The sequence below is a fragment of the Granulicella sibirica genome (assembly GCF_004115155.1).
Classification (GTDB): Bacteria; Acidobacteriota; Terriglobia; order Terriglobales; family Acidobacteriaceae; genus Edaphobacter; species Edaphobacter sibiricus.
On record NZ_RDSM01000003.1, the window covers coordinates 403,699 to 519,041 of the forward strand.

The following is a 115,343-nucleotide window of genomic DNA, read 5'->3' on the forward strand; positions in this document are numbered from 1 at the left end:
CGGCGAGAGGACGGCGACGTGTGCGTCGTGATGGCCGATCTAGATCACTTCAAACAGGTCAACGACACGCACGGACATCAGGCCGGCGATTGTGTGCTCCAAGAGGTGGCCCGGCGAATTTCAGGTCTTATGAGACCGTACGATTCGGTTGGCCGCTATGGCGGCGAGGAGTTTCTGATCGTACTTCCAGGTTGCACGCAGGCCGACGCCTTCACGAGAGCGGAGGAATTTCGCCAAGCCGTCTACGGCATTCCGATACCGTTTGGGCAGAAGAGTGTTACGGCGACCTGCAGCTTCGGACTCGCGGCAGCGGTCAACGCGGCGAACTGCGAGGAGATGGTGGCTGCGGCGGATGAAGCCCTATACGTAGCCAAGCGAACCGGTAGAAACAAGGTTCACGTGTACGCCATCGAAGAGAGTCTTTCGACGATTATCTTCAACTAGCAAGTTCAACTTCATCATGCGCGTTCCTTCGTGGTCGCGGAGATGATCTGAGGCTATTCGCTATATAGCTCTCAGCCGGCACGGAAGTGCTCTGCGCCTGCAGCCTCCAAAACAAGGATAAGTCTCCGTTCCAATCCAGAACGCCCCGATGCGTCGTCTGAATAATTATGGGGAGAAAGACATCCCCCTCCCATGCCTGACGTTAATTCGGGGCCGAGCCGATCACGCGAACGAGCCTCGTTGGCTATTTCGCCGTTCATTGCGATGCATGCAAAAAGTGCTACTGATTGTTCCGGGCTGTCTTGCTGGTTGAGACGGATGTAACGCTGTGTTACCTTTTCCCACCATCGTTACATGGGCACAGGCTACGGAACGCCCCACCCTTTTGCAGGTGATTTGCTATGGCGCAGCGCTCCCTCATTACTGGTATCGTCGCCGCCGGCATCGCCGCCGCGGCCATGCGTGTCGGCACATCGGGGCCGTCCCCTCAACTCGGCGGCAGCAGTGGCTCCGCGGCGACGGCATCGTCCCATCGGCACACGAGCACGCTGGAAGAGACGATGGCGAAGATCGACTGGACCGAAGATCTAAAACGCCATCCAAAGGAAACGGGACAACGGTCCGCGGCAAAGGAATTAGATGATGCCATCGCTGACTTCTACACACCTCGCGGAAGCGAGGGAGAGTCGGCCCCCAAGCCATCATCCACTGCGCAATGCAGCGATCTCGAGGTCATGATCGCCATCGAGCCGGACCCGGCACACACCCGTCTCGCCCTCTGGTTCGACCGCGATCTCGACACCCTCGGCGATGCGCTCCAGGAAAGCGGTTACCAGTACCAGGGAAACTGGATGCCCTGGTCCGCGGAAGGCTCATCAAGCGCCCCCGGAGATCGCTTCCTCGACCGTCAGGAACAGCGGCTTTTCTTCGAGGGCCGCGAGCAGATGCCCGGGGTTCTTCTCTATAGACCAGGCCGAACGAAGGCTACTGAAGGCGCCTGTCCACCAAAGTCTCTCGAAGTGTTTGTCGTAGGAAATTCGCCGACATCGGGAATTAACGGAACTCAGTTTCGCGAAGCCATTCGCCAATTTGCCAGACGTTCGAATCAACAGGAGAAGCTAAAGATTCTTGGCCCAAGCTTCAGCGGATCCGGGCCCTCCTTACGATCTCTGATTGAGGAGATACCCACGCTCCTCGCACAGTCAGGGTCGACTTCATCCACGCACTCTTCCCCCACACTCAAGTCGGTCGAAGTTGCAAGTGGCTCCATCACGGATCCTGACTGCTCTCACTTTCTGCCGGGCGCACAACAAGCAAGCGGCGGCTGTAGCGTCATGACCGGCAACATACAGAGCAGCTTCGTCTCCTTCGCCCCTGACTCTTATTCGGTCATCAAGAGCACAGAAGACTTTCTCACCGACAACGCACACGGAAACATCGAGCCGTCGCGGATCGCGGTGCTCACCGAGGATGAGAGTAACTTCGGCCTTAATATCAGGGACGCCAGCAAGCCCACCGCCAATGGCTCCGCAACCAGATCAGCCGCGGGGACGGAGGAACGCAGCAAGGTCCTTAACGTCACCTACCCACGCGGCATCTCTCATCTTCGCACTGCTTACCAGAAGAGCAGTATCTGGGGCTTTGGCGGAACAACGGAGGGCTCCGGAAGCGTCAATCTCAATCTCGATTTCGATGAAACAACCATCGACGAGGATTCCGTCCCTGTCTTCGCCCACCAGCAGATGCCGGTTTCGCAGGAGAGCAACGTCTATCAGCTCACCACAATGCTGCGCGAGCGAGGCATTCAGGCAGTTATTCTCAGCGGCACAGACGTACTCGACGTAATCTTTGTCGCCCAGATCCTCGCGCGACAGGCTCCGAACCTGCTGATCGTCATCTGGGAAGCTGACGATCTGTTCCTCCGGTCCGCGACCAACAGTGTCTTCCGAAACATCTACTTCGTCGGGTCATGGCCTCTCATCTCCGAGAACTACTTCTGGAGTCTTCCTGCACATCAAGCGGGAGGACCGCCCGCCACCCAATTTCGAAACTTCACAAGCGATAACGCCGAAGGATTTCACACAGCCGTCCACTATCTCCTCAGGGACAGTGCTCCGCAAGACGGCTCGCCTGTTCTTGACCTTCCGGACTACCACTCGCCATTCCGGCGGGAGACGTTCGGGCATCCCCCGTTGTGGCTATGTTCCGAGGATAATGGCCGATTCTGGCCGGTCGCTCTGCTTGACGCGAACGCCGGTGATACGAAGCGATCGAACTTCCACCTGCCTGACCTCAAACTCTCGAGAGAACCGGCCGGTCTTGACCAACCCCTTCCTCCCCCCGCCTCGCAACGGTTCTTTCTGGTCATTCTGTCCCTGTTAAGTTTGGCTCACCTCTACTTCTGTCTTGACTTCAAACTCCCGAAGCCGCAAGGCGTCGAGGCTCACTACCTGACGAACGATAGAACGACCCGCACCGCTAAGCTCCTGCTTCTTCTCGGCATCAATCTGGTTGGCGTCTTTATGCTCGCCGTTCTTCTTCCTCCGCCTGCCCGGCTTGGCTTACTCAGTGCCTCGACAGCGCTTCCCTTTGCCATCAGCATGCTTTGTCTCTCGACGGCCGCAACTCTTCTCCTGGGCCGGTTGCCTTCGACCTCTCCCGGGAAGTGGACGTACGTGCCTCTGTTCCTAGTAGTTGTTGCGGGAACGACCTCGTTCTGGCTCCTGCTCTGGCGGATTCTCCCCCCGTCGATGGGAGTCGATGGAATGCACGCGCTCTTCGCCTACCGCGTCACGCAGCCTCTGAGCGGAGCCTCGCCCGTTCACTCGTTGTTTCTTGCTTCCGCAGGTCTTGCTTATGTCCTCTACAGCCATCTGGGACGTCTCAACTTCACCAGCCAGCTCGCCCCGCGGCTGCCGGACAATAGCGGCTCGATCCCAAACATCCCGAATCAGCAAGGCTCCAACCGGGTCACCTCCTTGCTGCACTATCCGCCCACGCGGAAGCAGTGGGGCCCTAAGGCTCTGTCGCTCGCAATCCTCTCCGTCACCGCGCTCCTTCTCTGCTGCGCCGCGGATGTCTCCCCTCGTGTCTTCGATGGCCGAGCAACTCATGTCTGTCTGGAGCTTCTCCTCTCGCTCGTCCTCGTCGCCATCCTGTGGGATCTCGCGATGGCATTTGCCATCTGGTCGAACCTCAGTAGCCACATCCTCCAGCCGCTTGAGAACTCCTCCCTCCGCCGGGCGTTCAACGCCATCGGAGGTCTTACCTGGAAGTCTTTCTGGATGCCACAGAACTCTGTCTCCCAGTACCGCGCGATCTTTCGCCTGTTGGAGCAGGCGGAACGGAAACCGCTCCTGCCTGAAAGCCAGACCATCGTCTCCGGAGGAAAGAATCTCCAGCAGAAGGCAGTTTCTCTTTGGAAGGAATACAAAAGAAGTCCGAGGTTGAGCCCGCCCGTCCTGCAGGCCTTCGACGATGTCCAGCAAGGAATCCAGACCTTGGCCGACTCGCTCCTGGACAAGCTGCACATCCATTGGAGTCGTGAGGTTGTCTCGATTACTGCCCCCGATCTCGAGTCCCCCGAAGAAGGCTGCAAATGCCCCGAGAAGCCCTCGCCCACCGAAGCGAGGCATCTGGCACGCGAGGAATGGGTCGCCCTTGTCTATCTGCATTTCAGCCGCATGGTCCTCGCCCAGATTCGTTCCCGCCTCATGACCGCCGCCGTGCTCTACTTTTTCCTCGTTTGGGCATGCACCTCCTACCCGTTTCTCAACCGTCACCTGATACTCATCGCCCTCTCCGTGACTCTCGGCATTCTCTCCGCGGTTGGCATCACCATCTTTGCCTCCATCAACCGCGATGCCGTCCTCAGCCGCGTCACCAAGAACACACCTGGGGAACTTGATTGGGACTTCCTGATCAAGACCGCTTCGCTCATCGGCATCCCAATCCTCAGCTTCGTCGCCACCCAGTTCCCAGAACTCGGTTCCTTTCTCTTCTCCTGGATCCAGCCAGGCATGACCTCGCTCAAATAGTGATCCCGATGGCCTGGTCACTGGCCGCCCAGAAAAGGCATCAAAGTTCGTTGGCGAGGACAACGATGGCGAAAGAAGACGACGCGGAGTTGCTCGAAGTAAGTGGCCGTATGGTGCGCATCAGCAGCCCGTCGAAGGCGTACTTCACACGCGGTGTACATCTCACAAAACTGGATATCGTCCGCTATTTTCTGGCCGTGGCTCCGGGTGCACTCCGCGGCATCCAGGATCGCCCTGTGGTCCTGAAACGTTTCGTCAATGGCGCGGAAGCAGAGCCCTTTTACCAAAAGCGCGCGCCCAGTGACCTGCCCGAGTGGATGCGAACGGTGACCCTCTCGTTCCCCTCCGGTCGCACCGCCGAAGAAGTCGTTGTCGATGATGCCGCCGGCATCGCCTGGATCGTGAACCTTGGCTGCATGGAGTTACATCCGCACCCGGTGCGCACCGGCGACCTCGATCATCCCGACGAGCTACGTGTCGATCTCGACCCACAGCCCGGCGTAGCGTGGACCGACGTCCGCGCTGTCGCTATGGAAGTGAAGGCGCTCCTCGACGAACTCGGCCTCGTCGCGTGGCCCAAGACCAGCGGCTCACGAGGCATTCACATCAACGTTCGCATTGAGCCGCGCTGGGGGTTCACCGAGGTGCGCCGGGCGGCGCTCGCGCTGGCACGCGCGGTCGAGAAGCGCTGTTCGCTTGCCAGCAGCAAATGGTGGAAGGAAGAGCGCCATGGCGTCTTCCTGGACTACAACCAGAACGCGAAAGATCGAACGACCTGCTCCGCCTATTCGGTCAGGCCGCTCCCCGATGCGCGCGTCAGCACGCCCCTCCGCTGGGATGAGGTGATGACCTGCGACCCTGCCGACTTTACCGTTCTTACGGTGCCGGATCGCTTCGCGAAGATCGGCGATCCACACGCCGCGATGAACGACTACGCCGGGGTGCTGGACGCCTTGCTGGAGCTGGCCGCACGTGACGAGTCCGAAGGCCTGGGCGACGCGCCTTGGCCGCCACACTTCCGCAAGATGGACGGCGAGCCTGCCCGCGTGCAACCTTCGAAATCGCGCGTCTCCGCCACAAGGAAGAAGCCGGCTCAGCCCGGCGGCGAAAATCCTGAGCCTGCGGCTGGTCCCCCCAAAAAAGGCCGCCGCCAGCCGGCCATGCCTCTGATCGTGATCGCGCAATCTCCTGACAAAGCTTCGGCGGAAGCTGGCTTGGAACGCTGGAAGCAACAACACCCCGAAGCTGCGGCACTTCTCGCGCCGGATGACATTCTGGTCGACCGCATGAGAGGCGCGTCCTACGTCTGGTATCGCATTCGCGTCAACCTGCGGCATATTCCGGAGACTTTGCGTCCCCCGCAGGGCACCCCTGATCCGGATGATGATCCAACGCGCGCCTGGCGCGAAACCAGGGAAGAGTCATAAGCATCCGCTAAGTTCCTTCCGAAAAGATGCTCATCAACTCGTGCGGCGGAACGACTTCAAGCTGCTCATACGTGCAGTCCTTCGGTGCCTTATCGGCACGCCAGCGCCGAAAGTGCGCAAGGTGACGAAACCGGTCGCCCTGCATATGCTCATACGCTACCTCGACGACAAGCTCGATACGCATCGGCTGCCAGCTTAGGTCTTTCCGCGCGTTCCATCGCGACTGCCCTCCGGGCATCCGGCCGCTGGCCTGCGCGGCCTCGTCGGCCCAGTCCGCCCACGGATGATCGCGCAACGCATCCTCACGATACGGCGCGAGGAATTCCACAAGCTCCTTGCGCTTCGCAGCCGTAAAGCTCGCGCAGACACCGACATGCTGCAGCTTGCCCACACCGCTGTAGAGGCCAAGCAGGAGCGAACCAATGGCTACCCCATCGCCATCTTTATGCCACCGGAAACCCGCCACGACACAGTCGCAGTCGCGCTCATGCTTGATCTTCAGCATGGTTCTCTTATCCGGCGTATACGGTCCGGAGATCGCCTTTGCGATCACGCCATCGAGGCCCGCTCCTTCAAAGCGCTTGAACCAATCCTGCGCCGTCGCGCGATCCTTCGTCGCAGGGGTCAGGTGCAGCGGCGCCTCCGCCTTCGCGAGAACGCGTTCGAGGTCAGCACGCCGCAGATGGAAAGGCTCATCGCGCAAATCGCGGCCCTCAAGCTGGAGCAAATCGAAGAAGACGACCGACGCCGGCGACGCTTCAGCCAACATCTTCACCCGAGTAGCCGCAGGATGGATCCGCAGGGTCAACGCATCGAAATCCAGGCCGCCATCGCGCGCGATGACCACTTCGCCATCCAGCACGCACTGTTCAGGCAGTTGCCGCAGTAACGGTTCGCGAAGTTCCGGAAAGTAACGATCGAGCGGCTTGCCATCGCGGCTTTGTATCAGCAGGTCGTCGCCGTTGCGAAAGATCACCGCGCGAAAGCCGTCCCACTTCGGCTCAAAGCTCCATACATCTGAGACTGAAGGAATCTCATCGACGCGCTTGGCGAGCATGGGCAGAATCGGTGACGGCAACGGCAAAGCCATGGGTCGTTGGATGCGTTCCGCGCGCGCGGCTGGAGATACATATTTGCGATTAACCGGATCCTCGCTATTGCGAGGATCCCGTATTTGACGTTCCGATGGAGTTGGTGAGGGTGACAGTGACGCCGGTGATGGTGCTGGCCGTGCCCGAATCGAGGGTGAAGCTCTGGGTGTAGACCACGGTGGACCCGTAGGGCGCGGATGCAGCGGAGCTGTACCAGGTTCCGAACAGCGGGTTGATGTTAGCAGTGAAATCAGGCGTGTTCAGGTCCGCACCTGACGCGGCGGTGAAATGGAACTTCGCCTGTGTGGCCTCGCGGGTGTTCGAGTAGCCCGTGACGACCACATTCACTCCGCCGCCCGTAGAGTTCATCGTCACCAGGCTGACGACAGGTGCGGCTGGCGGGATGACGATAACCACAGGCGTCAGACTGGCAGGAGTGACATCCACTCCCTGCGCGGTGAGGGTCACCGGAACAGTGATGGTTCCCGCTTCGGTCCCCGCCTGGAGCTGGATGGGAGGCGTGACGACGGAGTTCGCGGCGACCGTGAAGGTATAGTTTCGCCCACCGCCTGCAAACTGGATAGCCGGGTCATCGACTGCCGGTGTGGTCGCTGGGGTGAACAGGAGGTTGAACGATGCCGTGAGCGGTACCGGGTATGGGTTGGTGAGCTGGAACGTCAGAGTCGGCTGCTGACCCGAGGCAGGCGGGGTCGTGGGCCCGGTAAAGACGACGGCAGGCGTGTTCGAGACCGTGATCGTCAGGGCATTTGAGGTGGTCTTGCCGATCAAGTCACTCACGGCAACCTGGATCGTGCCAGCCGTCGCGAGCGCCGAAGCGGGGATGACCGCCGTTAGGGTTGTCGCGTTGACGAAGGTGGTAGCGATGGTCCCGGTGCCATTGAGACGTAGCACGTCGACTGAGTTGAAATTGGTTCCGGTAAGGGTAATCGTAGTGGCCGCGCTCCCGAGGGTAATTGCCGCCGGAGTGATCCCGGTAAGGGTCGGTAACGGGGCTCCGGAGACGGTGAAGCTCTGCGTCACGCTGGGAGCGGCGGCATACGTGGTATTGCCCGCCTGGCTGGCCTGGACGACGACCGTTCCGGTCGCTCCGGTTAGGGTGAGGGTGTTGCCGGAGATGGTAGCCGGTCCGGAGACAAGCGTGTAAGTGACGGCTAGACCGGAAGAGGCAGTAGCTGACAGCGTGAATGGGGCGTCCTCAATGGTGTGGCTTGCAATCGCCGGGAATGCAATCGTCTGGGTGGCGAGGGACACCACGAGAGTCCGCGGAGCGCTCACGCTGGCGGCATAGTTCGTGTCTCCGCTGTAACTTGCCGTAACGCTGTACGTGCCAACCGGAATCTGGCTCGTGCTGAAGCTGCCAGCCCCGCTCGCTCCAAGCGTGATGGTAGTCGTCCCAAGGCCTCCGCCGCTACTGGCGAGAGTAACGGTGCCGGTGGGGACGGGCGTGGTCTGCCCGGCACCGGCGACGCTGACGGTGAAGAGGACGTTCTGGCCTGCGGTGGCCGCGAGCGGAGCGATCGTGAGGCTGGTTGTACTCGCGACAGCCACTGACGGTGCGGAGACGAGCGGAATCGTCGGGGAGACGCTTGCCGCGAAGTTTGCATCAGCCGGGTAGCTCACATCCACGTTGTGCGTTCCCGCAGTGCCGGTGACATTCACCGGAGTGAGGGTCGCGGTTGCGGTCTGGGTGACCTGGCTGAGCAGAATACCGGCGGTGCTATCGCTGAAGTCCGAGATGGCGAGATCGGGATAACCGTCTCCGTTGAAATCAGCGGCCACCTGTCCGTACGGGAAGTTCCCGGTTGGGTACTTTATCTGGGCCTGGAAGGTCCCGTCGCCATTGCCAAGGAGATAGCTTTCCGTCAGGTCGGTCTGCGCGGCAGTGCCGGTATTACCGGTGGAAAGGTCGAGGAAGCCATCGCCGTTGAAGTCGGCGATGACGAGGCCCACGGGGTCGATGCCGACAGGGTAGGTCACCTGCGCCTGGAAGGTGCCGTCATCCTGGCCGATCAGCACGCTGATCGTGTTGTCGCCGCTATTGGTGACGGCGATATCCAGGAATCCATCGTTGTTGAGGTCTGCGACCTGCACGCCCTGTGGCCTGGAACCAACCGGGTAGGTGACCTGCGGCTGGAAGGTGCCATCGCCGTTGCCGCGCAAGATGCTGATGGTGTTGTCGCCGAAGTTGCCGATGACGAGGTCGACATTGCCGTCTTTGTCGAAGTCTCCCTCCGCCAGCGTCTGAGGGGTGGTCCCGGTCTGATAGGTGACCGCGGGGTGGAACGTGCCATCACCAACACCGAGCAGAATGCTTACCGATCCCGTGTAGTAGTCTCCCACGGCAATGTCGGCGATACCGTCGTGGTTCAGGTCCATGACGCCGAGGCCAACGGGCGATGCGACGGCATAGGTCACCTGAGGCATGAAGGTGCCGTCGCCAACACCCAGAAGGATGCTGATGCTCCCGCTCCCGGTGTTCGCGACCACAAGATCGAGATTGCCGTCGCCATTGAAGTCAGCGACGAGCACACGCTCCGGCAGGTTGCCTGCGGGGTAGCTGACCTGCGGCTCAAAGGTTCCGTCGCCGTTGCCGAGCAGGACACTGACGGATGCGCCGTCGTAGTTCTCGGTGACCACATCCATGAACCCGTCACCATTGAAGTCTCCGCTTGCGATGCCATAGGGATGAGTGCCCACCGTATTGGGAGAGCCGGTCGCAGGCGTGGTCGTAAAGGCGAGTGTTGCGGGAGCGAGTGAAGCAGTTCCAAGCACCGGAGTACCGGTATTGCTGGTGTCACTGAAGGTGAGGGTTCCCGTCGGCCCGGCGGTGCGATCTCCCAGGCCTACGACTGTTCCGAGGAGGCTATAGGCACCGACGCCCCCGGACGATACAAGCGTTGACGATGACGGATAGATTCCTGTCACGGCAACGGTCTGCTCGGTCGAGACGCTGGCGGACGCAGACGCGGTTGCTATGAAAGTGGCCGTGTAGCTGTGACTCCCGATCGTTCCAGCAGCAAGCCTCAACACGGCATTGCCGGCCGGGTTCAACTGGACAGTGCCCAGATTGGAGTAGGCGTTGCAGCCCCGGACGGCGAGATCGCAGAAGTACACCTGCCCGGTCGTAAGAGGAGCGCTCGAGGAGTTGGTGACCGAGGCGGTAAGGGTGATGGGCGACCGGTAGGCAACAGTCGCTGGAGCGGCGGTCAGAGCAACGGTCGTGGCTGCAGACGAAGTGACGATGACCTGTTGCCCATTACTTGTGCTCGTCGCATAGTTGGCGTCGCCACTGTAGACCGCAAGAATGGAATCCTGGCCGACGGGAAGCGTGGTGGTGGTAAGAGTCGCGATTCCTCCCGTCCCGGTAGACGTGACGGGAGCCGTGCCCACAACGGTGATCCCGAGGACGAAGTTCACCGAGCCCGTCAGGGCAGGAGAGCTTGCTCCTGCGATGGTCGCGGTCAACGTAACGGGCTGTCCGCTCACGACGGTGCTCGCACTGGAGGTGAGGTTGGTCGTCGTGGGCTGGGCGGTAGGTCCGCCGTTGACGACAAGAGTCGTCGGGCCGCTGGTTCCGGCCCCGACCGTCGTCGACCCGTTATAGCGGGCGTGGACAGTGTAGGTTCCCCCGGCCAGGGCGCTCGTAGTGAACGTCGCCTCCTGGTCCCCGTCACCTGCGGTAGCCAGCGTTCCAGATCCAATGACAGTGTTGTTGGAGTCGAGGAAATCAACCGTGCCGGTAGGAGTCACATTCGTGTTCGTGCTCCCGTTAAAAAACTGTGCGGTGACGACCGCGCCGAACGTGATCGCCTGCCCGAACGTCGCCGGGTTCGGAGAGACAAAAAGTGTGGTGGTGCTTTGCGGAGTCTGACCGTTGAGTGTGTACGAACTCGGCGTCGCCGACCCGTTCCCGCTCGTCGAGTCGATGGTGAGGGTCGCGGTGTAGGTCTTCGGAGTGGTGGGCGAAAATAGAAGGTTGAGGATGCACGTCCCACCCGCCTGGAGAGCGTTGTCGTCCACCAGGCAAGTTGTTCCATCTGGGTTGACGGAGAAGGCGGGGTCGCTGAAGGTGAAGCTGCTGAAGGAGAGTCCGTCTGTGCCGGTATTCGCGACGTAGATCGATCCGACGGTGCTTTGTCCCACCTGGGCGCCCACGGTGAGGGATCCGGTGCCGCGGTTGACCCTCGCAACAGCGCTGGTCGCGGATGAATTGAACCCTTCGTAGATATTTCCCTGCGGATCGATGGCGACGGAGGTCGGACCGTTGAAGCCGGTGCCGAGGCGACTCTGGAAGCTGGAGATCACGTTGAGCCCGCCGCTCGCGGCGATGGCGACGCTGCCCCCGGCGTCGACAGCGATCCCCTGGATGGTGCCGAAGTTGCTCTGACCGATGGTGACCCGGGCAGACGTATTCCCGCCGGGGTATTCGTAGACCGTGTTGATCGTGCCTGCCTGGGCGTAATAAATGTCTCCGGCTGCATCAACGGCAATGCCCACGAGGCTGGTAAGGCCCGTTGCTACAGTTGTTTCTTCCCCAGAGTTGTCGAGTTTGATGATGCGGCTGTTGCCCGCGTCCGCGATGTAGAGATCGCCCATTCCGTCGACGGCGAGCCCGATTGGGTCGGAGAGGGGCGTCGTCGGGACGGGGTGCTGCACGCCATGCTGCGTCTGCCCATAGACGAGATTATTCACCCTATCGGCGACGTAAACGTTATCCTCGCCATCGACAGCGATGGCTCCGGGACTACTCAGGCCCCGGAAGCCAGAGGCCTGTTGGTTGCTTCCGTCGGGATTCGACACGAAAACATCTTTGGAGGATGTACTGGAGATGTACACCAGGCCGTCGGGGCCAATCGTGATTCCACCTGGATTGGCCACGCTCGGCGCGGCGTTGGCGAAAGATCCAAACGTGAAGCCGATCTGCGCACCGATGCCGGTTCCGTAGAAGTATTGCTGGAAGACCGGGACGCCGTCGGAGTTAGGGTAGAAGATCGAGTCGAGACGCAGTCCGGGAGCCGTGGGGGCGAAGGTCACGGTCGCACTGCAGTTGTAGTTTGGAAAGGGGCCGGTGCCGCCGGCCGGGGTGCAGGTTGTCGCGGATGCCGTGAAGTCTTTCCCGAAGGAGGTAGAAAGTTGCGTACGGGAATTATTGGTAACAAACGTGACGGTCTGCGTGGTGCTCTGGCCCACGGCGACGGAGCCGAACGATTGCGAATCGCCTGTCTGGGCACCGGCTGAGAGATTCGTTGAAGCGAGAAGAAGACCGAGCAGAACCGGAAACGACAGCAACCTGGGGAGCGAACTCATTCGGGACCTCGAGCGACGACCGCTCGTGCTTTTGGGATGATGGGAACGTGCAAACGCCGCGCCCACTCTCATGGGGGAACGCTTGCACCTACCTGTATACATGGCCCCCTTAAACAGGGACAGATGAATTTACGCTTTTGGCAAATTTTTCTGCCCGTGCCTCAGCTTCTCAGCCCGGAAGCTAGTCCCCCGCCGCCAGCATCGGCGATTCCACCGCGACGTGCCGCTCTTCCACGATTCCCAGTGCCTCTTTCACCGCCGCGCTCACCTCGTGCGCCTGCGCATCCGTCATCGCGTCGAACAGCGGCAGCGTCAGCGCCCGCGCAGCGATTTCATCCGTCACCGGCAACGACACCGGACTGAACGAATCCCTGAAGTAGGGCTGCTCCGCCACATGCGGAGAGAAGTAATTCGCTGACCCAATCCCCAACCGTGTCAGCTCAGCCTGCACCTTGCTGCGATACGGCGCTAACTCCTTTGGAAGCAGCGTCGACGTAAACTGGTGCGCCTGCCGATGCGCCTTCACCGGCTGAAACGACAGCTCCGGAAGCGCCTCCCGGTACATCCCAACCAGTTCCGAACGCCTCTGCATCACCTCGTCGAAGCTCTCCAGCCGCAGGCTCGCCAGCAGCGCCGACACCTCGGTCATCTTCCCGTTCAACCCAACCATCGTTGCGTTGCGCGGCTCGCCGAATCCAAAGTTGCTCATCGTCCGCAGCGTGCGAATCATCTCCGAATCGGCGCTATAGATAAGCCCGCCCTCGCTCGTGGCAAAAGACTTCGTCACATGCATGGAGTAGATGACGGATCCCGAAAAGCCCGAACCAAATCCAAGCCCGTTCCCGGAGATCGTCCCTAGCGATGCCGCGGCGTCGATCACCACCGGAATGCCGTAGTCCCGCTGAATCTTCTCGTACCGGTCAAGATCGATGTCATAGCCGAACGTGGCATACGGCACCACCACCGCGATCTCGTCCTTGTACCGCTCCAGCAACTCCGCTTCGCTGTGCTCGTCCGCGGACCAGTCCACCCGGTTGATGTCACAAAACAGCGGTGTGAGCCGGTTCCACTGCACAGCCTGCGCTGCGGCGGCAAAGGTGAACGAGGGCATCAGCGCGTAACGCCGCTTCGTCGCCGGCCTTCGCATCATCGCCTGGCGAACCGCCATGATCAGCCCGATCGTGGCATTGCAGACGGTAAGGCACTCGCCCACGCCGCCAAACACCTGGTTCGTCATCCTCTGCTCGAAGCCAATGCTGAGCGGACCGAAGTTGCTGAAGATGGCGCGCTCTTCCAGAGCCTTCAGCTCGGCGATCGCCTCGCTGAGCTTTGCTGGATTCGGGCGGGCGAGCGGGATCCGTATCACAGCGCAATCCCTGCAGTCGCCACAACTCTCTCGCCATGCGCTTGCACCGGCAGCCGCGCTTCCGGGCTCGCCGTTACGGGCAGAATCGCGTTCACGATGATTGACCCAATCCCGTTCTGCCATAGCCAGAGCCCATTCGCCTGGCCCACGAAACTCGGCTCGCCACCAAACTTGCCGTAAGGAACAAAGCCCGCAGCGAGCCCAATGCCATACAAGCCCTCAATCGGATTGCTCTTCGCGTCCAGCACCCGGCACTGTGCATCGACCAGGGGAGCCGAAACATGGCTCTCGGCAAACAGAGTGATCGCTGCGTTCTGGTGATCCAGAATCGGAAGCGCGCTCGGCCGGTAGCCAAGTGCCGCAATCACCAGGTCCGCTTCGTCGATGAGCGCAAGAGCTTCCGGATCGTGTTCTTTCGTCAGGTGCATCGTCATGCGCGGCTCAGGAGCACGTCCACCAATCCCCCGAACCTGCATCAGCAACTCCCGCGAATCCAGCCGCAGGCCAGCAAGCCGAAAGACACGCTGTGTGACCGGGCAAATGTCATGTGGACCGAACTCGTCGTATCCATCTGCCACCGCCTCCTCGACGCTCATGTAGTACACGCTCAGCGGACGCCGGTGAAACACCGTCACCCCGCCGCTCTTGAAGTGCACCTCCGGGAGCCGGTTCAGCAGCGCGTGCGCCACCGCCATCGCGCTCGTCGAGCCGCCCAGGATCGCGACCTTCGGCGCTGCCTTCTCGCTCAACATCTTCGTCACAATAGTGAGACCGCCGAGGCTGATCACCTCGCCGGATTGCATCAGCTTCTTGCCCCAGCGCTCCACAACCGGAGCACCCGCGACGAACTCGTTGTCGAGCCGCGCATGCGGCTGCGTCGCACCCGTCGCCAGCACAAGCTGCTTCGTTTGAAACGTGCGCTTGTGACCCCTCACATCGGAGACCAGAACCCGCCAGCTTCCATCTGGACACGACTGCGCCGACTCCGCCGTGCAGGAGGTCAGTACCGCGCTCTGCGGGTACTCCTCGATCAGCGCGTGCATCGCCTCGCCCACCAGCGCCATCAGTTCGCCCACGTCCCGCAGCGGAACAGCACCAGCACCAGCCTCCGCGATGCGCTTCGCTACCGGCGTCTCCAGGATCTTATGCAGGCTCGCCTCGCTGCCGACCCGAAGCGGATCAACGAACGTGTATCCCGTGCTGTCGGAGTTGATCGTGTAGTTGCCGATCTGCCCCTTACCGATCTTGGCGCCACGTTCGATGAGCAGAAGCCCGTGTTCCAGGAGCTCCCTCAGCTTGCCGTCACGATGCGCGCTTAACAGAACCGCAACTCCTGCAGGGCCACCTCCAACGATAATTGCGCCGAACTGACCTTTTGAACTTGTCACTGTGCCTGCCTGGAAAGCGAAAGTGTCCTACCGAAAATGGCTCAAGATGTGCGGAGCTGTGAAGGCGTCTATCAGAGGAGATAACAATGCCCTTTGGCCGTCTATCCACGAAAAGTTGTACAACGCTTTCTATCGGCGGATTCTCGAGTTCACCTTAGGCAAGGCAATATGTTTTCCCTCTTGTGTTCGTTTCGCTACGAGGCAGGACGAGAACCAGGCGAGATGCAGCCTACAAGCGCGGGACCGCTCGCCGCGTCTTCCAAAGCGTGTCGCAGACAGTCGCAAGCGCGAGCATCTTTGTCTTGCTCACGATATTGTCCAGAACGTTCGGAGCGCGGAACGCCTTCCGCGCCATCTCGCGCGCGGCCGGATAGTTCTTCTGCTTGAGGTACAGGTAAGCGATCTGCCCGTAGCGGCGGCCCTTGGAGGCTCGCACCGACCGGTGCCACTCGTCAGGAAGGATACTCTCCATGCGCTCGCAAAACTCCAGGTCGATCAGGTCCTGGTGCAGCGCGTTCTTGCTCATGTAGGCGCTTCCGGGGGTCAGGACGTAGTCCGCCATCACCCGGTCGATCAGGATGATGTCCCCCGACACTCCCGCCATCAGCAGAATGGGCCAGTCAGCCAGCCCCGTCAGATCGAAAAACCACGACGGCAATTTGTGATGAAGACCGTTACGAAACATGATCGTCGGCGAGGGCACGAAGTTGCTGCGAATGATCCGCTCCAGTCCATACCGGCCGGCTGGCACGAATGGGCTCTTCTTGTGAAGAACCTCTCCCGTCGAGGTCACCTGTCGGACGTAGTGACCACACGCACTCACCGTCTGGTCTGATTCCAGCAGATTGACTTGGATTGCCATCTTCTCCGGATCCGTCCAGTAGTCGTCCGCATCCAGCCACGCGATGTACTTTCCCCGGCAGTTCTCGAACGTGTCGTAGAAATTTCTCTGCATCCCTAGGTTCTTGGCCCGCTCGAGAACACGAACCACATCCGGGTAACGCTCTTGGTACGACCTGGCAACGGCAAGCGTTTGATCTTTGGAACAGTCGTCGCCAATGACAATCTCGAAGGCAAAAGACGTTTGCTGCCGCAGAACGCTGTCCAACGCCCTTGCAAGCCACGCCTCCGAGTTATAAGCCGTCATGGAGACACTGACCATCGGAACTGGCATAAGCACAGCTTCGCTGGCCCCCGGGGCCTGCACCATCATAGCGGTCGCTTCCCTTTCGGCCTGCCTCTGTCCGCTCCGTTCGGCCCTCGGTTGCGTTCGTGGCTGCATCCGGTTCGCCCTATCGCATTGAATCCGTTCGCCATCGTCTCCCGCATCCTCGGCTCGATTCTATCGCTGTCGTTCGTTCTGTTCCCAGGTGCCGTCCCTCGAATAACACCGAAGTTGTACGGCTCACGAAGCAAAAAGATCGTCTAACCCCTCTTGTAGCTCATGATGAACCCGGCGTAGAAGGAATACCTCAATTGAGGGATAGCGAGGACAATTTGCCCGCAGTAGGGTTCTCGTAGATGCTTGCGTCATAAAGACGCTGAATCCGCATCCTTCTCTATGCTTCTAAGACAGTCGCTCGCGCACTGTTCCGATTAACCTGTAAGCGGCCCTTGAACCAGGGGCCGGGATGGTGGGATTTTTACATGCAACTCTCCCTGAATGTGCGACAGGGCCGCTTGGGCCGGTGGATGATGTACTGCACGCCGGCCATGGCTACAGAACCTGAACTTGGGCCGGATGTGAACTTTGGGACCTTGGAAGAACTCACCGCCGCGCTTGACGAGGCCGGCATCAACCGTGGGCGATATGCCCCGACGATTAGGGCGGCGAAAGATGGTTACGGATCCGGGTTCCTTGTCTCTCGGATCGAAGCAACGAAACTCGAGTTGCTCGATACTTAGTTGCTATGGCATCTCGAATCGACTCACACCACCACCTGTGGACGTACGATCCAGAGGAGTTTTCGTGGATCACTCCGGAAATGGCGGCGATCAGGCGAGATTTCCTGCCGGCGGATCTGGAAGAACAGCTTGCACCCGCGAGGATAGACGGCACCGTCGTCGTGCAGGCGCGGCAGACCGTGGAGGAGACGGAGTGGCTGCTTGGAGTCGCTCGTAGCTCTGACAAGGTCCTTGGCGTGGTGGGGTGGCTGCCAATTGCGTCAGAGTATTTTGAACAGCACTTGGAGCGGTTTGCAGGTGCTGACCTGCTCAAGGGCCTTCGCCATGTCGTGCAGGGGGAAGATGCAGGATTCCTCGACGGAACAGCGTTCAATAAGGGAATCTCGCGGCTGAAGCCCCACGGGCTGGTATACGATCTGCTGATCTATTCAGGGCAGATGGAGGAAGCCCTGCGATTCGTCGACCGGCATCCGAACCAGCCCTTTGTACTCGATCACGTGGGGAAGCCGGGGATTCGTCGGCGCGAGGTCGAGCCCTGGAAGAAGTGGATTGGGGGCCTCGGGAAGCGGCCAAACGTTAGCTGCAAGGTCTCGGGGATGGTAACCGAAGCGGATTGGACGAACTGGAACCCGGCTACCCTGTCTCCGTACTTCGAGACTGTCTTGGAGGCGTTCGGGGCGGCCAGGCTGATGGTTGGGACGGACTGGCCGGTTGTGACCCTGGGCTGTTCGTACAGCAAATGGTGGGAGATCGTCGAAGAGTGGGTCGCGAACCTCTCGGAGGCGGAGCAGGCAGGCATCCTTGGAGAGAACGCCGCTCGGATTTATCGGCTGAAAACTTGACAGACATCCCCCGGGAAAAGCGTCCCTAGTCACCAGCACATCGAAAAACATGCACGCAAAACGCATCCAGCCAATAAAGACGCACCCTTCACCACGTTTGATGACCGTCCGCTAACCACGTTTACCGTACAACGCCCCACATCCTACCGTCACTTTTCGCCCGCTAAATGTCTGTCGCCCAGTTTGCAACAGGCCGGAGAGCCTCGACCTGGGAAAAGGCCTTGTCGCTGGTAACCAGGATCGCGTCCGCGGCAATAGCGTGGGCAGCAATGAGCATATCCATAGCGGAAAGGGTCTTGCCAGCCGATGCGAGCTGCGCCCGAAGCGTCCCATAAGCGCCAGCCGCGGCCGAATCCCAGGGCAGCACGAGCACAGTGGCAAGCAGGGATTCCACAGCAGCCCGAAGCCGCGTAGCTTCAGGCTTTTTCGCCAATCCATAGAGGATTTCTCCCTCCGTAATGGCAGAAATAGCCAGAGGAGAGTGCTCGATCAGCGAGGTCATCTGTGCCCGGGCAGCGGGGGAGCGCCCGTTGACGATGTAAGCGAAAGTGTTGGTATCAAGGAGGTAAAGGGTCGTGCCCCTCACATCCACTCCCTCTCCTCAGGCTGCCGTTGGTCCCGGTCAAGGAGGAGATCCCCCGCTCCGCCAGCATCGTCAATCTGGGCAAAGATCTCGGTCAGAGAACGCTTGAGCGGATGCTCGGACAGCACGAGTTCTCCGTTTTCGGGATTGCGGCGGATGTACACCTCCTGCACGCTGAAACGGTACTCTGCCGGGATCCGGACAGCCTGGCTTCGACCGTTCATGAACACGCGGGCTTTCTCAATGTTCGCCATAGGAACACCTCAGGTATCTATCATGATAGGTACCATACTGCCGCGTCAATTCTAGTGCACCTGATGGAGCGGATATGTCGTCCTAAAGAATGTTCCCCGCATCTTTCCAGTTTGTTCCTCCAGGACTTCCCGTGAACCCTATCGCTACTCATCCCGCCTGGGAGTTGCTTGAACATGCACTCCGACATCATCGATGTGGAGAGCTGGATCAAGCTGCTCCGCTTTACGAGAAAATCCTGGCGGTCGAGCCGCGCCATGCGGAGGCTTTGCACTATCTGGGGATCTTGACGTTCCAGACCGGACAACTGGAGGATGCCGAGAGGCTGATGCGGGAGTCGATTGGAATCAAGGAAGAGGCGTTCTTTCACTCCAACCTCGGGCTTGTGCTGCAGGCCAAAGGGGAAATCGAGGGTGCGATCGAGGCGTTTGAGAGGGCGCTTGATCTCAATCCGAACTGGCTGAGACGAGCAGCAATCTCGGGACCGCACTGGCCGGCGCTCACCGGTTCGAGGAGGCGTTGCTCTGCTATCAGAGAGCGCTCGCAATTAAGCCGGACTTCTTCGAAGCTCATAACGGAGTGGGGAACGTATTTCAAGCGCAGGGAAGGTTTGCGGAGGCGGCAGCAAGTTATGCGCGCGCGGTTTCGTTGGCTCCGCGGAACGCGGATCTTTGGGGGAACCTGGCGAGTGCGTTTCAAGGTGAGGGCAAGGTGGACGAGGCGATCGCGTCATATCGGATGGCGGTGGAGCTGAGGCCGGATTTTGCCACGGCAAACTACAACCTGGGAACAGCGCTGTTCAAAAACGGCGAGCTGGAAGAGGCGGCAGGTCGACTTGAGGCGGCCGTGCGGGCGAACCCCGAGTATGTGCTCGCGCACAACAACTTGGGGAATGCGTATAAGGAGCTGGAGCGGTTCGAGGAGGCGATGGCGTGCTACGAGAGGGCGCTCGCGCTGAAGCCAGATAGCGCGCGGGCGCATTACGACATCGGTTGCCTGCTCGGCGACCTTGGCGACTGCCATGGTGCGCTGAAACGGTACGAGATGGCACTGGCCATACAGCCGGATGACGCGCAGGTGCAGTTCAGCATGGGGCTGCTACAGGTGATGCGCGGGGAGTTCGAGACGGGCTGGCGGAACTACGAGCGACGGTGGCACTCGCATGATCACGACACCCCGGAACGTGGTTTTCCTCAGCCGCCATGGGCCGGCGAAAAGTTGGAGGCGGGGCGCCTCCTGCTCTGGGCAGAGCAGGGTGTGGGCGACGAAATCATGTTTGCGGGGCTGGTGGCGGAAGCGGTGAGAACGGGGAATGACTGCATCCTCGATTGCGATCCAAGGCTCCGTTCGATGTTCGCGCGATCGTTTCCAGAGGTGGAGGTAGTAAGCGGTTTCGACGCGACGCTGAGCCTGGAGGCGGGTGTTGCGGCGCAGATTCCAGTGGCCAGCCTGCCCAGGCTGTTTCGCAGATCCGAGGCGGAGTTTGGGCGGACAGATTCTCCCTATCTGTTTGCCGATTCGGTTCAGCGTAGGCGGCTTCGGGAGAGGTATACGGATGGGCGACCGGTAGTTGGAGTCGCGTGGTTTACGCGAGGAAAGAAAACCGGGCAAGTTCGTTCGGCGGGGCTGGGGGCACTGGAGCCGCTGTTTGGCGTTCCGAACGTTAGATGGATGAGTCTGCAGTATGGAGATCCGGATGTCCTGCAGGCCGAGATCAATTCGGTCGGGGCTCCGGTCTTGGTGGATCGGGACATTGACCAGATGAAGGATATGGACGGGTTTGCGGCGCAGGTAGCGGCGATGGACCTGGTGATCACGATCGATAGCTCGGCGGCACACCTGGCGGGAGCGCTTGGGGTACGATGCTGGGTGATGCTGCCGTTTGCGGCGGATTGGCGGTGGCTGGGTGGGCGGGACGATAGTCCGTGGTATCCGGGGATGCGGCTATTTCGGCAGAGGCAGCGTGGGGAGTGGGGCCCGGTTGTTGAGAAAGTACGGGAAGCGCTGGCAGAGTTTTCGCAGAGTTGAGCTAGTTGGAGCTAGCCGGGAGCCGTTGAGATTCTTCCTGTTATGTCTTCCGGCGAGCAGAAGCAAAGCCCGGAACGCACTATTCTGCCGGAATAAGAAAGGACGACAAACCTGAAATTGTAACCGTCGACCAGGGCGACAACTCGGCTGTCATCACGTTCCGTGGCGAAGAGCCAGTTCTCTACCCTGCGAGTCTGCTCTACGCAGCGAGAGATGTCGCGAAACTGATTTATGAAAAAGAGTGGAGCGAGCGGAGAAGGAACGGGCGCTATGAAAAATCCTCTCTGAACGCACTGGAGGGGTCGCGGAGTGGCGACTGCGAGCATCGTTGATGCTTTGACAGCGTGACCTCGGCCTTGTAGCGTTGCAGCGTTGCCTGCTAGGCAGATTTTTGCTCCTCGGCTGGAAACGTTTACTTTACGTGTAGAGGATTGATCGATGACGAAGCTGAAGAGTCTTGAGGTTTGGTTCGTGACGGGTAGCCAGCATCTGTATGGGCCCGAGGCGCTGGCGCAAGTGGCGGCTAATGCGCGGGTGGTGGCGGAGTCGCTGGCGAAGGAAGCGGCGATCCCGGTAACGATCGTGTTCAAGCCGGTGATGAAGACCGCGGACGAGATTCGCGGGATCTGCCGGGAAGCGAACAACGCCGAGACTTGCATCGGGCTGGTGCTTTGGATGCACACATTCTCACCAGCGAAGATGTGGATCGCCGGGCTGCAGTCGCTGACGAAACCGTTCCTGCATCTGCATACGCAGTTCAACCGGGAGCTTCCGTATTCGTCGATCGATATGGACTTCATGAACCTGAACCAGGCGGCGCATGGAGATCGGGAGTTCGGGTTCATTACGGCGCGGCTGAAGCTGGCTCGGAAGGTCGTGGTCGGGTTCTGGGGTGATGCGGAGACCGTTAGCGAGATCGCGACGTGGACGCGGGCGGCGGCGGGTTGGCACGAGTCGCAGCACTTGAAGGTCGCGCGGTTTGGCGACAATATGCGCGAGGTGGCGGTGACCGAGGGGAATAAGGTCTCGGCGGAGGCGCAGTTCGGGTTCAGCGTGAACGGGTACGGGATCGGCGACCTGGTTGCGCGGATGAACGAGGTCTCGGATGGCGAGGTGGATAAGCTCTTGAGCGAGTATCGCGACGCTTACTCAATTGCGAAGGAGCATGACCGGGTCGATTCGCTGAAGGTTGCGGCGAAGATCGAGTTGGGCTTGCGCGGGTTTCTGGATGAGGGCGGGTTTGGAGCGTTCACGGATACGTTCCAGGACCTGCATGGGATGGACCAGTTGCCGGGGATCGCGACACAGAGGCTGATGGCCGATGGGTACGGGTTTGGCGGGGAGGGCGACTGGAAGACGGCGGCGCTGGTGCGCATCATGAAAGTCATGGCGCAGGGGATGGATGGCGGCACCTCGTTTATGGAGGACTACACATATGACTTCAGCGGGACGCCCAAGGTGCTGGGGTCGCACATGCTGGAGATCTGTCCGACGATCGCGGCGGATAAGCCGACGCTCGAGGTGCATCCGTTGGGGATTGGCGGGAAGGCGGATCCGGTGAGGCTGGTGTTTACGGCTCCGAGCGGGGCTGCTGTCGTGGCTTCGTTGGTGGATATGGGGAACCGGTTCCGGATGATCGTGAACGAGATCGATGTCGTTCAACCGGAGCAGGCGCTTCCGAAGCTTCCGGTTGCGAGGGCGGTCTGGTTGCCGAAGCCTAGCCTCAAGGTAGCGGCGGCGGCGTGGATTTATGCGGGCGGGGCGCACCATACGGGGTTCAGCCAGGCGTTGACGACGGAGCATATTGCGGACTGGTGCGAGATTGCCGGGATTGAGCTGATCCGGATCGACGCGGGGACGAAGATTCCGGAGTTCCGGCAGATGCTGCGGTGGGAGGAGTTGGCTTACTCGAGGTAGACAGGTGCGCTTGCTTGTTTATCGCAGGTTTGTCGCAGAGTGGAGGCTTTCATGGCTAAGAGGTGGTTGGCGGCGGTGTTGGCGCTCGGCGTGCTGATGAGTGGGACGGCGTGCCGGGCGGAGGATCCGCATGTGTATGCGCTGACGGGCGACGCGGCGGGGACGCACGATCCTTCGATCATCAAGGAGGGTGGGACGTGGTATGTGTTCGCCACGGGGAAGGCTCCGGGTGGGGGGCAATTCGCGGTGCGGTGCTCGACGGACCTGGAGAAGTGGACGCGGTGTGGGCAGGTGTTCGATGCGATTCCGGGGTGGATTCATGAGAAGAGTCCGGGGACGGAGGAGCTTTGGGCTCCGGATATCTCGTATGGGAACGGCGAGTACAGGATGTACTACGCGTACTCGCTATTTGGGAAGAACACGTCGGGGATTGCGCTGGCGGTGAACAAGACTCTGGATTCGAAGAGCCCGGAGTACAAGTGGGTGGATAAAGGGCTGGTGCTGGAGTCGAAGGCGGAGGACAACTTCAATGCCATCGATCCGAACTTCATCCGGGATGAGAAGGGGCGTGGCTGGCTGGCGTTCGGGAGCTTCTGGGACGGGATCAAGATGAGGCGGCTGGATGATGCTACCGGGCTGGTTTCGAAGGAGGATGGGACCGTTTATGCGTTGGCGCGGCGGGCCATGCCTCCGGGAGCGGCTCCGGCACCTCCGGGATTGCCGCCGGACTGGGAAGCGGTGGAGGCTCCATTTATCGTGCGGCATGGGGGGTACTTTTATCTTTTTACTTCGTGGGACCTTTGCTGCCGCGGGTTGAAGAGCACGTACCGGACGATGGTGGGGCGGTCGAAGGTGGTTACGGGGCCTTATGTCGATGAAGCGGGTAAGGCACTGGCGGAGGGCGGCGGGACGCAGATTTTGTTTCCGAATGCGAAGTGGCTTGGGCCGGGTGGGGAGAGCGTGTTGATGGATCCGAAGGGGAAGGATCTGTTGGTGTATCACGCGTATGACGCGAAGACGGGGAAGCCATCGCTGCAGATCTCGACGATTGACTGGGCGGGTGGGTGGCCGAAGGTGGGGTTGGAGAAGTAGTTTCAACAGCCTGCGTGCTACAACGTTGGGATGCGCTTTGCTTACTTTTTCTGCCTGCTGGCGGGGGGTGGGGTTCTTTCTGCCCAGACCGCCAAGACTGATGACGTGGTTGCGACTCCGACGATTGCGGGGAAGACGGCTGCGATGACGCGGATGGCAGGGTTGCTGCCGCTGGATTGGGATGCGCGGGCGGGGAAGCTCTATCTCGAGGTTCCGGGGTTCGATGGGAAGGGGCGGTCGCAGGATTATCTGTATGCCGATTCCCTGCCCTATGGGACGGGATCGAATGACCTGGGGCTGGATCGGGGGCAGACGGGGGATGGGCGGATCGTCCACTTCGAGCGGGTGGGGCCGAAGGTGCTGCTGGTGGAACCGAACTTGATGTTCCGGTCTTCGGCGACGGATCCGGCGGAGACGCTGGCGGTGCGGCAGTCGTTTCCGGAGTCGGTGCTGGGTGGGTTTGCGGTGGCGGCCGAGGATGCTTCGGGGGCGGTGCTGGTGGATGCCACCGAGTTCTTTCTGCGGGATGTGCATGGGGTGGCGGAGACGCTGGCGCAGAGGCAGCAGGGGAGCTTCAAGATCGATCCGATGCGGTCGACGATCGCGCTGGACCGAACGAAGGTGTTTCCGAAGAACACCGAGGTGGAGGCGGTGCTGACGTTCGTGCCGGATAAAGAGAAGCCGGTGAGCGGGCAGTTTGTGAAGGACGTGACGCCCGATCCGCAGGCGTTGACGGTGCGGGAGCATCAGACGTTTCTGGAGCTGCCGGGGCCGGGGTATGTGGCGCGGCGGTACTATCCGCGGGCGGGGTATTTTCCGATGAGCTATCGGGACTACTCGGTGCCGCTGGGCGGGGCGCTCGATCAGCAGTTTATTGTGCGGCATCGGCTGGTGAAGAAGGATGCGGCTTGCAAGGCGAAGTGCGAGGCGGTGACGCCGATTCAGTACTACGTGGACCGCGGGGCTCCGGAGCCGATACGACAGGCGCTGGTGGATGGGGCTAGATGGTGGGATGAGGCGTTCCAGGCGGCGGGATGGGCTCCGGGGACGTTCAAGGTGGACCTGCTGCCGGCGGATGCGGACCCGATGGATGTGCGGTACAACATCATCCAATGGGTGCACCGGTATACGCGTGGGTGGAGCTATGGGGCGGTGATCGCGGACCCTCGGACGGGCGAGATCATCAAGGGGAACGTGACGCTGGGGAGTTTGCGCGGGCGGCAGGATTATTTGATCGCGGAGGCTTTGCTTTCGCCTTATGTCGCAGGCAAGACGATGACTGCCGCGAACGACCCGATGCTGGCGATGGCGCTCGCCCGCACCAGGCAGCTTGCGGCGCATGAGACGGGACATACGCTTGGGCTGGCGCATAACTTCGCGGCGAGCGCGTTTCCGCATACTCCGGAACAAAGCGTTTCGGTGATGGATTATCCGCATCCATGGATCACGCTGGATGCGCAGGGTGTACCGGATCTCTCGCATGCTTACGGGGTGGGGATCGGGCAGTGGGACAAGGTCGCGATCGACTATGGGTATCGACAGTTCGGGGGGAAGGCGGATGAGACAGCGGAGCTGGGGAAGATCCTGTCGACGTCGGAGAAGACGGGCATGATCTTCATCACGGATGACGATGCGCGGCCATTTTCCGGGGCGCATCCGCATGCGCATCTTTGGGATAACGGAACCGATCCAGCGGATGAGTTGAACCGCATATTGACGGTGCGGACGACGGCCCTGGCGCGGTTCAGTGAGAACGCGATCCGAGTGGGAACGCCGGTGTCGCAACTGGAGGACACGCTTGTGCCTCTGTTCCTGCTGCACCGGTACCAGACGGAGGCGGCGATCAAGGAGATCGGTGGGCTGGACTACCGGTACCAGATTCGCGGGGATGGACAAGCTGCGCCGGAGGTCGTTGCTCCGGAGACACAGCAGAAGGCGATTGCGGCGGTGCTAAAGACGCTCTCTCCGGATACGCTGACGCTGCCGGAGGCACTGCTGACGGCGCTGCCGCCGAGGCCTCCGGGGTATCCGAGTACGCGGGAGTCCTTACCTTCGGAGACGGGGCTTACGTTCGATCCGATAGCCGCGGCAGAGGCCGCCGCGGACCTCACGCTGCAGGTGCTGCTCGATCCTGCAAGGGCGTCGCGGCTGGTGCAGTACCACATGCGGGTTCCGAAGGCTCCGTCGCTGCGCGGGCTGCTGGAGGCGGTGTCCAAGGCTACGGCCGAGAGGCCGGAGGGTGGGCATACGATGTCGTCCGAGGTGGAGCGGGCGGTGGAGTTCCGGGCGACGGAGGCGATGTTCGGGCTGGCGGTGAACCCGGCTGCTTCGAGCCAGGCGCGGGCGATTGCGCGGTCACATATCGCGGATGTTTATAAAGAAATGACCGGGGCGGCTCCGCTTGCGGATACGGCCGAGGCGATCCATCGGGCGGCCCTGATCGAGCGGATGAACGAGTTTCAGCGGGCGCCAGAGAAGTTCGTTCCGGCGAAGCCCATCGACGCTCCACCAGGGATGCCGATTGGCGCTGATGAGGTGATGTAGCGCTACTTCGCCGTGGCTTTGCGGCGGGTGGGCCGCAAGGCGGCGCGAGATGCTTCCGGTTTCGCGATGCGGAGGGTTTTGACAGCACGGGTGGTGGTGGCCATGTGATCGCGGAGGTTGCGGGCCTTCTCCTGCTCGCGGCTGTGGGCGAGAAGGTCGGTGGCGTCGGTGAGGTGCGCGGTCATGAGCTCGGCGGCGAGCTTTGCGTTGCGTTGCTCGATGGCGGCCAGGATGGGCTTGTGGAAGGCGACCGTGTGTTCGAGGTCGACGAGCTGCGACGTCACCATGATCATGTTGAGCATGGCACGGTGGATGGTGTGGAAGAGGCGGCCGGTGAGGCGGTTGCCGGATGCCTGGAAGATGGCACGGTGGAAGAGAAGATCGGATGCGACAAGCTTGACCCGGTCGCGCTTGCTGCTTTCTAGATCGGTGATGGACTGGCGGAGGAGGGCAATGTCGTCGGCGTTGGCGCGCTCGGCGGCCTTGGCGGCGAGCGCCGGCTCCATGAGGAAACGGAGCTCGGTGAGCTCATGGACGGAGGTGTCGTCGAGGAGGAAAAGGAACTCCATGGGGACGGCAAGGACGGAGGATGCGTCGCGGTTGAGGTAGGTTCCATCGCCGACCTTCTGGGTGATGACTCCCATGATCTCGAGGACCTTAAGCGCCTGGCGGAGGGAGGAGCGCGCGACGTTGAAGTGGGCTGCTAGCTCGCGCTCGGGAGGGAGCCTGGTTCCGGGGCCGAGGACACCGTCGCTGATCATCTGCTGGAAGCGGAGGATGAGCAGGTGGGTGACGTCGTCCTTGTTGTTGAGAACGTCGGCCGACGAGTTGAGACGAAGGTTACCCCGGCTATTCATGCCCCTATGGTGGGGGACCGGTCAGACAAAGTCAAGCCTGTCCGTTCTCCTCGACTCATCTATTGGTGCTACCTTTGGTAGACGGCTGATTCGGCCAGAGGGTTCGCCGAATCCATAATTCTTTAGCTTTTAAACACCTTTCCTGCTCATACTATTTGGCCTCCGAATAATGTGTTGACAGAACATTTTCATCGGTACTACCTTTGTGCCCGCTTCGGCGATCGACCCTACGCGGTGTCGACCCGGCATTGAGGAGAACCAATGAAAATCCAACGGCTCATGCGAGCGACGAAACGTGTTCTGCTTGGGATTGTGATGGGATGCGTGACAACGATGGCGATGGGGCAGGTAGAAACAGGCCGTTTTGTCGGCCGCATTGCTGATTCGCAGGATGCGAGCATTGTGGGCGCGGCGGTGAAGGTGACAAACACCGCGACCAACATTGTGCAGGCGGCCGTGACCGACGGCAGCGGGAGTTACGTGATCACGCCGGTTCAGGCGGGCGTTTACGTCTTGAGCGTTACGGCGACCGGGTTCCAAACGACGACTACATCCAACATCGAGGTGCAGGTAGGCCAGATCGTGAGGGAAGATCTCACGCTCGCCGTCGGTTCTTCAACGACAGTGGTGCAGGTGACGACGACGACCCCCTTGCTGACAACCGATTCGGCAACAGTTGGGCAGGTCATTACGAATAAGCAACTGACTGACCTTCCTCTGAACGGACGCGGATTCTTCCGACTGGCGGAGTTGACTCCGGGAGCGGCGCTACTACCGCCCACCGGGAACTCCCTGGCGATTCGACCGGAGGTGGTGGACGGAAATACGATCAGCGGAATTCGCGGTTCGGCTATTTCGTTCCTGCTCGACGGCGTGGATGTGAGCGAACAGCACCAGGGCGGGACGTTTATCCAGACATCGATCGACGCACTACAGGAGTTCTCCGTACAGCAAAACCCCTATTCCGCGGAGTATAACCGGGGGGGCGCCTTCTTCAATGCGACGACGAAGAGCGGGACGAATCGCTTTCACGGCGGTATCTTTGAGTTCATCCGGAATGAGAAGCTCGACGCACGGAACTACTTTGCACTGACAAGGCAGATTCTGAAACGTAACCAGTTTGGCGGCGATCTGGGTGGCCCGCTCACCATTCCTCATTTATATGAAGGCAAAGATCGGACGTTCTTCTTCTTCGACTATGAAGGCCAAAGGTTGAGACAGGGACTGGTGAACAACAATGTCGTTCCGAGCAATGCACAGCGTGCGGGCAACTTCGGCTCAAAGACGATCTACGATCCCCTGCTAACTTGCACCGTCAGTGCGGCGAATAGTTGCAATTCCTCAGCGGCTTTGGGAACCGTCATCAAAACCCCATTCGTGAACAACACGATCCCGACAGGACGGCTTGCTCCCCAGGCTCTGGCGATCCAGGCTTACTATCCGCAGCAGAACACCACCACGGGAACGTTTGTGTATAACCCGTCGCAAGCGATCGACTATGACCAATACACCGTGAGGTTGGATCACCAGATCAACAGTCACAACAGGTTGTTCGCGCGATGGATCTACGTCACAAATCGAGAGGTCGATCCGAATGCCTCGCCATTCTTGAAAACGGCTTCGCTGACTTCGATCGGGCAGGATATTGCAGTGGGTGTGGCTACAAATATTGGCGCGGATATGGTGAACGAGGCGAGGGTGCATTTTCTACCAAGCCATGTGCGATTGAGCGCGTTCCTGGAGGGTACGGACTTCAATGCGCAATTCGGCGTACAAGGCCTTTCAGCGCTGCTTCGGCCGGGCACGGGTGGATCGTTCCCTGACTACGCGTGGAGCGGGTATGGCTCGCTACAAGGGTCCGCATTCGATCAGAGACCGAAGTCGCAGGATCGGAAGGCAGCGGAAGGGACGGAGAATTTTACAATTCTCAAAGGGCATCAATCGATCAAATTCGGGATATTGGTCCGCTACTACCAATGGCTAGGCTTCGACAGCGAGACCTACGCGGGACAGTTCAACTTCAATGGAAATGCTTCTGGAGATGCCTACGCGGATTTTCTGCTTGGTTACCCTTCATCGGTGGCGCGAGCCTATCCGGCGGCCAACTTCGGAGGGCAGCAGACCTACAAGCAGTTCTATGGTCAGGATGATATTCGTGTAAGTGAGAAGCTTACTTTGAATGTTGGTCTGCGGTATGGATATTCGCCCTGGTTGGCGGGGTATAAGGGGCAGATCGGTACATTCGATCCCACGCAGGCAAAGCCGATTATTGTTTCGGGAAACGGAACAATGCCAGACCTGACGGCGCAGTACGCCGCACCCGCAGCGTATCAGTTCTTCGGGCAATATATCCAAACGAGTAGCCAGGCGGGGTTGCCATCAAATATCACCTACACGGATAAGACACAGTTGGGACCGAGGGTGGGCTTCTCATTCTCTGCTACGCCGAAGACCGTCGTTCGCGGCGGCTTTGGGATGTTCTATGAGCCGGAGACTTCGGGTGGCCGCGTGAACCTCGATATGCTTCCCTTCCGTCTCGCGGAAACAGTGAACCAGACGCAAAACGTAGTTCCAGCGCGAACTCTGGGTAACTTCTTTTTGGGAACCGCACTTGGCTCCGCTCTCGCCAATCCTACGCTGGTGCCGAGTAAGACACACTTGAAGGTAGGCGTGAATGAGCACTACAGCCTAGGGGTGCAGCAACAGATCTCGAATAAGGATGTGGCAGAGATTGCGTATGTCGCAAACCGGGGCGTGCATCTCAATGGTACGGATGACTTCAACGATCCTACGCCAGCTCCAGGTGCGATCCAGGGGCGGAGACCGTATCAGCCTTGGGGAACAATTACTTACAACACTCAGGATGTTTCGACGAACTATGGCTCGCTGCAGGCTAAGTATGAGCATCGCGCGGGAAATGGGTTGACGGGTCTTGTTGCTTACACCTATTCAAAATTCCTTCAGTACAACCAGTCCCCCGCGATTGGCGGGAACCTCGGATACGAGTACGCGCTATCGCCCTTCGATACTCCGCACAACCTCGCGCTGAGCGGGAGTTACGAGTTGCCAGTTGGACACGGCAAGCGGTTTCTGAGCAACTCGAACTCGATCGTGGACAAAATGATCGGAGGGTGGCAGATCCAATCAATCATCGTCGTGCGAAGCGGAACGCCATACACGCCAATTGTATCGGGCGATGTTGCAAATACGGGCGTGGCGAGCCAAAGGCCCAATTTGAACCCGGCAGGTAAGAGCGCGGCGTTCCAGCGCTCGCTTGCGCACTGGTTCGATAAGACGGCCTACGTCGTGGCTCCCACGTATACCTATGGCCAGGTTAGGGCCAATACGCTTCGCAGCGACGTCTATCGGCAGTATGACGGCTCTATTTTCAAGAACTTCGCAATGCCAAGAGAGGGCGTTCTTTCGTTCCGGGCGGAGTTTTTCAACCTTTCGAATACAGCAAGCTTCAACGCACCAAACGCTACGATCGATACCAGTTCCGCCGGTCAGGTGACGAGCACGTCTAATGCGCCACGGGATATTCAATTCGCCCTGAAGTACAACTTCTAACGTACGGACACATGAAAGAGAGACGAGACGTGAGGGTTTTCTTTGATCGGATGCGAGGGGTGGGAGCAGTGGCTCTCACCGTTGGGGCCTACCTAAGCGCCTATGCACAGGGCACAGTTCCGCCGCCGGCTCCGGCTTCTTCGCAAGCGCCTGTTGTAATCGGGGTAGACCTTGCGAGAATCGTGGGCCCTTATAAGCCGATCTATAGCTGGTTCGGCTATGACGAAGCGAACTACACGACGATGCGGCATGGGACGGAGTTGCTGAAGGAGCTGCACGACCTTAGTCCGGCACCGGTGTATATCCGAGCCCATCACCTGCTGACCTCGGGGGACGGTGTGGCTGAGCTGAAGTTCAGCTCGACCAATGTGTACTCGGAAGATGCAGATGGGAAGCCGGTGTATGACTTCAAGATCTTTGACGGGATCTTCGATGCCTATAAAGCTGCGGGCGTGCGGCCGATGGTGGAGTTGGGATTCATGCCGAAGGATCTTGCCGCGGACCTTCCGAATCGGCACGAGCCTTACCAGGTCCACTATCCGAAAAGCACTATCTCGGGAAAGTCAAACAACCCTCCGAAGGACTACGCGAAATGGGGAGAGCTTGCACGTGTGGTGACGGCTCACCTCGTGGAGCGCTATGGCAAGGAGACGGTGCTGCAGTGGTACTTCGAGGTCTGGAACGAGCCGGATATTGACTACTGGCACACGACACCAGAGGAGTACTGGAAGCTCTACGACTATGCCGTCGCGGGGGTTCGAGCGGCGCTTCCGGGAGCGAGGGTCGGCGGCCCGGCCTCGACAAGCCCCGGGAATCCAAAAGCATATGGCTTCCTGAAGAATTTTCTTGATCATGTGGATACAGGAAAGAGCGCGGCCAATGGTAAGGCGCTACCGATGGACTTCATTTCGTTTCATGCCAAGGGCTTTCCGACGATCAAAGAAGGCAAGGTCACGATGGGACTAAACCGCGAGATGAAGGATGCAGACCAGGGGTTTGATCTTATCTCGAAGTACCCAAAGTTCAGGAACCTGCCAATCATCATCAGCGAGGCAGATCCTGAAGGGTGCGCGGCTTGTTCATCGAAAGTCAACCCGGCGAACAACTATCGGAATGGAACCCTTTATCCGGCGTATACGGCCGCGGCTTTCAAGGGACTGTTTGAACTGCAGGATCGACACAAAGTGAATCTACTCTCGATGCTGAGCTGGTCGTTCGAGTTTGAAGATAAGGATTACTTTGAAGGGTTTCGATCGCTGGCGACGAACGGGGTTGATAAGCCGGTGCTCAACGTCTTCCGCATGTTCGCGCTGATGTCGGGAAATCGCGTGATGACGACGAGCTCGGGGCAGGTGCCGCTCGATACGCTGCTGAGTACGGGTGTTCGTGAGAATGCCGATGTGGATGCGCTGGCAACCATGGGAGATCGCGAGGCGGCGGTGCTGGCGTGGAACTATCACGACGTCGATGGGGCAGCGGAGGCTACCTCGGTGAATGTTGCGATCGCAGGGATCCCGAGTAATGTGCATCGGGTCTTGCTCGAGCACTACAGGCTCGATGACACGCACAGCAATGCCTACACGATATGGAAAGGTATGGGTTCGCCGCAACATCCTACGACGGAGCAGTACGCACAATTGAAGGCAGCGGGTCAGCTCGAGTTGTTCAGTTCGCCTGAGTGGGTCGATGTCGAGCATGGCCAGGTAAGGCTTACGACGGAACTTCCCCGGCAGTCGGTCTCGCTGCTTCACCTGAAGTGGTAGGGCAACGGTGATGATAAACCGCATGGGTCTGAAGACAAACGATGGAGTGCCGGTGCGTGGGCTTGAGGCGCGCTGGTATTTCGTCGCGCTGGTGACGGCGGCGATTGCGATCAGTTACTTCGACAGGCAGACGCTGCCGGTCGCGATCTCGGCAATTCAGCACACGATCCCGATTTCGAACCAGCAGTTCTCCTACCTGCAAACTGCATTTCTGCTTTCCTATGCGGCGCTGTACGCGATAGGCGGGCGTCTCCTCGACTTACTGGGAACGCGGCGCGGTTTCATGTTGATCATGCTCTGGTGGTCGCTCGCGTGTGCCATTCATGGGTTCGCAACGGGGTTCGGCATGTTGTTGGTTGCGCGCTTTTTGCTCGGCATGGGCGAGGGTGGGGCGTTTCCGGCTGCAACGCGCGTGGTGGCTGAGTGGATAGAACCGGAGGCGCGTTCGACGGCAATGGGCTTTATCAATGCGGGGACGGCGATGGGGTCGGTGCTCGCTCCACCGCTGATTGGACTTCTGCTTCTGCATAGCGGGTGGCGGTCGGTGTTTTTTGTGTCGGGGGCGATTGGACTTGCGTGGGTAGTGTGGTGGATGGCTAGCTATCGGGGCAACACGATGGCGCTGTCTTCCGGAACGCTCGATGCAAGGCTGATAGCGCGGCACTTGAGCTTCCGAGAGATTATCGCCATCCCGAGCGTGCGGTCGCTTGTGTTCGCTAAGTTCATGAGTGACTCGGCCTGGTATTTCCTGCTGTTCTGGCTGCCAAAGTATCTTTACGATGCGAGACATTTCGATATCAAACAGGTGAGCCTTTATGCGTGGATTCCCTATGCTGCTTCCGGGCTTGGGAGTTTCCTTGGGGGTTGGTTCTCGAGCCGCCTGTTGCGTCGAGGCAGTTCGCTTGACCGGGCACGGAAGATCGCGCTTGGGCTGAGCGCTGCGTTTATGCCGGTTGTGATGCTTGTTCCGCTTGTTCCTGTGCAGCTTGCGATTCTTCTGTTCAGTATCGCGTTCTTCTGTCAGCAATCATGGTCCGGCCTGATTATGACAGTGCCGGCGGATATCTTTCCACTCTCCGCTGTGGGCACGGTTTCAGGTCTTGTGGGGTTTGGTGGGGCCATCGGCGGAGCTATATTCGGTGTTGTTGCTGGGTACTTACTTGGCCATGGCTTTGGCTATGGCACGCTCTTCCTCCTCGTTGGAACATTTCATCTAATCGGCTATCTCGCGATCGTTCTATTTGCCGGAGAAATTCAACCGCTTCGCAGCCATGACCTCCTGGAGATTGAGAGCAACATATGAAAATTACTGAGGTGCGTACGCGCGTCGTTCAATGGGAAGGCGAGACGGTGCCTCTCCCTCCTCACTTCTGCACAAACCCAATGGACCTGGTAAATTTCGGCGAAGCATCGATGGGAAACTTTGCCTTCCACGGATGGGTGCTTGTCGAGATCTTTACGGACACGGGGCTGGTGGGGCTGGGAAACGCCGCTCTCTCACCTCTTGTGACGAAGACGCTGATCGATACCTATCTGAAGCCGTTGCTACTTGGCGCTGACCCTTGGGACACAGAGTACCTGTGGCAGCAGATGTATCGGCGGACGATGGCCTTTGGACGCAAGGGCGTGGCCATGACGGCTATCTCCGCTGTCGATATCGCGCTTTGGGACATCCTGGGGAAAGACGCAAAGCAGCCTGTGTATCGCCTGCTAGGGGGGCGAACGAAGGATCGGATACCGGTTTATGCCAGCAGGCTCTATTCCATGCCGCTCGACGAACTACGGGTCGAAGCGCAGAAGTATAAGGACGAAGGCTATCAGGCAATGAAGCTGCGCTTCGGCTGGGGTCCGCTGGACGGCGCTGCCGGTATGCAGAAGAACATCGAGTTGGTACGAACGGTTCGCGAGGTGATTGGGGAGGGGATCGACCTGATGGCCGACGCGTACATGGGATGGACGCTCGATTATGCGAAGCGCATGCTTCCTCTGCTCGAGCCGTTTCATCTACGCTGGCTGGAAGAAGCCGTCATTCCTGACGACACGCGTGGTTACAAGGCTCTAAAGGAGTATGGGAGGGTGCCGATTGCGGGAGGCGAACACGAGTTTACGATCTTCGGATTTCGTGAGCTGCTGGAGGCGAATGCGCTCGACTATATCCAGTTCGATACGAACCGGGTGGGTGGGATCAGCCAGGCACGGAAGATATGCGCGCTGGCGGAGTCGTTCCAGGTGCCGGTGGTTCCGCATGCGGGGCAGATGCATAACTACCATGTGTCGATGGCTAGTTTGAATTGCCCTATCTCGGAGTTCTTTCCGAGGGTGGATGTCGAGGTAGGGAATGAGTTGTTCTGGTATATCTTCGACGGCGAGCCGGTGCCGACGCATGGATATATCGACCTCGATGAGGGCGTTCCGGGGCTTGGGCTTGCGGTCAATGAAGAGTCGCTGAAGCGCTTCACGATTATTGAATAGGCGAGGGGTCATGGTGCACTTGGTTCAGATTACGGATGGGAGTTCGCGGCGTGTGGCTGTGGTTGAGGAGCCTTCGCTGCGGTGTTTGGTGGGAGTGGCTTCGGTGTATGAGCTTGCGATGCGTTGTCTCGGTGAGGGGGCTTCGCTTTCGGGTATGGCTCTCTCTTTGGCGCAGGGCGAGGTGCTCTCGTATGACGAGGTGTATGCGGGGGTTTTGGCGTGGCGGTTGCTTGCGCCGATCGATGTGCCGGGTGAGCCTTCGCGTGTGCTGGTCGCAGGGACCGGGTTGACGCATCTCGGGAGCGCGCGGGAGAGGCAGGCGATGCATCGTGCGGACAAGGCGCATGAGGCTGAAGTGACAACCGATAGCATGCGGATGTTTCAGTGGGGCGTCGAAGCTGGGCGGCCTGCGAAGGGGTCGATCGGGATCGCTCCCGAGTGGTTTTACAAGGGCGATGGGTCTGTGCTGCGGGCTCCGTTCGAGGCGCTCGAGATACCGGGGCACGCGGAGGATGGGGGCGAAGAGGCTGAGCTGGCGGGGGTGTATGTGATTGGCGAGGATGGGTCGCCGCATCGGATTGGGTTCGCTGCGGGAAATGAGTTTTCGGATCACAAGTTTGAGAAGAAGAACTATCTCAATCTTGCGGGATCGAAGCTGAGGCAGTGCAGCCTTGGGCCTGAGCTTGTGGTGGGGATGGAGTTCGATGACGTCAAGGGTGAGGTGAGAATTGAACGGAAGGGTGAGACGGTGTGGAGCAAGAGGATTGCGAGTGGTGAGGCAAATATGTGTCACTCGCTGGCGAACCTCGAGCATCATCACTTCAAGTTCGATGGACATCGACAACCGGGCGGAGTGCATGTGCACTTCTTTGGGGCGGACACGCTTTCGTTTAGCGATGGGGTTGCGCTGGTGGATGGGGATTGGGCCGAGGTGCGGTTCGAGGGGTTTGGACGGGCGCTTCGGAATCCTATTCGTGAGGTAGATACGATGACGGTGCCGGTAACCGTCGCGGTGTTTGAGTAAGTAAGTCGATAGGAGAGTTATGGCGCAGACAGTGGCAATTCTTGGTCTTGGCACGATGGGTCTTGGGATGGCGGATAACCTGCTGAAGGCGGGGTTCTCGCTGAGTGTGTATAACCGGACTGCTGCGAAGGCGGATGGGCTTCGTGAGCGGGGGGCGAAGGTTGGGGCGACACCGGAGGAGGCGGTGAAGGGGGCTTCGGTGATTGTGTCGATGCTGTCGGATGATGCGGCTTCGCGGCAGGCATGGGTTGGGGGGGATGGGGCGCTGGCTGGTGCCGAGGATGGGGCTGTGCTGGTTGAGGCGAGTACGGTGAGCCCGGCTTGGATTGCGGAGTTGGGCGGGCTTGCTCATGCTCGTGGGCTTGAGCTTCTGGATGCGCCGGTGACAGGAAGCCGGGTGGCGGCGGCCACGGGGCAGCTTGCGTTTCTTGTGGGTGGATCGGCCGGGGCATTGGCGAAGGTGGACCCTGTGTTGAAGGCGATGAGCAAGGAGATCGTGTACCTGGGTCCGGCGGGGAGCGGGGCGAAGCTGAAGCTGGTGAATAACTTTCTGTGCGGCGTGCAGATCGCTTCGCTTGCCGAGGGGCTTGCGTGGCTTGAGCGGAGCGGGTTGGATGTCGAGAAGGCGCTTGGGGTGTTGAAGAGTGGGGCTCCGGGGAGTCCGCTGCTGGCGGGGATTTCAGCGCGGATGCTTGGCCGGGATTATACGGTGAATTTTCTGCTGAGCCTGATGTCGAAGGATCTGCTGTATGCACATGAAGCGGCGGCCGAAGCGGGGGTTGAGTTGACCACGGCGACGAATGCGCGGGCGCTGTTCGAGTCGGCTGCGACGAAGGGGTTTGCCGATCAGGATATGGCTTCGGTGATCGAGCCGATCCGTAACGCGTAGTACGTCTTACGTTGGCCGTTTGTTCGAGGTAGGTAGACCTTATGAGAAATGCTCTCGCTGCTCTGGGTTTGTTGTCCGCGTGTGTGATGGCTTCCGGGCAGGCTGCGCCCGTTTACCAGGATCCGTCGAAGCCGATTGAGATGAGGATTGCGGATCTTGTGGGGCGGCTTACGCTTGAGGAGAAAGCGCAACAGCTGAACCATCTGAATAAGGGTATTCCGCGGCTTGGCATTCCTATGTGGGGTGGGTGGAACCAGACGCTGCATGGGGTGTGGTCGAAGGAGCCGACTACGCTGTTCCCTGCCCCTATTGCGATGGGGGCTACGTGGGATCCGGCGCTGGTGCATAGGATCGCCGATGCGATGTCGGATGAGGGACGGGCGCTGTATAACGCAAAGGCGGAGGGGCCCCGGTCGCAGCATGGGTTGGTGTACCGGTCGCCGGTGATCAATATCAGCAGGGATCCGCGGTGGGGGCGGATCCAGGAGGTGTTCAGCGAGGATCCGTGGCTGACGAGCAGGATGGCTGTGGCGTATGTGAAGGGGTTGCAGGGTGAGGATGTCAACCATCTGAAGCTGGCGGCTACGGTGAAGCATTTTGCGGTGAACAATGTCGAGACGGGACGGCAGCATCTTTCGGCCGAGGTGGATGAGCGGAATTTGATGGAGTATTGGCTGCCGCATTGGAAGGCGGCGATTATGGAGGGGCATGCGCAGTCGGTCATGTCCTCGTACAACGCGATCAATGGGACGCCGGATGCGATGAACCACTACCTGCTGACGGATATTCTGCGGAAGAAGTGGGGCTTAGATGGGTTCGTGACGGATGACCTTGGGGCGGTGGCGCTGCTGACGGGAAGCCGGAATTCGAATGCGGCCGAGCAGGGGCAGAGGGCTTCGGAGGATCCGGTAGAGGCGGCGGCGGTTGCGATCAGGGCCGGGAATGACTCGGACGATACGGAGTTCGAGACGAATATTCCTCTGGCGGTGAAGCGCGGGTTGCTGACGACGAAGGATGTCGACCAGGCGGTTTCGCGTGTGCTGCGGGTGGGGTTTCGGCTGGGGGCGTTCGATCCTCCGGAGAAGAGCCCCTATGCGGGTATTTCGATGAGCGTTGTCCGTTCGCCGGAGCATCTGGAGCTTTCGCTGAAGGCTGCGGAGGAGTCGATTACGCTGCTGACGAATCAGCATGACTTTCTACCGTTGAAGCGTGATTCGGTGCATTCCATCGCAGTGATCGGGCCGGCGGGGTATAACGGGTATGAGACGGGAAATTACTATGGCAAGCCGTTTCGCAAGGTGGGGCCGCTGACGGGGTTGCGGGATCTGCTTGGGGATGGGGTCAGGGTGCAGTATGAGCTGGGCGCGGGGTTTACGGAGGCGGCGGATCCGGCGGCGATTGCAAGGGCTGTGGAGTTGGCGAGGAAGTCGGATGTGGCTGTGCTGTTTCTGGGGACGGATCTTCACGTCGAGGCGGAGGGTCGGGATCGACGGGATCTGAATCTGCCGGGGGCACAGGAACAATTGATGGAGGCGGTGTTTGCGGCGAATCCCAAGACGATCCTGGTGCTGATGAACGCGGGGCCGCTTGCAGTGACGTGGGCTCACGATCATCTGCCGGCAGTTCTTGAAGGATGGTATCCGGGTGAGGCGGGTGGGACGGCGATTGCACGGGCTCTGTTTGGTGAGGACAATCCGGGTGGACATATCCCGTACACGATGTACGCGAGCCTCGATGGGGTTCCACCGCAGAACGAGTACGACGTGAGCAAGGGGTACACGTATCTCTACTTCAAAGGTGTGCCGCTTTATCCGTTTGGGCATGGGTTGAGCTATACGCATTTCGAGTACAGCCATCTGACGCTTTCGGCTGCTTCGGTCGCGAAGACGGGGCAAGTGGATGTCTCGTTCGATCTGAAGAATGTGGGGGCGAGAGCTGGGGCGGAGGTCCCGCAGCTTTATACGCACCAGGCGCAGAGCGGGGTGGTTCAGCCGATCAAGAGTCTGCGGGCGTTCGAGCGGGTGAGTCTCGCGGCGGGAGAGACGAAGCGGGTTCACTTTGTGTTTCCTGCTTCGCAACTGGCCTTCTATGACGTGCATACGCATGGCTTCGTGGTTGAGCCAGGGGAGTTCCGTATTTTGATTGGGTCGTCGTCGGAGGATATCCGGTTGAAGTCTTCGCTTACCGTCGTGGGAGGCGTTGCGAAGAAGTAGGGCTTATGCCCGGTTCGATCTGTCGCCGCGTACGAGGTGGAGGGCGAGGATGACAGCGGGCAGAAGGAAGGCGAGGGAGCCGAGGACCCACATAATAACGGCTCCGAGAACCTGGTCTTCGAGGGGCTCGACCTGGAACGGGTTGGGATGGGTGAGGTAGAAGCTGTAGACGGGGCGGTCGCAGAAGGACAGGAAGGCCGAGAGAATCGTGTTCACCACGTCGGCTGAGACGAGGTAGAGGAGGATGCCCCAGTTGAGGCGCTTCGCCTCCGATGGCCACGGCCGAATGATGCACCACCAGAAGAGGATCGAGGTGCCGAGGAAGCAGATGTGCTCGACGGCGTGCCAGTTCTCGTGCTCGAGGGCGAAGTTGTAGGCGCTGGGGATGTGCCAGGCAAGGAAGCTGATGTTCATGGCGAACCAGGCGACGACGGGCCGGGTGAGCCAGTGGAGAAAGCGACGCAAAAACGTCAGGCGGAGAAGCGGGCCGATGAGGTTGCGGCGAAGGACGACCGGGAGGCCGCGAAGGAGCGGGACGACGGGCAGGCCGTAGAGAAGAAGCGGGGGGACTACCGACATGAGGAGCAGGTGCTCGATCATGTGGGCGCTGAGGAGGACGTCAGCGAAGCCGTCCATGGGGGATGCGATGGCAAGCCAAAGGACGGCAAGTCCCGAATAGAACGATGCGAGACGGAGAAGGTCGAACTGCTGCGGGCGTGTCTTGCCTATCTCCAGCCAGCCGCGGAGGTAAACGATGGCGGTGAGGGCAACGGACAGAGTTAGCCAGGGCGGTGGGGACCAGCTTAGGAAGATGGCTTGCGCTGCATCTGACATTAGCTATGGCGTTGTCTGGGCTGGCGCCGGTGTAGTGGATTCGCTGGTTTGGGTAAGGGGGCGGGAGGCATCTATTGCGGGGGCGAGGTCGCCGTGGAGAGTCATGAGGAAGCTCATGAGGGCCTTGGTCTCGGAAGGGTTGAGGGCGTTCCCATAGGCAGGCATGTTGCCTCCGCCCTGAAGGATCTGGCGGATGATCTGGTCCTCGGTCATGCGGGATGCGATGTCGTCGAGGGCGGGGCCGCGCTGGCCACCGGCTCCGGCGAGGGAGTGGCAATTGCGGCATTGCTTGTCCTGAAGGACGAGCGCCCCCTGGTGTTCGAGCGGCGTGCGGTTTTGGAGATATTTCGCTGGGACGGCGTCGCTTGTCCAGGCCTCCATGATGGGGCTCCATGGAGTGTAGGTGCCGAGGTGCGTGAAGATGCCGAGGGAGACGGCGATGACGGAGACCATGAGGACGGCGACGGGGCGGCGGGCCCAGTGACGTTCGCCTTCGCCGGCGACGAGTGGAAGCGCAAGCATGGCACCGATGCCGATGACCGGAACGACCAGGATGACGGGGGTTTCGATCGACGGCGGAAGGAAGGCAAGGACGGCGTAGATCCAGAGGAAGAAGTAATCGGGCTTGGGTGCGGTCTGGATGATGGTGGGGTCGGGCGGGCCACCGGGACCAAAGGGTCCGAAGAAGAAGGCGCAGGCCATGACGGAGAACATGATGGCAGCCGCGAAGACGGCGTCTTTCCAGGCGGCGTCTGGGACGAAAGGGATGCCGGTTTTCTCGGCGAGTTCGTGGTACTCGCGCTGATAGGTCGATTTGCTGACGATGCGTCCGGGCATGGGCCAGTCGCTGACGCCGTGGAAGAGAGTGAGCCAGATGTGGACACCGACTCCGGCAAGGAGGATGCCGGGGATGACGAAGACGTGGAGGGTGAAGAAGCGCGACAGGGTAGCTCCGCCGACGATGGGTCCGCCGAGCATCAGGTGGACGAGGGGCGCGCCAAGGAAAGGGACGCGGCTCATGATGGAGGCGCCGATGCCGAGGCCCCAGTAGGCGTCCTGGTCGAAGCGCATCACCTGGCCGGTGAAGGCCATGCCGAGGGTGAGCAGGAGGAGGGTAACGCCGATGATCCAGGTAAGCTCGCGGGGAAACTTGAAGGCGCCAAAGAGAAAGACCTGCGCCATGTGGATGAGGACAATAGCAACCATGAAGTCGGAACCCCAGCCGTGGAGGGCACGGAGATACCAGCCGAGGGCGACGTTATGGTTGAGGAACTGAAGGCTGCTCCAGGCTTCGTTCGCCGATGGGCTGTAGACGAGGGCGAGGAGGATACCTGTCATGACCTGCATGATGAGCAGGACGGTGGCGGCGCTTCCGAAGACGTACCACCAGCTTGCGTTGTTCGAGGGCGTCGGGTGGGTAGCGGATGCCGTTATGGGCTTGATGAGCCCAAGCCGACTCTCGAGCCAGTTATAGCCTTTGAGACCGAGGTCGATGCCGCGTTGCTTCAAGCTTGCCATGGCGTGGACCTCCGGGCTTCGGCTACAGCGGCGGGCTCGATCTGAATGAGGGGCTTGCCAAGTTCGTCCAGATTCTTCGGCTTATCCTTGCAGGAAGCCTGCGTGGCGAGCGTTGGCATGTTGCCGGCGTGGATCATCAGCGAGTCGCCGGTAAGCTTGTACTGGTATTCGAAAAGGCCGCGTTCAGGTGGGCCGGAGGCGCGATCACCGTTCTCGTAGTAGGCTCCGCCATGGCATGGGCACATGAAGAGCTTCGACTGAGCAAACCAGCGGACGGGGCAGCCGAGGTGGGCGCAGTTGATGGCGAAGACCTGGAACTTCCCCTGGGAGATGCGGCGGACCCAGCAGGCGACCTTTCCGGTTTCGCCGTCGCCGAGGCTGGTGACGGGGCTAAGGAAGTCGACGAGACGGGTCTCTCCTACGGGAAACGCGGTGGTGACGCCGAGGTTGACCCATGCGCCGATTGCGGAGGAATCCTTGCGAGCGGGCCCGAGCAGGTAGCCAACGAGTGGAATAGCGAGAACAGTGCCGACGGCGGCATTGAGCAGGACCGCCAGCTTGAAAAGGAACGTACGCCGCGAGTGCGCAGCAGCCTTGCCCTCGGGCGAGAGGCTGTCGTTGCTGGATTCTCCGGGATACTTGAGAAAGTCACTCATGGTTTTCTCCGCTTGCTGTTGCTTTAGTGCTGATAGGGCTGGCCAGGGGCCGCGATGCGATGAGCCTCGAGATAGGCGACGGTGTCGGCCAGGTCCTGTTCGGACATGGGGTGAAGACTCGGACCGTTTAGATCGGAACGCCAGTCGGGCATGCCCGCGTCAGGCTGGCCGGCGATGATAAAGCTGCGGAGCCCCTGCTCGCTGACAAGCGCAAGGTAGGCGGGATCGATGAGGGAGCCAATCCTCCGGCGATTGGCATCGGTCGAACCACTTCCGTCCGCGCCATGGCAACGGGCGCAGTAGGTGGTGAAAGCTTTCTGGCCCTGGGCGGCGTCACCGTGGGATGTCGCGGTATAGGAGGGTGGAGCTAAACCGCCGAGCGAGCCGGGATTGCCCCAATTGGTCATCATGCCTTGGGCAAGGGTCGCGATCTGCTGATCGGTGAGCGGACCTCCAGCGGCTTTGCCAAATGCAGGCATCATGGTTCCGGGTACGCCGGATGCGGTGATGCGCTGGATGTTTGGCGCGCCGGCGGTCGCGAGATAGATTGGGTTCGCGAGCGAGATGGCGGCGCCATTTTTGCCCGACTCCCCATGGCAGGCGGCACAGTTCTGCTTGTAGAGCACGTTGAAGTCGAGAACCTGCTCGGGCCGGCCGGATTCAACTTCGGCCTTGGGTTTGCCGGGCGCTTCCTTACAGCCGCCGAGTCCGAGAGGCGCGGCAACGAGAAGGAGCAGGAGGATGCGGCGCAGAGTCATCGGCTTTCATCCTCCCTGACCGACGGCTCTGGCTTGGGGGTCCCCAGGTCCGTATGGAGGCCGGCGCGGATGGCGAAGGGCAGCGCCCGGAACTGAGGGGTTCTGACCTTCTCGTGGAGATTGACGACCCAGCCGCAGACGAGGCCGAAGGCTATCTGCGAGAGGACAAAGTAGAACCAGTCGATGCGCTGGTTCAGAATGGGGCTGACGATGCCGAGGGCGGAATAGAGGATCCCCGTGAAGAGGAGAGGCGCAACAAGACCGGCGGTGAGGATTGGGTAGCGGGGGAACATCGGGAGCATCGCCCCGTAAAGCAGGCCGACCAGGAGAGAGGTAAGGCCGTGGATGATGAGCGCGGCGATGGCCCCCTGGAGATGAAACTGACCCAGGAAGGCGTTGCTCGCGCTTGCCCAGGAGACGAAGCCGCCCGCAGCAAGAAGGTTTGTGGCATACCAGAAGCTGTGATAGCGAAGCACGCTGAAGATGCCCGCTGGTACCGTCATGGCGATGCCACCGGCAATGCCTCCCTTGATGCCGGTGGAAATCTGGAAGGTGGTGATAGGGAGGATCTTGCGGTGCATCTCGTCGGTAGGGAGACGCTCGATGAGCGTACGTGAACTGACGACCTCAACCTCTTCGGTATGGACGAGGGAGCCTTCGTGCGCTTCGTGAGGCAGAACCTGAAGGAACCAGCCAACGGAGCCTGCGACCGTGAGCAGAAGGCCGAGGATAGCGATGACGATATGAGTGACCATTCCCGCGAGGATGAGGGACAGGCCGAGGGCGAGGACCATCGGCCAGGCCGTTGGAGAGGGTAGCTGGATCACTCCGGTTTCGTTGTGGCCGGTTTCGGGCTGCATGGGACCTCCTTTCTAACTGCGGGCTTTCTAAACGCAGGTTATCTGCCGAGCACGTAGACGACGAGGAAGACGATGACCCAGACGGCATCGACGAAGTGCCAGTAAAGCGAAAGGACTTCGAGACGCTCGGTGTGGCGGCTGGTGAGGTCTCCGCGAAGCGAGAAGACGAGGGCGAGGGCAAGCATGAAGAGGCCGACGATCACGTGGCTGGCGTGGAGCCCGACGAGCGAGTAGAAGGTGGTGCCGAAGAGGTTGGTGCGGATGGTAAGACCGTCATGGTAGATGAGGTGATACCACTCTTGCGCAGTGCCGGCGAGAAAAATGCCGCCGAGCAGGACAGTCAGGGCGAGCCACAGGGAACACATGGACTGCTTCCCGGCATGCAAGGCGGAGACGGCGAAATGAACCGTGGCGCTGCTCGAGAGAAGGCAGATGCTGGTGAGGATGGGGAGCGTGAGGACTTCGTGAGGCGTCGGCCCGGTGATGCTCTTACCGAGATAGAAGATATAGGCGACAACGAAGATGATGAAGATGGAAGCTTCGGCGAGGATGAGGCAGGCCATGCCCACGATGCCGCGGGAGGGTAACTTCCAGTCTTCGTCTGCGTTGTGCGGAATGATGGCTGCGACAGCTTCGCTCATTCGTTTCCTCCTCTCCTTCTTTATTCGTAGCGGGTATCGGGGTCTTCGGGATGCTTGAGATCCCAGAGTGGGCGACGGCTTTCTACGGTGGGGATCGTCGCGAAGTTATAGGCCGGGGGTGGTGACACAGTGGACCACTCCAAAGTCCAGGCATCCCATGGGTCTGCTCCCGCGATAGGCCCTTTGAAGTAGGACCAGACCATGTTGTAGACGAAGAGGAGCGTAGCGATGGCCTGGAAGAAGGCGCCGCTCGACGTGATCATATTCAGGAGCATCCAGCCGCGATCCGCTTCGTAGGTATAGATCCGGCGCGGCATGCCGAGAATACCCGGGATGTGCATGAAGTCGAAGGTGAGATGGAAGCCGATGAGGAAGAGCCAGAAGTGCCACTTGCCGAGCTTCTCGTCGAGCATGTGGCCGGTCATCTTCGGGTACCAGTAATAGAAGGCGGCGAAGATCATGAAGAGGATGGCGCCGACGAGGACATAGTGGAAGTGGGCAACCACGAAATAGGAGTTGCCGAGCTGCCAGTCGAAGGGTGAGGCGGAAAGCATGATGCCGGTGAGACCAGCGATGAGGAACTGAAAGAGGAAGCCGACGGAGAACATCATCGCAACGGTGTAACGGATTTTGCCGCCCCAAAGGGTGGCGAGCCAGTTGAAGATCTTGATGCCTGTGGGCACCGCGATCACCATGGTCGAGAGGGTGAAGAACGTGTTGGCCCCGGCTCCCATGCCGACGGTGAACATGTGGTGCGCCCAGACGCTAAGGCTGATAAAGCCAATGCCGACCGAAGCCGCGACCATCGCGGGATAGCCAAAGATGGCCTTACGGGAGAAAACGGGGATGATCTCATTGGCGAACGCGAAAGCGGGCAGGACGAGGATGTAGACCTCTGGGTGGCCGAAGATCCAGAAGAAGTGCATCCAGAGAACTGCTGATCCGCCGGCCTGGGTGTCGAAGAAGTGGGAGCCGAGATAGCGGTCGAGGAGCAGCATGATCTGCGCCGCGGTGAGAGGGCTGACCGCCACAAAGACCATCATGGACGTAACGAGATAGAGCCAGACCAGCAGGGGCATGCGGTTGAGCTTCATGCCGGGGCACCGCATGCAGATGGTGGTAGCGACGATATTCAGGGCAGTGCCGATGTTGCCGATTCCGCTGAGGAGGACGGCTAGGGTCCAGTAGTCGGTGCTGTGGCCGGGCGAGAAGACACGTGCCGTCAAGGGAGCGTAGGCGAACCAGCCCACATCGGGTGCGCTGCCCGCCCCGTAGAGGCCATCACCCCCGAGATAGCTGAAATAAAGGAGCGAACCACCAAAGGCCGAGACCCAGAAGCTGAAGGCGTTCAGACGAGGGAAAGCCATGTCCCGCGCCCCAATCATAAGCGGGACGAGATAGTTCCCGAAGCCGAAGAGGATGGGCATGCCGACGAAGAAGACCATCGTCGTGCCGTGCATGGTGAAGAGGCGGTTAAAAGCCTGGGGTGAGACGAAGGTGTTGTTCGGGATGGCAAGCTGGATGCGCATCAGGATTGCTTCGAAGCCGGCGACAACGAGGAAGAAAAGCGCGTAGCCGATATACATCAGGCCAATCTTCTTGTGATCGACCGTGGTAACCCATTCGTGAAGTGTCGCGAGAAAGAGGCGAGGCGGCTGCGACGCTTGGGTCTTGTCGAGGACTGCGGTCACCGGACTTTGTGTCGCCATGGCGTTCCTGCCTTTCTATCTCTACTTCAGGGTCACGAGATATGCGGTGACTGCGTCGAGATCGTGGTCGTTGAGGTGCATGGGGGGCATGAGAATGCCGGGCTTGAAGTGGCCGGGATTATCGACGAAGGTGCGGAGATTAGCCGGGGTATTGGGCACAGCTCCGGATGCGATGGTGTCGCGGCTGCCGACATGCGTGAGGTCGGGGCCGAACTTGCCGGTCGCGACCGTTCCAGCCACCGTGTGGCAACTGATGCATGCATTGTGCTGGAAGACGGCCTGGCCTTCCGCAGCTTGGGGGTTTTGGGAGGCGGGCTGCTTCTGATGTTCAACCCAAGCAGCAAAATCGGCAGGGCTGTCAGCGTAGACGCGGAGGAGCATCTTGGCGTGCTGGGTTCCGCAGTACTGGGCGCACTGGCCGAGGTAGAGGCCGGCTTGCTCTGGGTCGATCCACATGGTGTTGACGCGGTTCGGGATCAGGTCAGTTTTTCCGGCAAGTCGTGGTACCCAGAAGCTGTGATCGGTGTCGGCGGAGGACATCGTGAGGTACGTGGGGGTGGGGGTGGCGGGGTTGCTGACGGGGATGTGTAGCTCGTTGGCGGTGACGATGCCCAGCTTGGGATAGCGGTACTCCCACCAAAACTGGTGGCCGATGACGGTAACGTCGAGGGATTCGACCGGCCTGCGCGCGTGCTGGGTGGAGAAGATGACGCGCGTCGTCGCGAGAAAAAGCATGACGACGATGATGATAGGAATAACGGTCCAGGAGAGCTCGATCTGCGTGCTTCCGTAGATCTGGGCGGGCTCCCGTTCGCTGTTCTGATCGGAGGGGTGCTGACGGAAACGGATCAGGACAAAGAGGAGAAGGCCACCGACGATGACAAAGATCGCCGCACAAATGCTAAGAACGAGCATCGAGAGGCCGAAAATAGTGTGGGCGGGAGTGCCGGCGGGCGCGAAGATGCTTGTACCGGACTTCACCCCGTCAAGAGGGTCGAGGCGCAGAAGACTCCAGCCGAGATGAAGCTGGAGCAGAGCGAGACTCAAGAGCGTTCCGCTCGCGTCGGGGATCATTGCGCCTCCCTTCAAGAGCAACTGGGTGCAATATGGAGCGAGTCTAGCATGTGGAGTCTCTGGAAGGATGACTCGATAGGGTGGTTCCTGAGCGCGCACGTCGGGTATATCCCCCACCCGGATAAGGCCCTAAAGTCTTCGAACGAGAGACTTTAGCTGGGGACTTCGAAATCCCCCGGCGCTCTTAAAGTGATCGATCCCGTATGGGCGATTATTGAGATGTGACGGGGACCGAGGTTCCGACGCTGTTGGTGAGGATGACCTGTACGGATCCGACATTCGTGGCATCGTCGCTGACATCGAAGACCTGGGTATAGGTGAAGGTCGAGCCGTACGGTGCGGACGTCGCCGAGGTGAACCAGGTAGTGAAGAGGGGGGTCACGGGTGCGGTGACGTCGGGGGTGTTGATCGTAGCCCCGGCGGCGGGCGCGAACTGGAAAGCCGCGGTGGTGACCTCGCGGGTATTCGAAAATCCGTGGATGGCGACGCTCAACTGGCTTCCGTTGCGCGTAACGGTCGTTGTCGATACCACCGGGACGGCGCGGGGGATGACGATGACGACGGGTTGAAGGGTTGTGGGGGTGACATCGATTCCCTGGGCCGTAAGCGTAAGGGGGACGGTGATGGTTCCGGCAACGGTTCCAGCCTGGAGCTGGATAGCGGGGGTGACGATGGAGTTGGCGGCGACGGTAAAGGTGAAGTTTCTGCCACCACCGGCGAACTGGATGGCAGGATCATCGACTGCCGGAGTGACCGCCGGGGCAAAGAGGAGATTGAAGGACGCGGTGAGAGGCACGGGATAGGGATTGGTGATGGTAAAGACGAGAGAGGGCTGAGAACCGGGAGTCGTCGCCGACGGACCGGAGAGGGTGACGGCGGGGGTCGCGGGAATGACACTCAGCGGGAGCGACGCTGAAACCGACGAGATTCCCGGGTCGGAGACGACAATTTGGAGCGTGCCCGTCTTGGCGAAGTCAGCAGCGGGGATGACGGCGGTCAGCGTCGTGGCGTTGACGAAGGTGGTCGCGACCGGAGTCCCGTTGACGAGCGCTACCGACGATGCAAGGAAGCCCGAGCCCGTGATGGTGACGACGGTGTCGGGGTCTCCGACACGGGCCGTACCCGGATTGACGGAGGTCAGCGTCAAGGGGGCGATGAGGATCTGCACCGTGGTTACGGCGGAGACGTAGTCAACGGAGTCGGTGGGCTTGAACGTCGCGGTAAGGGCCTGGCTGCCGGACGGCAGAACCGTTCCGGCGGGCGGAGCATAGGTAAAGACTCCAGGAAGCGCAGCTCCGCCAATACCGGTGGCAGTTGCGTCCAGCTGCGTGGCGCTGAGAGGCGTTCCGAGAGGGATGCTCGCGGGAGCGGGCCAGGTGATGACCGGTGCGGCCTGGACAACCGTGATGGTGACTGTAGAGGATGCGTTTGCATAGTTCGGGTCAGTTGACGTGAAGGCTACCGTCAGGGTGTGGATTCCAGCTCCGAGAACAGTGCCTGCGGCGGGCGCGTAGGTATACGTGCCGCTCACAGGGCTACCGGCCACCCCGGCGGCTGCGGCGTTCAACTGCGTGGCGCTCAGGGGAGTCCCATAGGAGATGTTCCCGGGCGACGGCCAGGCGACGATCGGAGTTGCCTGGGTGACGGTGATCTGGACGGCGGCCGTTGCGTTGCTGTAGCTGGGGGTAGATGAGGTGAAGGCGACAGTCAGCGTGTGGACACCAACTTCGAGGATCGTCCCGGCTGCGGGCGTGTAGATGTACGAGCCGGCTATAGATGTTCCGCTCGCGCCGGTGGCGACGGCGTTGAGCTGGGCAGAGGTGAGAGCCGTTCCATAGGGGATCGAGGCAGGCGCGGGCCAGGTGAGAGTGGAGACCCCCTGGGTGCCAGTTCCGCTTATGACAAAGGATTGAGGGGAATTGAGGGCGTTATCTGCAATGGAGATGCTGAGGGTGCGCAGGCCGGCTGCGACGGGGGTGAAGGTTATCTGCAGGGTGCAGGATCCGCCGTTGGCGGGGAGGGTCGCTCCGGAGAGACATGTGCCGCCCGAGAGCGCAAAGTCGGTAGCATTGCCGCCGAGGGAGAAGCTGGCGGCGGAGGCGATTGTGGCGTCGACGTTCCCGATGTTGCTGATGGTGACGGTCTGGGCAGGCGCGGAGGCCCCGACCATGGTCGCCGCGAACGGTTTGATGCCGGCGGGAAAGAGTTCCTGCACCTTGCTATTGCCGGAGTCCGAAAAGTAAAGATTTCCGGAGGCATCGAGGTTGAGAGAAAGAGGTGTGTTGACACCTGCGCTGCCGGCGTCCTGCAAACCGCCGGCAACGGTGGTGATGATGCCGGTCGTATCGATTTTGCGTATACGGTTGTTGCCGCTGTCGGCGATGTAGAGGTTACCGGAAGCGTCGATGGCGATGTCGTTCGGGAGGTTGAGTTCTGCGGCGGTGGATGCACCGCCGTCCCCGCTGAACCCGGCGTTTCCGTCTCCCGCGATCGTAGTGATGGTGCCGGAGATATCGACTTTCCGGATGCGATTGTTAAAGTCGTCGGCGATGTAAAAGTTTCCCGCGGTGTCGATCGCGACGCCGGACGGGCAGTTGAGCATCGCGCCGATAGCCGGGCCGCCATCTCCGCCAAAGCCTGGCGTGAAGTTGCCGGCGACCGTGGTGATGACTCCCGTGGTGTCTATCTTCCGAATGCTGGGGCCGCCGCATTGCGGGACGAACAAGTTACCGCTTTTGTCGAATCGTGCGCCCTGGTTCTGGTTGAGTCTTGCAGCGGTCGCCGGCCCGCCATCGCCCGCGTGTCCGGCGGCTCCGGTTCCGGCAAACGTGGTGATCACGCCGTCGCTGTTCACCTTGCGAATGACGTTATTCAGGGTGTCCTGAATGTAGACGTTGTCGGCCGCATCCACCGCGACGCTGTCGGGCCCGTATAACTGAGCGCGAAGTGCGGGTCCCCCGTCGCCGGAGTATCCGGCGGTTCCAAGACCAGCAAAGGCGGTGATGTTGCCGGAGCTATCGACCTTGCGCACAACGTTCGCGACGTCATCCGCGATGTAGAGATTTCCCTTCGAGTCGAAAGCGATGCCGTTCGGCTGATTCAATTCGGCCGCTGTGGCAGGACCTCCGTCGCCGGCATCGCCCGCAATTCCGTTGCCGGCGATCGTCTTCAGACTGCCCGGATTGACCTGGAGGATCCCTCCCGTGCCGGTACCGCTAACGTTGATCGCCTGCTCGGTTTCGTCTCCGAAGATAGCGATGCCGGCAGTCTTGAGACCTACGCCATGCGGGGTGAAGACGACGCTGAGCTGGCAGCTTCCGCTCGGCCCTAGGGACGAGGGACAGTTGTTCGTCTGGGTGAAGTCCGAAGGGTTTGAGCCGAGAGACAGGATGATCTGGTCGATGTTGAGCGATCTCGGGCCGGGGTTGCTCACGGCAACGACCTGCGCGGCGCTGGGCACGCCGGCCTTCTGATTGCCAAAGTCAAGACTGGTGGGGCTCAGCGCGAAGCTGGGTACGCTCAACACGAGAAGGTTGTCGTCGACAAAGGCATCGAGATCGCTGCCGACGTGACGAACGAAGTTCATGGTGTAGGTGATGGATCGGGTTCCAACGGGGAGAAGGTAGCTGCCGCGAAAGTTCATCCATGCGTTGTCGTGAGAGTCCACTTCTCCAGAATTGGCGGTTCCGAGAGAGTTCCCGGAGCCGTCAAGGAAGTTCAGCGTGATGGAGGCGTCGTCACTCAGAGTTCCCTGGTTCAAGCCTTGTTCCCAAAAGCTGAGGGTGGCGTAGAGAGTGCCGCTGTCGAGGTCGGAGGTGCCTACGCCTTGCGTAAGGAGCGAGACGGTCTGGGAGAGAGAATCGGATGGACCATCATGGCCAAGAAAGTCGTAGTTGCCGGTGTGGGGCGTAATGCCGGGGTCGAACGTGCCGCTGTCGACGGTGGGAGTTCCATTGCCGCCTATGGTCCAGCCAGCGATGCTGCCGGATTCGGCTCCAGGGTTGGTGAGGAGGTTTGTCGTGATTGGAGATACCTGTTGCGCTCGGAGCTGAGGCAGAAGCACGACGAACGAGAAGAACAGGATCAAGGTGCAGCGCAGAAAAATCAGGGCACGACGCGACGGATGCGGAACGGACCGCAATCTCCACGCACATCGACAGTACGACGGCCCGAATACAGACGACATGATTGATCCTGAGACTGCGGTAAGACCGTGCGGGAGATCCTTTTCCGAAGAGAAGCACTCAGCAAGAGGCAAGGAAAGTCAGGTCGTTCGAGTAGCGGAACAATATTCCCAGGAACGACGCGAGTCAAAAGAAATTCGCCGGAAGTTACCAAATATTCTTTATCTCGAAACGAGAGTCCCATGCGCGCGGATTGCGATGGACCCTTTTTTAGTCGGCAAAATGCGTCCTTATGCTCTCTTTACCTCTCTCGAGGGAGCAATCGGGCGCACTTTGCCGAACGGGAAGCTTCTCGCGAGGCGGTCCAAGAGGTTGAATGCCTTCGTCAAAGTATCCCCGCTGAGAGCGGAGTTCGTGACGGTGGCTGCGTCACGCGAGCTTCCAAGTTGGGCGATAAGCGGGGCTGCTTTTTGCATCATGGTTCTAACTCGTGCAAGCTACAAGGACGATGACATCGAAGAGCAAGCATCGAGAGCCCCGGCCGAGCGATAAGCACACCATGTTCACCCCGCTTGAGAAGAGCGGATTTGTTCCTCTGTATTTTCAGATTCAGAGTCAACTGACCCAGAAGATCCGTGAAGGGTTCATGCGCGCGGGGGAGGCGCTCCCGGGCGAAGCGGAGCTGTCGCGCATCTTCGGAGTGAGTCGCATGACTTCGCGGCAAGCGCTACAAGGGTTGAAGAGCGAGGGATTGGCCGTTCGTGAGCGGGGTCGCGGCACCTTTGTGGCCGAACCAAAGGTCGAGAAGGACATCGCGACCAGGATGGGCTTTACCGCCGAGATGCGGGCGCTGGGCAAGAAAGCAACCGCGCAAGAGCTTATTCGAAAGACGGTTCCGGCAGATCCGCAGATAGCGGAGCGGCTTGAGTTGGCACCCGGTGCGCTGGTGTTTATGCTTCGGCGTCTCCGTTTCGCGGATGGAAAACCACTCGCGATCGAAGAGGCTTTTCTACCCCTCGAGCGGATGCCGGGAATAGAGCAGGTTGACTTCAGCGTCAACTCACTCTACGAGACGTTGCAGGGCCGCTATAACATTCGCTTCGGCACGGTAGACGAGATCATTGAGGCGCGCGCGGCCACAAAGGAGGAAGCGTCGGCCTTGAAGGTGCCGACGCGATCCAGCCTGCTGGTGATCTCCAGCAGTCTGCGGGATGAGGCGAGTAGGCCGATCGAAGTAGGCCAATCGCTGTACCGTGGAGATTTATACAGGGCTGTGCTGCATTTTTCCGCTGGATCGTGAGCTGGCACAGTGGCAGGAGCGCTAATACTTCCAGCTCATATCGGCGCCCGCTGGGGCTGTCTTCGCGATGCGATCCATGATCTTCGGGATGTACATGGTGTTGTAGTGAAGGCGTGAGTAGGCGTTTGGCAGCGCGGGGTCGCCGTTCCAGCAGTGCTCGGCGCGTGGCCCGTACTGCGCCTCGCCGTCATAAGGGACACCGTGGCCGGGAGTGCCTGTGGTCTTGAGGAAGTCTTCCATCAGGTAGACGGCATCATTCAGGAAGTACGTGTCGTCGGAGCCGACGTAGAGGTGGAGCTTTCCGCGGAGCTTGGGACCCAGGGAGTCCCAGTCGCGTTGGAGAATAGCGTTGAGATCATAATGATCGTGCCAATAGGCGGCCGTGGCGTGGTCAATCTCGCCTGTTGCTTTATCGATGATCGGCTTTGGATAACCATCTGCGCCGACGGGACTGTAGACGGCCTGCCAGATATCGAATTGTTCGCCGGAGCGGCCATGGTCGCCAAGCGCGGCTTCGTAAGCTACGTTGTCGCGCACGCTGATGAGGGTCTGGCCGAGGTAATTGCGCATAGCCGGTTGTTCCACATGCTTGTTGGCTCCATCCAGATAGAACATGTTCGGTTGGTTATAGAGATCGGCTGTCATATAGGCGTGGAAGTCGACCGGGTCGGGACAGGCGACGAAGGCTCCGTTGTAACGGTCGGGATAGAACATCTGCACAGCGAGAGACTCCCAGCCCCCGGTTGAGCCACCGTAGAGGAAGCGCGCCCAACCCTCGCCGATGCCGCGAAACTGCTTCTCGATGGCCGGCATCAGTTCGGTCTCGATCGCGTCGCCGTACGGCCCGAGGTTGGCGGAGTTGACGGCGTAGGAATCGTCGTAGAAAGGGTTGGCGTGCTGGATCTGGATAACGAGGAAGCGCGGAAAACCCGGGCTGATCCACTGCTTGTACTCGTTGTAGGCCTCCTGCTGCTGAATGCGGTTGTAGCCAGCGAGGTGGAACCGCTCGGAGTAGTCGGGCTTGAGGTTGGGGTCGGGTGCGATGGTGCGGAAGTCGGGGAAGCCGTCGGGAAAGTGGCCTTCGAAAACCATCTCGGGGTAGTGGGCGCTGGGATGCTGCGCGAATCCTTCAGGGACGAGAACGATGGCGGAGAGAAACATGGGGCGGCCCCAGAACTCCGTGAGCAGTTTGCTCTGGATGCGGATGTGCTTGACGTACTCGGTATCCGGTTCGGAGACGATAGGAGCGATGACCTGATCGAGCGAGACGGCGATGGGTGGTGCATCTGGGCCAACGCGCATCTTGCGTGGTGCGCTGTAGAGGTTGCCGGGAGCGAGGTTCCAGTGCTGGCCCTCGCCACGGTCCGGCGCAAGCTTTACCGTTTTTCCGTCTCCGCGATGAAAGGTTTCGTAGATATTCAGGACCGCCTGAACGGTGTAGTCGCCCGGGGGCACGTCGCGGATGGACCGTATTGGGTAGCCAGAGGCGTGCTCGTCGATTACGGCGGGCTGACCGGGCTTGAGGCCATCGACGGTGACGCCGAAGACCAGTTGCGACCTGGGCGTGTCGTCGATCTGCATCCTGGGTTCGGCAGATGGGTCGTTCGAGAGCAGGAAGAGAATGCGCCCGTCGAGCGGCTGGGGTGAGCGCGCGGACGGGAAGCTCACCGTAATCTTCTGCGAATGGAGAACGGGCGTGAAGAGACCGAAAACTAGGGCAAGACAGGTGAAGGCGGCGCGCATAGGGGCAGTATAGGGGTGGTGCGCGGCGCGGTCACTCATCTTCGGGTTTGTTTGGGTTTCTCCGGTTGAGAGACCGCTTTCCTCGGGTTAGTGCGCGACCGCGCGGCTATTCCCTTCCGTCGAAAATAGACTTAGACTCAGGGAATGCTACTGTTTCAGCGTGGCGGAGGCTTGCATGTCGCGTCCTGTTTCCTGGCTTTCCCGCGTTCACGAAATCCGGCGCACCGTTGCTGGTTCCACGCGATCTCACTACGACCGGCGCGACTTCGAGTGTCTCTTCGAGCTCCAGCCGAGGGCCGCGCAGAAGCTGCTCGGGAGCTTTCCAACCGTGCAGATCGGGACTTCGCTTCTGGTCGACCGGGAGATTCTGAGCCTCTTCCTGGAGCGGATCCGGGATACCGACGATGTGGTGGGTCTGCTCCGGGAGTTGAAACGGGAAAAAGCTCCGGAGCTTCGGAGGAAGGCGCTGTCGCTGGTCCGCCGCGATGCCGAACCAGCATCCCTCGCTTCCCTTCCCTCCTCGATCTCACTTTCGCGGGGAAAGCTGGAGGTGAGATTCAGAACGGTCGAACACCTGGCGGAGTCGCTGTATGCTCTCGCGCGGGTGCTCGAGAGTGAGGGCGACGCCTTTGTTCTGGCATTCGATCCGGAGGCGCGGATTAACGATGAGGAATGTGACGGGGAGATCCCGAAGATGTTCTCCGAGTTGGAAGCCCTGGAGGCTTACCGGGCCGGGGGACGGCGCCACGCATAGTGTCCCCCTCCTGGCTGCTACCGTTTCAGCGTCTTTTGGGGACGGCGTCACCGGTCTGCTTCGTCCATAAGGCGAATCAGTGCTTCGTGATACGTGACTTTATGGTGGTCTGCGTACGCGACGAACCGGTTGTAGGCGCTTGCGGAGAGTCGAATCGCCAGATGCCGGGTCGGCTCGCTTGGGATGGCGCGGCGGCGGCGCCCTGGCTGCTCCGAGGCCTGAATGTCCGGTAGTTCGCGGCTGACAAAGCCGTGTTGAGCCGCTGCGGAGTCGATGGCTGCTAGATCAGGCGTTGAGCGGGGCTTGACGGGCGAGAAAGCTGCAAGGCGTTCCGTGAGGGTCGTTTCGCGCTTTGGTTCGTCTCCGGGATCCATAAGGCCAAATTTGCTCATTTACCTTCTCCGGTTTGCCCGATCTCTTGAAGAAGGCCGATAAGCTCCTCCGCAAGAACGTGGACATTCTCGTAGGCAGCCTCAAGATTTCCGACTTTGAGGTCTTCCATCTCGGGGAGAGTCAGCCGTTCGACGAACATCGCTTTAAACGCCATTCGCTCGGCCAGACTCGTCTTAAACCGCGGAATTCCGGCAAGTTCGATCTCGGCCTCGAGTTGCCGTTGCACCGAGGAGACAGGCGCGCCGGGGGCCGGAGTGCGGGTCATGAGTACGCGGAAAGGGATCCGGCGCGTAGGATTTGAGCGTTGGGCGACCTTCTCCTCGTCCCGCACAGCACGGATCGCCTTGCCTGCCTGCCGGACGTCGACGGCGCTGGCCTGTACGGGGACGATGACGAAGTCAGCCATGGCGATGGAGCGCGAGACAAGAAGGCTTGCGGTTCCTTCCAAGTCGATGAAAACAAACTGTTGGTCCTGAGATTCGAGGACTTCCATCAGGTTTGACTCCCGGACACCGCCGATAACCGTGAGCGACGTCTTGGAAGTCCCGTTCTTCTTCCAATCCATGATCGGCTGATTGGGGTCGGCGTCCAGCACGGAGACCGTTGCGCCTTGCTGTGCCAGGTAAGTAGCGAGGAGGAGGGTCGTCGTGCTCTTCCCTGCTCCACCTTTCGGGTTCGATACGGCTATGACGGGCATTTCGGCTCCTGCGTTATGCGATATCGCAACAATATCGCATAAATAAGATTATTGCCACTATATTGCTGCGATATGAGAACAGGCAAGCAGCAATATGAATGCAGCATAGAAGCATTATTAATGCGACAAGCGATATCGCTGCGATATTTCCATTGTTGCTGGATGTAAACTTCAGACGAGCCGGAACATCTGGGTGACCGAAAGGAAACTGGTCAAAATCCGCATGCCGAATACCACAATCGCACAGCCCCGTACTCCCAGAAGAAGAAGTGCCGGGAAGGACTTCGCAGTAACCGCTGTGACCGACTCCCCCATCACCGCTCTCGAAGACGATTTTTCGATGTCGACGGATCAGAGTGGAACCTACGGCGGAGAGGAGACACCCAGCCTGGATGGAGTGGAGGGCCTTTCGCCGGTTGCCATGCGGTTGCTGCAGGCGGCGACGGATATGCAGCAATCGCCGGATTCCTACGAGCGTGCATTCCTCGCAAGGCAGTTGATTCAATGCACGTTTCCGCACAGCGATCCCGGAAATGTTCCGATCTGGAGTCGTACCAACGGGAACCTCACGCTCTCGATCCGGCCACTCTATGACGAAGAGAAAGCCGCCCATAAGTATCCGTATGGGACCATTCCGCGGCTTTTCCTTTACTGGATGGTGACGGAAGCCGCCCGGACCAAGAAGCGCCGGTTATATCTCGGGCAAACCTATCCAGACTTCATGAGAAAGCTTGGGCTCAATCCCTCGAACGGAGGCGTTCGGAGCGACTCGCGCAGGCTCAAGGATCAGATCGAGCGCATGCTTCGGGCGACGATCAGCTTCAAACAGACATTCAAGAAGGACGGAAAGACCGGGGACGCCTGGCTCGATATGCAGATCGGGCCAGAGGCCGTGCTGTGGTGGAACTTCGATCGGGACGCGCAGAACTCGTTATTCGAAAGCTACATCGAGCTGAGCGAGAAATTCTTCAGCGCGATCACGTCGAGTCCTATTCCGTTGGATCTAAGAGCTTTGCGGGCGTTGAGGAAGTCCCCGCTGTCGCTCGATCTTTACTCCCTGATCTGTCACAAGACCTATAGCGCACGGAAGGATGGGGATACGAAGACCATCCCGTGGGAAGGTCTTCATCGCCAGATGGGGGCTGAGTATAAAGAGTTGCGAAATTTTAAGCAGAAGGTCGTAGCGACGGTGAAGAAGATCCGCCTGGTCTATCCGCAGATGAAGGTGGATCTGTCGGAGACCGGGATGCATATTCATCCGGCGCCTTTGGCGATTCCGGAGCGCGCTGGGACAGAGGCTTTCGCGCCCCCAACGATCGAAGTTCCGGTCACGCGCCGCAGACGCATGCTGAAGCAGTAGCAGGACTTAGGCGTCACGTCGACGCTGAAACGGTAGCTTTTGATATAGACGAAAGACGCTGAAACGGTAGCAGTCATGAGATGGCGTGAAACTACTGTTTCAGCGTATCTCCCGCTGAAACGGTAGACAGCAGACGGATCCCTGGTCGCTGAAACGGTAGCGGCAATCCGGTAAGTCATGCAGTTGCTTATAGTTACCAACTTGATTCCTCTCGCCGAACGTTCGCTAAAACGGTAGCGGGTGAAGTTCGCGGAGATTGTGTGAGGCGCTGAAACGGTAGCAAGTGGCCAGACTATGCTTCGATACAGGACATTTACCGGCCTGACGCGTTGCTAAGGCGGCATTTCGGCGGTAATTCCGGGCCGAAGATATCCACGCTGAAACGGAAGAGGGGTGTTTGGCGGGATTACCGGCGTTTCACGCTGAAATGGAAGAGGTTACACGCTGAAACGGTGCGGCTTCCACGCTGAAATGGTGCGTAACTCTCGCTGAAACGGTAGGCGGGAACGGGTTGCTTAAAGGAAGCCTATAGTTTTTGCCTCTAGTCTTGCCTTTAACTCCTTAGATTTCTATAGGCCGCCTATCGTAAAACCGCACATTCTTTGTCGCTTTCGCTGGATAGCTTACGGGGCGTTGTACGGTAAATGCGGTTCGTGGACACCGTCTTAGCGTGGTGAAGAGTGCGTCTTTCCTGGGTGTATCGCATTCCAGACGCATGTTTTCTGTCGATGCGGCAAAAAGAGGGTTCCTGGCGGGAAGAGTTGTCAACAACAGGAGGTTTGCTCAATACGCTGAAACGGTAGCGCCACCTAACGGGCAGTTTCCGCTGCTGCCTTTGCCGGTGATGAGCCCGCCATCGAAGACTGCACGCCATTCCCCGGGAACTCCTCATACGAGCAGAGAGAGCGTGGCCCCAGGCCGGAGGCGTCGGTCAGCAGTTGAATGGCCTGCCACACGCCTGGGAGGCGAAGCGTAAGGCCACAGAGGGCCCAGGGGAGGTTCAGATGCTCGAGAGCCTGAGCCATGGCGCGGACTCCATCTACCGTTGCGCTGTCGCCCTGAGGGCCTCCCGTTTCGTAGCGCATGCGGTGGATGGAGTGATCGGGAAGGCTCTCCGCGTCGAGGATCTCGAGACCGACGGGGTGCCGGGCTTCGAGCCAGTTCCGGATCTGGCTGCAAGGGCCGCAGGTCCGGGCGATATAGAGGCGCGCCGGAGAACCGGCGTGGAAGGGACGCCAGCGGGGGACCCAGTTGTGGACCTCGGCGCGGTAAGCGCGCCAGGCGGCGCCAAAGCGTTCGTCGAGGTCTTTGGACTCGTCCCAGGTAGCGAGACCGGCGGAGTAGGCAATCGCGACGACTGGCGGAATCAGGAGCCAGGGATTCCGCAGAAGGGCAGCCCATGCGAAGAGAACGAGGACGCAGGAGATCTGAATCGGATTTGCGCTGAAACGGTAGATTCCGGAGCTAACGAGGCTGGTTGGGGGATCGTAGGGGATAGGGGTCCCGTTGCCCCGTGCCGCAAACTCCATGACGGCGGCGACTGCAGGGAGGGCCAGAAGGCAAATGATCTGCAGGGCGAGCTGACGGGGCAGGCTTGGGAGGTTCAGCAGCGGCGACCAGCCGGGGCCAGGGCGCAGGGCGAAGACCAGCTCCGGCATAAGGAAAAGGAAGAGGAGCGCGGCGACGGCTAGTTGGAAGGTGGCGCGGAGGGCGAGATGGGTCTTGCGGCGGGTCCACCGGGCGATGGAGAGGCTCGGCAGGAGGACCGTGGCGACGGCGAGGGCTTCGCCGGTGAGCCAGTTGTGGTTGAGATGGATGCCGGCGCGGCAGAGGGGCATCAGGAGGCAATCGGCTACGACAAGAATTGCGGCTGTGGCGGGGATGTTGAGATTTGGGAGTGCGAGCGATGGGAGGATGCCCCAGAGGATCGCCCAGCCCAGATAGAACTCGAGCGGCATGGTGCGGAGGGTGGCTTCGGAGCCGGGGGCGAAGGTCCACCAGAGAGCGTGCTGATTGAGGACCTGGAGGGCCAGCAGGGAAGGCAGAGTCCAGAGGAGGCTCAGAAGGCTGGCAGGGAACTGCCGAGGATGGCGTCTGGATAGGAGGCCAGCGATGAGGCTGAGCGAGATGGGGAGGTAGAGGGCTGCGGCTCGTTCCCAGTCGGCTTGGGTCATCCTGGTTCCCTGCCTTCGGTGGAGTCGGGTTCGGCGAGTGAGCTTAGAGCCCGCGAGGTCTCAGGCTTCGGTGAACGTCGTTCCGGATATTGGGTCAGAGTCAAGACATCTGACTTCGAGGATATGCCCTCAGGCGATGCCCCGGCCCTACTTCACGCCGCCACACCTGCGGATCAACCGCTTACTGCTGGCTCACGAGTCGTAGTTGAGTGTTTGCCCGCTTGAAAGCAGTGTAAGAGACCGTGCGCGGTAGATTCTCTGATCCATCGCTCCTCACCAAGGAGACTACTGACAGTATCGGTGCGCCATTCACAGGTAGTGGCGAATCATGCAGAAGTCGCACGGAACTCTCCGCAGCAGGAACGCCCTTGATGGTAGCAAAGCAGATCGCGAACAACATCAACAAAGGTAACGGATCACATGGGCTCGAAGAGTATTGGAGGGCGCTGGCATCAACCTGGGCGGTGTATTCTGTTTCGCGTGTCGAAATCAACCAAGAAACTGTCCTCTACGGAAGCTCCTCAGGCCGTTGCCGCGTCGCGTGTCGGTCGCCGCGAGTTCATCAAGACCGGGTCTTTGGCTGCGGGAGCTCTTGCGTTCGGAGCGCCAGCAGTTGTACGCGGGCAAAATCTCAACAGCAAGTTGAACATTGCCTGCGTCGGGGTCGGCGGGAAGGGACGGAGCGATACCGACGCCTGCGCTGGAGAAAACATCGTCGCGCTGTGCGACGTGGATACGGGTTCCGTGGCATATGAGACCCAGACCAAGAAGTATCCGGACGCAAAGTTTTACAAGGACTTCCGGCAGATGTTCGAGCAGATGGGCGACCGGATCGATGCCGTGACGGTTTCGACGCCGGACCATATGCATGCCATCGTGGCCTCGTTGGCGATGAAGCGGAACAAGGCAGTCTTCTGCCAGAAGCCGTTGACGCAGACGATCTATGAGGCGCGCTACCTGCGGAACATGGCCCACGACAGAAAGCTTGTAACGCAGATGGGCAACCAGGGTAGCGCTTCAGAAGGCCTGCGCCGCGCGGTGGAGACGATCCAGGATGGGCTGATCGGGCAGGTGCATGAAGTACATGTGTGGACGAACCGCCCGGTCTGGCTGCAGGCGATGGATCGTCCCGCAGGCGAAGATCCGATTCCAGCCACGCTCGAATGGGATACCTGGATCGGCCCTGCCCCGATGAGGCCGTACATCGGGAGCCGGGACCCCAAGGATAAGAACGGAATCTACGAGCCATTCAACTGGCGTGGCTGGCAGGATTTCGGTACAGGTGCCTTGGGCGACATGGCATGCCACACGGTAAATATGCCGTTTCGTGCGCTCGATCTCGGTTATCCGGCGGAGATCGAGGCAACGCCCCTAAGCAAGATGAACAAAGAGTCTTATCCGGTGGGCTCGAAGATTCGCTTCGCCTTCCCGAAGCGCACGGGTCAGGTCCCGCTCGAGCATCCGCATCTGTTCCATCACTCCAGAAAGGTCGAGCACGACGCGGTGACCCTGTGGTGGTACGACGGCGGCCAGCCCAACCCGGAGCTGCGTGGAGGCCATGACCTTACGAACAAGCCGCCAGTCGACGTGACTGCCGACATCGTCGCGCTGCAGGGCAAGCTTCCCGATAGCGGCTGCATCCTGATCGGCGATGGGGGCTCTGTCTTCTCGCCGGACGATTACGGGACAAACTTCTTCGTGAAGCTGAAGGGAGAAGAGAAGTTCGTGCAATATCTGAAGCACCCGGCTATGGCGAAGTATCCGGAGCGGCTTCCCCGTAACCGGAATGCGGGAAATCTAGTGGTTGCTCATGCGCAGGAATGGCTTACGGCGATCAAAGAACACAAGCCGGAGATGTGCTACTCGCGCTTTGATGTCGCGGCGCGTCTCGTGGAGATCATGCTCCTGGGCTGTGTCTCGCTGCGTGCCCGACAGAAGATCGAATGGGATGGGCCGAAGATGGTTGCGAAAAATTGCCCGCAGGCGGCGCAGTTCATCCAGCGCCAGGACCGTTCTGGCTGGGCTCTTTCCTAAGGCGCTTATTCAGGATGGCTGCGAGGTTGGCGTTCTCGTAAGGCCTCAGGTCATCCGTCCAGACAAGCAGACCGAGCGCATGTAGCCGAGGGGATAAGGTTCCTGGTGGTGCGATTTCACGATTGCTTGCGTCGCCGCGGAGTAGCCTGATATCTCATGCATTTCATTGTCAGCTTGCGGCCACTCCTCTTACTCGTCGTGTGGGCGATGGGCGGTGGTGTCCTTTTCGCGGAACGCCTGCCGACCGAGAGCGGAATCGTCTATGGCGTCGCATCTCAACAACAACTGACCATGGACTACTATGCCCCTCGGGGTGCCGGGCCGCATCCCGCGGTGATCCTCATTCATAGCGGCGGGTTCGTGAATGGCGATAGTCGAAGCAGAAGCGAAACTTACTGCGCCGACTTTTTGGTACCGGCTGGTTACGCGGTCTTTTCCATCAACTACCGCCTGGCTCCCCGCTTTTCCTATCCGGATCCCATTCGAGATGTGGAGAGGGCCGTTCGGTTTGTTCGTGCAAACGCTCACCGGTGGGAGGTCGATCCCGGGAGTCTTGCCCTGGTTGGCGGTTCGGCCGGCGGATACCTCGGGGCGATGGCTGGACTCGAGCAGGCACAGGGAGATCCAACAGCTTCCGACCCCGTGGAACGTGAGAGCGCCAGGGTGCAGGCCGTGGTCTCGTTATATGGATTGACCGGCTTTGAGAACATCGAACTAAGTAAGAATGAACATCTTCTGCTGGATTCGCTGATCCGGCAGAAGGGCGAGACGGCGGCCGTGCGCGAGGCTTCTCCTGCTCACCTTGCCACGAGATCCTCTCCGCCGTTTCTACAGATCATGGGCGACAAGGATGAGTATTTCGGATTGAGCACCGTAAGAGTCTTAGACCAGAAGCTACGGGATGCGGGAGTATCCAGCACTGTCATTGTGATTCCCGGTGGTGCTCACGGAACCTATAACTGGTACAGGCTTCCGAATGTTCCCGATTGGGAGCGACAAATGACCGAGTGGCTGAATGCAAAGCTTAGCCATTCCGGCCCCGTAGGCGAAGGAATACAAACGCGGGAGCCGACTCCGCATATTCCATCCTCACGATAAGTTGTTGGTTCTCTCGAGAACTTTCGATTGCCTGGACCGGCATGGACGGCAAGGCGACCCGAGAGGAAGGAGGCGAAGTCTGACCGAACTCCGCGTCAGGCTGGCATATCCGCCGAAGCGATGTTCCAAACCGCCAGGGACTGACGTTCGGGAGTGGGTTCCTTGACTGCCATCAGCCGCCCCGCCGCTTCTGCCGGGACCGCTTTTGAGATGTGGAAGCCCTGAATCTGGTCGCATCCCGCCGCGATCAGGATATCCATCTGCTGACGGTTCTCCACGCCTTCGGCCACGATGCGCAGGTTCAAGGAACGTGCCATGTCAATCATGCCTTCGACGAGCGTCCGTGCCTCGATCGAATGCTCGATATCGGTGACAAAGGCGCGATCGATCTTGAGAGTATGCACTGGCAACTCGCGCAAGTAGCTGAGGGAGGAGTAACCCGTTCCGAAATCGTCAATTGACAGGCGCACCCCAAACTTGCGTAGAAGCTCCAGGGTCTGCTGGGTTTGCCCGTGATTTTCAATCATCACGCCTTCGGTCAACTCCAGATCGAGAAGTTCCGGCGGCAATCCAGTCTCCTTCAGGGTCGCCAGCACTACGCCGACAAACTTGTCATGGGATAACTGGGCGGAAGAAACATTGACCGACATCTTCGATAACTTGTTCCCCTGCCGCCTCCATTCCGCCGCCTGCGCGCAAGCCTGCGCCAGCACCCAGTTGCCGAGCGGGACGATCAAGCCGTTTCGTTCTGCGATAGGAATGAATTGGGCTGGCGAAACCTGACCATGCACGGAATCGTGCCAGCGCAGCAGCGCTTCAAAGCCAAGCACCAGGCCCATCGCATCGACGATCGGCTGGTAGTACACCTCCATCAATTGCTCGTGGACCGCCGTTCGCAGGTTATGTTCCAGGCTCATCTGGAGCGTCGTCTCAGCGCGCATCTTTTCGTCAAAGACAAGAAAGGAGTTACGTCCGGAGTTCTTCACTTTATAGAGTGCGAGATCGGCATGGTGGAACAGGTCCTTGGCCTCCAGGCCCTCCTGCGGATGGAGGCAGATCCCGATGCTCGCGCCTATGCGCGCTTCGTGCTGTCCCAGATCGAAGGGAGTAGTGATGCAGCCTATCATCCGGGCGGCGACACTTTCGGCTACCGTCTGGCTTTGGCAATCATCGATCAGCAGAGCAAATTCATCCCCGCCCATCCGTGCCAGAACGTCGTCTTTGCGGAGCAGGCCTTGCAGTCGTGTGCTTACCTGGATAAGCAGGGCGTCTCCAGCCTGGTGTCCAAGCGTATCGTTCACTTCCTTGAAGCGGTCGAGATCGATCGAAAGAAGCGCAAACCGGCTTCCTTTTCTGGATGGATCGTCCAGAAGAACACTGAGCTTCTTCTGGATGAGCAACCGGTTGCCAAGCCCTGTCAACGCGTCATGGTAGGCCTGGTACAACAGCACATCCTGCTCCGCCTCGCGGTGCGAAGTCACCCACAGCCCGCGCAGGGTCTGCACGCACGACGTGATCATGAAGGTGTCGCAGAACACCACCCACAACACGTGTTCGAGCATGCGGCCGTGGCTTCCGGCGGCCGTCCCAAAGATGGCGATCGGTTCGTAGTAGCCCATCGCGAGATGATTGACCAGCGTCGTCAAGGTTGCGGTGATGAGCACTGGCCAGTCGAGATAGAAGCAGAGAAATGCCAGCGAGCCGAAGACGTGGAAGTGCGTCTCGATTCTGCCGCCAGTGACATGGATCAATAACCCCGACATGAGCATCTGGCATGCGGCGATGATATGCCGCGTGTATATCTTCCCCGGCGCGAAGATAGCCAGCGTGACCGGCAGGATCGTAATCAGTCCCCCCAGGGCGATCGCGGCGATGACATGCGGATGAATCCTGCTCTGTCCGCCAACCCAAGTAGTTGGGGAGATCAGGAAGGACGCCAGAACTGCACCGGGCCATTGCAGAAGCATCAGGCATGCGATCAGCTTGTCACTCCGCATACAAATGCGTTCATGTTCGCGCTCAAAGATCGCACGGACTTCAGCCGAAGCATTACGGGCCGCGCGCTCGGAGCGATACAACGCTAACTCCTTCAGGAGAAATCCATTCATTGCGTTCCTCCCGGTACCGCCTCCGGGTTGGCGAGCCGGGCTTCCGCTACACCTGTTGCCTGGCGGTTAAGGAGCGAGAGGAAGCTGCAGCCAAACACAGGGCGAGCGGTTTCCTTGCGCTGATTCGCGAAGGCCCGCGCGAGTGCGTCGACTCCCGCGTTCTCCCCATCCATGCCCCGTGCCCCGGTCACTCCACCAGCGTAGAGAAGGCCCCGCCGCTTCTGGCGATCCTGTGGCGAATAAAGCATCACCTCTCCCGAGGTCTCCGCGCCAAACTTTGCAGCCAGCGCGCCCTCCGTATCCGGCACGATGAGCGCATGCAGTGCGGTCTGTGCCTCGCGATAGAGGGCATCGTCCCGCCATTCTCCCGTTTCCTTCTGTGGTTGATAGATCAGCATGATCGTATTGAAGGGTGTTGCGAAGGCTTTCGTCGCCCGCTCAAGTTCACGAAGCGAAGCTCCCGAACAGGAGCAGCGCGGGTGCAGAGCTACCACAAGTGTTGGCAGCCCGGTATTACCCGCATCGGGTACGCCTTGCGGCCAGCTCGCCGGCGCATCGGCTTTCGTTCCTGGAGTGCTCTCGTAGCGGAAGAGATAGCGCGCGCCAAGCGAGAATCCGACGAGCCAAAGGACGGCTAGTCCAGGAATCATCAGTTTGCGCCATGCCACGCTCATATCGCTTGTTCGACCCAGGTGCCACACCCCCCCCCGATTTCTTCTGATTGACCAGTGAAGCCTTCAAGGCCGGTGCTCGAGAGGTCGCAGAATTCATATCGGCAACAGTGCGCTTAAAGTTGAATGGAACACTTCTTGTTACGCATTGGTGGGTGAAACGCCCGGCACTTATTGCTTGCGTGGGGTAGCGTTGGCCTGGATGAGGTAGGCGGCGGCTTGCCGGGCGGCGATGCGCTGCCAGGGGGTGAAGTACCAGGCGGGGTCCAGTTGGCGGTCGAAGTGAATGCGCCAGGTGACAGTCGTGTGGGTGGGGTCGAGGGGGCGCCACTCGACCTCGGAGGAGGTCCAGCGGACCCATTGGGTGAGCTTGGTGCTGTCGCTGACGGTGTCGAAGCGGGCGTAGCCGGGGCGGGACTGGGTGACGCGGAGGACGAGGTCGCCGGGTGGGTCGCCTTCGGCTCCGGCGAAGTGGATCGCACGGGTGTCGCCGAGGGCGAGACCATCGCCCCGGGAGGCGAGGGGTTGGGGGAAGCCGATGCGGAGGAAATGTGGAAGCCGGGTGGAGACGTCGGGGCTTTGGCCGAGGGCTTGCTCGACGGCCGCGGCGGGGGAGGGAACGACCGCCTCGGCTTCGACGGTCTGGGCGCGGTTGAAGGAGAGGCTGGGAGTAACACCTTCGACGCACATCGGTAGCAGGATGAGGGTGAGGCAGGTCAACGTGTTGGTGCGTCTGGCGTTGAAGTAGTCCACAACGAGGCCGATGATGATCCCGACGACATAGAAAAGGGGCGCGGCGAAGAGGATGCAGAGGTATCCCTCGCCGAGGAGGGGCGCGATGATGAGCAAGGCCAGGGTGATGGCCTTGAGGATGGCTCCCGTGGCGGATGCCGCCTTCGGCGTGAGGGCGAGGATGATGGCCAGGACGGCGGGGACGCCAAGGAACATCGCGGCGCTGTGACCAAGGTGCTGGTGCATGAGGATTTTGTAGAGGAGGGAGCCCGCGGAGAAGGCGATGATGACGGCCACGAGGAACCACTGGGCGGGGCCGAAGCGGCTTGGTTGGTCTTCGAGATCTTCTGGCTCGGTCATGATTAGCTCCGTTTCAGGATGCGGGGATGAGGTCGGCCTCTTGCAGAAGGCCGAGAACGCGGGTGCGGATGGGTTTGAGGATGGCGAGTTTGGCCAGGCCTAGAAGCTTGAGCGTGAGGTCGAGGGATCCGTCGGCGAGGCGGCGGGTGCGTTGCTGGTTGGGGGAGTGATCGTAGAGGAACATGACGAGCAGACCCATCTGCAGGGCCCAGAGGGCTAACGGAAGGAGCTGCTGAAGGTCTTTCGGGAGCCTTTCGAGGACGATGGCGTCGCGGAAGACCTGGGTGGCGCGGCGTCGGATCTCGGCGGTGGAGGGGCCAAGGCAGGAGAGGGGATGATCGGGCTCGCCGGTGTAGCGGAAGACGACACCAAGGAGATTCCGGTCATCCTGGGCGAGGTCGAACTTGGAGTGGAGGGCGAGGGCGAGGCGCGGCTTGAGGTCGCGGGTATGAGCGAAGGACTCGGCGCAGAGGCGCTCCTGCTCGGACTGGATGGTGTCGTAGTAGGCCTGGATGATGGCTTCCTTGCTGGGGAAGTAGTAGTAGGCGGCACTCTTGACGACCTGGGCGCGGGTGGCGACGTCCTGCATGGTGGTGGCGTCGAAACCCTTCTCGCGGAAGAGGGCCAAGGCTGTCTGGAAGATGTGGGTGCGGGTCTGTTCGCCTTTTTTGACCATGGTCAAATTTTGCGACGTGGCCGGGTAGGAGTCAAGATATATTTGACCACGGTCAAATTTATTGTATTGCTACCGTTTCAGCGTGGTTTTGAGGCGACGTGCTTGGGAGAAGCGGCAAACGCAAAAACCCCACACCTCAGAGCGAGATGTGGGGCATTCGTTGTTGTGGCGGAACAGCGGGGGTTAGAAGGAGATTCGGCCTGAGAACTGGAAGGCTCGGCTGTCGGTGCTGGCAAAGTTCAGCGTTCCGAAGTTGGAGCTGTTGACGTTCAGGCCGACCTGCTGGTTTTGGGCGTTGTTGCCGAACGTGGTGTGGTTGGTCACGTTCTGGCAGTCGGCTCGGAAGATGAACTTGAAGCGGTCGGACAGGTCGAAGGTGCGGCTAAGGGAAGCGGCAAGGCGGTAGGGGTTCTGGCCGCGCAGGCCGTAGGGGGCGATGCGGGTCAGGTTGCCGATGGAATAGTCGCGCGAGTTGCAGAAGGGGCCGTTGCTGGCAGAGCAGGTGACCGACGCGGTCCCGTTGGTTCCGGCGCTGGAGGTGGTGGAGGGGACGTAGCCGGTGAGGTAGCTCTTGGTGGCGAGGTTGGCTGCGGTGGCCCCCTGTCCCCAGCCGCCGCCGGTGCGGACGTCGCCGTGGAAGCTGGGGTTGAAGTCGGGCATGCAGGTTCCCTGGCCCACGTTTTCGGTGCTGTTGCACGTTCCGACGATAGCAAGGGGCAGGCCGGAGGAGTACTGGTAGATCTCCGAGAACTGCCAGCCGCCAGCGAGGGCGCGGACGAGGAAGCTGTCCGAGCCGATGCCGCCTTTGCCGAAGGGAAGCTTGTAGACGCCGAACACGGTGAGAGCCTGGGGCAGGTTGTTGAGAGAGAGGGAGCGATCGATGCGGTCCGGAGCCCAGGCGCGTCCGTCGGAGGTCGCGGAAGCGGGAATCGCCCAGCCGCTGCGAGCTGTCCCGGCGTCGTCGATGTTGCGCGAGTAGGTGTAGTTGACGGTCATGGTAAGGCCGTGGGAGAAGCGCTTGTCGACGGTGAGCTGGAAGGCGTTGTAGTTCGAGTTCGCGACGGTGCCCCAGGTGTCGGTCGTTCCGGCGTACTGGGGCATCCAGGTGAGCATGTGGGCAATGGTGGCGGTGGTGCTGACTCCGGCGGCTGCCGTGTAGGCGGCGTAAGGGATGGGGATGGTGACGCCGGTCGCGGTCTGGGCGGCGGCGATATTGGCCGCGGTCGCGGGCTTGGCAAGGTAGCTGCCGAGGGCGAGATAACGGGGATCGAGTTGGCCGGACTGGAGGCCGCGGATGTTGGCTGCGCCGGCGAGGAAGTGGCTCTGGGTGCCGACGTAATTGGCGGTCATGGTGATGTTCTTGAAGAATTCGCGCTGCATGCCGAAGTTGAAGAAGGCGCTTTCCGGAGCGCGGCCTCCGAGGTAGGGGTCGGCGTAGGCGATGCCGGAACCGGTGCCGGCGAAGCCTCCTGTGCCGTTGAGGTAGTAGCCGACGTTGAGGGCCTGGCTGGCCGTGGTGATGCCGGAGACGGCGGGCAGGGTGTAGCCGGGACCGCCGAAGTTGGCGTTGGCCTGCGAGAAGGCCGCGTTGTTGTTGAGGTAGAAGGCTGGGCCTGCGGTGTTGTCGGTGAAGCTGGCGGTGGAGTTGAAGCCGGCCTGGCCGGTTCCGGTTCCTGCCCCACCCGCTCCGCCGGTGCCGCCGCCGTGGGAGTAGAGGATGGCATAGGCTCCGCGGAAGACGGTCTTGTCGTCGACGGCGTAGGCGAATCCGATGCGAGGGCCGAAGTTCTTCTTCCAGCTATTGACCGGAGAGCGGCATCCGCAGCTCACGCCGGCTCCGCCGTGGTCCCCGGCGAACTGGAGGGCTCCCATGTTGCCGGTGATGGGGTTGGTGATGTTGGGGTTGAGGAAGGACCAGCGATCGAGAACCTCGTTGTAGGTGGGGAAGTAGTCCCAGCGGAGGCCGAGGTTGAGGGTGAGCTTAGGCGTGACCTTCCAGTCATCCTGAAAGTAGGGCGAGATGGGATGGAAGCGGCCGCCGAGGACGGAGAAGCTCTGCTGGGTAACGGAGGTCGACCCGACGGCTCCGAGGATGTAGCTGGCGTAGGAGTAGCCGGTTCCGGAGACGAAGTTGCTCCCGGTGAGGTTTCCGGTGTCGTTGGTGCTGAAGTTGAGGTTGATGGGGAGGGATCCGGTGTCGGCGGTGCTGGCGTTGTTTTCAAGCCACTGGTATTGGAAGCCGAAGGTCATGGCATGCTTGCCCTTCACCCACTGGAGGTTGTCGACGAGGGTGTAGGTCTCGCTGACGGAGGTGTTGCCAGTGCTTGGGGTGGCCCATGTGCCCTGGGCGTTGCTTCCGCCGAAGATGACGCCGGGGAAGTTCTCCGACGCCTGGCCGGCGGGCAGGCCGGTGACGCCCGCGGTCTGGATCTCGTACTGGGTGATGCCGTTGGTGGGGTTGCGGATGGGTGGCCCACCGAAGTTCATGAAGCCGAATTTGAACTGGTTCACAAGGTTCGGAGTGATGGTGTAGGAGTCCTCCATGGCCGCGTAGTGGCCGGCTACCGTCGAGAGCGTAGAGACGAGGTAGGGGACGGGGAAGTTGGTGGTGGTGGCGGTGTAGGGGATAGCGTGACGGTTGCCGCCGGTGAGGAGAAACGAGAGGCGGTTGCGGTCGTTGGGGGTGTAGTCGACACGGCCGGAGTAGAGCCAGTTCTGATAGCCGGAGGGAATGCCGGCGACGTAGTTGTTCTGGATGACGCCGGCGCTGTCAATGGACGGGGCCGGGAGGAATTTTTCGAGATATTGGGCGATGGGGGAGATCTCGCTGGCGGGGATGACGTTGATGGCCGCGCCGTTGGCGACCGGGGCTCCCGCAGCTCCCTTGGCTCCGCCGGGGCCGTAGCCGTACTGGTAGCGGCAGGCCCCGGTGGTGCTGTTGGCGGTGCAGGCGGCCTGGGTGGTGGGATCGTAGATGGGGTAGTTGGCTCCCGAGGTATTGCCGAGCCCGCCAGCGGTGGCGGGGATCAGCTCGCGGAAGTCGCCGTTACGCATGAGGATCGTAGGCAGGGTGCTTACGGTTGGATTAGCGTCCTGGGTGGAGTGGAACTTATCGTAGGTGGCGAAGAAGAAGAGCTTGTCGTGGCCGTTGAAGAGCTTTGGGATTTTGACGGGTCCACCGATGGTGAAGCCGAACTCGTTCTGGTGTTCGGGGGTCTTGGGGCCGGGAACGCTGGTGACGACGCCGTTGACGACCTGTTTGACGACGTTGAAGCCGCCGGGCTTGGCGGAGAAGGACCAGGCGTCGAAGGCGGTGTTGCGGATGTATTCGAAAGCCGAGCCGTGGTACTTGTTGCCGCCGGACTTGGTGGCGTAGTTCTCGAGGCCGGCTCCCTGGTACTGGGCGGAGAAGCCGGAGGTGACGACCTGGATCGAGTCGATGGCTTCGAGCGGAACGATGTTGAAGACGGGCCGATTGTCACCCTGCTGGCTGATGGTGGTGAGGGGAAGTCCGTCGATGTAGAGCTCGCCAAGACGCTGGGCGGTTCCTCCGATGATGGAGGAGCGGCCGCCGGGGGGTGTTTGCGCTCCGGGGAGGAGATTGGAGAACTGGGTGACGTCGCGCTGCTGAAGGCCCGAGATGACGATGGGGAGCGCGGTGTAAACGTCGTTCTCGATGGTTCCGCCGAGGGCGGCGTTGGTGGTCTCGAGCGCCGCGGGGGTGTCGGTGACCGTGACGGTTTCGGTGGTGGAACCGGCGTTGAGGTGGACGTTCAGGCCGGTGACGTGCGCGGAGTCGATGACAAGGTTTTCCTGCTTGAACCCCTGGAAGCCCGCGGCCGTGACCGTGACCGTGTACGAGCCGGGGATGATGGGGCTGATGCTGTAGAAGCCGGCCGAAGTGGTGGTGCGGGTGGTGACGATTCCGGTGTTGATATTTGTCGCGGCCACGGTGGCGTTCGGCACAACGGCCCCGGTGGAATCCTGGACGGTGCCTTCGATGGCTCCGTCACCGCCGGTCTGCGCCAGGCTTGCGGACGGACCACTGAGCACGAGACCCAGGAGGCAGAGGAATGCGAGCAGAAGGCGGCTCACGCGGGGATGACGGCGGTTCAGGTGGGCCTCGGTCGTGCCGAGAGCCTTGGGTAAAAACATGGCGCCTCCAAATAGGTCCAACCAGTGTTGAAGATTCGGTAGAACGCTACGGGAGTGCGTGGACAAGTGTCAATTGGAAAATTGTTCCTGATACAAAAGAGCGCGAGACGGACACGCCTCGCCTCCGGAGCTTTCCGGGTGGCACATTTTGGGGCAGAGTGCGAGCGCGCGAGACGCTACTTGCGGGCGGCGCGGGCTGAGTAATCGCGGTCGTAGTTTGCCTGCGCGGCTTGGAACCTGCCTACGTTGGCCGCTGCCCATTGCCAGAGGGGATGGACGAGTTCCAGCATCTCCAGGGCTAGTTCCGTGATGGTGTATTCAACTCTTGGTGGAACCTCGGCAAAGACCATCCGGGTCACCAGCCCATCGCGCTCAAGCTGACGCAGGACCTTGGTGAGGGATTTCTGGCTGACGCCTTCGACGCGTTCCATGAGCCGGGAGAAGCGCAGGGGGCTTTCGGCAGCGGCCAGTTCGGCCATGGTCCAGAGGGTCCATTTTTCCGATAGACCGGTGATGATGTCGCGGGTGAGGGAGTCTTCGTTTTCGGTCAGGGCCTCGCAGGCCGCATTGGCCTCGTCCCAGTCGATTCGCTTCGCCACAATAGTTACCTCCAGGTAAGTACGGCAATAAAAAGTGCCTTATTGCCATCGGATACTAATGGCAGCATACTCCATGCATGAGCACGAATACGGCAACACTTTTTACAGCAAATGATGTTCCCTCTCAGCAGGGACGGCGCGTCCTGATTACAGGCGCTAACTCGGGTATCGGCTACGAAGCGGCGCTGGAACTCGCACGGCGTGGGGCGGAGGTCATACTTCCGGCCCGCTCGATGAGCAAGGCCAATGATGCGATCTCTCGAATCGTGAGAGAGGTTCCGGGCGCGAGACTGACACCGGGAATTTTGGACTTGGCCTCGCTGGCCAGCGTCCGTGCGTTTGCGGCCTTTGTTGGCGAGAAGTTTCCCGGCGAGTCGCTCGACCTGCTGATCAATAATGCCGGTGTCATGGCGGTTCCGGCGCGTGAGCTTACCGTCGACGGGTATGAGCGGCAGTTCGCTACGAATTACCTTGGGCCGTTTCTGCTGACGGCGCTCCTGTATCCGCATCTCAGGCGCAAGCGGGGGACGCGCATTGTTACGGTTTCGAGCGGCGTGTCGAACCAGGGCAAGATCGAGTTCGACAACCTGCAATCCGAGCGTCTGTATAAGCCGATGTTCGGGGCGTACTCGCAGTCGAAGCTGGCCGACCTGATCTTTCAGCTTGAACTGCAACGGCGGCTGAGCGCGGCGGGGTCGCCCATTGCGAGTACGGGCGGGCATCCGGGGTACGCGATCACGAACCTGCAGACAAGTGGTCCGGCAGGCGTGATGCCGCTCGGGTTTCGGATTGTCAGCACAATTCTGAAGCCGTTGGCTTCGCAGGACGCAGCGCATGGAGCGTTGCCTACCCTCTTTGCCGCTGCTTCGCCGTTGGCCACGCCGGGCGGCTATTACGGGCCGAGTGGGTTTCAAGAGTTGAAGGGATACCCGGTTCCGGCGAAGATCGCTCCAGCCGCGAAGGACCTCGATCTGGCGAAGCGTCTTTGGAGCGAGACGGAACGGCTGACCGGGGTCAACTTCGCGGTTTGAAGTGTCATCCGGCTCGAAAGGGCTATGCGCGTCCGCGAAGCCTCCGGTACCGGCCGGTCATCCATATCTGAGTGACCGGGGCTTCTGATCGTCTTGGAAAGCGGCCCGATCCGAGGAGGATGGAATGGCTTCGACTTTGACGAACAAGGTTGTGCTCGTAACCGGGGCTTCGCGTGGTATCGGGCGGGCGATTGCGGTTGCGATCGCGGCGCAGGGTGCGCGGGTCCTGGTGCACTACGGAAATAACGGCGCGGATGCGGATGGCGTTGTCGCCGCGATTCGCGCGGTCGGCGGCGAGGCGGATGCCTTGCAGTCGGACCTTGCCGCTCCGGATGGAGCGGAGGTACTGGCGGCCAGGGTGAAAGCGCTTATCGGGAGCAAACTGGATAGTTTGATCCTGAACGCAGGCGTTTCGAAGGCGGCGAAGATCGAGGATCATACCGTCGATGCGTTCGACAATCTCTTCAACATCAATGTGCGGAGCCCGTTCTTCCTGGTGAAGGAGATGCTTCCGCTGCTTGGGGATGGCTCGAACATCGTCGTAGTGACGTCGGTTGTGGCGAAGGCGGTTCCGGGAAACTCGGGACAGGCTGGCGTGCCTTCGATTCCGGCATATGCGGCGACGAAGGGTGCGCTCGAGACGCTGGTGAAGCACTGGGCTTCGATCCTGGGGCCGAAGGGGATCCGGGTAAACGCGGTGGCGCCGGGCGTGATCGCGACGGATATGTCGAACTTCACGAAGACCGAGGGCGGCCGGCAGTTGACGCTGGAGATGCAGGCGCTGAAACGCATCGGGACGCCGGAGGATGTAGCGGACGTCGTGGCGTTTGTGGCTTCGGATGGGGCGCGATGGATCACCGGGGCTAGTATCCCGGTCGATGGCGGTTCGAAGCTGTAAACGCGGTCAGGCTCCGGCGTAGAGCTGGAACGGTGCCCAGTAGATGGGCTTGCGGAAGACGCCTTCGGAGTGGAGCATGGTGAGCTTGGCGGAGCGCAGGGCGGCGTCGGGTGCGTCGCCCTCGCCGAGGCGGGTGTACATGTGAGCCATGAGCTCCGGGGTCGAGGCGTCGCTGATCTCCCAGAGGGAGCCGATGACGTTGTGGGATCCAGCGCGGAGAAAGGCCCAGGCCAGGCCGACAAGGCCTTCTCCGGCGTAGGCACGTGAGCCGGAGCCGTAGCAGGTGGAGATGGTGACGAGGTCGGCATGGATGTGGCTGTCGAGGATGCTGCTGGCGTAGAGCTTGTAAGCCTCGGGATGATCGGCCGGTGGGGAAAGGATGACGGCGGAGTCGAGCGGGTTGCGCTCGCTGGCGATGCCATGGGCGACAAAGTGGATGTAGGAGAAGCGGGCGGGATCGCTGGCGGCGTAGGCGCCGGGGGTGGCCTGGGGGCCGGTGAGGACGGCGCGGTGGGCTGTGGGGAACTGGTTGGCGATGCTGGCGACTTCGCTTGAGGCGTTGAGGAGCTCGGCTCGACCGCCGCCGGAGTAAACGGGGTCGCCGATGAGCAGAAGGTTGCGGGATTGCGGCTTCGGGTGGGGAGCGCGGGCAGCGAGGACGCTGAGCGACGGAGCGTTGGTGATGACCGCGTCTTCGATGAAGAAGTGGGGCTTCGCGCCGGGGGTGAGGAGGGTTTCGAAGTTCAAGCGGTGGAGGCCCTGGTCGGCGATGACAAAGAGTCTGCCCTGGGGAGCAACGAGCTTCTGAGCGGGGGAGATGAGGAGGTTGTAGAGGGTTTGGCCGGTGGAGGCGGGGTCGTCGAGGACGTCTTTGGTACTGAGGATGGCGGTGTTGTGCCGCGCGACGAGGGAGAGGACCGTATCACGGTCGGGTAGGCGGTAGAAGGCGGATTGAGTGGGGGTGAAGGCCCAGAGGTAGGAGTTGCCGGGGCGGAGGCAGTAGACGAGGATGGTGCCGTTGAGGCGGGCGGCGAGAGCGGTGGGGCTTGGAGTGCGGCTTGAGGATCCGTGGGGGTCGTGGGAAAGGCCGAGGCCGTCGGCAAGGGTCTCTGCGCGGCTGCGGTCGATGACGGCGAGGGCATCGTCGGTGCGGCCTTCGCGGATGAGTTGCTCCATGTAGCCAACGTAGACGTCGCTTCCGTTTTCAGAGAACGGCAGCAGGGATTCGACTTTGTGGAACGAGGAGCGCTGGCGGTCGAAGGTTGCGATGGCGCGTTCGAACCACTGGTCTGCGGCGATGCGATCGCCGGACTGACCGAAGAGCTGCGCGGCGGTGCTTTCCACCTCCCACTGGATGGAGGGCTTGGACTGGGTGCGCTGGTCGAGGGAGACGAGCTTCGCGCGGGCTTCGTCAAGGTCGCCGGATTGGGCGAGGGCTCGGGCTTCGAGAAGAAGGGGCTGGAACATGCCCTTTTCGTTGCTGCGGGCGTTGGCGACGGCGATGGCGTCCCGGGCCTGGGCGAGGGACGATTTGGTGTCCCCGGACTCGAGGTCGAGGTAGCCGAGGGCCACCTGGGCATCGACGATCTCTTCGTGGTTTCCGATCGATTTTGCCAGTTGGTAGGACTGCTCGTAGGAGGTGCGTGCCTGGGTGAGATGACCGAGCTTGAACTGGGCGAGGCCCATGTCGTTTAGCCATTCGACCTGGTCGATGGGGGATCCGAGGGCCTTCGCTTCGCGCTCGGCATCCTGGGAGTTGGCGAGGGCGCGGCTGTAGTCACCCATCTTGAAGTAGGTCCAGCCTTCGCTGCCCATGGCCTTCTCGATCACGAGGCCGGCGCCGATACCTTTTGCCTTGTCGGATCCTTCCTGAAAGAGCCCCAGGGCGTCTTCGTAGTGCTCCTTGCGAAGGGAGACGACACCGAGGTTCAACAGGGCATAGGCCTGCTGCAGCGGGTCGTTGGCTCTTTCCGCGCTCGTGAGCGCGAGCGTGAAGGATCGCCCGGCCGCATCGAGTTCCCCATGCTCGACGTCGATGACGCCATCCGCGATATAAACTCCCGCGCGCTCACTCTCGTCGGCTGTTCCGCGCTCTGCTTCCGCAAGAGACTTCCTGGCGAGGTCGAGGTTTCCGGCCCGGGTGTAGGCGACGGAGAGAAGCGTGGCGCGTGAGACGGCTGCCGGCCGGGATTGGGGCGAAGAAGGCTCCTCCAGCAGACGCCGTGCCTCTTCGGTCCGCCCCTGGTACAGCAGAATCTTTGCCCGTTGCAGGCGGAATCGCTCGATCCACTCGGGGGAACTTTGTAAGACGAAGCCTTCGGTCAGGCGTGTCTGCTCATCTGCCTGGGCCAGACGGCCCGACACGAAGGATTGTTCGATGCTCTTGTACAGGCCTTCCGGAGTCGACGCGGACCACCCCTGGCAGTGAAGCCCGAGGAGTAGCAGTGCCGCCGCCAGGGCTACGGGATAGTGCGTCCATTGGAGTGGGCGCTGGCGAAGCTGACGACCCCCTGGCCGAGCGATCCCAATTCCGCACGGAGCATCGTGATATGGGTCTGCTTGGGGCTCACAAGCAACTCGCCTAAAAAGACGTTCCCGAAGTCCGGAACGCGGACCACGTGGCCGTAGTTGACCAAAGGCGATTTCACCGGAACCTCCTTGACTATGGAACATAGCACGCTACCTCCATCTCTCAGGGAAGTTGGTGGGTCCTTGCTGGTGAATCGAGCTCTGAGCCAGTCGGGCCAGGCCTTCTGCTCGAGCGCGTTCACGTACTGATCGCGGGCGATGCCGTAGAGCGAGTCGAAGGTGGGGAGGGCCTCGAAGTCCGGCTCATCGGGCCGGACAACATCAGGCCCGAGCTGGAAGGTCTGGTCGATAAGAACCGGCGTGACCAACTCGCCGCCCATGCGGAGGTTAAGGTACTGCGTGCCGCTGATGGAGATGCGGTCGGGTCTGCCGTCGGCCCAGTGCATCACCGAAAGCTGCGCCACGATGCGGTCCGCGGTGATGATCTCCTGGACATTGACCTTTTCGACGGTGCTCGTGACGACGCTGCGCCAGAGGCCGTTTTCCGGCTCGTGGCGGCCGTGCACGCGGACGGAGGCGCGTCCCACGGTGAAGACGCCGTGGCCCTCAATCTTGGACGTCGACTTGGAGTCTTCTCCGCCAGCCTGAGCGAGCGAGGCAGAGGCGCGACTGGACACGACCTTCTCGGATGGCAGCGTGAGATAGCCTCCCACGGCGGCGCCGTCGGCGTGGTAATAGAACTGCTGCTTCAAACTCGTGTTCATCCTGAGCGGACCTCTCGCAGGTTACGTACCTGTCTGTCGCTCTCGCCCAATCTAGTCGAGCGAAAGCGAAAACTGGTATCTGGATAGCTCGGCCGGCCCGATGATGCCTGAGGGGCTCTTGCCTTCAACGATCAGGCGGTTGATGCCGGCCTGGGTGGATGCGGACGGTATGCGGACCGTCACCGTGTCCTTTGCCTGCTCGGCTGTAACCTCGCCGTGCCACACAAGGGCTCCGGAAGGAGAATACAGCGAGCAGACATACGCCGCGTAACTGTTTTGCGCCGGAATGTCGAAGGAGACGAAGAACGATCCTCCGCGAGGCGCGTGAACTTCCTTGATATCTTCGCTGCGCGCTGTTCCGGCGGCGAGCGAAACACCGTTGATGATGGCCGGGCTGCTGGCCTGAGTTGCTTCGTGCCTCGCGCCGGGGATGACAACTGTGGTGTCGTATCCGATGACGAGGAGGCAGGCCGCGAGGGCCGGGGCGAGCAGGGCAGGGCTGAGGATCCACGCATACCACGCTGGCTTCTGGCTGCGGCTGTAAGCGAGGGCGGGAAGCTCATCGCGCGAGGCTTCGAGGAAAACGACTCCGGCCTTAAGATCGTCGGCACACTCCTTGCAGTCGAACAGGTGGTCTTCAAACCGCTCTCTGGCGGGTCCGTTGAGCTCTCCGAGGATGTAACGTTCGATACTGGACTCTTGGATTGCGTCCTTATGATTCATGTCGTGAACCTCCGATGAAGGGATGGTGCCGGGAGAGGGCGAAACGTCTCAAAGAATCGGCAGGCAAAAGAAAAATAATGGGAGGAAGGTCCTCCGATTGCCACTTTGCTTCGTATATTGCTGCCGGAAGGCCTCCTTGGCGCGGTGGACAAGGACGCGCATGTAGCCGCGATCGATGCCGAGCTCGCGGCAGACCTCGTCCTTGTCGCGATCCTGGAGGAAGACCGCCTGCAGAATGTTGCGGTCGCGGGGACTCAGTCCGGTGAGCACATTGTGTACGGTCTTCGAGGTTTCGGTCGAGATGACGTCGTGGAGGGCATCGGTCCGGCTGTCGACAAGCTGGCGGGCCTGTTCGTCTTCGAGTGGGTCCGCGCGCTTGGCGGAACGGTATTGCTCGAAGAGCACGTTGTTGCAGATGGAATTGACGAGGGGGCCGAGGCGCTCCGCCTGGCGGATGCCGTTTTCGCTGCGAAGAAGAACGAAAAAGCGCGAAAACGTCTCCTGGCGAACGTCCTCGATTGCCTGCTTCGACTGCAGGCGTGAGCGAACCTTGAGCGTGATCAGTTCTCCGAAGTACTTGTGAAAATGCTGCTCCGTCTCCTTATCTCCCTGCCGGAGCCGCTCCACATACGGGGCATCGAATGTCTCGAAGTTCAACAATCCTCCAAAGGTGCCGGTGGGGTGGATTCTACACCCCGGTGGTTGGGCCACAGCAGGAGCGCGGCGGCAGGAACGGTGGCTGAAAAGAATCGCGCGATGAGGTTGAAACGTTTGCTTCAGCCATTGCACTAACAGGGCAGAACGTGTTCACGAGCAGATGCGTTACTCAGGGCAACCCCGCCTCCGTGCGGGTCGTACGAGCCCGCGAGTGAGCTGGGCTCCGGACACAAACGATGCGCGCCAGGTTGCGGCGGACCTCCATGATATCCGAAGGCAAACGATTGCCACGATGATTTGGAGAAGGCGCTCGAGGCTGCGCACGAGGCCATGTCGTTCTAACTCTGGAGATCTCTCATGTCGATGGTGCGTGTGGTTGCGGCGGCGCTTGCGGTCTGGCGTCTGACCCACCTGATTCACTCGGAAGACGGGCCGTTCCGGATCCTGAAAAGGATGCGAGAAGCGTTGCGCCGGCTTTCAATGTCGGGTGCGGTGGACTGTTTTCTGTGCCTGAGCATCTGGGTGGCGGTTCCGTTCGGCTGTGTGCTCGGGTCGTCGTTTGCGGAGGTGGTGATCCTGATCCTGGCGTTCTCGGCAGTGACGATCCTGATCGATCGTTCGGCTGGACTCTCGGAGCAGGGTGCGTTGTTTCTGGAAGAACCCTATAAGGAGGAGGTAGAGGCATGGCCTGTGGATGCGGACAGCACGGAATTCGATCGTCGTATCGGCCGGAACGGCAGATGGCGGCGATCCGCGTAAACGAGGTGCCGGTTCAGGCGGCGCTGTTTCAGTATGTGGGGCGCACCCGGCTGGCGGCCGTGGGACAGGTCACGCGTCAGGTATACCGGTTCGAGACGCCGGGAGCGAAGGTGATCGTGGACGGGCGAGACGTGGCTTCGCTTACTTCGGTCCCGGTGCTGGTGCGACTTTGACCGACGGGTGCTAGCGAGTCGAGAAGGCGCTGAAGCTGAACCACACGGATTCGGCGTCGCTCAGCCGGCTCCTGGTGACCGGCTTGGCGGGATCGGCGGAGTGGTGCAGGTGGCCTGATGTGGCCTGTCCGGTCTGCCGGGCGCCAGCGGGGAGGCCGAAGAGGCAGCCGTAGTTCTGCGAAACCGAGACGATCTCGGCGAAGTAGGCCGTGGGAAATTCGAATTGTCGTATGCAGATATGGGCGTAGGCGTGGCCCTGCGAGCGCGGCTCCATGCACAGACTGTAAAAGGGACCGATGCCGAAGAGGGTCTTGCCCGCGGAATCCTGCAGGGCGAAGTCGGTGTGCCAGGTAGCGGTCCGATTCTCATCCCAGTTGGTGGTGGTACAGCTCCAGGTTCCGGAGCCGTCGGCGTTGAAGACGAGCTTTCCCGGGTCTTGCTGGCACTCGCCGCAGGCGACGCCGGGCAGCACAAGCTCCTTGGCTGGACGGGCAAGAAAATCAATTTCGGCCTTGCTCTGTCCGCTGCTGGATACCGTTGGTCTGCTCATTCGATGAAAGGGGCCCTTTTTCTGTGTCTCATGGTTTACGCACTGGCTGGCAAACTGGTTCTAAAGTAGCAGCTAAATTACACAAAATAGGGATCGTGCTCTTGAAATGAGGGCGTGGAGAGATATTCCGGCGGAAACGAAGCGCCTATCGACGAAACGGCCGCCGTGGTGTCCCCCGGCGGCCGTCCCCCTGAAGCGCGTGGTTTATTGCCAGCCGCCGCCGAGGGCGCTGTAGAGCTGGACAAGGGTGAGTGCTTCACCCTGTTGGGCGCTGACCAGGTTTAGCTGCGCGGAGAAGAGCGTGGAGTCCGTGGTGAGGACTTCGAGGTAGGCGGTGGCTCCGCCCTGGTAGCGGAGCCGCGCCAGTCGGGTTGCATCCTGGGCGGCTGCCACCAGCTTCTCCTGCTCGACACGGTAGTCATGCTGCTTCTTCAGCGCGATCAGCGCGTTCGAAACGTCGCGGAAGGCGCCGGCGATGGTCTTCTGATAGGTGATGACCATCTCTTCCTCGGTCCGCTTGGAGAGGTTGAGCTGTCCACGAAGTTTGCCACCGGCGAAGATGGGCTGGGTTAGGGTTCCGATACCGTAGATGGTCTTGCTGTCTGTGGTGAAGATATCGGAGAAGCTTCCGCCGCCGACGCCCGCGGAAGCGGAGATCGCAAGCTGCGGGAAGAACTGGGCGCGGGCTACGCCGATCTGCGCGTTGGCCGCGACGAGGGTCGCCTCCGCCTGCTGGATATCCGGGCGGCGCTCAAGAAGCTGAGACGGAAGGCCGGTGGGGATCTCCTGCGGGGGCGGGGTGAGAGCGTTCGGCGACACCCGAACGATGGGACCCGGGTTCTCGCCGAGGAGAAGCTTGATCGCGTTCTCCTCCTGCTGGATCTGCTGCTCAAGCTGCGGGATCTGCGAGGAGGCGGTGTAGAGAAGCTGCTCGGCCTGGCGGACGTCGGAGAGAGGGGCGGCACCACCCTGTTCGAGCGTCTTGGTGAGGTCGACGGAGTCCTGACGGATCTTCAGGGTCTGCTTGGCGATGTCGAGCTGCTTGTCGAGGGCGCGGATCTGGATGTATCCAGTAGCGACATTCTGGACGAGCGTCATCCGAACGGCGCGTTGAGCCCACGTGGTCGCAAGGAGTTGGGCACGGGCGGCTTCGGTCTGACGGCGATAGAGGCCCCAGAAGTCAGGAGTCCAGGCGGCCGAGAGGTTGAAGCTGCCAGCGGCCAGGGGGCTTGTAATCCCGCCCGAGCTGCTGTTGTTGTTGCTTCCACCCAGGGTCGAAGCCGGGAAGGACGCGCCGAAGCCGGTGCCACCCGCGCTCAGCGTGGGAAACTGCTGGGCGCGCGTGATCTGGACCTGCGATTCCTGTTCGAGGATGCGCTCGGCGGCGATGCGCACGTCGAAGTTATTGACGAGCGCCTTACGGATCAGCTCCTGGAGTTCCGGCTCCTGGTAGACGGAGGCCCACTTCTGGTCGCCGATGGAGCTTTGCGCATCGCTGACGATAGCGGCTTCATCGGCGCCACGGAAGGCAGGAGGCGCCGGCACGGCGGGGCGTTTATAGTTCGGTCCTACCTTGCAGCCGGCGATTGCCGCCAGAAGCAGGCCGGAGGCCGTAAGAGATGCAGTGCGTTTGAGACCTGCGAGCAAGCTGCTCATGCGTGACCTCCCTGGGTCGGTGTCCGCGGTCCGCCTCCGGCAGCCTTGCCGGCGGCGACGGGATCGAAGTCAGCTTTGGAGTCCATGGTTGTGCCCTTGCCACCCTTGCTGAAGCGGTGCGACAGATACTCGACGACCGAGAAGGTGACCGGGATAAAGATGAGGCCGATCGCCGTCGAGAGAACCATGCCGCCGACGACGACGGTTCCGAGAATGCGGCGGGAGACCGCGCCTGATCCGGATGCCGTCCAGAGCGGTAAGCAGCCGAAGACGAAGGCAAGAGCGGTCATCACGATGGGCCGGAAGCGCAGACGGGCTGCGCCGAGGGCGGCTTCGGAGATGCTCTGGCCCGACTCGTAGTTTGCCTTGGCGAACTCAACGATGAGGATGGCATTCTTCGCCGAGAGGCCAATCAGCATGACCAGCCCGATTGTGGCGAAGATGTCGTTCTCATACGAGCGGATATGAAGCGCGATGTAGGCTCCGAGGATCGCGACGGGGGTACTGAGCAGGACGCTGAAGGGCAGGGTCCAACTTTCGTACAAGGCCGCGAGAATCAGGAAGACGAAGAGCAGCGACAGCGCGAAGACAGCCCACGAGGGAACGCCCTGTTCGGCAACCTGCTCCTGGTAGGACATACCGGAGTAGTCGAACCCTGCGCCGGGTGGCATGGTCTGCTTGAAGGTCTCTTCCAGCGCCTTGCGGATCTGGCCGGAGCTGAAGCCGGGGTTGCCGGTGATGTTAATCTGGGCGGCGTTGTACTCGTTGAACCGGTAGATGAACTCCGGGCCGGTTATCTGCGAGACCTTGGCGAGGGAGGACAGGGGGACCTGGCTTCCGTTCGCGCTTCGGACGTAGAACTGGCTGATGTTCTTGATATCGGTACGAGAGGTTCCTTCCGCTTCAACGTAGGTCTGCCACTGGCGCCCGAAGCGGTTGAAATAGTTCACGAGATAGCCGCCCATAAAGGTCTGCATGGTCGTATAGATATCCGTGAGGGACACCTGCTGCTGGAGCGCCTTCTCGCGGTCAACGTCCGCATAGAGCTGCGGCACCGCAGGCTGGTAGGACGGAATCGCGATGGCAATCTCGGGACGCTTCTTGAGGGCGCCAAGGAAGGTTCCCATGTTCTTGGCGAGGGTCATCGGATCGTCCTTGCCGGAGCGATCTTCGAGCACGAAGGTCACACCGCCGGAGGTTCCGATACCCGGAATCGATGGCGGCGGGAAGGCGAAGGCGATGCCGTCAGGATCGGCACTGAGCTGCTTCTGCAGATTGCCCTGGATGTACTCGAGCTGTTGCTCCTTGCTGGTGCGGGTGTCCCAGGGCTTGAGCGCGACGAAGAAGAAGCCGGAGTTGGTGCTCTGGACCTGCGTGAGAAGGGAGAAGTTGGTGACGGCGATGACGCCTTCGACGCCGGGGGTCTGGAGGAGCTTGGCCGTGATCTTCTGCTGGGCGGCGTCGGTGCGCTGCGCGGAGGCTCCGTCGGGAAGCTGCAGCGCGAGGAACATGTAGCCCTGATCCTCGGTAGGGATGAAGCCGCCGGGAAGGTTGCCGCCGAGGAAGACGGCCGCGACACCGATGAGCACAAGCCCAAGCATCGCAAGGTACGACTTGTGGATAAGGACGTCGGAGGTGTGGACGAAGCTCTCCGTGGTGCGTCCGAAGAACTTGTTGAAGAGTCCGAAGCCCTTGCCGAGAAGGCCGGGTTTCTGCTCCTTGTCCTTCGGCTTGAGCAAAAGCGATGCGAGAGCCGGCGAAAGCGTGAGGGCGTTGAAAGCCGAGATCAGCACCGAGATCGCGATCGTGACCGCGAACTGCTGATACATCCGGCCCGTGATGCCAGGGATAAAGGCGGTCGGGATGAAGACCGCCGCGAGAATAAGTGCAATGGCGACGACCGGTCCGCCGACCTCTTCCATGGCCTTCTCGGTAGCGGCCTTGACCTCCATCCCCTCTTCGATATGGTGCTCGACCGCTTCAACGACGATGATCGCGTCGTCGACCACAAGCCCGATCGCAAGCACAAGGCCGAAGAGCGAGAGCGTGTTGATCGAGAACCCGAGCGCCGGGAAGATGATGAACGTTCCGATGAGGGAGACGGGCACGGCGAGCAGCGGGATCAGGGTGGCGCGCCAGCCCTGGAGGAAGATGAAGACGACGATCACGACGAGCGCGAGCGCTTCAACGAGAGTGAGAACGATCTCGTGGATACCGGCCGTAACGGCCTTCGTGGTATCGAGCGGGACGTTATAGGTGATGCTCGCGGGGAAGGAAGCGGAAAGCTCTTTCATGCGCGCATTGACCAGCTTGGCGGTCTGGACGGCGTTCGATCCGGGGAGCTGGTAGATCGCCATGACGCCGGAGGGCGCCTGGTTATAGCGGCCCGAGATGGCGTATGCCTGGTCGCCGAGCTCTACGCGGGCGACGTCGCCGAGGTGAACGATGGACCCGTCGGCGTTGGCCCGAAGAATAATGTTCGCGAACTCTTCGGGCTTGACGAGACGGCCCTGGGTGCGAACGGTGTAGGTGAACTGCTGACCCTTCGGAATGGGTTCGGCGCCGATCTGTCCGGCCGGGTTCACGTTGTTCTGGGCCTGAATCGCCGAGATAACTTCGGGCGCGGTGATGCCAAGCTTGGCGAGCTTCTCGGGCTGGACCCAGACGCGCAGAGCATACTGGCCGCCGAAGATCTGCACGCGCGAGACGCCCTTGACGCGGGAGATCTGGTCCTGCAGGTTGATGATGGCGTAGTTGGTAAGGAAATCCTGGCTAAGTTTGCCGCCGGGCGAGTTGATCGCGACCAGCATGAGAGGCGAGGTGAGCGCCTTTTGCACGGTGAGGCCGGCGGTGGTGACCTGCGCGGGAAGCTGCGACTGGGCCTGATCGACGCGAAGCTGACCCAGGACCTGATCGATGTTTGGATCGGTCTTGACGTCGAAGTCGACGAAGAGCTGGACGACGCCGTTATTGGCGCTGACCGAGTCCATGTAGATCATGTTGTCGACGCCGTTCATCTGCTGCTCGATCGGGGTCGAAACGGCTTCGGCGACGGTCTTCGCATCAGCGCCGGGGTAGGTGGCGGTAACAAGAATTTCAGTCGGAACGATGTCCGGGTACTGCGAGGTGGCGAGCGAGAACATCGACACGGTTCCGACGATGACCGTCAGAATCGCGATGACGATCGCGACGATAGGGCGGCGTATAAAAAACTTCGACATCGGGTTACTTCCCTTCCGACGTGGTGGCCTGCGTGGTGGGAGCTACAGCGGGACCTTCGTGTGGGTTGACCGGTGCTCCTTCGCCGAGCTTCTGGAGGTTGTCGGTGATGACCTTCGATCCGGGCGCGATGCCGCTGTCGACGACCCAGTTGGTGCCGACCTGCGCGCCGAGTTTCACGGTAGCGACGTGCACCTTGTTATCCGCTCCAGCCAGGAAGACCTGCTGCGTTCCCTGGAACTCCTGCACCGCTACCTGGGGGATGACGAGTGCGCCATGGCGAAGTTCCGTCTCAGCCTTCACCCGCCCGAACTGGCCGGGGCGGAGTACGTTGCCGGGGTTGGGGAACGAGGCCGCGACGCGGATCGCGCCGGTCTGCGGGTTCATCTGGCGATCGACGAAAGCGATGCGCCCCTTGAGTGGGTAGGGGTCGCCGCTCGCGAGGGTCAGGCTGAGAGGGACATCCGCGGTGGCCTTGAGGAGGTCTCCGCCGCCCTGATGGGCACGGTTGATGAGCGTGAGGTACTCGGCGTCGCCAATCGAGAAGTAGACCTTGATCGGGTTCAACTGCGAGACGGACGTGAGCACCGACTGGCCGTTGACCAGGTTGCCAACCTGCGTGGTGGCCTGCCCTGCAACTCCGCTGATGAGTGAGCGGACGTAGGTGAAGCCGAGGTTCAGCTTGGCGTTTTCGACGGCGGCTTCTGCAGCGGTGACGGAAGCCTGTGCGGACTTTACCGAAGCCTCGGACTGCGCCTTCTGCTGCGTGTCGTTATCGAGAGTGCTCTGCGCGATCGCGCGGGCCTGGGCGAGCGGCGTGTCCCGGTTTACGTTGATGACAGCGAGACCGAGCTGCGCCTGGGCGAGAGCGACCTGACCCTTGGCCTGTTCCAGCTGACCCTTGGCCTGATCGAGCGCGGCTTGGAAGGGACGCGGATCGATCTCGAAGAGGACCTGGCCCTTGGCAACCGGCGTGCCCTCCTTGTAGTCCTGCTTGATGAGGAAGCCGCTGGCCTGTGGCTGGATCTGCGCGTTGACGTATCCGTCGAGCGTGCCGACCCACTCGTTGGTAAGCGGAACGTCGATCGGATTGACCGTTACCACGGTGACCGGGGTGGGCGGGGGCGGCCCGGTGGGCGCGGCTTTTTTCTCTCCACAACCGGCGAGTACGCCCGCACTGACCAGGAAAACGGCGGCCGTGACGGCGCCTCTGAAACTGTTGAAGACCATCGTTGCTGGCGCGTGTTGACGCTGCTCGTTCATCGTTTATTCTCCGCAGAAGCTTCGCATGGGGACGTCTCTCAGGGTGTTTTGGAGAGAAGAGTACGCACGTGTATGCTTTTGATGTGACGCAGTGAGCCAGATGGCCGATTCAAAAATTGTTGCCGAGCATGCTGAAACGCGGGCGACGATTCGCAAGCAAAAACGCGCGTTGCTTACGCGGCATGAGCTTCTCCGCTCGGCTCGCGAGATCTTCGCCCGAGATGGATTCGAGCACGCCAGGCTTGAAGATATCGCTTCGAATGCCGGTAAGACCCGGGGCGCGTTCTATGACAACTTCAAAGATAAAGAAGATGTCTTTTGTGCGATTTTTGAAGAGAATATCGATCGCGAGATGGCAGAGCTTGAGCCGGTATTGCTGGCGCTCCCGACTGTCGCGCAACGGATCGAAGCCCTGGGCAACTACCTGAGCGAACTAAGCAGGGACCAGGAGCGGCTTCTGCTCAGTCTCGAATTCAAGCTTTATGCCATCCGCCATCCGACGAAGCGGAAACGGCTGGCCGATCTTCATAACGTGATGCTGCTCCGCAGTTCCATCCCAGAGTTGACGCAGCTTCTCCCTCAAGTCATCGGGCAGCAGGACAATGCGTCTTTAGCTGACTGTCTTGCGCTTGGTGGCGTGATGGACGGACTTGCGCTGAACCATCTTTTCAATCCGGAGACAGTGAAGCAGGAGCAGGTGGAACGTTTTCTCAAGCTCTGTCTGCAAGAGACAACGCAGACCCTCCACATGCAGAAGAACGGGAACGGCGCCTGCCTGTAGCGGCCTGATGGTTTCAAGCTGCGCGCGCGGCGGGTACCAATCGACGCAGCGCAGTCGTGGTGTTTTCGATGGTAAGCGCAATCGCCGAGGAAGTGCTCGTCGCATAGAGACTGTCGCCGACGTAGACCGCCTTGATCGAGTAGGTTCCAACTGAAAGTGCGCTTACCGTGAGGGACGCTGTTCCATTACTCAGGGTCTCGCTGCCAAGGCTCGTGGAACCGTTATAAAAGATGACCGTTCCGGTTGCGGCGGTCGATGAAACGGTAGCAGTCAAGGTGACGGAGCTTCCTGCGGTTGCCGTGGCATCGGACGACGAGACCGTCGTCGTGGTGGTGGTCAGGCTCTCGCTGATGACGATGGTCATGGCGCTCGATGAGCTTGCGCTGTAGACATCGTCGCCTCCATAAGCGGCGTAGAGACTGTGGGTGCCCACCGCAAGCGTGCTTACGCTCAGGCTTGCGACTCCGGAACTGAGTGTGCCTGTGCCAAGGCTCGTCGTGCCATCGTAGAACGTAACAGTGCCAGTTGCATTCCCGGAGACGACGGTTGCGGTGAGCGTGATGGCAGTGTCGTAGCTTGCGGTGGTAAGGGACGCGGTCATCGTGGTGGTGGTGCCTGTGTCGATGAAGAAGCCGGCGCATCCGGCGAGGCTGATGCTGATCGCGATCAGGAGGATTGCCATCGCGACCCTGAGTGCGATGCATCTTTCAGGAACGGGAGAGGAATGTCGATGAACTTGTTGATGAGAAGGTCGTTCCGTGGTCCAGGATTCCCGCATGCTCCCTCGCGAGACCCCTGTGTCTCAGGGCGGGTGGTCTCCTGGTGACAGTAGTCTCGAGCAGTCTGACGACGTTGTCTCGTGATCGATTACAGTCAACCGTCGAGCCTCTAAGATGCCTCTCATAAGAAGTGGCAAATTAATTGCTGATCGCTCCCATGGATATCTAGCTTTGATGAGCGCTGTCACTCATCGTTGGCAAGAGATCCCGCCGCTCGTCTCGTTGTGCCCGGCACCACGAGGCCGCTTAGCACCTAATCGCCCGTCGGCACAGGTAACTTCACTGTGTGAACAGCCACTCGCGCTTAATAAGGAGCAAGCATGAGCATCTCCGCAGTTTCTTCTTCGGACCTTTCTGCCCTGCTCGACGATCTATACACGTCGAGTTCAACCACCACCACATCGAAGACATCCACCAGCAACGGGACCGATAGTTTCAGCAGCACGCTCTCCGAGCTTGAGTCTGCGATCTCCTCCGGTAACCTGACTTCAGCCAAGGAGTATCTGAGCGAAGTTGAGAAGGCCAGCCCACGCTCGACGAATGGAACCGATCCCATCGGGACTTTTCTAACGAGTGTGGAGAACGCGCTCTCCTCGGGAGATATCAGCTCTGCTCAGAAAGCGTTGACGACATTGCAGTCGGCACCTGGTCCGGGATCGTCGGCCCAGTCCTCAGGAAGTGATTTCGACACCGAGCTCTCGAGTCTCGAATCGGCGATCCAGTCGGGAGATCTAACGTCTGCGGCGAAGTACTTGAGCGCGCTTGAGGCGGACAGTCCTTCTCATAGCGCTACGTCGGCTGCCAGCACGTCCTCAAGCGCGACAACGGCGAGTAGCGCATCGGGCAACTCTGCGAGCGATCCGATCGGTACCTTCCTGAAGAGCGTTGAAGCAGCGGTGGCGAATGGAAGTTTGAGCGCGGCAGTCTCCGCGTTGAACATCTTTCAGTCGCAGGCTGTTCCGAGCTCCGTAACAAGCAGCAGTATTAGCGTTGTAGCTTAGGAACTCAGTAAGTGACGCGTAGCGGGCGGATGCTTCCGCCCGCTACGGGCTTATAGTACTTGCACTCTCACATCAACCGGGTTATTACTTGTCCCGAAGTTATTTCAGCGTTGATTTGTAAACTCCTGTTTGAATCGCCCGTCGTACTTGGTGCGCTCGGCAATCTGGATCAGCAACTGAGAGTGGGCCGAACATCTTACGTTGCAGTCCGGGTTGCCGAGGGCGGCGAATCGACCGGGGCCGGCGGACGAAGTTATCTCGCCGCAGGTTGAGCCACGGTATGGTTGAGAAGGAAGTTACCGATCAGGACGCCGTGGGTTCCTAGCAGCGAGCGATAGAGCTTCTCGTCGCATGCAGCAAGGGGAGGGCACAGATCCCATACCTCCTGCGTAACGTTGTGCGGCCTGCCGCCACCGTGTCCCTCCTCGCGAGCATGGACGAAATCGAAGGTGGGCTTATCGGTGACAGGCATCCTGCCTCCCACGCCTCCGAGCAGAACGAGGCATTCGTAGTCGGTGTTCGCAGGCGTCGCCTGCGACGAGAAGAAGTATCGCTTGCCAAGGCGGTCTAACTGCTCTTGCAGATAGGGAAGGCTGGATGCCGCTCCAACGAGACAGAAGGAGTTATATTCTTCGACGACAAAATCCACGGCTGCGCGGTTGAGAACGAAGGAGCAGAAGTGAGGCGTGTCCATCAGGAGAAAGCGGTTGACCGGTTCGCCCGCGTGGGTACGGAACTCGCTCCTTCGCTGGCGGATAAAATGAAGTAAAGTGTTCTCAAAACGTTGGAGCCAACTGGTGTTCGTGACCTTCTCCGAGTCTGAGTTGAAGTCGCGGAAGTCACAGAACTCCCACTGTTCCGTATGGGCGCGAAACTCCGCGTGGAAGGCCATCTTGAAGATGGGTGTTTGTAGATAGCTCTCCATCATTTGAAGAACTGGATTGACCGTCTCCGGCGTGAGATCCCGGCCGAGGATGACGCGACGCGGCAGCAGATGGTGGTTCTGCGTGTAACGCTGCATCCGATGGCCCAGGAGATCCGCGTCGTTCTCCATCGTGAACTGACGATCGAGCACCGGATAGGCGCAGAATGGCGGAGTTCTGAAGTTATCTTCGTCATCGATCAGGATGAGGCTAGCGTTCTTGATCTTTGTCAGAAGAGAGGAGACGACGGCATAGGCGGGGTCTGGATTCCTGGGAAGAAAATAGTCGTGGAAGATAAGGTCGGAGAAGAGGATAAGCGCGGGAGGAACGCAGATGTGCTCGAAGTGAACAGGCATCCCAACTTCATTGGAGATCGCTTCGAGGAAAGCGCTGTCGATGAAAGGTTGAGGAGCTTCGAATCCAAGGCGCCAGCCGTCGACGAGCGCGATGATGGAAAAGACCTGCGCTTCTTCAGGGCTGGATCGAACGTGCTCGCTCGCGGCGATGCTGTCGAGGGTGAGGTCGGCAGTGTAGGAGATGCCATGCTCTTCGCACAAGATACGAAGGATCAGTTGGCCGAGGGAGTCTAACTCTTCACCTACCGGCGTGTCCGTCGGGATACCCGGGAATTGTTCCGTAAGTTTGCGACCTAGTTCCCCGTCGCCGCTGGACTCCCGTTGAAGGTGTACGCCCGCTTGAAAGGCTTGCCAATCCGCCAACGTGCGCTTGCGATTGATCTTGCCGGACGAGGTCTTCGTGATGAAGTGCCGTGGCACGAAGTGAACTTCGAGCCACTCGAGGCCGGTGTGCTCGCGGATAAGGCGAGCGGGTTCAGGCGAACGATTCCATAGCCAGAAGGTATCTTCCTCGATCAGGAAGAGAACCTTTTCCGTTCCGCCTGCGGAGTCAAAGACGGAGAGAGAGGCAATGCGCCCGGCGGACTGCGGGAAGAGCTGGGCTACGGCGAAGTCCAGGTCATTCAAGAGGAACTTGCGGCCCCCTATATTGGCGAGATCCTGTTTGCGGCCGGTGATAATGATCTCGCCGTCTTCGAAGAAGCCGATATCTCCGGTGGCATAGAAGCCGGCTTCATCACGCATGTCGGCGCTGCCTTCGTAGGCGGCCAACGAGTGCGGGCTGCGCACGAAGAACTCTCCATCGACGTTCTTCACCTCGGTTCCGGAGATAGGACGGCCGCAGCTTACATAACTCTGCCCCTCCCGCTCTACGATCTGCATGCCTGCGCTCTGGGTGACGGCGAAGACGTTCTCCGCCATGCCATAGCAGGTGGAGATGTTCGAGCGGCTCGCTCCTGTTGCGGTAAGGAAACGCTCGAGCGTCGCAGGATAGGTTGGTTCCGAGCAACTGATCCAATGGCGCATGCTCGGGAAGGGTCCGGATTGGCCTTGCTTGGACATCACCTCGAAGCCGAAGTTGGGCATGTAGCACACCGTGCCCTTGTGGCGTTCGATGGCCTCGAACAGGAGTCGCGGAGTGCGCACCCAGGTGATCGGATCGATCAGGACGATGGGCACGCCGAGCAGCAGGGGCGTAACGAAGCAGGCGATAAAGCCCATGTCGTGATACAGCGGAAGCCACGAGACGATGCGGTCGTCCGGGGTAAGGCAAAGGGTTTCGTTGTAGAGATGCGCATGCTTCTTCAGGGCGTCGAACGTGAAGCGGATGGGCTTCTTGAAGCCCGTGGTCCCGGAGGAGAGTTGCAGGATCGCGCCCTCTTCAGGAAACACGACCTCCGTGCCCGGCTCCCCGGATGGTTCGATCTCATCGAGAAAGGTGCAGGCGGCGAGTTCCCCGGGGTTGAACGCGGAGAGTTCAGGCGCGCAAAGAAGCATCGCGACGTCACAACGGTCGATTGTGTCGCGGAGCGAATCTCGCCAATAGACCTTGCTCATCTTCTCATTCGGATACTGGAGTATGAGAGGCGTTCTCCCAGCGGCGAGTACGCCAAGCCAAGTCAGGATGAGGGCGGGGCCGGTCTGGAAGAGGATGCCGACGGTCGCGCCTTCGACGGTCGATGAGGCGGCAAGCTCCGCAATCGCACGGATTTGCGGGCTGCATTCAGAGAGGGCGAGCGTCTGCTCGGACTCGACGCCTACGAACGTGATGTGCGGTAGTGCTGGCGGTTGAAACATGCGATCCCTCGGTCCGGCGAATAACAAAAGAGCAAGATGCTCTAGACAAGCAATCGCAGTACCAACTTCAACGCGCGATCCGGGCTCTTTGCTGAGGGAGACGAAAGAAGAGCGCAGGACAGATGGTCCAGCTTCCCTTGTTTCGCGGCTCGGCTTACTCTGGACACATCAGAATGCGACGTACCCTTCCCAAGACGCTCTTTGGCCAGCTCGTCCTGGGCACCATCGTGGCGCAGACGCTTCTCCTGGGCCTCTTCATCTGGTACACCGTCGTCTCGCAGAAGCAGATCGCCGAGGTGAGGACGCGTCAGCGGATCGGCCAGCAACTGGATCGGCTTGCGAGCGCCTGTGCGAAGCAGTGGGCCAAGGGGGACATGGCCTCGCTCCACGATGTGCTGGAGCTTTCGCGGATCGCGCCGACGATCGAAGTCGCCCGGCTCACTGACCTCAGCGGGAAGACAATGGCGGTCAGCGAGAGCGGCCGCGACCAGGGGCTGGATGCCTATGAGCTCGATGTCTTGAAAGACGCGACGCATCAGCAAATCTTCTCGATCCGAAACGGGCAACTGGAGGCCGTCACTCCGGTTGCCATGGGCGGTAAGACGGTCGCGCTCTTGTGGCTGGAGCCAAATCACGCCGTGTCGCTGAATACTCTGAATGCGGTCGTGCGAGTCTCGCTGACCTATGGCGGCTTCGCGCTTCTGGCTAATCTGCTTCCGATATTCCTGATCGTGCGGTCTGTCACCAAACCTCTGCGCCGGCTCAAGAGAGCCACCCAGCAGGTCATGCAGCAGAATCCGGGCCTGCCCGCTGGCTTTCCCCTGCCCGTGACGACGAGGAACGAGGCAGGAGACCTGACCGCAAGCTTCAACACCATGGTGCGGGAACTCGAGGAGCAGAGACGTGGGCTGCTCGAGACGCTCGCCCTGCTCGACTCGATGCTTGGCAATGCCCCGATCGGCTTCGCCTTCTTCGATCCTGGTTTGAACTATGTGCGGCTCAACCAGTTCCTTGCCGATATGTACGAGGTTCCGATCGGCCAGCAGCTTGGGCGAAGAGTTTCGGAGCTCTTTCCCGGCGCGATGGCGGAGGAGCTGGAGGCGTGCCTGGCGAAGGTCTTCGCAACCGGCCAGGCGATGCGGAACGTCGAGCTTTCCGGCGAGATGCGGCATGCGCCCAACGTGCGGCGAAGCTGGCTGATGCACTTCTACCCGGTGCGGACGGAGCAGGAGACCATTCGCTGGGTCGGCGTGATCGTGGTCGAGATCACGGAGCGTCTGCAGGCGGAAGAGACTCTCCGCCGCACGGAGAAGCTGGCCGCGACAGGGCGCCTTGCCGCAAGCATCGCGCATGAGATCAACAATCCGCTGGAAGCAGTCACGAACCTCCTTTATCTGCTGCGAACCCATAGTGCCATCGACGAGACAGCCTTGAGCTATGTGTCAATGGCGCAGGCGGAACTTGGCCGCGTGTCGGAGATCACCCAGCAGATGCTGCGCTTTTACCGGCAGTCCACCTTGCCGCGTATGACCGACGTCGGCCAGGTGCTGGAATCGGTGCTGGATCTTTACCAGTCGCGAATCGTGGCGGCACACGTAACCGTCGCGAAGAAGTTCAGCGGATCGCCTGGGGTGTTTGGCCTGAGTGGGGAGATGCGGCAGGTATTCGCCAACCTGATCGGGAACGCGCTGGACGCGATGCCGGGCGGGGGACAGCTTGTCCTGCGGGCGAGGCGCGGATCCGGACGGAGGAGCGATGGAGTCTGGAGTGAAGGAGTGCGCGTTTCGGTCACCGATAACGGTTCGGGCATGTCGCGCGAGACAATGGCCAGGGTCTTCGAGGCGTTCTTTACGACGAAGCAGGCCACCGGAACGGGACTCGGTTTGTGGGTGAGCGAGGAGATCATTCGCAAGCACTCAGGCTCGGTTCGAGTAAGGAGTCGAACCGGGATGCCAAGCGGAACGTGCTTTTCGGTCTTCTTTCCGGATGCGGGGCTGAAGGTGGATCAGCTGGAAGTGGCGGATGCTACCGTTTCAGCGGGGTAGGGAAGCAGGCGCCGATGGTTCGCCAAGCCGCCTGCTCTCACAGACCGGCCGCTAAAACAAAGCGGACTCCGCCGGCCCCAGGTAATCCACCTTGACGTAGAGCCGCGCCGGAGCCGCTCCCGCCGCTGATACCTTGGCCCGCAGCACATAACGCCCCTCAACCTCGATAGCAGCGCTCAGCGCCAGCGGAACGGCCCCGTTCGCCGCTTCCAGCACCGCACCTCCCGACGTCAGCATCTCCACCGACACATCCTCCGGGCCGTCCGCGTACACCACCACGTTCACCTCCGACCCAGCCGCCGGCCAGATTGCCCCCGCCACCCGAAACCCATCTGCCACCGCCTTCCCGCCATACCCGAAGTTCGTCGTGCTATCCCCAAGATCGTCGTCCATCTCGAACTGCTGCACCGTCCGCCGCCCCGCCAGGTCAAATCCCCCGGTAACCCCCTCATTCCCCCACACCGAGTAGGACAGCGGTGGCTGGTTGACATGAAACCATCCATCCGCATTCGTCCAGACATTACCAGGACACGTCCCCGTGTAATCGTGAAGCTGCGTATTCGGAAAGAACGCCGTCGAGACCCACCCATCATGCCACGAGCTGCCATCGTTGTTGATCGCCACGATCGCCCGCGCGCCACGTTCCAGGATCAAAAGTTGTTGCGAATTCTGATACCGCACAAAGTAATCGCCCGTCTTGAACCCGAGCTTCTGATGACACCACACCAGGTTCTCGAGCCACGCCCTGCTCGGAATCGCCGCCGCCGTCGTGCCATCCTTCCATGGGGAAACATTCCGGAACAGGTCCTCATAGTAGAGCTGCGGACTCCCGTCAACCGTCATCGCCACCGCATAAGCCAGGGCCGTTCGTGGATTGTCCGGATCGAGCGCCGGGCCGATCGTGTCATCCGCCGTGTCGTGGTTACTGACGAACGGAACCGTCTTGAAGCGGTTCGACTGCTGCTGGCTCGGCAGACTCCCGACATCGTAAAACCCACCCGACTGAACCATGGCCGCAAGCGCGAAGCGTAGCGGATAGTCGAACGTCCCACACCGATTCAGCGTGTCACTCGCCCATCCATCCACCGTCGCCTGCGAGTCCGTGACGTACTCCCCGACCGCGAAGTAGCGCAGGCCGCCCCCCATGGCGTTGTAAAGAATATCTTCGACAACTTCCGGAGGAAATCCAGCGACATCGTCGAAACGAAACCCATCCACGCCCGTCTGCTTCACAAACCATGTAAACCACGCCCGCACATTTTGCCGCGAGGCACAGTTCGCATCCGCGTTGCCCGAGTCGCTGCATCGCCCTTGGTAACAGAAGTCCGAACCAAAGCTGTTTGAGGCCGTGGGCGTCCACTCCACGGTAGGGTGCCAGTGCACCGGGTTGAAATGAAAGTCGAGCCAGTTCCTCTGCCACCGGCCCGTATGCGCCCCCGCGTAACCCACCGGCTGAAAGCTCGTGTATTGCTGGTTATCCGTCTGAAACGGCGAGGACGGGTCCGGGTCGCCGCCTGCGCAGTGATCGAGCACCATGTCCGGATACACCTCGAGCCCATTGGCATGCGCCACCGCGACCAGCCGCAGAAACGCATCCATCGTCCCGAAGCGCGTCCACATCTGACCCTTCTGATTCTTCTGACCGATGTCGTAATAGTCGTAGGGCGTGTAGCCCATGTTCGCTTCGGCATTCGTATCCTTGCACGGCGGCGGAGTCCATATCCCGTCGAATCCCATCGCCGCCAGCCGGGGCGCCAGCTTCGCAAGGTACGTGTACCAGTCATGGGGATAGTTGCTATTCCAGCAATTCCACCAGAAGCCCTCGAAGACAACTTTACCGTTCCATGGTTCGGACATAACCTATCCCTCTTGATTCGGAGTGGGGGCACCAAAGATGGATCCAGGGGAGGAAGCAGGGCCGGGATGCTAAACCAGACGCGCGTGATCTTCCGTGAAGGGAAACGCGGGCCGCGCTGAACGGGATCAGTATGCGTCAAGGCACGCATTGCGGCAATCGAAATTGATGTTAAAAACAATGAGCCTCGACCGCTACCGGCACCTGTCGTGCGGGAACGCCTCCGGCGATTCCATTCACCGCCAACCGTCACCGTATCGGCAGGGAAACGGCACCTGAACCTTGGGCAGGCAAAATCTTGTCAAGCCCCCAAACGGCCTAACTTCCTCATTACAAAGGGAAAAGTCGGTGTCCTTTTAGTTATGGTCCATCCTCTACAATTTAAACAGTGGTCAGGAGAATGGGTTCATAGGGAAAGCCGTCCCCAGCCTTGCTACCCGGGAAAATGCTAAGCCATTTGTTTACTAATATTTAGGGCGTAAGTCCTTTGGTTAGAGCAACTTGCAGCGGGTTCTCCACACTAAGCTGCTCAAACGAAATGACTTACACCCCGGCAATGGGGAGGGGGGGTACCACCTCTCTGGACCACCAATGCACCATCAGCAGGAAGCGAGACCGAGCCGTCATGACACTAATCCGCACCATCGTCACCTCCGCTCTCCTCGCCACGCTACTCGCCACCGGCTGCAAGTCCGCGAAACCGGCCCCCGAAGCCCCCGCTGCGGCACCGCAACCCGTCTACTTTCACGTAGACCCCGCAACCGCCGCCACCATCACCGGAACCGTCACTTACACCGGCCCTCATCCCGCCCCGACACTCATCGACATGAGCGAAGACCCCGCCTGCGTCGCCGCCCACAAAACCAAGGCCTACGATGAATCCCTCCTCGTAGCCCCCAACAAGGGCCTCGCCAACGCCTTCGTCTACATCGAAAAAGGCCTCGAAGCCAAAACCTTCGAGACCCCGCAGACCCCCGTCGTCATCGACCAGAGCGGCTGCTGGTTCCATCCCCGCGTCCTCGGCATCCAGACGAATCAGACCCTCCAGATCGTCAACTCCGACCCCGTCACCCATAACATCCACCCCATGGCCTCCACCAACCGCGAGTGGAACCACAGCCAGGGTCCCGGCGACCCGCCCTTCAACCGCAGGTTCCCCAAGCCCGAAGTCATGATCCCCGTGAAGTGCAACATCCACGGCTGGATGCACGCTTACATCGGCGTCCTCGATCACCCCTACTTCGCCGTCACCGACGCGAAAGGCGCCTTCACCCTCCCCAATCTCCCGCCCGGCAACTACACCCTCACCACGTGGCACGAGAAACTCGGCGTCCTCAGCCAGTCCATCACCGTCTCACCCTCAGCCAGACAAGTCATCGACGTCGCATACAAAGGGAAATAGCTCATGACCCGATCCACCCCGATTCTGGCCGCAGCCTCCGCCGCCATCCTTCTCTTCACCATGGGCTGCAAGTCCACCCCGAAGCCAGCCGAAGCGCCCCAGGCAGCAGCCGTCCCCGAGTCCAACGAGCCCCGCATCTACGTCACCGACGAGGTCTCCGGCGATCTCACCGTCATCGACTCCGGCACCTTCGCCACCATCGCCACCATCCACCTCGGCAAGCGCCCCCGCGGCATCCACGCCAGCCCCGACGGCAAGACCATCTACGTTGCCCTCAGCGGAACCCCCATCGCCGGCCCCGACGTCGACGAATCCACCCTTCCCCCGGCTGATCACAGCGCCGACGGCATCGGAGTCTTCGACGTAGCTACCAACAAGCTCGTCAAAACCATCCACGCCGGCTCCGATCCGGAAAACTTCGACGTCAGCAAGGACGGCACGCAGATCTACGTCTCGAACGAAGACGTGTCCGCCGTCGGCATCGTCGACATCGCCAAAGGCGACATCATCAAGTCCCTCCCCATGGGAGCCCAGCCCGAAGGCGTTAAAGTCAGTCCCAACGGCAAGTTCGTCTACATCACCTCGGAAGAGACGAGCACCATCTCCGTTCTCGACTCCGCCGCCGGAAAGATCGTCGCCACCTTCAAGGTCGGCCACCGTCCCCGCAACGTAGCCTTCACCCCCGACGGCAAGCTCGCCTACATCAACGCTGAAAATGACGGCACAGTAGTTCTCGTCGACGCTGTCAAGCACAAGGTCCTCAAGACCATCCCTCTTGGAACTCCGGGTCAGATCAAGCCCATGAACGTCCTCCTATCGCCCGACGCCTCCCGCCTCTACGTCAGCACCGGCCGCGGCAAGAAGGTCTTCACCATTGACACCGCCACCAACACCGTTCTGAACTCCGTAGAAGTAGGCCGCCGTCCCTGGGGCATAGCCCTTTCTCCCGACGCCAAAACTCTCTACTCCGCCAACGGCTCCTCCAACGACATCGCAGCCGTGGATCTGGCCACCAACACCGTCACAAAAACCGTCCCTGCCGGCACCGGCCCCTGGGGCATCCTCGTCCTCCCACGATGACGCCGCTTATTGTGAACTTCCAGATCCCGATGTCCCCACCCCATTCGTCAACGTCACATCCACCGTCCCCACCACTGAAGCATCCTCATCCAGCGTAAAGACCTGGGTATAAAGAAAACTCGATCCATAAGCATCGGAATCCGCGGACCCATACCACCCAGCGAACAGGCTGGTCACATCCAGCGTCACATCCGGTGTCTGAATCTGCTGTCCAGCGACCGGCAAAAAGTGAAAGGCAGCCTGCGTCACCTCACGCGTATTCGAAAACCCATTCGCGGTCACCGTCAGTGTCCGCCCCGAACGAGCGACCGCCACCGCCGTTACCGATGGCACAACCGAAGGCACGGTAATCGAAGTCGGAGCTGTTCCCGCTGGAGTCACATCCGCGCCACCCGCGTTCAGAGTTAACCCGATCGCGATCACGCCGCTGACTGTTCCCGTTTGCAGCATCACATTCGGCGCAACCGTCTGTCCTGCGCCCACGGTAAATTTCATCGTCCTCCCACCGGAAGCGAACTGGATCGCTGGATCATCGACCCCATTCCCGCTCGGCGTGAACGACAGCGTAAAGACTCCATCCACCTCAACCGGATACGGATTCGTCAACGTCAGCGTCACCGTAGGCTGCGTCCCAGGATCGCTCGTCGTCGGAGCCGAAACCGTGTAGCTTACTCCCGGAGCCTTCACAGCAAACGGCAAGAGCCCACTCGTCTGCTTCTGCGTCGGGTCATAGACGCTGATCTGCAGCGTCTGCACTGTGGTGAATGCAGCCGCCGGAATCACTGCCATCAGGCTGCCGTTATTCCCAAACGTCGTCTTCACCGCCGCATTGTTCACGAGCACCGAAGCGTCGGACGCAAAGCCCGCGCCTGTCAGCACGACCGTCTTCGCCGCATCCCCAAGCGAAGCCATAGCCGGAGACAGACTAGCCAGGCCCAACGCCGTCCCGCTCAACGTAACCGAAGCCGTAGTAACGGCATAGTCGACCAGGTCATTGGGCGTAAACGTCGCCGATATCACCTGCGGACCAGCCGCCACCAGCGCACCCGCCGCGAACGTATACGCAAATGTCCCGTTCAGCGCCGCGCCCGTTACTCCAACCGCCGAAGGGTTGAACGCCACCGCCGACAGCGACGTCCCTACGATCGCATAAGGCGGAGCCGGGAACGTAACTGTCGGCATTGCCTGTCTCACCGTCAACCGCACCGTCTGCGTCACACTTACATACGAAGCAGCATCGTTCGGTGTAAACGTCACACTCAACGTCTGCGCTCCACCTCCAGGCACAGCTCCAGCATTCGGACTGTACGTAAAGCTGCCAGGAACCGCAGACGAAGCATTCAACTGCCCCGCGCCAAGCGCCGTGCCATAGACGACGTCGGCCGGAGCCGCCCAGGCTACTGCCGGAGTCGCTTGGCTAACTACGATCGTCCGGTTCGCCTTGGCCATCGCATAGTCGGTGTTTCCCGCCTGCGCTGTAACGACGACTGTTCCGCCGCCCGTAATCGCCAGCGTCGATCCCGTCACCGTCGCCGGTCCGCTGGCAACCGTGTACGTTACCGGAAGCCCCACACTCGACGTAGCGCTCAAAGCTACCGTCAGCCCCGGAGCATAGACGATCGGAGTTACAGGCTGCGTGAACGCAACCCTCTGTTCCGCCTGTGTCGTCGTCACCAGGTATAAGCCACTCGCTGTAGCCGCATTACTCGCATCGCCCGCATACGACACCGCCAGCGCATGCAGTCCCGCATTCAACCCCGCCAGGCTGAAGCTCGCCTGATTAGCCGCCCACGCCACCGTCCCAACCGAAGTTCCACCATCGAGCAGCGTAGCCATACCTGTAGCGCTCTTCCCCCCATTGCTGAAGTTCGCCGTCACACTCCCGTTCCCGTACACGCTCGACACCACCCCCTCGAGCACAATCCCCTCGGTCGACGCCGGCGCAATGCCCGCCACAGTATTGATCGCACCACCCGCCACCACCCGTGTCCTCTGGTTATGTGTATCCGCCAGCGCAAACGAGCCATTCGCGCCCGCAGCGACTGCCCGTGGCGAGTCAAGCACCGCTGCAACCACTGACCCTGTATCGCCAGCAAACCCCTGCTCCCCGTCCCCCGCAACCGTCGTCACCGTCGCGCCGATCGCCCTGATCTTGTTGTTGCCGCTATCCGCGACATACACCGTCCCCGTCGTACCGATCCCGAGCCCCAGGGGCCGCGTTAGCTCCGCGACTGTTCCCGTTCCGTCTGCCGAGCCCCCCACACCGTTCCCCGCGACAGTCGAGATCATCCCATCCACACCAACCATCCGCACCCTCTGGTTATGCGTGTCGCTGATATAGACCCGCCCCGCCACCACCGTATCCGCCACGACGCCGCCCGGACTATCGAGCCCCGCCGCCGTAGCCAACCCGCCATCCCCCGAGAACGTCTGCTCTCCATCCCCCGCAACCGTCGCAATCACTCCACCCGAAACCTTCCGTATCCGGTGGTTCCCCGAGTCCGCGATGTAGACATTCCCGGCCCCATCCACACTCACCGCGACCGGCAGATCAAGCACCGCCGCTGTAGCCCCACCACCATCCCCCCCAAACCCCGCCACACCCGTCCCCGCAACCGTAGTAATCGTCCCCCCACTGATCTCCCGCACCCGCTGGTTATGCGAATCCGCCACAAAGAGATTCCCGCTTCCATCGACTGCAATCCCCGCAGGAGAATCGAGCAGCGCGCTCGTCGCCGCTCCGCCATCCCCTCCAAATCCCTGTTCCCCCGTGCCCGCAACCGTAGTCACCAGCCCTGCCGTATCCACCTTCAAAACCCGGTGGTCGTCCCGTAGCACGACATACAAATTTCCAGCCGAGTCATAAGCCACCCCCGCCGGTCCGGCGGTAGCAATCGTCGTAGCCTCAACTACCGGGGGCGTTTCCTGCGCCCTCGCGGGTCCGCCCAGGAGACACCCAAGGCAAACGCCGAGGAGCATGCCTCGCGGCGTCCTCCTCCGGCTTCTCGCCTGGATCTCTCTGATCAAATCAATCTCCTGAAGCACTCAGTCACTACTTGCAGACAAAGCTCACCAGCAGCCTCGCGTTCGTATACGCATCTGTGTTGCTGAAGTTGAACGCTACGATCGTGACGAATTCTCCCGCAGTGAGTGTCGTAGACGCCGAGGACGAACAACTGCTGCTTCCCTCGTTCGACTCCGGGGTGGTCACCGTGCAAGACAGGTTCGTGCTATAGGTGTAATTCGTGTTCACTTGCGCTGCAGTCGCCTGGTCCACCTGGACGGTCACGGACGCACTTCCTGCATTGGTATCGAAAGTTGTCACAATAAGCTGTGACGCAGTGCAGGTCTGGGGAACAGTCAGCGACGCGCTCAGAACGTTGCGGCTAGCCGTGGACGCCCCACTCGGCAGTGCAACAAGCCCGCCCGTAGAATCGTCAGACGAGATCCCGTCTGGCAGCTGGATATTCGCTGAATACACCTGCCCTCCAGCCGGACCGGTGGCACCCACCACACCCGTAGGACCCACTGGGCCCTGAAGACCCTGAGCACCTGCTACACCGGTAGGTCCGATCGCACCCGTGGAACCGGCAGGGCCCACAGCGCCCATAGCACCCGCTGCCCCCTGGGGGCCAGTAGGACCCGTGAGTCCCGTCGACCCGCTGGCACCCCGCGGCCCAGTAGCTCCCGTAGGCCCAGCCGGACCCTGCGGACCAACGGCCCCCTGCGATACGATCGTCACATCCAGCCCAGCCGCATGCCCCGTCTCGTCATTCTCTTTCGCATCGAACAGCGCATTCGCCGTCGTTGCAGTCAGCGCCAGCCCAAAGTTCGTATCCGGATTCGTCACCCAGTTCTGCACCACGGACGTCAGATCCACCGTGACAAACTGTTCCGCCGCCGTCACGTCAACGCTCCCCGCCACATCTCCCGCTGAAGGAACGGTGCTGTACGTCACCGCCGCCTCGCTCCAGCTCCCGGTCAGTGGAGCCACGCTCATAGTACCTGCGGTATACACACGGTTCACATACAGCCGAAGCGTCGCTTTCGAAATCTGCGAACCCACGGTTCCCGCCGGAAGGGTTCCCAGATCGAACCGAATCAGCCCCGTCGTCCCACTCCCCACGCTGATATTCGACAGGCCGCCATAATTCACTGTCGGCCGCGCCGAGTTCACATGCGCGTCGGCCGTCAGTGTTGTATCCGTCGCGAACGCCGAACGCCCAAGTCCAATCACACCGGCGAACAGCAACACACACCGCAGCCAACCTGACCGCCGAGACAAGCTGGCTAACTGGAATCCGTGAGGCGCAACAACACGGCATATTCTCCGCCACAAATCCGCAAGTCGCTGAGGCACGAAAACCTCCCTCTCCGCCACAAGCTGGCGAGGCCCAAGATGACAAAAGTAACCGCCTCATAGTACCCGAGAAACCCATCGGTAAGCCCACATTTTTCCCCCACAAAAGGTGTGGTCGATCCTCCGAAAGTGGTATTGGGAAACTGAACCTGAACTTGCTCTAACTCATGCCTTTGCCCTTGCTGTGCCTCGATGATGCCGTTGCCAGCCTTACCCATCATCCTGATCGAATCAAGGAACCCGCATTTTCCACGCTCGGTCAGAATGCCGCACCTAACTCCGGCCAACAAGCTAAACTCCCCCCATGCCCTCCCGCCTCCTGCCAACCTCCTTCCTGGCCATCACCCTCCTTGCATCAGCCCAAACTCAGACCAAGCCCAAGTACCCTGCTTTTCCCTCCGAAACTCCCGCCGCCCCCACTATCCCCGCCGCCTCCCACGACTACACCCGGCGCGTCGTCATGATCCCCATGCGCGACGGCATCAGGCTCAACACCATCATCCTCATCCCCAACTCCGCAACGCCCGCCGCGCACGCCCCCATCCTCATCACCCGCACCCCCTACAGCGCCGCCATCCTGACGACCAACAGCCAGTCCTCGCACCTCGGCAGCAGCCTCTTCGGCTACGACAACGCCATCGACGTCATCGTTGACGGAGGCTATATCCGCGTCATCCAGGACGTCCGCGGCAAGTACGGCTCCGAGGGCGACTACGTCATGAACCGCCCCTTCCACGGCCCCCTCAACCCCACCCCCGTCGACCACGCCACCGACACCTACGACACGATCGACTGGCTCATCAAAAACGTCCCCGAGTCCAACGGCAAGGTCGGCATCCTCGGCATCTCCTACGACGGCTTCACCACCCTCGCCGCCCTAGTCCACCCCCACCCTGCCCTCAAGGTCGCCGTCCCCATGAACCCCATGGTCGACGGCTGGCGCGGCGACGACTGGTTTCACAACGGTGCTTTCCGCCAGCAGAACATGTCCTACATCTACGAGCAGGATGGCTCCCGCTCGAACGACCTCCGCTGGTGGACAAGCAACTTCGACGACTACGACATGTTCTTGAATGCCACCAGCGCCGGGGAGCTCGGCCGCCAGCGCGGGCTCGATCAGATGGGCTTCTGGCGCAAGGTCAAGGAGCATCCCGCGTACGACTCCTTCTGGCAGAACCAGGCCATGGATCAGATCCTCGCCGCCCAGCCCCTCACCGTCCCTACCCTCCTCGTACACTCCCTCTGGGACGCCGAAGACATCTACGGAGCCATGGCCGTCTACAAGGCCCTCAAGCCCAAAGACACTGCCACCGGCACGCCTAACGAAAAGCTCTTCCTCGCCATGGGCCCCTGGCACCACGGCGGCTCCATCGACGACGGAAGCACCCTCGGAGCCATCAGGTTTAATCAGGACACCAGCCTCTGGTTCCGCAAAAACGTCCTCGGCCCCTTCCTCGCCCGCAACCTCAAGGACGAGTCTCCTGATGCCTCCCCCATCGCTCCGGTCACCGTCTACGAATCCGGTGCCGACATCTGGCAGAAGCTCCCCTCCTGGCCCGCCGTCTGCACCGAGGCCCCCAACTCCGTACCCGCCGCCCAGCCCTGCGCCACGCCACCTGCACGCCTCTACCTCCAACCCAACGGAACTCTAAGCTTCACCGCCCCAGCCTCCGCCAACTCCGACTTCACCGAGTACGTCTCCGACCCAATGAAGCCGGTGCCCTTCCGCGCCCGTCCCATCCAGCCCGTCTGTTACGACGCCGGATGCACCTGGGCCAACTGGCTCGCCGACGATCAGCGTGAACAGTCCGGACGCCCCGACGTCGCCGTCTTCAGCTCCGAAGTCCTCACCAAACCTGTCACCATCTCCGGCGAACCCATCGCCAACCTCATAGCCAGCACCTCCGGCACCGACTCCGATTGGGTCGTCAAGCTCATCGACGTCTACCCCGACGAAGTCGCCTCCCAGCCCAAAATGGGAAGCTACCAGCTCATGATCTCCGCCGACATCTTCCGCGGCCGCTACCGCGAGTCCCTCTCAACCCCTCAACCTATCCCCGCCAACACTCCTGAACCCTACCGCTTCGCCCTCCCCAACGCCAACCACGTCTTCGAACCCGGCCATCGCATCATGGTCCAGGTCCAGAGCAGTTGGTTCCCCCTCTACGACCGCAACCCTCAAACCTACGTCCCAACGATCTTCGAAGCCAAGCCCGCCGACTACCGCAAAGCCACCCAGCATCTCTACCACTCCCCCACCCAACCCAGTTACATCGAAGTTCCCATGGTCACTGTCCCTTAGAATTTTGAAAAGTTCTTCCATGGCGTTATCTCGCCTTGCAATGGCGACGTCTCTGGCTCTGTAGGGCGACGGCCTTGACTGGGGTTGAGGGCTCGGTAATGTTTGAACCGGGACTGACTGTGCGGGAGTAGGTGGGCCTGGCGCGTGACCTGCGGAAGGCAGGGGAACTATAGGTGCGGGGCGAGGAGAGCAAAGTCAGGGAGCGGGCCAGGTGATTATGTTCAGGGATCAGGCTGTCGGCAGCAGGGCGAGAAGCGGATTCCGTTCAAGACTGAAGCCTACAGAGGCAAAGGAGCCAGTGACGGAGTCATTCTGCGATGGCCTATGCAATGGCGAGAAAGTTCGATATCGCATTCGACTGCGAGCGGATAGGATATCCCCATGCACCCGGGAGTGTCCGGAGAGTGCTTCCAGGGGCGCTCATGGCAAGCGCCTCGTCTTTGAAGCTGAGCTGAACAGAAAAGATCATGACCCGAGCCGCGAGTGTCAGAAAGGCAATGTGTGGGATGCTGCTGGCGCTTCTTGCGCTTGCGCACGGGGGTGCGCAACGACAGCTGTTTCGGCAGTACGGACAGACGGAAGGCTTGAGCAACCTAAATGTTCGCTGCATCGCGCAGGATCATACGGGGTATTTGTGGGTCGGCACAGATAACGGGCTTTTCCGGTATGACGGGGGAACGTTCCAGATCTTCGGCCATGCGGAAGGCCTGGCGAACACGGAGATTATTGGGCTGGCCGAGGCCCCGAACGGAGTAATTTGGGCGGCGACGCAGGGCGGCCTGGCGCGGCTCTCTGGTAAGCGTTTTGTGACGGTGGATTTTGGCGTGCCGGGTGAGGCGGATGGGATTGTTTTCGATCCGGCCGGTGTGGCCTACGTAAAGTACCCCAAAGGTATCAGCCGAGGGGTTCCTGGCAAGGACGGGTCATTCGCTTTCAAGACGATCGTAAGCGGCGACATCCAAGCGATAACGGTCTTGAACGGGGACCTGGTGTTCGGCTTGAATGGGGACGTCATGCACATGGCGGGAGGGATGCCGCAGAGCGTGGGGGCTTCGGTCGGACTTCCATCGGATCACTGGGAGGCCTTGAGTCTCGACAGCCTAGGCAATCTCTGGGCTCGGAGCCCGACCCGCCTGTTTGAGCTGGCGCGTGGGCAAGCGCGCTTTGTCGATCGCTCGATAGGGGTTCCACACACAAATGAGGGTCGGCTGTTTTCGGATAGGCATGGAAGGGTATTTGTTTCGAGCCTGCTGGGGCTCGTGATTGTCGAGGGGAATCATGTTTCACTGATCGATTCTGCTCATGGTCTACCGGGAGATTATGTCGGCCCGATGCTGGTGGATCGCGAGGAGTCTCTCTGGTTTGGGGTGGACGGCGCGGGTCTTGCGCGAAGGCTGGGGCACGGGGAGTGGGTCTCATGGACACGCGAAGATGGCCTGCTGAATAGCAGTGTGTGGGCGATCCGGACGGATGCTCTGGGCCAGCTATGGGTAGGGACGAGCGGCGGATTGACGATCCTCGACGCGCAAGGCAAGGTGATGCGTTCGTGGACGAGCCACAATGGACTGGCGGGAGATCGGGTGTACTCGATTACTCCCGGACCGGCCGGAGACTTCTATGTTGGGACCGGGCCGGTTGGGGTCAGTCACTTCGATGGGCATGGACGGCTGCTTCGGACGTACGGGGAGGATTCCGGGATTACAGCGGACCAGGCGTCCTCTTTGCTGGTGGATGGCGAGAAGAGGCTTTGGGTCATGGGCAACGGCGGGTGTTTCCGCAGTCGTACGGCGCTTGGAGCGGGCAGGACGTTGACGTTTGAGCGGGTGGAGATTCCGGGGATCCCTGCGCCCCGTTCGTTCCGGCACGTCATTCTCGATAAGGCGGGGGACGTGTGGATCGCGAGTTCGGGGGGGCTACTGCGCTTTGATGGGAAGAGTTGGAAGGTATTTGGGAGTGAGGAGGGGCTGAAGGCGCTGGATCTGGCGGCGGTTGCGATGGGGCGGAACGCGATCTGGGTGTCGTACCGGGATGCGTTCGGGATGAGCAAGCTCGGGTTGGGGCCTGATGCGGGCAAGGTGACGCACTACACGATGCAGGACGGGCTCTCGTCGAACGAGGTGTATGCGATGGCATTCGACTTGAGCGGGCGGCTTTGGCTGAACACGGATGCGGGTGTGGATGTTCTGGAAGAGGGGAGATGGTGGCGTCACTACGGCAGCCAAAAAGGGCTGATCTGGGATGACACCAACAGTCGCGCGCTTGACGTCAGCCCACGGGGGGATGTGTGGGTGGGAACGTCCGGGGGCATGTCGCGGTTCCGGCGGGCGGACTACCCAATTCCGGAGGTTGCGCCGCCGGTCGTGTTGACGTCGGTTCGGGGCGTCGCACGTGAGTGGCAGACTGGGGATAGGCCGGTTCTGCCCTATTCGCAGAGATCGCTCTACATCCGGTATGCGGGACTAAGCTTTGAGGCGGAGCGAGAGGTGCGCTTCCGCTACCGGCTGAATGGGTATGACCAAGCGTGGAATGAGACGAACGAACGGAGCGTGCACTTCGCGGCGCTGCCAGCTGGCCACTACGTCTTCCAAGTAGTCGCGGTGAATCCATCGGGGCTGCAGAGCGCGACGCCTGCGAGCTTCGAGTTTACGATCAGGCCAGCGTGGTGGCAGAGCTGGTGGTTCGTAGCCTCGTGCCTGCTACTTGCGGGTTTTCTCGGGTATGTCTTCTGGCACTTGCGGGTAAGGGCTTTTCTCGCGCAGAAAGAACTGTTGGAGCGCCAGGTCGCGGAACGGACGGCGCAGTTGCGTGAGAGCCATCGGCAGTTGGAGGAGATTGCTTACTTCGACATCCTCACGTCGCTGCCAAATCGGCGTATGTTTACTGAAGAATTTCGCAAGCGGCTTGCGATGGCGCGGCGGCCGAGTGAGCCGTTTGCACTTCTGCTGATCGACCTGGATCACTTTAAGCAGATCAACGATACCTACGGGCACAACGCTGGGGATGCGGTGCTTGTGGAGACATCGTGCCTGCTTCGCGGGATCGTTCGCGAGTCGGATTGCGTAGCGCGGCTGGGGGGAGACGAGTTCGCGGTACTGCTGTTTACGGCGCAGGATCCGGAAACCGTCGAGTCGGTCTGCCATCGAATTCTGGATAGTTTCGCAGGGGGAATCCCGTTTGAAAACACCACGCTCAGCGTGGGGTGCAGCATCGGGATTGCGATGTATCCGGAGCATGGAGAAACGCAGGAGAGTCTCTATAAATCAGCCGATGTGGCGCTTTATGAGGCGAAACGGACCGGCCGGAATCTCTTTTGCTGGCACCGTTACCAGACTGGTGATTGACCGCAGTCGGCTCTGTTTCATCGACTTGTTTGGCGATCCTCAAGACAGACATCGTCTTCAATCTTCATAATGGGGAACGGACGGAGTACATTGCGTCCAGGTTTGGGCTGGGTCCTGGAAAGTGAGGTCCGGCCGGAGCCGCTGTTGATCTCAATCTCCACGGGCCTTGAACCAGATCGGAAACTGCCATGCAACTCTGGAACGATTATGAAGGAAAGACCATCGCCGGGGTCTACACCATCGGACGACTCCTTCGTCCTGAAGGCCGTAGCGCCTTCTTCGAAATCACAAACGGTCCCGAAGCCTCGTCGGTGATGCGCATCACGGAGTCGCTGAATGATGAAGAGCAAATGCTCGAACGATGGCGCAAGGTATCGGAGCTGAAGCACGAGAACCTGATCGCGATGCGGAAGTATGGGGAGACCGTCTTCGATGGGACGCCGCTGACGTATGCGGTGATTGAAGCCTCGGATGCCGCGCTTGCTGACATTCTCGCGGAGCGCCCGCTGACGCATGAAGAGGCGATGCAAGTGGGGCGCAGCGTGGTTGCGGCGCTGACGTTGCTGCATGCGAACGGGCTTGTTCACCGACATATTGAGGCAGCGAATGTGGTCGCGGTTGGAGAGGTTGTGAAGCTGCGAAGCGACTGCGCTTCCGAGTGCCTGGCTGATCCCGAGCTGACCACGGCGGCGGAGTGCCAGGAGCTAATCGACCGTGATGTACATGATCTCTCGCTTCTGCTTCTGCGGGTACTGACGCTTGAGAAGAAGCTGAGTCCGAGCACGAAGCTAATAGCTCCGTTCGACAAGATTGTGCCGAACGGGATCAGTGGTTCGTGGGGCCTCGAGCAGATTTCGAAGACTCTCAATCCCTCGGTGTTGAAGCCGCTCGTTCCGGAGAGCGTGACGACCTCGAAGCCGATTGTTGCTGGGCCGCAGGTACCGCAGGCGAAGCTCGATTTCCAGACCGAACCGGCGCCGCAGGTTGCTGAGCATGTTCCGACGGTGTCCCACGGGCCTATCGTTCTGCCGCGCCACCATGTTGAAGAGCCGGCTGAACGTGGTTTTCGCTGGTGGATCGGGTGTGCCGCCGCTGTGCTTGTGGCTTTCCTGCTTTACTTCCACTACTCCGGGGGAAAGAAGACGGAGACCGCACAGGCACCGGCTGCGCCAATCGTTGAGAGTTCGGCTCCGGTAGCGTCCGCGACGACTGTGCCCGAGTCTGTCGTTCAGCCAGTTGTCAAGCAGGAGGCTCCTCCAGCCCCATCGCATATGCAGGCTGGTTGGTATGTAATTGCCTACACGTATAACCATGAGGACCAAGCGTGGAAGAAGGTGTCGGCGATTATCAAGCAGCATGCGTCGCTGAAGCCACTGGTCGTTTCGCCCAATGGACGCGGACCTTTCATGATTGCGTTCGGCGGGGCGATGAGCCGGGAAGAGGCGGAGGCTGTTCGCAGCCGGGCGCGCAAGGCGGGTATGCCGCGGGATACGTTCATCCGGAACTATCCGAGCCAAGGGTAGTGAGACTAAGGTGTTTTGATTTGTCTCAGGAGCGTCGAACCTTGGCGCTCCTGATGTTTTCTGAGCTGAAGTGGAGTTATCAACAGGCTAGGGTTGCGCTTACCGACCGCACAGGATACTCTTTGGAAGTTGCAGCGATGCAACGCGGCGATCTAAACGCTGAAGTTTGACACACGAGTGCAAACCACGTATGTTTAGAAAGTTGCGGGTAGTGAGCTTCGCGCCTATTGGCTTGAGTTTACGGCTGGTTATTGGGTACGACGGAGCGCAGTCCAAGTGTTTGATTCGGTCTGAGAGCCTTAGGAGTTTAGGGGCCAGCCGATAAGCAAACCCAAGCCACTGCAGTTGATTGAGGTACTCTTCGGGTCTTTCCTTTGTGGATTGATTTTGCTGGGTACGGGATTTGTCAGGAGCTGAGTGCTCCGCGGCCGATGATTCGGTCGTCTGGATGTTTTAGTTTTTACGCTATAGAAGATGTCAGCAGGGGCTTTTCGTTTGGCTTTCCTGTTGAGTAAGTCTTCCGCGAGACGGTGAGAGAAAGAAAACAGGTTGACATAATCCTCTGGTTTCGATACTCTTAGAAAGTTCGCGCAAACGTCACGCGCTGCTACGGCGGCTTCCGACGGCGACCACGAAAGGCTTGAGTCTTGGCTAAGTGGAACCGGTAAATAAGGAAGCAGGGCTTGGCAACATCGACGGAATTGATAGCGTAACTCAAGTTCGAGGACACGTATCGGGCAAGTCACTTTGTGACTCCGGTTGGTCCTTGATTCAAAGCTGCCCGCCGAGTGCGGATGCAGTTTGGATCTTTGACAACATAGTTGAACATGCCAGTCGTGAGATGACGGCGAATTTGGTTTAGTCATTCTCACTAGTTATAACCTTCACTGTTTTCGAGCGGTGGGGGCGCATGATAACCATCCCGACCCCTGTCGCTGGATGGCATGCACACCAAGATTAAACGAGAGTTTGATCCTGGCTCAGAATCAACGCTGGCGGCGTGCCTAACACATGCAAGTCGCACGAGAAAGGGGCTTCGGTCCTGAGTAAAGTGGCGCACGGGTGAGTAACACGTGAATCATCTACCCTCGAGTGGGGAATAACCTAGAGAAATCTGGGCTAATACCGCATAACACTTACGAGTCAAAGCAGCAATGCGCTTGGGGAGGAGTTCGCGGCCGATTAGCTAGTTGGCGGGGTAATGGCCCACCAAGGCGATGATCGGTATCCGGCCTGAGAGGGCGCACGGACACACTGGAACTGAAACACGGTCCAGACTCCTACGGGAGGCAGCAGTGGGGAATTTTGCGCAATGGGGGAAACCCTGACGCAGCAACGCCGCGTGGAGGATGAAGTATCTTGGTACGTAAACTCCTTTCGATGGGGAAGATAATGACGGTACCCATAGAAGAAGCCCCGGCTAACTTCGTGCCAGCAGCCGCGGTAATACGAGGGGGGCAAGCGTTGTTCGGAATTATTGGGCGTAAAGGGTGCGTAGGCGGTTTGACAAGTCTTATGTGAAATCTTCGGGCTCAACCCGAAGTCTGCATGAGAAACTGTTGAGCTTGAGTATGGGAGAGGTGAGTGGAATTTCCGGTGTAGCGGTGAAATGCGTAGATATCGGAAGGAACACCTGTGGCGAAAGCGGCTCACTGGACCATAACTGACGCTGAGGCACGAAAGCTAGGGGAGCAAACAGGATTAGATACCCTGGTAGTCCTAGCCCTAAACGATGATTGCTTGATGTGGCCGGTACCCAATCCGGCCGTGTCGAAGCTAACGCGATAAGCAATCCGCCTGGGGAGTACGGTCGCAAGGCTGAAACTCAAAGGAATTGACGGGGGCCCGCACAAGCGGTGGAGCATGTGGTTTAATTCGACGCAACGCGAAGAACCTTACCTGGGCTCGAAATGTACATGAATCCGGCAGAAACGTCGGCGTCTCGCAAGAGACATGTATATAGGTGCTGCATGGCTGTCGTCAGCTCGTGTCGTGAGATGTTGGGTTAAGTCCCGCAACGAGCGCAACCCTTATCTTCAGTTGCTACCATTTAGTTGAGCACTCTGACGAAACCGCCTCGGATAACGGGGAGGAAGGTGGGGATGACGTCAAGTCCTCATGGCCTTTATGTCCAGGGCTACACACGTGCTACAATGGCCGGTACAAACCGCTGCAACCCCGCGAGGGTGAGCTAATCGGAAAAAGCCGGCCTCAGTTCGGATTGGAGTCTGCAACTCGACTCCATGAAGCTGGAATCGCTAGTAATCGTGGATCAGCATGCCACGGTGAATACGTTCCCGGGCCTTGTACACACCGCCCGTCACATCACGAAAGTGGGTTGCACTAGAAGTCGGTGCGCTAACCGCAAGGGAGCAGCCGCCCAAGGTGTAATTCATGATTGGGGTGAAGTCGTAACAAGGTAGCCGTAGGAGAACCTGCGGCTGGATCACCTCCTTTCTAAAGAGAAAACATCTCGGCAGATGGTTATCGCCCTGCGAATGCAGGCGGCTCTGATCTCACGATCATCCGAGGTGCCGTGGTGCCGAGTACCGTACGAACGAGCTTCGGCGAGTTCGTGCGAGCCTGAACTAGACCATCTCTTATTCGCCTTCTGTCAACATCGACGGTCAAATATGGCGTAGCCGTATTGCATGTTCAACTGTGTCCTCGAAACCTTTCGAGAGAGCTCAAAAGCCCGCGACCGGAGAGATCCGGTTGCGGGCGACAGAGCAAGCGATTCAACTGAGAATCTCTGGATAACCGGTTGATTGCCGGGCCTGTAGCTCAGTTGGTTAGAGCGCACCCCTGATAAGGGTGAGGTCGGTAGTTCGAATCTACCCAGGCCCACCACCTTTACCGTGCTGTTTGCTATACTGAACAGCGATGGGGCTGTAGCTCAGTTGGGAGAGCGCCTGCTTTGCAAGCAGGATGTCATCGGTTCGATCCCGGTCAGCTCCACCATCCCTCTTCGAAAGTTATCGATAGTAATCAAGCGATGTCTGCTTGAGGTTGAGTTACTGCTAAATGCGGTGATTGAACCTTGAGCAGGAATGCTCGAGCCGCCTTAGGGTGCGATAGCGATACGCAGCAATGCGATACGCTCTACGATTTTTGACAACTGAATAGATTGGGTAAATATAACTACAAGGCTGAGCAGCCTATAAGGTCATCCGGGTAATTTCCTGGTGATGAGTAAGCTGTCAATCAGTGTTGAGTGTCTTTAGAATATAAGAATTGTGTTATCGACGAATAAGAGAAGCAGCTACGAGCAATCAAGGCTGACCATCAAATTCGAAGTACGACACAGGCGTGGACAAATTATCAAAATAATGACGCGTGGAGTTATGAGCATGGGGAGATTAGAGTTGGTTTCTTTTTTCTGTGTGTGAGTAAATTCTATGGTCAAGCTACTAAGGGCGCACGGTGGATGCCTTGGCAGAAACAGGCGATGAAGGACGCGGCAAGCTGCGATAAGCTTCGGGGAGCGGCACACACGCATTGATCCGGAGATTTCCGAATGGGGAAACCCACCATGGTAAAACCATGGTATATCCGACTGAATACATAGGTCGGCATAAGCGAACGGGGGGAAGTGAACCATCTCAGTACCCCCAGGAGGAGAAAGAAACCTCGATTCCGAGAGTAGTGGCGAGCGAAATCGGAACAGCCCAAACCCGTACCATTTCGGTGGTTCGGGGGTTGTAGGACCTGCATAAGTAGAGTTACCAATCTGGTTGCTAGCTGAATCTTCTGGAAAGGAGATCCAAAGAGGGTGACAGACCCGTAGGCGAAAGCGATCCAGACTCGAAGCAGGCACCTGAGTAAGGCGGGGCACGAGAAACCCTGTCTGAATCCACGGGGACCATCCCGTAAGGCTAAATACTCGTTTCTGACCGATAGTGAACCAGTACCGTGAGGGAAAGGCGAAAAGCACCCCATTGAGGGGAGTGAAAAGTACCTGAAACCGTGTGCCTACAAGCAGTGGGAGGACTATGCCCGCAAGGGAATGTCTGACCGCGTGCCTATTGCATAATGAGCCGGCTAGTTATTCTTGTCAGCAAGGTTAAGCGTGAGCGAGCCGCAGCGAAAGCGAGTCTGAATAGGGCGTTAAGTTGGCAGGAATAGACGCGAAGCGGGATGATCTACCCTTGGCCAGGTTGAAGGTAGGGTAACACCTACTGGAGGACCGAACCGGTGTTTGTTGAAAAAAGCTCGGATGAGCTGAGGGTAGGGGTGAAAGGCTAATCAAATTCCGTGATAGCTCGTTCTCTCCGAAATAGCTTTAGGGCTAGCGTCGGGTGATTTGGATCGGTGGTAGAGACATGGATGGACTAGGGGGCTTTCCGGCTTACTGAATCCAACCAAACTTCGAATGCCGATTACAACCAGCCCGGCAGTCAGACTGTGGGGGCTAAGCTTCACAGTCAAGAGGAAAACAGTCCAGATCGCCTGCTAAGGTCCCAAAATTACAGTTAAGTGGGAAAGGAAGTCGGAACGCTCAGACAGCCAGGAGGTTGGCTTAGAAGCAGCCATCCTTTAAAGAAAGCGTAATAGCTCACTGGTCAAGCGGTCCGGTGCCGACAATACAACGGGGCTAAAACTGTATACCGAAGCAGCGAATGCATCCCTTTTAGGGGTGCGTGGTAGGAGAGCATTCTCTCGTGGATGAAGCGTAACTGGGAAGATACGTGGACATTAGAGAAGAGACCCTGCCGGCATAAGTAGCGATAATGAAGGTGAGAACCCTTCACGCCGAAAGTCTAAGGTTTCCTGAGGAAGGTTAATCCGCTCAGGGTTAGGCGGTCCCTAAGTCGAGGCCGAAAGGCGTAGACGATGGAAATCCGGTTAATATTCCGGACCTCCCAATACCTCGTTATACGATGGGGTGACGCAGAAGGATAAGCAGGACCTCCTATGGCTATGGGGTTCGATGTGCGTGAAGCTGGATCAGACAGGCAAATCCGTTTGGTCTTAACAGTGAGGCACAAAGCAGTAAGCCGTATGGCTGAAAGCTGCTGATTTCATGCTGCCAAGAAAAACCTCTAAGGAGAGGGATTGGGAACCGTACCACAAACCGACACAGGTAGACGAGGAGAATATCCAAAGGCGCTCGAGTGAAAGCTTGTTAAGGAACTCGGCAAATTAGACCCGTAACTTCGGGAGAAGGGTCGCCCCCTGGGTGCAAGCCTAAGGGGGCCGCAGTGAAACGCGAACGGCGACTGTTTAACAAAAACACAGGTCTCTGCAAAGTCAAAAACGACGTATAGGGGCTGACTCCTGCCCGGTGCCGGAAGGTTAAAAGGAGAGGTTAGCCGCAAGGCGAAGCTTTGAATTGAAGCCCCGGTGAACGGCGGCCGTAACTATAACGGTCCTAAGGTAGCGAAATTCCTTGTCGGGTAAGTTCCGACCTGCACGAATGGAGTAACGATCGTTCGACTGTCTTAACGAGTTGCTCGGCGAACTTGTAGTACCGGTGAAGATGCCGGTTACCCGCAGCTAGACGAAAAGACCCCGTG

General features: G+C 60.2%; 73 protein-coding genes, 2 tRNA genes, 2 rRNA genes and 1 pseudogene (2 of these 78 only partly in view). 38 read left to right on the forward strand and 40 right to left on the reverse strand.

Annotation, left to right across the window (positions count from 1 at the left end):
* The 3 genes from GRAN_RS18295 to GRAN_RS18305 all read left to right on the forward strand — a co-directional run.
* Positions 1–444 carry the 3' end of a ligand-binding sensor domain-containing diguanylate cyclase gene (locus GRAN_RS18295; protein ID WP_128914495.1) on the forward strand. The gene continues 2,511 nt to the left of window position 1, outside the view, so the window shows 444 of its 2,955 coding nt (coding positions 2,512–2,955); its start codon lies off the left edge, out of view; the stop codon is at positions 442–444.
* Positions 445–845: 401 nt separating this feature from the next.
* Positions 846–4,481 (forward strand): hypothetical protein, encoded by a 3,636-nt coding sequence (locus GRAN_RS18300; RefSeq protein WP_128914496.1) that lies wholly within the window; start codon positions 846–848, stop codon positions 4,479–4,481.
* 65 nt (positions 4,482–4,546) lie between these two features.
* Positions 4,547–5,908, forward strand: coding sequence for a DNA polymerase domain-containing protein (locus GRAN_RS18305; protein WP_128914497.1), 1,362 nt, complete (start codon positions 4,547–4,549; stop codon positions 5,906–5,908).
* Positions 5,909–5,915: 7 nt separating this feature from the next.
* Here the strand turns inward: GRAN_RS18305 and GRAN_RS18310 are convergent, their stop codons facing one another.
* The 5 genes from GRAN_RS18310 to GRAN_RS18330 form a co-directional block, all read right to left on the reverse strand.
* A complete protein-coding gene (locus GRAN_RS18310; RefSeq protein WP_128914498.1) occupies positions 5,916–6,998 on the reverse strand; it encodes an ATP-dependent DNA ligase in 1,083 nt (360 codons plus the stop codon).
* A gap of 64 nt (positions 6,999–7,062) precedes the next feature.
* Positions 7,063–12,327: an FG-GAP-like repeat-containing protein gene (locus tag GRAN_RS18315; RefSeq protein ID WP_161571046.1), complete on the reverse strand. Its 5,265-nt coding sequence runs from the start codon at positions 12,325–12,327 to the stop codon at positions 7,063–7,065.
* Positions 12,328–12,508: 181 nt separating this feature from the next.
* Entirely contained in the window at positions 12,509–13,693 is a 1,185-nt protein-coding gene (locus GRAN_RS18320) for a DegT/DnrJ/EryC1/StrS family aminotransferase (RefSeq protein ID WP_161571047.1), read from the reverse strand.
* The gene (locus tag GRAN_RS18325) at positions 13,690–15,081 is read right to left on the reverse strand and encodes an FAD-dependent oxidoreductase (RefSeq protein WP_128914501.1); all 1,392 of its coding nucleotides are present in this window, start codon (positions 15,079–15,081) and stop codon (positions 13,690–13,692) included. Before GRAN_RS18325 ends, GRAN_RS18320 begins: the two co-directional genes overlap by 4 nt.
* Positions 15,082–15,310: 229 nt before the next feature.
* Positions 15,311–16,255 (reverse strand): glycosyltransferase, encoded by a 945-nt coding sequence (locus GRAN_RS18330; RefSeq protein ID WP_161571048.1) that lies wholly within the window; start codon positions 16,253–16,255, stop codon positions 15,311–15,313.
* 473 nt (positions 16,256–16,728) lie between these two features.
* On the opposite strand from GRAN_RS18330, the gene GRAN_RS18335 reads away from it, so the two are divergent.
* Positions 16,729–16,986 (forward strand): hypothetical protein, encoded by a 258-nt coding sequence (locus GRAN_RS18335; protein WP_128914503.1) that lies wholly within the window; start codon positions 16,729–16,731, stop codon positions 16,984–16,986.
* A gap of 5 nt (positions 16,987–16,991) precedes the next feature.
* Positions 16,992–17,828 carry an amidohydrolase family protein gene (locus GRAN_RS18340; protein WP_128914504.1) on the forward strand — a complete coding sequence of 279 codons (837 nt, stop codon included), beginning with the start codon at positions 16,992–16,994 and terminating at the stop codon, positions 17,826–17,828.
* Positions 17,829–17,991: 163 nt separating this feature from the next.
* On the opposite strand, the gene GRAN_RS18345 is transcribed toward GRAN_RS18340, so the two are convergent.
* Positions 17,992–18,414, reverse strand: a complete 423-nt coding sequence (locus GRAN_RS18345; protein WP_128914505.1) for a type II toxin-antitoxin system VapC family toxin — start codon at positions 18,412–18,414, stop codon at positions 17,992–17,994.
* A complete protein-coding gene (locus GRAN_RS18350) occupies positions 18,411–18,665 on the reverse strand; it encodes an antitoxin (protein ID WP_128914506.1) in 255 nt (84 codons plus the stop codon). The genes GRAN_RS18345 and GRAN_RS18350 overlap by 4 nt, the downstream gene beginning before the upstream one ends.
* Before the next feature lie 89 nt (positions 18,666–18,754).
* Between GRAN_RS18350 and GRAN_RS27100 the strand changes: the two are divergent.
* The 5 genes and pseudogenes from GRAN_RS27100 to GRAN_RS18375 all read left to right on the forward strand — a co-directional run.
* Positions 18,755–19,108 (forward strand): annotated as a pseudogene (locus GRAN_RS27100) (tetratricopeptide repeat protein); the annotation flags it as partial.
* 11 nt (positions 19,109–19,119) lie between these two features.
* Positions 19,120–20,691, forward strand: coding sequence for a tetratricopeptide repeat protein (locus tag GRAN_RS18360; protein ID WP_128914508.1), 1,572 nt, complete (start codon positions 19,120–19,122; stop codon positions 20,689–20,691).
* Positions 20,692–21,129: 438 nt separating this feature from the next.
* On the forward strand, positions 21,130–22,608 hold the full coding sequence (gene araA / locus GRAN_RS18365) for an L-arabinose isomerase (RefSeq protein ID WP_128914509.1): 1,479 nt from the start codon (positions 21,130–21,132) through the stop codon (positions 22,606–22,608).
* Positions 22,609–22,659: 51 nt separating this feature from the next.
* Positions 22,660–23,700, forward strand: a complete 1,041-nt coding sequence (locus GRAN_RS18370; protein WP_128914510.1) for an arabinan endo-1,5-alpha-L-arabinosidase — start codon at positions 22,660–22,662, stop codon at positions 23,698–23,700.
* 30 nt (positions 23,701–23,730) lie between these two features.
* A complete protein-coding gene (locus tag GRAN_RS18375) occupies positions 23,731–26,244 on the forward strand; it encodes a zinc-dependent metalloprotease (protein ID WP_128914511.1) in 2,514 nt (837 codons plus the stop codon).
* Between the two features lie 2 nt (positions 26,245–26,246).
* Here GRAN_RS18375 and GRAN_RS18380 read toward each other — a convergent pair whose 3' ends face one another.
* Positions 26,247–27,101 carry a FadR/GntR family transcriptional regulator gene (locus GRAN_RS18380; protein ID WP_128914512.1) on the reverse strand — a complete coding sequence of 285 codons (855 nt, stop codon included), beginning with the start codon at positions 27,099–27,101 and terminating at the stop codon, positions 26,247–26,249.
* 261 nt (positions 27,102–27,362) lie between these two features.
* Here GRAN_RS18380 and GRAN_RS18385 point away from each other — a divergent pair, with 261 nt between their 5' ends.
* From GRAN_RS18385 to GRAN_RS18415, 7 genes are read left to right on the forward strand one after another with little or no spacing between them, the layout of a single operon-like run.
* Positions 27,363–30,671 (forward strand): TonB-dependent receptor, encoded by a 3,309-nt coding sequence (locus tag GRAN_RS18385; RefSeq protein ID WP_128914513.1) that lies wholly within the window; start codon positions 27,363–27,365, stop codon positions 30,669–30,671.
* Positions 30,672–30,700: 29 nt separating this feature from the next.
* On the forward strand, positions 30,701–32,434 hold the full coding sequence (locus GRAN_RS18390; RefSeq protein ID WP_241654972.1) for a GH39 family glycosyl hydrolase: 1,734 nt from the start codon (positions 30,701–30,703) through the stop codon (positions 32,432–32,434).
* A gap of 22 nt (positions 32,435–32,456) precedes the next feature.
* Positions 32,457–33,737, forward strand: coding sequence for an MFS transporter (locus GRAN_RS18395; protein WP_128914514.1), 1,281 nt, complete (start codon positions 32,457–32,459; stop codon positions 33,735–33,737).
* Positions 33,734–34,906 (forward strand): L-rhamnonate dehydratase, encoded by a 1,173-nt coding sequence (locus GRAN_RS18400; protein WP_128914515.1) that lies wholly within the window; start codon positions 33,734–33,736, stop codon positions 34,904–34,906. Before GRAN_RS18395 ends, GRAN_RS18400 begins: the two co-directional genes overlap by 4 nt.
* A gap of 10 nt (positions 34,907–34,916) precedes the next feature.
* Complete coding sequence (gene araD1 / locus GRAN_RS18405) at positions 34,917–35,930, forward strand: AraD1 family protein (protein ID WP_128914516.1); 1,014 nt, start codon at positions 34,917–34,919, stop codon at positions 35,928–35,930.
* A 19-nt stretch (positions 35,931–35,949) separates the two neighbouring features.
* Positions 35,950–36,819: an NAD(P)-dependent oxidoreductase gene (locus tag GRAN_RS18410; RefSeq protein ID WP_128914517.1), complete on the forward strand. Its 870-nt coding sequence runs from the start codon at positions 35,950–35,952 to the stop codon at positions 36,817–36,819.
* A gap of 41 nt (positions 36,820–36,860) precedes the next feature.
* A complete protein-coding gene (locus GRAN_RS18415; RefSeq protein WP_128914518.1) occupies positions 36,861–39,032 on the forward strand; it encodes a glycoside hydrolase family 3 C-terminal domain-containing protein in 2,172 nt (723 codons plus the stop codon).
* 3 nt (positions 39,033–39,035) lie between these two features.
* On the opposite strand, the gene GRAN_RS18420 is transcribed toward GRAN_RS18415, so the two are convergent.
* The 9 genes from GRAN_RS18420 to GRAN_RS18460 all read right to left on the reverse strand — a co-directional run bounded on the left by GRAN_RS18420 (position 39,036) and on the right by GRAN_RS18460 (position 51,169).
* Positions 39,036–39,866, reverse strand: coding sequence for a cytochrome c oxidase assembly protein (locus GRAN_RS18420; RefSeq protein ID WP_128914519.1), 831 nt, complete (start codon positions 39,864–39,866; stop codon positions 39,036–39,038).
* Positions 39,867–39,869: 3 nt separating this feature from the next.
* Positions 39,870–41,384, reverse strand: coding sequence for a cytochrome b N-terminal domain-containing protein (locus GRAN_RS18425; RefSeq protein ID WP_128914520.1), 1,515 nt, complete (start codon positions 41,382–41,384; stop codon positions 39,870–39,872).
* Positions 41,372–42,040: a QcrA and Rieske domain-containing protein gene (locus GRAN_RS18430; RefSeq protein ID WP_128914521.1), complete on the reverse strand. Its 669-nt coding sequence runs from the start codon at positions 42,038–42,040 to the stop codon at positions 41,372–41,374. Before GRAN_RS18430 ends, GRAN_RS18425 begins: the two co-directional genes overlap by 13 nt.
* A gap of 23 nt (positions 42,041–42,063) precedes the next feature.
* Positions 42,064–42,798, reverse strand: coding sequence for a c-type cytochrome (locus tag GRAN_RS18435; RefSeq protein ID WP_128914522.1), 735 nt, complete (start codon positions 42,796–42,798; stop codon positions 42,064–42,066).
* The gene (locus tag GRAN_RS18440; RefSeq protein WP_128914523.1) at positions 42,795–43,658 is read right to left on the reverse strand and encodes a hypothetical protein; all 864 of its coding nucleotides are present in this window, start codon (positions 43,656–43,658) and stop codon (positions 42,795–42,797) included. The genes GRAN_RS18435 and GRAN_RS18440 overlap by 4 nt, the downstream gene beginning before the upstream one ends.
* Before the next feature lie 38 nt (positions 43,659–43,696).
* Complete coding sequence (locus GRAN_RS18445; protein WP_128914524.1) at positions 43,697–44,299, reverse strand: cytochrome c oxidase subunit 3; 603 nt, start codon at positions 44,297–44,299, stop codon at positions 43,697–43,699.
* A gap of 20 nt (positions 44,300–44,319) precedes the next feature.
* A complete protein-coding gene (gene ctaD, locus GRAN_RS18450; RefSeq protein ID WP_128914525.1) occupies positions 44,320–46,008 on the reverse strand; it encodes a cytochrome c oxidase subunit I in 1,689 nt (562 codons plus the stop codon).
* 21 nt (positions 46,009–46,029) lie between these two features.
* Positions 46,030–47,082, reverse strand: coding sequence for a cytochrome c oxidase subunit II (gene coxB / locus GRAN_RS18455; protein WP_128914526.1), 1,053 nt, complete (start codon positions 47,080–47,082; stop codon positions 46,030–46,032).
* Positions 47,083–47,293: 211 nt separating this feature from the next.
* The gene (locus GRAN_RS18460; RefSeq protein WP_161571051.1) at positions 47,294–51,169 is read right to left on the reverse strand and encodes an NHL domain-containing protein; all 3,876 of its coding nucleotides are present in this window, start codon (positions 51,167–51,169) and stop codon (positions 47,294–47,296) included.
* Between the two features lie 545 nt (positions 51,170–51,714).
* On the opposite strand from GRAN_RS18460, the gene GRAN_RS18465 reads away from it, so the two are divergent.
* Positions 51,715–52,506 (forward strand): GntR family transcriptional regulator, encoded by a 792-nt coding sequence (locus GRAN_RS18465; protein ID WP_128914528.1) that lies wholly within the window; start codon positions 51,715–51,717, stop codon positions 52,504–52,506.
* A 21-nt stretch (positions 52,507–52,527) separates the two neighbouring features.
* Here the strand turns inward: GRAN_RS18465 and GRAN_RS18470 are convergent, their stop codons facing one another.
* On the reverse strand, positions 52,528–54,288 hold the full coding sequence (locus GRAN_RS18470; RefSeq protein ID WP_241654974.1) for an alpha/beta hydrolase: 1,761 nt from the start codon (positions 54,286–54,288) through the stop codon (positions 52,528–52,530).
* Between the two features lie 136 nt (positions 54,289–54,424).
* On the opposite strand from GRAN_RS18470, the gene GRAN_RS18475 reads away from it, so the two are divergent.
* Entirely contained in the window at positions 54,425–55,003 is a 579-nt protein-coding gene (locus GRAN_RS18475; protein WP_128914529.1) for a hypothetical protein, read from the forward strand.
* A 47-nt stretch (positions 55,004–55,050) separates the two neighbouring features.
* Here GRAN_RS18475 and GRAN_RS18480 read toward each other — a convergent pair whose 3' ends face one another.
* A complete protein-coding gene (locus GRAN_RS18480; protein WP_128914530.1) occupies positions 55,051–55,395 on the reverse strand; it encodes a hypothetical protein in 345 nt (114 codons plus the stop codon).
* Positions 55,392–56,093, reverse strand: coding sequence for a ParA family protein (locus GRAN_RS18485; RefSeq protein ID WP_128914531.1), 702 nt, complete (start codon positions 56,091–56,093; stop codon positions 55,392–55,394). The genes GRAN_RS18480 and GRAN_RS18485 overlap by 4 nt, the downstream gene beginning before the upstream one ends.
* Positions 56,094–56,316: 223 nt before the next feature.
* On the opposite strand from GRAN_RS18485, the gene GRAN_RS18490 reads away from it, so the two are divergent.
* Entirely contained in the window at positions 56,317–57,453 is a 1,137-nt protein-coding gene (locus GRAN_RS18490) for a replication protein RepA (RefSeq protein ID WP_241654977.1), read from the forward strand.
* An 809-nt stretch (positions 57,454–58,262) separates the two neighbouring features.
* Here GRAN_RS18490 and GRAN_RS18495 read toward each other — a convergent pair.
* A complete protein-coding gene (locus tag GRAN_RS18495) occupies positions 58,263–59,627 on the reverse strand; it encodes a methyltransferase family protein (RefSeq protein WP_128914532.1) in 1,365 nt (454 codons plus the stop codon).
* 480 nt (positions 59,628–60,107) lie between these two features.
* Between GRAN_RS18495 and GRAN_RS18500 the strand changes: the two genes are divergently transcribed.
* Together GRAN_RS18500 and GRAN_RS18505 are read left to right on the forward strand one after the other, a co-directional pair.
* Positions 60,108–61,661, forward strand: coding sequence for a Gfo/Idh/MocA family protein (locus tag GRAN_RS18500; protein ID WP_241654979.1), 1,554 nt, complete (start codon positions 60,108–60,110; stop codon positions 61,659–61,661).
* 156 nt (positions 61,662–61,817) lie between these two features.
* Entirely contained in the window at positions 61,818–62,759 is a 942-nt protein-coding gene (locus GRAN_RS18505) for an alpha/beta hydrolase (protein ID WP_128914534.1), read from the forward strand.
* Positions 62,760–62,854: 95 nt separating this feature from the next.
* Here the strand turns inward: GRAN_RS18505 and GRAN_RS18510 are convergent, their stop codons facing one another.
* The 6 genes from GRAN_RS18510 to GRAN_RS18535 form a co-directional block, all read right to left on the reverse strand.
* On the reverse strand, positions 62,855–64,867 hold the full coding sequence (locus GRAN_RS18510; protein WP_128914535.1) for a putative bifunctional diguanylate cyclase/phosphodiesterase: 2,013 nt from the start codon (positions 64,865–64,867) through the stop codon (positions 62,855–62,857).
* Positions 64,864–65,541 (reverse strand): hypothetical protein, encoded by a 678-nt coding sequence (locus GRAN_RS18515; RefSeq protein ID WP_128914536.1) that lies wholly within the window; start codon positions 65,539–65,541, stop codon positions 64,864–64,866. The genes GRAN_RS18510 and GRAN_RS18515 overlap by 4 nt, the downstream gene beginning before the upstream one ends.
* 168 nt (positions 65,542–65,709) lie before the next feature.
* The gene (locus GRAN_RS18520; RefSeq protein WP_128914537.1) at positions 65,710–66,630 is read right to left on the reverse strand and encodes a hypothetical protein; all 921 of its coding nucleotides are present in this window, start codon (positions 66,628–66,630) and stop codon (positions 65,710–65,712) included.
* Positions 66,631–66,643: 13 nt separating this feature from the next.
* The gene (locus tag GRAN_RS18525) at positions 66,644–67,306 is read right to left on the reverse strand and encodes a TetR/AcrR family transcriptional regulator (protein ID WP_128914538.1); all 663 of its coding nucleotides are present in this window, start codon (positions 67,304–67,306) and stop codon (positions 66,644–66,646) included.
* A 183-nt stretch (positions 67,307–67,489) separates the two neighbouring features.
* Positions 67,490–71,461 carry a TonB-dependent receptor gene (locus GRAN_RS18530; RefSeq protein ID WP_128914539.1) on the reverse strand — a complete coding sequence of 1,324 codons (3,972 nt, stop codon included), beginning with the start codon at positions 71,459–71,461 and terminating at the stop codon, positions 67,490–67,492.
* Positions 71,462–71,637: 176 nt separating this feature from the next.
* Complete coding sequence (locus GRAN_RS18535; RefSeq protein ID WP_128914540.1) at positions 71,638–72,060, reverse strand: winged helix-turn-helix transcriptional regulator; 423 nt, start codon at positions 72,058–72,060, stop codon at positions 71,638–71,640.
* Between the two features lie 77 nt (positions 72,061–72,137).
* Between GRAN_RS18535 and GRAN_RS18540 the strand changes: the two genes are divergently transcribed.
* Both GRAN_RS18540 and GRAN_RS18545 read left to right on the forward strand, forming a co-directional pair.
* A complete protein-coding gene (locus GRAN_RS18540) occupies positions 72,138–73,091 on the forward strand; it encodes an oxidoreductase (RefSeq protein ID WP_128914541.1) in 954 nt (317 codons plus the stop codon).
* Between the two features lie 124 nt (positions 73,092–73,215).
* Entirely contained in the window at positions 73,216–73,989 is a 774-nt protein-coding gene (locus tag GRAN_RS18545) for an SDR family NAD(P)-dependent oxidoreductase (protein WP_128914542.1), read from the forward strand.
* A gap of 6 nt (positions 73,990–73,995) precedes the next feature.
* On the opposite strand, the gene GRAN_RS18550 is transcribed toward GRAN_RS18545, so the two are convergent.
* The 4 genes from GRAN_RS18550 to GRAN_RS18560 all read right to left on the reverse strand — a co-directional run bounded on the left by GRAN_RS18550 (position 73,996) and on the right by GRAN_RS18560 (position 78,662).
* Positions 73,996–76,353 (reverse strand): CHAT domain-containing protein, encoded by a 2,358-nt coding sequence (locus GRAN_RS18550; protein WP_161571052.1) that lies wholly within the window; start codon positions 76,351–76,353, stop codon positions 73,996–73,998.
* Positions 76,354–76,448: 95 nt separating this feature from the next.
* The gene (locus tag GRAN_RS25585; protein WP_161571053.1) at positions 76,449–77,282 is read right to left on the reverse strand and encodes a hypothetical protein; all 834 of its coding nucleotides are present in this window, start codon (positions 77,280–77,282) and stop codon (positions 76,449–76,451) included.
* Positions 77,283–77,333: 51 nt separating this feature from the next.
* Positions 77,334–78,005: an anti-sigma factor family protein gene (locus GRAN_RS18555; protein WP_128914544.1), complete on the reverse strand. Its 672-nt coding sequence runs from the start codon at positions 78,003–78,005 to the stop codon at positions 77,334–77,336.
* Positions 78,006–78,053: 48 nt separating this feature from the next.
* Positions 78,054–78,662, reverse strand: a complete 609-nt coding sequence (locus GRAN_RS18560) for an RNA polymerase sigma factor (RefSeq protein ID WP_161571054.1) — start codon at positions 78,660–78,662, stop codon at positions 78,054–78,056.
* A 357-nt stretch (positions 78,663–79,019) separates the two neighbouring features.
* Here GRAN_RS18560 and GRAN_RS18565 point away from each other — a divergent pair, with 357 nt between their 5' ends.
* Both GRAN_RS18565 and GRAN_RS25325 read left to right on the forward strand, forming a co-directional pair.
* Positions 79,020–79,421 (forward strand): hypothetical protein, encoded by a 402-nt coding sequence (locus GRAN_RS18565; RefSeq protein WP_128914546.1) that lies wholly within the window; start codon positions 79,020–79,022, stop codon positions 79,419–79,421.
* Positions 79,403–79,594, forward strand: a complete 192-nt coding sequence (locus GRAN_RS25325) for a hypothetical protein (protein WP_150133269.1) — start codon at positions 79,403–79,405, stop codon at positions 79,592–79,594. The genes GRAN_RS18565 and GRAN_RS25325 overlap by 19 nt, the downstream gene beginning before the upstream one ends.
* A 10-nt stretch (positions 79,595–79,604) precedes the next feature.
* Here the strand turns inward: GRAN_RS25325 and GRAN_RS18570 are convergent, their stop codons facing one another.
* From GRAN_RS18570 to GRAN_RS18585, 4 genes are all read right to left on the reverse strand, one after another.
* Positions 79,605–80,144, reverse strand: a complete 540-nt coding sequence (locus GRAN_RS18570; protein ID WP_128914547.1) for a hypothetical protein — start codon at positions 80,142–80,144, stop codon at positions 79,605–79,607.
* Between the two features lie 204 nt (positions 80,145–80,348).
* The gene (locus GRAN_RS18575; RefSeq protein WP_128914548.1) at positions 80,349–81,800 is read right to left on the reverse strand and encodes an efflux transporter outer membrane subunit; all 1,452 of its coding nucleotides are present in this window, start codon (positions 81,798–81,800) and stop codon (positions 80,349–80,351) included.
* Positions 81,797–85,021: an efflux RND transporter permease subunit gene (locus tag GRAN_RS18580; RefSeq protein ID WP_128914549.1), complete on the reverse strand. Its 3,225-nt coding sequence runs from the start codon at positions 85,019–85,021 to the stop codon at positions 81,797–81,799. Before GRAN_RS18580 ends, GRAN_RS18575 begins: the two co-directional genes overlap by 4 nt.
* Positions 85,022–85,025: 4 nt before the next feature.
* Positions 85,026–86,282, reverse strand: a complete 1,257-nt coding sequence (locus GRAN_RS18585; RefSeq protein WP_128914550.1) for an efflux RND transporter periplasmic adaptor subunit — start codon at positions 86,280–86,282, stop codon at positions 85,026–85,028.
* Positions 86,283–86,382: 100 nt separating this feature from the next.
* Here GRAN_RS18585 and GRAN_RS18590 point away from each other — a divergent pair, with 100 nt between their 5' ends.
* Complete coding sequence (locus GRAN_RS18590) at positions 86,383–87,063, forward strand: TetR/AcrR family transcriptional regulator (protein ID WP_128914551.1); 681 nt, start codon at positions 86,383–86,385, stop codon at positions 87,061–87,063.
* A gap of 13 nt (positions 87,064–87,076) precedes the next feature.
* Here GRAN_RS18590 and GRAN_RS18595 read toward each other — a convergent pair whose 3' ends face one another.
* Positions 87,077–87,745 carry an Ig-like domain-containing protein gene (locus tag GRAN_RS18595; RefSeq protein WP_161571055.1) on the reverse strand — a complete coding sequence of 223 codons (669 nt, stop codon included), beginning with the start codon at positions 87,743–87,745 and terminating at the stop codon, positions 87,077–87,079.
* A 417-nt stretch (positions 87,746–88,162) separates the two neighbouring features.
* Between GRAN_RS18595 and GRAN_RS18600 the strand changes: the two genes are divergently transcribed.
* The gene (locus GRAN_RS18600; RefSeq protein WP_128914553.1) at positions 88,163–88,843 is read left to right on the forward strand and encodes a hypothetical protein; all 681 of its coding nucleotides are present in this window, start codon (positions 88,163–88,165) and stop codon (positions 88,841–88,843) included.
* 253 nt (positions 88,844–89,096) lie between these two features.
* Here GRAN_RS18600 and GRAN_RS18605 read toward each other — a convergent pair whose 3' ends face one another.
* Entirely contained in the window at positions 89,097–91,919 is a 2,823-nt protein-coding gene (locus GRAN_RS18605) for an AMP-binding protein (protein WP_128914554.1), read from the reverse strand.
* A 173-nt stretch (positions 91,920–92,092) separates the two neighbouring features.
* Between GRAN_RS18605 and GRAN_RS18610 the strand changes: the two genes are divergently transcribed.
* Positions 92,093–93,964: a sensor histidine kinase gene (locus GRAN_RS18610; RefSeq protein ID WP_161571056.1), complete on the forward strand. Its 1,872-nt coding sequence runs from the start codon at positions 92,093–92,095 to the stop codon at positions 93,962–93,964.
* Between the two features lie 51 nt (positions 93,965–94,015).
* On the opposite strand, the gene GRAN_RS18615 is transcribed toward GRAN_RS18610, so the two are convergent.
* The gene (locus tag GRAN_RS18615) at positions 94,016–95,821 is read right to left on the reverse strand and encodes an alpha-amylase domain-containing protein (protein WP_128914556.1); all 1,806 of its coding nucleotides are present in this window, start codon (positions 95,819–95,821) and stop codon (positions 94,016–94,018) included.
* A 623-nt stretch (positions 95,822–96,444) separates the two neighbouring features.
* Here GRAN_RS18615 and GRAN_RS18620 point away from each other — a divergent pair.
* Complete coding sequence (locus GRAN_RS18620; RefSeq protein ID WP_128914557.1) at positions 96,445–97,221, forward strand: carboxypeptidase regulatory-like domain-containing protein; 777 nt, start codon at positions 96,445–96,447, stop codon at positions 97,219–97,221.
* Between the two features lie 3 nt (positions 97,222–97,224).
* The gene (locus tag GRAN_RS18625; protein WP_241654985.1) at positions 97,225–98,301 is read left to right on the forward strand and encodes a beta-propeller fold lactonase family protein; all 1,077 of its coding nucleotides are present in this window, start codon (positions 97,225–97,227) and stop codon (positions 98,299–98,301) included.
* A 6-nt stretch (positions 98,302–98,307) separates the two neighbouring features.
* Here the strand turns inward: GRAN_RS18625 and GRAN_RS18630 are convergent, their stop codons facing one another.
* Together GRAN_RS18630 and GRAN_RS26770 are read right to left on the reverse strand one after the other, a co-directional pair.
* Positions 98,308–101,328, reverse strand: coding sequence for an IPT/TIG domain-containing protein (locus tag GRAN_RS18630; protein ID WP_128914558.1), 3,021 nt, complete (start codon positions 101,326–101,328; stop codon positions 98,308–98,310).
* Between the two features lie 25 nt (positions 101,329–101,353).
* The gene (locus GRAN_RS26770) at positions 101,354–102,556 is read right to left on the reverse strand and encodes a DNRLRE domain-containing protein (RefSeq protein WP_161571057.1); all 1,203 of its coding nucleotides are present in this window, start codon (positions 102,554–102,556) and stop codon (positions 101,354–101,356) included.
* Between the two features lie 409 nt (positions 102,557–102,965).
* On the opposite strand from GRAN_RS26770, the gene GRAN_RS18640 reads away from it, so the two are divergent.
* The 7 genes from GRAN_RS18640 to GRAN_RS18670 form a co-directional block, all read left to right on the forward strand.
* Positions 102,966–104,963 carry a CocE/NonD family hydrolase gene (locus GRAN_RS18640; protein ID WP_128914560.1) on the forward strand — a complete coding sequence of 666 codons (1,998 nt, stop codon included), beginning with the start codon at positions 102,966–102,968 and terminating at the stop codon, positions 104,961–104,963.
* A gap of 467 nt (positions 104,964–105,430) precedes the next feature.
* Positions 105,431–108,304 carry a diguanylate cyclase domain-containing protein gene (locus GRAN_RS18645; protein WP_128914561.1) on the forward strand — a complete coding sequence of 958 codons (2,874 nt, stop codon included), beginning with the start codon at positions 105,431–105,433 and terminating at the stop codon, positions 108,302–108,304.
* A 188-nt stretch (positions 108,305–108,492) separates the two neighbouring features.
* A complete protein-coding gene (locus GRAN_RS18650; RefSeq protein ID WP_128914562.1) occupies positions 108,493–109,827 on the forward strand; it encodes a protein kinase in 1,335 nt (444 codons plus the stop codon).
* Positions 109,828–110,784: 957 nt separating this feature from the next.
* Positions 110,785–112,284, forward strand: a 16S ribosomal RNA gene (locus GRAN_RS18655).
* 316 nt (positions 112,285–112,600) lie between these two features.
* Positions 112,601–112,677: transfer RNA gene (locus tag GRAN_RS18660), tRNA-Ile, on the forward strand.
* Positions 112,678–112,712: 35 nt separating this feature from the next.
* Positions 112,713–112,788 (forward strand) — tRNA-Ala (locus tag GRAN_RS18665).
* Positions 112,789–113,227: 439 nt separating this feature from the next.
* Positions 113,228–115,343: ribosomal RNA gene (locus GRAN_RS18670) — 23S ribosomal RNA — on the forward strand (it continues 833 nt past the right edge of the window).
* Together the 16S and 23S rRNA genes with 2 tRNA genes alongside form the textbook arrangement of a ribosomal RNA operon.

Excerpts from the sequence above, each read along its gene's own strand:
- GRAN_RS18650 (WP_128914562.1), top strand. The coding sequence starts at position 108,493 with ATGCAACTCTGGAACGATTATGAAGGAAAGACCATCGCCGGGGTCTAC.
- GRAN_RS18440 (WP_128914523.1), bottom strand. The coding sequence starts at position 43,658 with ATGCAGCCCGAAACCGGCCACAACGAAACCGGAGTGATCCAGCTACCC.
- GRAN_RS18545 (WP_128914542.1), top strand. The coding sequence starts at position 73,216 with ATGGCTTCGACTTTGACGAACAAGGTTGTGCTCGTAACCGGGGCTTCG.
- GRAN_RS18395 (WP_128914514.1), top strand. The coding sequence starts at position 32,457 with ATGGGTCTGAAGACAAACGATGGAGTGCCGGTGCGTGGGCTTGAGGCG.
- GRAN_RS18410 (WP_128914517.1), top strand. The coding sequence starts at position 35,950 with ATGGCGCAGACAGTGGCAATTCTTGGTCTTGGCACGATGGGTCTTGGG.
- GRAN_RS18615 (WP_128914556.1), bottom strand. The coding sequence starts at position 95,821 with ATGTCCGAACCATGGAACGGTAAAGTTGTCTTCGAGGGCTTCTGGTGG.
- GRAN_RS18620 (WP_128914557.1), top strand. The coding sequence starts at position 96,445 with ATGACACTAATCCGCACCATCGTCACCTCCGCTCTCCTCGCCACGCTA.
- GRAN_RS18495 (WP_128914532.1), bottom strand. The coding sequence starts at position 59,627 with ATGACCCAAGCCGACTGGGAACGAGCCGCAGCCCTCTACCTCCCCATC.
- GRAN_RS18640 (WP_128914560.1), top strand. The coding sequence starts at position 102,966 with ATGCCCTCCCGCCTCCTGCCAACCTCCTTCCTGGCCATCACCCTCCTT.
- GRAN_RS18385 (WP_128914513.1), top strand. The coding sequence starts at position 27,363 with ATGAAAATCCAACGGCTCATGCGAGCGACGAAACGTGTTCTGCTTGGG.
- GRAN_RS18305 (WP_128914497.1), top strand. The coding sequence starts at position 4,547 with ATGGCGAAAGAAGACGACGCGGAGTTGCTCGAAGTAAGTGGCCGTATG.
- coxB (WP_128914526.1), bottom strand. The coding sequence starts at position 47,082 with ATGATCCCCGACGCGAGCGGAACGCTCTTGAGTCTCGCTCTGCTCCAG.
- GRAN_RS18510 (WP_128914535.1), bottom strand. The coding sequence starts at position 64,867 with ATGAATGGATTTCTCCTGAAGGAGTTAGCGTTGTATCGCTCCGAGCGC.
- GRAN_RS18375 (WP_128914511.1), top strand. The coding sequence starts at position 23,731 with ATGCGCTTTGCTTACTTTTTCTGCCTGCTGGCGGGGGGTGGGGTTCTT.
- GRAN_RS25585 (WP_161571053.1), bottom strand. The coding sequence starts at position 77,282 with ATGAACACGAGTTTGAAGCAGCAGTTCTATTACCACGCCGACGGCGCC.
- GRAN_RS18515 (WP_128914536.1), bottom strand. The coding sequence starts at position 65,541 with ATGAGCGTGGCATGGCGCAAACTGATGATTCCTGGACTAGCCGTCCTT.
- GRAN_RS18570 (WP_128914547.1), bottom strand. The coding sequence starts at position 80,144 with ATGAGCAGACCAACGGTATCCAGCAGCGGACAGAGCAAGGCCGAAATT.
- GRAN_RS18595 (WP_161571055.1), bottom strand. The coding sequence starts at position 87,745 with ATGGCAATCCTCCTGATCGCGATCAGCATCAGCCTCGCCGGATGCGCC.
- GRAN_RS18555 (WP_128914544.1), bottom strand. The coding sequence starts at position 78,005 with ATGAATCATAAGGACGCAATCCAAGAGTCCAGTATCGAACGTTACATC.
- GRAN_RS18310 (WP_128914498.1), bottom strand. The coding sequence starts at position 6,998 with ATGGCTTTGCCGTTGCCGTCACCGATTCTGCCCATGCTCGCCAAGCGC.
- araD1 (WP_128914516.1), top strand. The coding sequence starts at position 34,917 with ATGGTGCACTTGGTTCAGATTACGGATGGGAGTTCGCGGCGTGTGGCT.
- GRAN_RS18530 (WP_128914539.1), bottom strand. The coding sequence starts at position 71,461 with ATGTTTTTACCCAAGGCTCTCGGCACGACCGAGGCCCACCTGAACCGC.
- GRAN_RS18315 (WP_161571046.1), bottom strand. The coding sequence starts at position 12,327 with ATGAGTTCGCTCCCCAGGTTGCTGTCGTTTCCGGTTCTGCTCGGTCTT.
- GRAN_RS18590 (WP_128914551.1), top strand. The coding sequence starts at position 86,383 with ATGGCCGATTCAAAAATTGTTGCCGAGCATGCTGAAACGCGGGCGACG.
- GRAN_RS18600 (WP_128914553.1), top strand. The coding sequence starts at position 88,163 with ATGAGCATCTCCGCAGTTTCTTCTTCGGACCTTTCTGCCCTGCTCGAC.
- GRAN_RS18445 (WP_128914524.1), bottom strand. The coding sequence starts at position 44,299 with ATGAGCGAAGCTGTCGCAGCCATCATTCCGCACAACGCAGACGAAGAC.
- GRAN_RS18565 (WP_128914546.1), top strand. The coding sequence starts at position 79,020 with ATGTCGATGGTGCGTGTGGTTGCGGCGGCGCTTGCGGTCTGGCGTCTG.
- GRAN_RS18400 (WP_128914515.1), top strand. The coding sequence starts at position 33,734 with ATGAAAATTACTGAGGTGCGTACGCGCGTCGTTCAATGGGAAGGCGAG.
- GRAN_RS18420 (WP_128914519.1), bottom strand. The coding sequence starts at position 39,866 with ATGTCAGATGCAGCGCAAGCCATCTTCCTAAGCTGGTCCCCACCGCCC.
- GRAN_RS18485 (WP_128914531.1), bottom strand. The coding sequence starts at position 56,093 with ATGCCCGTCATAGCCGTATCGAACCCGAAAGGTGGAGCAGGGAAGAGC.
- GRAN_RS18575 (WP_128914548.1), bottom strand. The coding sequence starts at position 81,800 with ATGAGCAGCTTGCTCGCAGGTCTCAAACGCACTGCATCTCTTACGGCC.
- GRAN_RS18435 (WP_128914522.1), bottom strand. The coding sequence starts at position 42,798 with ATGACTCTGCGCCGCATCCTCCTGCTCCTTCTCGTTGCCGCGCCTCTC.
- GRAN_RS18540 (WP_128914541.1), top strand. The coding sequence starts at position 72,138 with ATGAGCACGAATACGGCAACACTTTTTACAGCAAATGATGTTCCCTCT.
- GRAN_RS18480 (WP_128914530.1), bottom strand. The coding sequence starts at position 55,395 with ATGAGCAAATTTGGCCTTATGGATCCCGGAGACGAACCAAAGCGCGAA.
- GRAN_RS18330 (WP_161571048.1), bottom strand. The coding sequence starts at position 16,255 with ATGCCAGTTCCGATGGTCAGTGTCTCCATGACGGCTTATAACTCGGAG.
- GRAN_RS18605 (WP_128914554.1), bottom strand. The coding sequence starts at position 91,919 with ATGTTTCAACCGCCAGCACTACCGCACATCACGTTCGTAGGCGTCGAG.
- GRAN_RS18300 (WP_128914496.1), top strand. The coding sequence starts at position 846 with ATGGCGCAGCGCTCCCTCATTACTGGTATCGTCGCCGCCGGCATCGCC.
- GRAN_RS18505 (WP_128914534.1), top strand. The coding sequence starts at position 61,818 with ATGCATTTCATTGTCAGCTTGCGGCCACTCCTCTTACTCGTCGTGTGG.
- araA (WP_128914509.1), top strand. The coding sequence starts at position 21,130 with ATGACGAAGCTGAAGAGTCTTGAGGTTTGGTTCGTGACGGGTAGCCAG.
- GRAN_RS18520 (WP_128914537.1), bottom strand. The coding sequence starts at position 66,630 with ATGACCGAGCCAGAAGATCTCGAAGACCAACCAAGCCGCTTCGGCCCC.
- GRAN_RS18625 (WP_241654985.1), top strand. The coding sequence starts at position 97,225 with ATGACCCGATCCACCCCGATTCTGGCCGCAGCCTCCGCCGCCATCCTT.
- GRAN_RS18470 (WP_241654974.1), bottom strand. The coding sequence starts at position 54,288 with ATGAGTGACCGCGCCGCGCACCACCCCTATACTGCCCCTATGCGCGCC.
- GRAN_RS18380 (WP_128914512.1), bottom strand. The coding sequence starts at position 27,101 with ATGAATAGCCGGGGTAACCTTCGTCTCAACTCGTCGGCCGACGTTCTC.
- GRAN_RS18610 (WP_161571056.1), top strand. The coding sequence starts at position 92,093 with ATGCGACGTACCCTTCCCAAGACGCTCTTTGGCCAGCTCGTCCTGGGC.
- GRAN_RS18335 (WP_128914503.1), top strand. The coding sequence starts at position 16,729 with ATGCAACTCTCCCTGAATGTGCGACAGGGCCGCTTGGGCCGGTGGATG.
- GRAN_RS18585 (WP_128914550.1), bottom strand. The coding sequence starts at position 86,282 with ATGAACGAGCAGCGTCAACACGCGCCAGCAACGATGGTCTTCAACAGT.
- GRAN_RS18490 (WP_241654977.1), top strand. The coding sequence starts at position 56,317 with ATGCCGAATACCACAATCGCACAGCCCCGTACTCCCAGAAGAAGAAGT.
- GRAN_RS18580 (WP_128914549.1), bottom strand. The coding sequence starts at position 85,021 with ATGTCGAAGTTTTTTATACGCCGCCCTATCGTCGCGATCGTCATCGCG.
- GRAN_RS18525 (WP_128914538.1), bottom strand. The coding sequence starts at position 67,306 with ATGGTCAAAAAAGGCGAACAGACCCGCACCCACATCTTCCAGACAGCC.
- GRAN_RS18475 (WP_128914529.1), top strand. The coding sequence starts at position 54,425 with ATGTCGCGTCCTGTTTCCTGGCTTTCCCGCGTTCACGAAATCCGGCGC.
- ctaD (WP_128914525.1), bottom strand. The coding sequence starts at position 46,008 with ATGGCGACACAAAGTCCGGTGACCGCAGTCCTCGACAAGACCCAAGCG.
- GRAN_RS18425 (WP_128914520.1), bottom strand. The coding sequence starts at position 41,384 with ATGGCAAGCTTGAAGCAACGCGGCATCGACCTCGGTCTCAAAGGCTAT.
- GRAN_RS18370 (WP_128914510.1), top strand. The coding sequence starts at position 22,660 with ATGGCTAAGAGGTGGTTGGCGGCGGTGTTGGCGCTCGGCGTGCTGATG.
- GRAN_RS25325 (WP_150133269.1), top strand. The coding sequence starts at position 79,403 with ATGGCGGCGATCCGCGTAAACGAGGTGCCGGTTCAGGCGGCGCTGTTT.
- GRAN_RS18350 (WP_128914506.1), bottom strand. The coding sequence starts at position 18,665 with ATGGCGAACATTGAGAAAGCCCGCGTGTTCATGAACGGTCGAAGCCAG.
- GRAN_RS18340 (WP_128914504.1), top strand. The coding sequence starts at position 16,992 with ATGGCATCTCGAATCGACTCACACCACCACCTGTGGACGTACGATCCA.
- GRAN_RS18415 (WP_128914518.1), top strand. The coding sequence starts at position 36,861 with ATGAGAAATGCTCTCGCTGCTCTGGGTTTGTTGTCCGCGTGTGTGATG.
- GRAN_RS18430 (WP_128914521.1), bottom strand. The coding sequence starts at position 42,040 with ATGAGTGACTTTCTCAAGTATCCCGGAGAATCCAGCAACGACAGCCTC.
- GRAN_RS18465 (WP_128914528.1), top strand. The coding sequence starts at position 51,715 with ATGACATCGAAGAGCAAGCATCGAGAGCCCCGGCCGAGCGATAAGCAC.
- GRAN_RS18645 (WP_128914561.1), top strand. The coding sequence starts at position 105,431 with ATGACCCGAGCCGCGAGTGTCAGAAAGGCAATGTGTGGGATGCTGCTG.